The organism is Kocuria sp. WRN011, assembly GCF_002295155.1.
Lineage (GTDB): Bacteria > Actinomycetota > Actinomycetes > Actinomycetales > Micrococcaceae > Kocuria > Kocuria carniphila.
Window position 1 is genome coordinate 1 of record NZ_NSGI01000007.1, and the last position, 115,343, is coordinate 115,343.

The 115,343-nt window shown below is 64.4% G+C and carries 97 protein-coding genes, 5 tRNA genes, 1 pseudogene and 2 riboswitches (1 of these 105 running past the window's edge); of the genes and pseudogenes, 21 read left to right on the forward strand and 82 right to left on the reverse strand.

From position 1 onward, the window contains the following. Positions 1 to 794: 794 nt before the first annotated feature. The 13 genes from secG to CKW39_RS10740 form a co-directional block, all read right to left on the reverse strand. The gene (secG, locus tag CKW39_RS10680; RefSeq protein ID WP_016996629.1) at positions 795 to 1,049 is read right to left on the reverse strand and encodes a preprotein translocase subunit SecG; all 255 of its coding nucleotides are present in this window, start codon (positions 1,047 to 1,049) and stop codon (positions 795 to 797) included. A gap of 81 nt (positions 1,050 to 1,130) precedes the next feature. After that, entirely contained in the window at positions 1,131 to 1,946 is an 816-nt protein-coding gene (gene tpiA / locus CKW39_RS10685) for a triose-phosphate isomerase (RefSeq protein WP_095798118.1), read from the reverse strand. Between the two features lie 84 nt (positions 1,947 to 2,030). Beyond that, positions 2,031 to 3,254, reverse strand: a complete 1,224-nt coding sequence (gene pgk, locus CKW39_RS10690) for a phosphoglycerate kinase (protein WP_095798119.1) — start codon at positions 3,252 to 3,254, stop codon at positions 2,031 to 2,033. Between the two features lie 89 nt (positions 3,255 to 3,343). Beyond that, positions 3,344 to 4,351, reverse strand: coding sequence for a type I glyceraldehyde-3-phosphate dehydrogenase (gap, locus tag CKW39_RS10695; protein ID WP_095798120.1), 1,008 nt, complete (start codon positions 4,349 to 4,351; stop codon positions 3,344 to 3,346). 251 nt (positions 4,352 to 4,602) lie between these two features. After that, positions 4,603 to 5,589 carry a DNA-binding protein WhiA gene (gene whiA / locus CKW39_RS10700; RefSeq protein ID WP_095798121.1) on the reverse strand — a complete coding sequence of 329 codons (987 nt, stop codon included), beginning with the start codon at positions 5,587 to 5,589 and terminating at the stop codon, positions 4,603 to 4,605. 54 nt (positions 5,590 to 5,643) lie between these two features. Next, on the reverse strand, positions 5,644 to 6,717 hold the full coding sequence (gene yvcK, locus CKW39_RS10705; protein ID WP_095798122.1) for a uridine diphosphate-N-acetylglucosamine-binding protein YvcK: 1,074 nt from the start codon (positions 6,715 to 6,717) through the stop codon (positions 5,644 to 5,646). Positions 6,718 to 6,752: 35 nt separating this feature from the next. Then, positions 6,753 to 7,676 (reverse strand): RNase adapter RapZ, encoded by a 924-nt coding sequence (gene rapZ, locus CKW39_RS10710; protein ID WP_095798297.1) that lies wholly within the window; start codon positions 7,674 to 7,676, stop codon positions 6,753 to 6,755. A gap of 60 nt (positions 7,677 to 7,736) precedes the next feature. After that, complete coding sequence (uvrC, locus tag CKW39_RS10715) at positions 7,737 to 9,800, reverse strand: excinuclease ABC subunit UvrC (protein ID WP_095798123.1); 2,064 nt, start codon at positions 9,798 to 9,800, stop codon at positions 7,737 to 7,739. Continuing rightward, positions 9,793 to 10,479, reverse strand: coding sequence for a 1-acyl-sn-glycerol-3-phosphate acyltransferase (locus tag CKW39_RS10720; RefSeq protein WP_095798124.1), 687 nt, complete (start codon positions 10,477 to 10,479; stop codon positions 9,793 to 9,795). The genes uvrC and CKW39_RS10720 overlap by 8 nt, the downstream gene beginning before the upstream one ends. A gap of 8 nt (positions 10,480 to 10,487) precedes the next feature. Continuing rightward, entirely contained in the window at positions 10,488 to 11,186 is a 699-nt protein-coding gene (locus CKW39_RS10725; protein WP_254049377.1) for an HAD hydrolase-like protein, read from the reverse strand. A 48-nt stretch (positions 11,187 to 11,234) separates the two neighbouring features. Beyond that, positions 11,235 to 14,258 (reverse strand): excinuclease ABC subunit UvrA, encoded by a 3,024-nt coding sequence (uvrA, locus tag CKW39_RS10730; RefSeq protein WP_095798125.1) that lies wholly within the window; start codon positions 14,256 to 14,258, stop codon positions 11,235 to 11,237. A gap of 59 nt (positions 14,259 to 14,317) precedes the next feature. Then, entirely contained in the window at positions 14,318 to 16,150 is a 1,833-nt protein-coding gene (locus CKW39_RS10735; RefSeq protein WP_095798126.1) for a DHA2 family efflux MFS transporter permease subunit, read from the reverse strand. After that, positions 16,147 to 16,728 carry a MarR family winged helix-turn-helix transcriptional regulator gene (locus CKW39_RS10740; RefSeq protein ID WP_095798127.1) on the reverse strand — a complete coding sequence of 194 codons (582 nt, stop codon included), beginning with the start codon at positions 16,726 to 16,728 and terminating at the stop codon, positions 16,147 to 16,149. The genes CKW39_RS10735 and CKW39_RS10740 overlap by 4 nt, the downstream gene beginning before the upstream one ends. A gap of 238 nt (positions 16,729 to 16,966) precedes the next feature. Between CKW39_RS10740 and CKW39_RS10745 the strand changes: the two genes are divergently transcribed. The 5 genes from CKW39_RS10745 to CKW39_RS10765 all read left to right on the forward strand — a co-directional run bounded on the left by CKW39_RS10745 (position 16,967) and on the right by CKW39_RS10765 (position 22,504). Then, entirely contained in the window at positions 16,967 to 17,623 is a 657-nt protein-coding gene (locus CKW39_RS10745; protein WP_095798128.1) for an MBL fold metallo-hydrolase, read from the forward strand. Further along, positions 17,620 to 18,636 (forward strand): bile acid:sodium symporter family protein, encoded by a 1,017-nt coding sequence (locus CKW39_RS10750; protein WP_254049378.1) that lies wholly within the window; start codon positions 17,620 to 17,622, stop codon positions 18,634 to 18,636. The genes CKW39_RS10745 and CKW39_RS10750 overlap by 4 nt, the downstream gene beginning before the upstream one ends. A gap of 45 nt (positions 18,637 to 18,681) precedes the next feature. Continuing rightward, positions 18,682 to 21,297 (forward strand): RNA helicase, encoded by a 2,616-nt coding sequence (locus tag CKW39_RS10755; protein WP_095798130.1) that lies wholly within the window; start codon positions 18,682 to 18,684, stop codon positions 21,295 to 21,297. 101 nt (positions 21,298 to 21,398) lie between these two features. Then, on the forward strand, positions 21,399 to 21,998 hold the full coding sequence (locus CKW39_RS10760; protein WP_095798131.1) for a SatD family protein: 600 nt from the start codon (positions 21,399 to 21,401) through the stop codon (positions 21,996 to 21,998). Continuing rightward, complete coding sequence (locus tag CKW39_RS10765) at positions 21,995 to 22,504, forward strand: hypothetical protein (protein WP_095798132.1); 510 nt, start codon at positions 21,995 to 21,997, stop codon at positions 22,502 to 22,504. The genes CKW39_RS10760 and CKW39_RS10765 overlap by 4 nt, the downstream gene beginning before the upstream one ends. Positions 22,505 to 22,534: 30 nt before the next feature. On the opposite strand, the gene CKW39_RS10770 is transcribed toward CKW39_RS10765, so the two are convergent. The 6 genes from CKW39_RS10770 to CKW39_RS10795 form a co-directional block, all read right to left on the reverse strand. Continuing rightward, positions 22,535 to 23,704: an IS1249 family transposase gene (locus CKW39_RS10770; RefSeq protein ID WP_095798133.1), complete on the reverse strand. Its 1,170-nt coding sequence runs from the start codon at positions 23,702 to 23,704 to the stop codon at positions 22,535 to 22,537. Between the two features lie 194 nt (positions 23,705 to 23,898). Further along, entirely contained in the window at positions 23,899 to 25,239 is a 1,341-nt protein-coding gene (locus tag CKW39_RS10775) for a TerC family protein (protein WP_193554283.1), read from the reverse strand. Between the two features lie 218 nt (positions 25,240 to 25,457). After that, a complete protein-coding gene (gene uvrB / locus CKW39_RS10780) occupies positions 25,458 to 27,599 on the reverse strand; it encodes an excinuclease ABC subunit UvrB (RefSeq protein ID WP_095798134.1) in 2,142 nt (713 codons plus the stop codon). Between the two features lie 30 nt (positions 27,600 to 27,629). Then, complete coding sequence (gene coaE / locus CKW39_RS10785; RefSeq protein ID WP_238662992.1) at positions 27,630 to 28,217, reverse strand: dephospho-CoA kinase; 588 nt, start codon at positions 28,215 to 28,217, stop codon at positions 27,630 to 27,632. A 31-nt stretch (positions 28,218 to 28,248) separates the two neighbouring features. Continuing rightward, complete coding sequence (gene coaE / locus CKW39_RS10790; RefSeq protein WP_095798136.1) at positions 28,249 to 30,606, reverse strand: dephospho-CoA kinase; 2,358 nt, start codon at positions 30,604 to 30,606, stop codon at positions 28,249 to 28,251. Positions 30,607 to 30,780: 174 nt separating this feature from the next. Continuing rightward, complete coding sequence (locus CKW39_RS10795) at positions 30,781 to 31,257, reverse strand: hypothetical protein (protein ID WP_095798137.1); 477 nt, start codon at positions 31,255 to 31,257, stop codon at positions 30,781 to 30,783. A 145-nt stretch (positions 31,258 to 31,402) separates the two neighbouring features. On the opposite strand from CKW39_RS10795, the gene CKW39_RS10800 reads away from it, so the two are divergent. Next, entirely contained in the window at positions 31,403 to 32,101 is a 699-nt protein-coding gene (locus CKW39_RS10800; protein ID WP_095798138.1) for a YigZ family protein, read from the forward strand. A 167-nt stretch (positions 32,102 to 32,268) separates the two neighbouring features. On the opposite strand, the gene rpsA is transcribed toward CKW39_RS10800, so the two are convergent. The 4 genes from rpsA to CKW39_RS10820 form a co-directional block, all read right to left on the reverse strand. Beyond that, the gene (gene rpsA, locus CKW39_RS10805; RefSeq protein ID WP_095798139.1) at positions 32,269 to 33,744 is read right to left on the reverse strand and encodes a 30S ribosomal protein S1; all 1,476 of its coding nucleotides are present in this window, start codon (positions 33,742 to 33,744) and stop codon (positions 32,269 to 32,271) included. A 153-nt stretch (positions 33,745 to 33,897) separates the two neighbouring features. Beyond that, positions 33,898 to 35,292 (reverse strand): GNAT family N-acetyltransferase, encoded by a 1,395-nt coding sequence (locus tag CKW39_RS10810; RefSeq protein ID WP_095798140.1) that lies wholly within the window; start codon positions 35,290 to 35,292, stop codon positions 33,898 to 33,900. Between the two features lie 34 nt (positions 35,293 to 35,326). Further along, positions 35,327 to 38,227 (reverse strand): DNA polymerase I, encoded by a 2,901-nt coding sequence (gene polA / locus CKW39_RS10815; protein WP_254049379.1) that lies wholly within the window; start codon positions 38,225 to 38,227, stop codon positions 35,327 to 35,329. A gap of 46 nt (positions 38,228 to 38,273) precedes the next feature. Continuing rightward, positions 38,274 to 38,888 (reverse strand): ANTAR domain-containing response regulator, encoded by a 615-nt coding sequence (locus CKW39_RS10820; RefSeq protein ID WP_095798141.1) that lies wholly within the window; start codon positions 38,886 to 38,888, stop codon positions 38,274 to 38,276. Between the two features lie 189 nt (positions 38,889 to 39,077). Between CKW39_RS10820 and CKW39_RS10825 the strand changes: the two genes are divergently transcribed. Next, positions 39,078 to 39,162, forward strand: a tRNA-Leu gene (locus CKW39_RS10825). Between the two features lie 1,101 nt (positions 39,163 to 40,263). Here CKW39_RS10825 and pyk read toward each other — a convergent pair. The 25 genes and pseudogenes from pyk to CKW39_RS10945 form a co-directional block, all read right to left on the reverse strand. Next, positions 40,264 to 41,769 (reverse strand): pyruvate kinase, encoded by a 1,506-nt coding sequence (gene pyk / locus CKW39_RS10830; protein WP_095798142.1) that lies wholly within the window; start codon positions 41,767 to 41,769, stop codon positions 40,264 to 40,266. 167 nt (positions 41,770 to 41,936) lie between these two features. After that, positions 41,937 to 43,403, reverse strand: a complete 1,467-nt coding sequence (locus CKW39_RS10835; protein ID WP_095798143.1) for a glutamate synthase subunit beta — start codon at positions 43,401 to 43,403, stop codon at positions 41,937 to 41,939. Continuing rightward, the gene (gene gltB, locus CKW39_RS10840) at positions 43,396 to 48,111 is read right to left on the reverse strand and encodes a glutamate synthase large subunit (protein ID WP_095798144.1); all 4,716 of its coding nucleotides are present in this window, start codon (positions 48,109 to 48,111) and stop codon (positions 43,396 to 43,398) included. The genes CKW39_RS10835 and gltB overlap by 8 nt, the downstream gene beginning before the upstream one ends. A gap of 298 nt (positions 48,112 to 48,409) precedes the next feature. After that, positions 48,410 to 49,276, reverse strand: coding sequence for a prolipoprotein diacylglyceryl transferase (gene lgt, locus CKW39_RS10845; RefSeq protein WP_095798145.1), 867 nt, complete (start codon positions 49,274 to 49,276; stop codon positions 48,410 to 48,412). After that, a complete protein-coding gene (trpA, locus tag CKW39_RS10850; RefSeq protein WP_371514750.1) occupies positions 49,276 to 50,094 on the reverse strand; it encodes a tryptophan synthase subunit alpha in 819 nt (272 codons plus the stop codon). The genes lgt and trpA overlap by 1 nt, the downstream gene beginning before the upstream one ends. A 35-nt stretch (positions 50,095 to 50,129) precedes the next feature. Beyond that, complete coding sequence (trpB, locus tag CKW39_RS15985) at positions 50,130 to 51,485, reverse strand: tryptophan synthase subunit beta (protein WP_371514751.1); 1,356 nt, start codon at positions 51,483 to 51,485, stop codon at positions 50,130 to 50,132. A gap of 69 nt (positions 51,486 to 51,554) precedes the next feature. Further along, positions 51,555 to 52,310: pseudogene (trpC, locus tag CKW39_RS15990) on the reverse strand (indole-3-glycerol phosphate synthase TrpC); the annotation flags it as partial. A gap of 147 nt (positions 52,311 to 52,457) precedes the next feature. Beyond that, positions 52,458 to 52,700 (reverse strand): HGxxPAAW family protein, encoded by a 243-nt coding sequence (locus tag CKW39_RS10860; RefSeq protein ID WP_095798147.1) that lies wholly within the window; start codon positions 52,698 to 52,700, stop codon positions 52,458 to 52,460. Between the two features lie 146 nt (positions 52,701 to 52,846). Further along, positions 52,847 to 53,449, reverse strand: a complete 603-nt coding sequence (locus tag CKW39_RS10865; RefSeq protein WP_095798148.1) for a Trp biosynthesis-associated membrane protein — start codon at positions 53,447 to 53,449, stop codon at positions 52,847 to 52,849. A gap of 34 nt (positions 53,450 to 53,483) precedes the next feature. Continuing rightward, complete coding sequence (locus CKW39_RS10870; protein ID WP_095798149.1) at positions 53,484 to 55,043, reverse strand: anthranilate synthase component I; 1,560 nt, start codon at positions 55,041 to 55,043, stop codon at positions 53,484 to 53,486. Further along, positions 55,044 to 55,448, reverse strand: coding sequence for a phosphoribosyl-AMP cyclohydrolase (gene hisI, locus CKW39_RS10875; protein ID WP_095798150.1), 405 nt, complete (start codon positions 55,446 to 55,448; stop codon positions 55,044 to 55,046). It abuts the gene before it with no gap. After that, positions 55,448 to 56,212: an imidazole glycerol phosphate synthase subunit HisF gene (hisF, locus tag CKW39_RS10880; RefSeq protein WP_095798151.1), complete on the reverse strand. Its 765-nt coding sequence runs from the start codon at positions 56,210 to 56,212 to the stop codon at positions 55,448 to 55,450. The genes hisI and hisF overlap by 1 nt, the downstream gene beginning before the upstream one ends. A 43-nt stretch (positions 56,213 to 56,255) precedes the next feature. Next, positions 56,256 to 57,101, reverse strand: a complete 846-nt coding sequence (hisG, locus tag CKW39_RS10885; protein WP_095798152.1) for an ATP phosphoribosyltransferase — start codon at positions 57,099 to 57,101, stop codon at positions 56,256 to 56,258. Positions 57,102 to 57,156: 55 nt separating this feature from the next. Continuing rightward, a complete protein-coding gene (locus CKW39_RS10890; RefSeq protein ID WP_095798153.1) occupies positions 57,157 to 57,420 on the reverse strand; it encodes a phosphoribosyl-ATP diphosphatase in 264 nt (87 codons plus the stop codon). Positions 57,421 to 57,476: 56 nt separating this feature from the next. Further along, positions 57,477 to 57,956 carry a 6,7-dimethyl-8-ribityllumazine synthase gene (gene ribH, locus CKW39_RS10895; RefSeq protein ID WP_095798154.1) on the reverse strand — a complete coding sequence of 160 codons (480 nt, stop codon included), beginning with the start codon at positions 57,954 to 57,956 and terminating at the stop codon, positions 57,477 to 57,479. Then, positions 57,953 to 58,666, reverse strand: a complete 714-nt coding sequence (ribA, locus tag CKW39_RS10900) for a GTP cyclohydrolase II (protein ID WP_095798155.1) — start codon at positions 58,664 to 58,666, stop codon at positions 57,953 to 57,955. Before ribA (CKW39_RS10900) ends, ribH begins: the two co-directional genes overlap by 4 nt. Next, a complete protein-coding gene (gene ribB / locus CKW39_RS10905) occupies positions 58,663 to 59,970 on the reverse strand; it encodes a 3,4-dihydroxy-2-butanone-4-phosphate synthase (protein WP_095798156.1) in 1,308 nt (435 codons plus the stop codon). The genes ribA (CKW39_RS10900) and ribB overlap by 4 nt, the downstream gene beginning before the upstream one ends. A 21-nt stretch (positions 59,971 to 59,991) precedes the next feature. Beyond that, positions 59,992 to 61,107 (reverse strand): bifunctional diaminohydroxyphosphoribosylaminopyrimidine deaminase/5-amino-6-(5-phosphoribosylamino)uracil reductase RibD, encoded by a 1,116-nt coding sequence (ribD, locus tag CKW39_RS10910; protein WP_254049380.1) that lies wholly within the window; start codon positions 61,105 to 61,107, stop codon positions 59,992 to 59,994. After that, a complete protein-coding gene (pnuC, locus tag CKW39_RS10915; protein WP_095798157.1) occupies positions 61,104 to 61,811 on the reverse strand; it encodes a nicotinamide riboside transporter PnuC in 708 nt (235 codons plus the stop codon). The genes ribD and pnuC overlap by 4 nt, the downstream gene beginning before the upstream one ends. A gap of 112 nt (positions 61,812 to 61,923) precedes the next feature. Further along, positions 61,924 to 62,075, reverse strand: a riboswitch (FMN riboswitch). Between the two features lie 154 nt (positions 62,076 to 62,229). Continuing rightward, entirely contained in the window at positions 62,230 to 62,898 is a 669-nt protein-coding gene (rpe, locus tag CKW39_RS10920) for a ribulose-phosphate 3-epimerase (protein WP_095798158.1), read from the reverse strand. A gap of 22 nt (positions 62,899 to 62,920) precedes the next feature. Beyond that, the gene (locus CKW39_RS10925) at positions 62,921 to 64,423 is read right to left on the reverse strand and encodes an RsmB/NOP family class I SAM-dependent RNA methyltransferase (RefSeq protein WP_095798159.1); all 1,503 of its coding nucleotides are present in this window, start codon (positions 64,421 to 64,423) and stop codon (positions 62,921 to 62,923) included. Next, positions 64,420 to 65,355, reverse strand: coding sequence for a methionyl-tRNA formyltransferase (gene fmt, locus CKW39_RS10930; RefSeq protein ID WP_095798160.1), 936 nt, complete (start codon positions 65,353 to 65,355; stop codon positions 64,420 to 64,422). The genes CKW39_RS10925 and fmt overlap by 4 nt, the downstream gene beginning before the upstream one ends. Before the next feature lie 2 nt (positions 65,356 to 65,357). Beyond that, positions 65,358 to 66,089 (reverse strand): peptide deformylase, encoded by a 732-nt coding sequence (gene def, locus CKW39_RS10935; RefSeq protein WP_095798161.1) that lies wholly within the window; start codon positions 66,087 to 66,089, stop codon positions 65,358 to 65,360. Then, positions 66,086 to 67,018 (reverse strand): cytochrome, encoded by a 933-nt coding sequence (locus tag CKW39_RS10940; RefSeq protein WP_238662982.1) that lies wholly within the window; start codon positions 67,016 to 67,018, stop codon positions 66,086 to 66,088. Before CKW39_RS10940 ends, def begins: the two co-directional genes overlap by 4 nt. Positions 67,019 to 67,124: 106 nt before the next feature. After that, positions 67,125 to 67,196 (reverse strand) — tRNA-Val (locus tag CKW39_RS10945). A 288-nt stretch (positions 67,197 to 67,484) separates the two neighbouring features. Here CKW39_RS10945 and CKW39_RS10950 point away from each other — a divergent pair. The 3 genes from CKW39_RS10950 to CKW39_RS10960 all read left to right on the forward strand — a co-directional run bounded on the left by CKW39_RS10950 (position 67,485) and on the right by CKW39_RS10960 (position 67,797). Beyond that, positions 67,485 to 67,557 (forward strand) — tRNA-Gly (locus tag CKW39_RS10950). Between the two features lie 58 nt (positions 67,558 to 67,615). Next, positions 67,616 to 67,686: transfer RNA gene (locus tag CKW39_RS10955), tRNA-Cys, on the forward strand. 36 nt (positions 67,687 to 67,722) lie between these two features. Beyond that, positions 67,723 to 67,797, forward strand: a tRNA-Val gene (locus CKW39_RS10960). A gap of 431 nt (positions 67,798 to 68,228) precedes the next feature. On the opposite strand, the gene CKW39_RS10965 is transcribed toward CKW39_RS10960, so the two are convergent. From CKW39_RS10965 to mtnC, 12 genes are all read right to left on the reverse strand, one after another. Continuing rightward, on the reverse strand, positions 68,229 to 69,197 hold the full coding sequence (locus tag CKW39_RS10965) for an ornithine cyclodeaminase family protein (protein ID WP_095798162.1): 969 nt from the start codon (positions 69,195 to 69,197) through the stop codon (positions 68,229 to 68,231). After that, positions 69,194 to 70,546, reverse strand: coding sequence for an MFS transporter (locus tag CKW39_RS10970; protein ID WP_095798163.1), 1,353 nt, complete (start codon positions 70,544 to 70,546; stop codon positions 69,194 to 69,196). The genes CKW39_RS10965 and CKW39_RS10970 overlap by 4 nt, the downstream gene beginning before the upstream one ends. A 114-nt stretch (positions 70,547 to 70,660) precedes the next feature. Then, complete coding sequence (locus CKW39_RS10975; protein WP_095798164.1) at positions 70,661 to 71,374, reverse strand: GntR family transcriptional regulator; 714 nt, start codon at positions 71,372 to 71,374, stop codon at positions 70,661 to 70,663. A 158-nt stretch (positions 71,375 to 71,532) separates the two neighbouring features. After that, positions 71,533 to 73,692, reverse strand: a complete 2,160-nt coding sequence (nrdE, locus tag CKW39_RS10980) for a class 1b ribonucleoside-diphosphate reductase subunit alpha (RefSeq protein WP_095798302.1) — start codon at positions 73,690 to 73,692, stop codon at positions 71,533 to 71,535. Next, positions 73,689 to 74,183: a class Ib ribonucleoside-diphosphate reductase assembly flavoprotein NrdI gene (gene nrdI / locus CKW39_RS10985; RefSeq protein WP_095798165.1), complete on the reverse strand. Its 495-nt coding sequence runs from the start codon at positions 74,181 to 74,183 to the stop codon at positions 73,689 to 73,691. The genes nrdE and nrdI overlap by 4 nt, the downstream gene beginning before the upstream one ends. Before the next feature lie 122 nt (positions 74,184 to 74,305). Continuing rightward, a complete protein-coding gene (gene nrdH, locus CKW39_RS10990; RefSeq protein ID WP_095798166.1) occupies positions 74,306 to 74,542 on the reverse strand; it encodes a glutaredoxin-like protein NrdH in 237 nt (78 codons plus the stop codon). Positions 74,543 to 74,890: 348 nt separating this feature from the next. Then, positions 74,891 to 75,961 (reverse strand): App1 family protein, encoded by a 1,071-nt coding sequence (locus CKW39_RS10995; protein WP_095798167.1) that lies wholly within the window; start codon positions 75,959 to 75,961, stop codon positions 74,891 to 74,893. Positions 75,962 to 76,107: 146 nt separating this feature from the next. Then, positions 76,108 to 77,331: a metallophosphoesterase family protein gene (locus CKW39_RS11000; protein ID WP_095798168.1), complete on the reverse strand. Its 1,224-nt coding sequence runs from the start codon at positions 77,329 to 77,331 to the stop codon at positions 76,108 to 76,110. A gap of 71 nt (positions 77,332 to 77,402) precedes the next feature. Continuing rightward, a complete protein-coding gene (locus CKW39_RS11005) occupies positions 77,403 to 80,939 on the reverse strand; it encodes a DNA polymerase III subunit alpha (protein WP_095798169.1) in 3,537 nt (1,178 codons plus the stop codon). A gap of 31 nt (positions 80,940 to 80,970) precedes the next feature. Next, entirely contained in the window at positions 80,971 to 81,336 is a 366-nt protein-coding gene (locus CKW39_RS11010; RefSeq protein WP_095798170.1) for a DUF6504 family protein, read from the reverse strand. 225 nt (positions 81,337 to 81,561) lie between these two features. Continuing rightward, positions 81,562 to 82,854, reverse strand: coding sequence for an MFS transporter (locus CKW39_RS11015; protein WP_254049381.1), 1,293 nt, complete (start codon positions 82,852 to 82,854; stop codon positions 81,562 to 81,564). Positions 82,855 to 82,890: 36 nt separating this feature from the next. Then, on the reverse strand, positions 82,891 to 83,655 hold the full coding sequence (gene mtnC, locus CKW39_RS11020; protein WP_095798171.1) for an acireductone synthase: 765 nt from the start codon (positions 83,653 to 83,655) through the stop codon (positions 82,891 to 82,893). Positions 83,656 to 83,853: 198 nt separating this feature from the next. Further along, a riboswitch (SAM riboswitch) is annotated at positions 83,854 to 83,972 on the forward strand. Positions 83,973 to 84,019: 47 nt separating this feature from the next. Here mtnC and CKW39_RS11025 point away from each other — a divergent pair. Together CKW39_RS11025 and CKW39_RS11030 are read left to right on the forward strand one after the other, a co-directional pair. Then, positions 84,020 to 85,399, forward strand: coding sequence for an MFS transporter (locus tag CKW39_RS11025; protein ID WP_095798172.1), 1,380 nt, complete (start codon positions 84,020 to 84,022; stop codon positions 85,397 to 85,399). Positions 85,400 to 85,447: 48 nt separating this feature from the next. Beyond that, complete coding sequence (locus CKW39_RS11030; protein ID WP_216823176.1) at positions 85,448 to 86,827, forward strand: NtaA/DmoA family FMN-dependent monooxygenase; 1,380 nt, start codon at positions 85,448 to 85,450, stop codon at positions 86,825 to 86,827. Positions 86,828 to 86,908: 81 nt separating this feature from the next. Here CKW39_RS11030 and CKW39_RS11035 read toward each other — a convergent pair whose 3' ends face one another. The 14 genes from CKW39_RS11035 to CKW39_RS11100 all read right to left on the reverse strand — a co-directional run bounded on the left by CKW39_RS11035 (position 86,909) and on the right by CKW39_RS11100 (position 101,786). Then, a complete protein-coding gene (locus CKW39_RS11035) occupies positions 86,909 to 88,609 on the reverse strand; it encodes a cytosine permease (protein WP_254049382.1) in 1,701 nt (566 codons plus the stop codon). Positions 88,610 to 88,906: 297 nt separating this feature from the next. After that, positions 88,907 to 90,265, reverse strand: a complete 1,359-nt coding sequence (efeB, locus tag CKW39_RS11040) for an iron uptake transporter deferrochelatase/peroxidase subunit (protein ID WP_095798173.1) — start codon at positions 90,263 to 90,265, stop codon at positions 88,907 to 88,909. Between the two features lie 3 nt (positions 90,266 to 90,268). Then, positions 90,269 to 91,429, reverse strand: a complete 1,161-nt coding sequence (gene efeO / locus CKW39_RS11045) for an iron uptake system protein EfeO (protein WP_095798174.1) — start codon at positions 91,427 to 91,429, stop codon at positions 90,269 to 90,271. Positions 91,430 to 91,494: 65 nt separating this feature from the next. Next, positions 91,495 to 92,370, reverse strand: coding sequence for an iron uptake transporter permease EfeU (efeU, locus tag CKW39_RS11050; RefSeq protein ID WP_095798175.1), 876 nt, complete (start codon positions 92,368 to 92,370; stop codon positions 91,495 to 91,497). Between the two features lie 143 nt (positions 92,371 to 92,513). Continuing rightward, the gene (locus CKW39_RS11055) at positions 92,514 to 93,191 is read right to left on the reverse strand and encodes a GNAT family N-acetyltransferase (protein ID WP_143469988.1); all 678 of its coding nucleotides are present in this window, start codon (positions 93,189 to 93,191) and stop codon (positions 92,514 to 92,516) included. Positions 93,192 to 93,220: 29 nt separating this feature from the next. Then, positions 93,221 to 94,000 carry an SDR family NAD(P)-dependent oxidoreductase gene (locus CKW39_RS11060; RefSeq protein ID WP_095798177.1) on the reverse strand — a complete coding sequence of 260 codons (780 nt, stop codon included), beginning with the start codon at positions 93,998 to 94,000 and terminating at the stop codon, positions 93,221 to 93,223. 11 nt (positions 94,001 to 94,011) lie between these two features. Continuing rightward, complete coding sequence (locus CKW39_RS11065) at positions 94,012 to 94,788, reverse strand: enoyl-CoA hydratase/isomerase family protein (protein WP_095798178.1); 777 nt, start codon at positions 94,786 to 94,788, stop codon at positions 94,012 to 94,014. Beyond that, positions 94,785 to 96,443, reverse strand: a complete 1,659-nt coding sequence (locus CKW39_RS11070) for an AMP-binding protein (protein ID WP_095798179.1) — start codon at positions 96,441 to 96,443, stop codon at positions 94,785 to 94,787. Before CKW39_RS11070 ends, CKW39_RS11065 begins: the two co-directional genes overlap by 4 nt. A gap of 63 nt (positions 96,444 to 96,506) precedes the next feature. After that, positions 96,507 to 97,268 (reverse strand): SDR family NAD(P)-dependent oxidoreductase, encoded by a 762-nt coding sequence (locus tag CKW39_RS11075; protein ID WP_095798180.1) that lies wholly within the window; start codon positions 97,266 to 97,268, stop codon positions 96,507 to 96,509. A gap of 42 nt (positions 97,269 to 97,310) precedes the next feature. Further along, complete coding sequence (locus CKW39_RS11080) at positions 97,311 to 98,456, reverse strand: acyl-CoA dehydrogenase family protein (protein WP_095798181.1); 1,146 nt, start codon at positions 98,454 to 98,456, stop codon at positions 97,311 to 97,313. Between the two features lie 85 nt (positions 98,457 to 98,541). Continuing rightward, positions 98,542 to 99,366 carry an enoyl-CoA hydratase-related protein gene (locus CKW39_RS11085; protein WP_095798182.1) on the reverse strand — a complete coding sequence of 275 codons (825 nt, stop codon included), beginning with the start codon at positions 99,364 to 99,366 and terminating at the stop codon, positions 98,542 to 98,544. A 3-nt stretch (positions 99,367 to 99,369) separates the two neighbouring features. Next, complete coding sequence (locus CKW39_RS11090; protein WP_254049383.1) at positions 99,370 to 100,056, reverse strand: TetR/AcrR family transcriptional regulator; 687 nt, start codon at positions 100,054 to 100,056, stop codon at positions 99,370 to 99,372. 120 nt (positions 100,057 to 100,176) lie between these two features. Continuing rightward, positions 100,177 to 101,133, reverse strand: a complete 957-nt coding sequence (locus CKW39_RS11095; RefSeq protein WP_173674315.1) for an arsenic resistance protein — start codon at positions 101,131 to 101,133, stop codon at positions 100,177 to 100,179. Positions 101,134 to 101,237: 104 nt separating this feature from the next. Then, positions 101,238 to 101,786, reverse strand: coding sequence for a YceI family protein (locus CKW39_RS11100; protein WP_238662985.1), 549 nt, complete (start codon positions 101,784 to 101,786; stop codon positions 101,238 to 101,240). Between the two features lie 342 nt (positions 101,787 to 102,128). Here CKW39_RS11100 and CKW39_RS11105 point away from each other — a divergent pair, with 342 nt between their 5' ends. Genes CKW39_RS11105 through CKW39_RS11125 form a run of 5 tightly spaced genes read left to right on the forward strand, consistent with a single transcriptional unit; the run spans position 102,129 to position 106,261 of the window. Then, a complete protein-coding gene (locus CKW39_RS11105) occupies positions 102,129 to 103,106 on the forward strand; it encodes a zinc-binding alcohol dehydrogenase (RefSeq protein WP_143469989.1) in 978 nt (325 codons plus the stop codon). Positions 103,107 to 103,160: 54 nt separating this feature from the next. Beyond that, on the forward strand, positions 103,161 to 103,544 hold the full coding sequence (locus CKW39_RS11110) for a 6-carboxytetrahydropterin synthase (RefSeq protein ID WP_095798185.1): 384 nt from the start codon (positions 103,161 to 103,163) through the stop codon (positions 103,542 to 103,544). Beyond that, positions 103,541 to 104,560 (forward strand): glycosyltransferase, encoded by a 1,020-nt coding sequence (locus tag CKW39_RS11115; protein WP_095798186.1) that lies wholly within the window; start codon positions 103,541 to 103,543, stop codon positions 104,558 to 104,560. Before CKW39_RS11110 ends, CKW39_RS11115 begins: the two co-directional genes overlap by 4 nt. Continuing rightward, the gene (locus CKW39_RS11120; protein ID WP_095798187.1) at positions 104,557 to 105,399 is read left to right on the forward strand and encodes a class I SAM-dependent methyltransferase; all 843 of its coding nucleotides are present in this window, start codon (positions 104,557 to 104,559) and stop codon (positions 105,397 to 105,399) included. Before CKW39_RS11115 ends, CKW39_RS11120 begins: the two co-directional genes overlap by 4 nt. Positions 105,400 to 105,403: 4 nt before the next feature. Further along, positions 105,404 to 106,261 (forward strand): lysylphosphatidylglycerol synthase domain-containing protein, encoded by an 858-nt coding sequence (locus CKW39_RS11125; RefSeq protein WP_143469990.1) that lies wholly within the window; start codon positions 105,404 to 105,406, stop codon positions 106,259 to 106,261. Here CKW39_RS11125 and ribA (CKW39_RS11130) read toward each other — a convergent pair. From ribA (CKW39_RS11130) to CKW39_RS11160, 7 genes are all read right to left on the reverse strand, one after another. Continuing rightward, on the reverse strand, positions 106,194 to 107,597 hold the full coding sequence (gene ribA / locus CKW39_RS11130; RefSeq protein WP_095798189.1) for a GTP cyclohydrolase II: 1,404 nt from the start codon (positions 107,595 to 107,597) through the stop codon (positions 106,194 to 106,196). The genes CKW39_RS11125 and ribA (CKW39_RS11130) overlap by 68 nt on opposite strands. Before the next feature lie 84 nt (positions 107,598 to 107,681). After that, positions 107,682 to 108,395: a CDP-alcohol phosphatidyltransferase family protein gene (locus CKW39_RS11135; protein ID WP_158222945.1), complete on the reverse strand. Its 714-nt coding sequence runs from the start codon at positions 108,393 to 108,395 to the stop codon at positions 107,682 to 107,684. Next, on the reverse strand, positions 108,356 to 108,796 hold the full coding sequence (locus CKW39_RS11140; protein ID WP_095798191.1) for a protein-tyrosine phosphatase family protein: 441 nt from the start codon (positions 108,794 to 108,796) through the stop codon (positions 108,356 to 108,358). The genes CKW39_RS11135 and CKW39_RS11140 overlap by 40 nt, the downstream gene beginning before the upstream one ends. Before the next feature lie 78 nt (positions 108,797 to 108,874). Continuing rightward, entirely contained in the window at positions 108,875 to 109,237 is a 363-nt protein-coding gene (locus tag CKW39_RS11145; protein ID WP_173674309.1) for a DsrE family protein, read from the reverse strand. A 73-nt stretch (positions 109,238 to 109,310) separates the two neighbouring features. After that, positions 109,311 to 109,862 carry a CDP-alcohol phosphatidyltransferase family protein gene (locus CKW39_RS11150; protein ID WP_095798192.1) on the reverse strand — a complete coding sequence of 184 codons (552 nt, stop codon included), beginning with the start codon at positions 109,860 to 109,862 and terminating at the stop codon, positions 109,311 to 109,313. Between the two features lie 28 nt (positions 109,863 to 109,890). Beyond that, complete coding sequence (locus CKW39_RS11155; protein ID WP_095798193.1) at positions 109,891 to 110,376, reverse strand: SRPBCC domain-containing protein; 486 nt, start codon at positions 110,374 to 110,376, stop codon at positions 109,891 to 109,893. Position 110,377: 1 nt separating this feature from the next. Further along, entirely contained in the window at positions 110,378 to 110,704 is a 327-nt protein-coding gene (locus CKW39_RS11160) for a helix-turn-helix transcriptional regulator (RefSeq protein ID WP_095798194.1), read from the reverse strand. A gap of 157 nt (positions 110,705 to 110,861) precedes the next feature. Here CKW39_RS11160 and CKW39_RS11165 point away from each other — a divergent pair, with 157 nt between their 5' ends. From CKW39_RS11165 to CKW39_RS11180, 4 genes are all read left to right on the forward strand, one after another. Further along, positions 110,862 to 111,953 carry a YbdK family carboxylate-amine ligase gene (locus CKW39_RS11165; protein ID WP_095798195.1) on the forward strand — a complete coding sequence of 364 codons (1,092 nt, stop codon included), beginning with the start codon at positions 110,862 to 110,864 and terminating at the stop codon, positions 111,951 to 111,953. A gap of 122 nt (positions 111,954 to 112,075) precedes the next feature. Further along, positions 112,076 to 113,266: a hypothetical protein gene (locus tag CKW39_RS11170; protein ID WP_143469991.1), complete on the forward strand. Its 1,191-nt coding sequence runs from the start codon at positions 112,076 to 112,078 to the stop codon at positions 113,264 to 113,266. Positions 113,267 to 113,370: 104 nt separating this feature from the next. Beyond that, a complete protein-coding gene (locus CKW39_RS11175) occupies positions 113,371 to 114,129 on the forward strand; it encodes a thioesterase II family protein (protein ID WP_095798197.1) in 759 nt (252 codons plus the stop codon). A 113-nt stretch (positions 114,130 to 114,242) separates the two neighbouring features. Then, the gene (locus CKW39_RS11180; RefSeq protein ID WP_158222946.1) at positions 114,243 to 114,887 is read left to right on the forward strand and encodes a 4'-phosphopantetheinyl transferase superfamily protein; all 645 of its coding nucleotides are present in this window, start codon (positions 114,243 to 114,245) and stop codon (positions 114,885 to 114,887) included. On the opposite strand, the gene CKW39_RS11185 is transcribed toward CKW39_RS11180, so the two are convergent. Beyond that, positions 114,884 to 115,343 carry the final stretch of a heparan-alpha-glucosaminide N-acetyltransferase domain-containing protein gene (locus CKW39_RS11185; RefSeq protein WP_254049384.1) on the reverse strand. 941 nt of this gene lie beyond the right edge of the window, so the window shows 460 of its 1,401 coding nt (coding positions 942–1,401); its start codon lies off the right edge, out of view; the stop codon is at positions 114,884 to 114,886. The genes CKW39_RS11180 and CKW39_RS11185 overlap by 4 nt on opposite strands.

A 115,343-nucleotide genomic window follows, 5' to 3' on the forward strand; every position in this document is an offset into this window, starting at 1 on the left:
TCAGGCCCTGCAGGACTACTACCAACGCCACCGACACCGATTCCGCACCAGGCCCCGCACCCCCAAACCCGCGGACCTAGTCGGCATCAACCTCCCCACCTGACTCACCACAGCTTGACACCCTGCGTAGCTGTGCGAACCTCGGCCATTAATGTCACCGCCGCGAACCCGTGCCTGGAATGTCCCCACCACTGGTCGTCAGTCACGAAGTTCTACCTGAGATGTTGCCGACCACAGTCCTAGTTCTGTCCCAACCCTTTCATTGTCCACCAGCGACGACGACGCACCCCGGCGCCTCGAGCCCAGTTCACGTTGACATCGTGGGAGCCACAAGAACCCGCCAACCCATCTGAGGTGTCCCTAGAACCTTTCCGGAGGCTCAGAAGGGGTCTACCGACGCGTCAGATGACATCAACGGTTCCGGCGGCACCTAAGACGTGCGAGGTTTGGCGCCAAAGTTCTCGGCCGTCTCCCTGTGCGTTCTAACGCCGCCTGAGGCGTGAAAGAGGGCCCCCTCGCCTCCGGCTACCGGGCACACTCCAGGACTTCGGCGCCGGTGGACATACTTGGCAGAGGATCGCTGCTAAAACCGTCGTAGCTGTGCGAACCTCGGCCATTTATGCCACCGCCGCCAACCCGTGCCTGAAATGTGCCCATCCCCCATTGTCAGACTGGTTGTGAGTCATGGTGGTCATCAGCTGCGAAGCTCTGCCCGAAATGTCGCGGGGGTACGAGCGTTAAACGCACAACGCCCGGAGACCGAAGTCTCCGGGCCTTGGCTACGTTTTAGACGATCAGACGACCGGCGGCGCGAACCGCAAGGACAGGGCGTACCCGACGATGGCGAGAACCCATACGATGGCCAGGACGGTGGTCATGCGAACCACGTTCTTCTGGGCCGCTCCGGAGGTGTTGAGTGACTGGGTCATGCCGCCGCCGAACATGTCGGACAAGCCGCCGCCCTTGCCCTTGTTGAGCAGGACGAACATGATGCACAGGATGCTGGTGACCACAATGACCACTTGCAGAACAAGCTGCAGGATCTCCACGTAAAGCCTCAATTCCTCGGGAGTCGCTGATCGACCGTAGGAGCGCCGCGGATTCTCACCGCGGGCCGCTCACTGGAATGCCTAGTTGCTGAGCAGATGCTGCTCGAACCGTGCAATCTTAGCAAACTCCTCCGCATCCAAGCTGGCGCCGCCCACCAGGGCACCGTCCACATCAGAGCCGCCCAGGATGTTGGCCACGTTGGAGGACTTGACCGAACCGCCGTAGAGAATGCGGGTGGCCTGAGCGAAGTCCTCGCTGTAGAGCTTTCCGAGTTCCTCTCGGATCGCAGCCGCCATTTCCTGAGCGTCCTCCGGGCCGGCCACTTCACCGGTTCCGATGGCCCACACGGGCTCGTAGGCCACAACGAGGCCCTCGAGCTCCTTCTCGTTCAGGTCCGCCAGACTGCCTCGCAGCTGCTCCAACGTGAACGTCACGTGGTTGCCGGACTGACGCTCGTCCAGACCCTCACCGATGCACAGCATGGGGGTCAGCTTGTGACGAATGGCCGCACGAATCTTGTCGCGGCACTGCTCATCCGACTCGTGATGCACGGTGCGGCGTTCGGAGTGACCCACCAATGCGTAGGTGCAGTCCAACTTGGCCAGGAACTCACCGGAAATGTCACCGGTGTACGCGCCCGAGTCCTGATCCGAAAGGTCCTGGGCACCGTAGACGATCTGCAGGCCGTCGCCCTCGACCAAGGACTGCACCGAACGGAGGTCGGTGAACGGCGGGAACACGGCCACCTCGACGCGCTGGAAGTCGTGCTTGGCATCCTTGAGGGTCCACGCGAGCTTCTGCAACAGAGCGATGCCCTGTGCGTGGTCCATGTTCATCTTCCAGTTGCCCGCGATCAGGGGTGTGCGGTCAAAGTTTCCATCGGTCTTGCTGGTCATAGCTTCTCCTTCGAATAAAACCGCGCGGGGCCCGTGCCGTAACACAGGCCCCGCGCGGCACTCACGTTCTCGGTGGGGGCTGGCTCAGGCGCCCAGGGCCACCACACCCGGAAGCTCCTTGCCCTCGATGAACTCGAGGGAAGCGCCGCCGCCGGTGGAAATGTGACCGAACTGGTCGTCGCTGTAACCCAGGTTGCGCACGGCGGATGCGGAGTCGCCGCCGCCGATCACGCTCATGGCATCCGAGGACACCAGCGCGTCCGCAACGGCCTTGGTGCCGTTGGCGAAGGCCGCCATCTCGAACACGCCCACCGGGCCGTTCCAGAACACGGTCTTGGCGGACTTGATCTTGTCCGCGAAAATCTTGGCGGATTCGGGACCGATGTCCAGGCCCAGACCGGAATCGCCGATCTCGCCACCTTCGATGTCCTCGACGGGGCGGACCTCGTTCTGGGCGTCCTTGTCGAAGGCCGCAGCGTAAACGACGTCCACGGGCAACACGATCTCGGTGCCGGCGGCCTCTGCCTTGTCCAGGTAGTCCTTGACGACGTCGATCTGGTCCTTCTCGAGCAACGAGCCGCCCACGGAGTAGCCCTGAGCCGCGAGGAAGGTGAAGACCATACCGCCACCGATGAGCAACGAATCGGCCTTACCGATCAAGTTCTCGATCACGGCCAGCTTGTCCGAGACCTTGGAACCACCCATGACCACCACGAAGGGACGCTCGGGGTCGGAAATGACCTTCTTGAGAACGTCCACTTCCTTCTTGACCAGGTCGCCCAGGTAACCGGGCAGCTTCTGAGCGATGTCGTACACGGAGGCGTGCTTGCGGTGCACCGCACCGAAGGCGTCGTCCACGTAGGCACCGTTGTCTCCGGTGAGTGCGGCGAGCTCGGCGGCGAACTCTTGCCGCTCGGCGTCGTCCTTGGAGGTCTCGCGCGGATCGTAACGAACGTTCTCGAGCACGAGGATCTCGCCGTCCTGGAGAGCTTCGGCCTCGGCCTGAGCGTCCTCGCCGACGACGTCGCTCGCGACCTTGACGGGGACATCGGCCAGTTCGTCCAGCTTCTGGGCGGCCGGGGCGATCGAGTACTTGGGATCGACCTGACCCTTGGGGCGACCCAGGTGAGCCATGACGATTACTCGGGCGCCGGCCTCGGCCAGTTTGGTGAGTACGGGCAACGAGGCGCGCACGCGGCCGTCGTCGGTCACGGTGGTGCCGTCCAGGGGCACGTTGAGGTCCGAACGGACGAGCACTCGCCGACCGGGCACCCCCTCAGAAATCAGTTCGTCCAGCGCTTTGGCCATGTCCGGTTCATCCCTTCCAGTGAGAAAACAGGTCCCTATGAAAACGGCGCCGATACCCACAGGGCATCGGCGCCGCTCAGAGGTCTAACTCAGAGCTTATCTGCCACGTACGACACAAAGTCGACCAAACGAATGGTGTAGCCCCATTCGTTGTCGTACCAGGCGATGACCTTGACCTGGTTGTCCACGACCTTGGTCAGCGGGGCGTCGAACACGGTGGAGACGTCGTAGCCTTCGATGTCCTTGGAGACGAGAGCCTCTTCTGAGTACTCGATGATGCCCTTGAAGTCACCCTCGGCAGCCTTCTTGACGGCCGCGTTGACGGACTCCACGGTGACGTCCTTCTCGACGTCCACGGTGAGGTCAACGATCGAGCCGGTGGGGGTGGGAACGCGCACGGCGAACCCGTCCAGCTTGCCCTTGAGCTCCGGGAGCACCAGACCGACCGCTGCAGCAGCGCCGGTGGTGGTGGGAACCATGTTCAGAGCGGCGGCGCGGGCGCGGCGCAGATCTTTGTGGGGAGCGTCGTGCAGGCGCTGATCGCCGGTGTAAGCGTGAATGGTGGTCATCAGACCGCGCTGAATGCCGAACTCGTCGTTAATGACCTTGGCCAGCGGGGCCAGGCAGTTGGTGGTGCAGGACGCTGCCGAGAGCAGGTTCATGGTCTCGGGGTCGTAATCCTTCTCGTTGACGCCGTACACGAAGATGCCGTCAACTTCCTTGCCCGGCGCGGACAGCACGACCTTCTTGGCCCCGGCGTCCAGGTGCGCCTGCATCTGCGGGCCCTTGGTGAACTTACCGGTGCACTCAACCGCGATGTCCACGCCGAGCTCACCCCAAGGCAGCTTGGAGGGGTCCTTCTCGGCCAAGAAGGTGATCTTGTGTCCGTCGACAGTCATGACGTTGCCGTCCAGGGAAACCTTGCCCGGGTAACGGCCCATGACGGAGTCGAACTCGAACAGGTGCTTCAAAGTCTCCGGATCGGTCAGGTCGTTGACTGCCACGACCTCGATGTTGTGTCCGTGCTGCGTGAGCACTGCACGCAGGAAGCTACGTCCGATGCGTCCGAATCCGTTGATGCCAACCTTGATGGTCACTGCGATCTCCTCTTGTCATTGACAATGTCGGTATGCGGGCCCTCGCGAGACCCGATGTTGGATCGGTCACGATCGGTAAGATTCCAACATCTGTCGATTCTCAGATTCATGAGAGCCGAGCTGTTCTACCGCGTTTATTCTATCGAGATACCCGGGTGTTTCCCAGTGCATCCCGCGAATTTTCATCGCTGAGCGCGATCAAACCCCACATAAACCCACATTAACTTTCCGTTCTCGACGGCGTGCTAGGGTCACCGCCGCTGTGACAGGCCGGCGGCCGCCGCGAACTCGCTCGTGTTCGGAACACCGAGCTCCTCGGCACGACGATCGGCCATGGCGAGCAGTCGCCTGATCCGTCCGGCAATCGCATCCTTGGTGAGTGGGGGATCGGACAACCGCCCCAGCTCGTCCAGACTCGCCTGTTTGTTGGCCACGCGTAGCTTGCCGGCCGCGCGCAGGTGTTCCGGTGCTTCGTCGCCGAGCAGATCGAGCGCCCGCTCCACCTTGGCCCCGGCGGTAACGGCGGCCTGTGCGGAACGCCGGAGGTTGGCGTCGTCGAAATTGGCGAGCCTGTTGGCTGTGGCGCGAACCTCCTTGCGCATGCGGCGATCCTCCCACTGCAACAGGTTCTGATGTGCACCCATGCGGGTCAGCAGGGCGGCGATCGTGTCACCGTCCCTTACGACCACGCGATCGATGCCACGAACCTGCCGCGCCTTGGCGAGCACATCCAATCGCCGTGCGGCCCCGACCAGGGCAAGGGCCGCCTCGGGCCCCGGGCACGTGAATTCCATGGCCGCCGCGCGACCAGGTTCCGTCAAGGAACCGTGGGCGAGGAACGCACCGCGCATGACCGCCGCGGCGTCCTCCACGGTTCCGTTCACGACCGAGGGCGGCAGGCCCCGCACCGGGCGCCCGTGGGCGTCCAACAGACCGGTCCGGCGAGCAAGAGCTTCACCGTCGCGGGCCACGCGCACGATCCACGTGCGGTCCCGGCGTAGTCCGTTGCCGGTCATCACACCCAATTCGGTCGAGTGCCCGTACACCTCGTTAATCGTGTGGGCCGTGCGGCGCGCGGTGGCTTCGGTGTCCACCTCGGCCTCGATCACAATCCGGCCGCCCACAATGTGCAGCCCACTCGTGAACCGCAGCAGAGCGGACAGCTCAGCGCCCCGGACCGAGGATTTCTTGACCTGCAGGTGTGCAAGTTCGTCTTTGACCGACGAGGTCAATGCCATGTGAGTAGGTCTCCTTGTGCGTGATTGAGGAACGGCCACCGATCGAGTCGGTGATCAGCCGTCCGCATTCATAATTTTTTGGTAGGCCGCAGCCAGCTTGAAGTGGTTGTGGACGGATGAGCCGTCGTTGTCGCGCAGATCCGCCCAGTGCACCTTGGCGCCCAATTGCGCCGCCGCGAGTTCGACGTCGTGCGGAGACTCGGCCGCGGTCGGATCCGCCAGCACGGCGTCCAGCCGCAGCTCGGGCGCATAGCGGGCCAGCACCCGCAGGTGGTCCCCGGTGCTCATGCCCAGGGTCTCGGAATCGCGGGACAGGTTCAGAGTGACCAGTCGCTTGGCCGGGGACTTGCAGATCGCGTCCCGCAGCCCGGGCAGTAACAGGTGCGGCAGCACGGAGGTGTGCCACGAACCCGGGCCCAGAACCACCCACGCCGCCTGGTCGATGGCGGCCACGGCTTCGGGGCAGGCCTGCGCATCGTGCGGGTTGATCCGGACATTGCACACATCCGCCTGCTTGGCGAGCAACGACTGACCCGTGACCGTACGGGTGATGAGTTCGGGCGGGCACGGCTCGGTGGGATCCGAGTTGGGTGCGATGTCACCCTCGATCACCAGCGGTTCCCGAGACATGGGGAGCACCTGTCCCCTGGCACCCAGCAGGGCACCGGCCCAGCGCAGACCGTCAACCGGGTCGTCCAACAGTTCCCAGAGGGTCACGATCAGCAGGTTTCCCAGCGCGTGGTTGTCCAGTCCCTCGTTGGGGTGTTCGAGGTCTTGGAACCGGTGCTGCATCACGTCGCGCCAGGTACGGCCCCATTGGGAGTCATCACACAACGCAGCCAGTGCCATGCGCAGGTCCCCCGGAGGGAGCACGTTCATCTCGGTGCGCAACCGACCGGACGATCCGCCGTCGTCGGCAACCGTGACCACGGCTGTGACGGCCGGTGCGAGCAGGCGCAATGCGGACAGGCTCGCGGAGAGGCCGTGACCCCCGCCCAGGGCGACCACCGAATCGGCGTCGGTGAGGCCGTCGCGAGCGGCGGGATCCAAGGAATGGTACGGGTCGACATCGCGCCGGGTGCTCAAGGGCAGCCTCGGCAGCGCGCCGGTCGAAGGAAAGTTACTCATAGTGGTCCGTAGGGTCTAGGGCACCGGGTCTGCGACTACTCGCGCCCCATGTCTCGGTGTTGGATGTTGACGGTCACGCGCGGGGACTTGCTCAGTCGCTTCGCGATGTCTTCGGTGACCGCCACGGAACGGTGCTTACCTCCCGTGCAACCAATGGCGATGGTCGCGTAGTGCTTATTCTCCGTCCGATAGCCGGCGAACACCGGTTCGAGCATGGAGACGAAACGATCGACGAATGTGGCCGTACCGGAATGACCGAACACGTAATCCCGCACCTCGGGGTCCTTGCCGGTGCGCGGACGCAACGCCGGAACCCAGTGGGGATTGGGGATGAAACGGACGTCGGCCACGAAATTCGCGTCCGCAGGCACGCCGTACTTGAAACCGAAGCTCATGACGGTCAACCGCAGCACCACCGGACCGTTGGTCGAAAACATGTCCGCCACGGCGCGCGTGAGCGCGTGCACGTTGAAGGACGACGTGTCCAGCACGGAATCCGAGGATTCACGCAAATCCTGGAGCAGTGAACGTTCTGCCTTGATGCCGTCCAGGATTCGGCCACCGGCCTGCAGCGGGTGGGGCCTGCGCTGGTGTTCGTAGCGCGAGACCAGTACCTCGTCCGAGGCGTCCAGGAACAGCACCGAGAACTCCACACCGGAGTTCTCCAGCGCCGCGAGCGTCTCGCGCATGTCATTGAACAGCGCCTTGCCGCGCACGTCGATGACGACCGCCAGCTTGGGCAGGGTCTCCGGGGTGCGTGCGACCAGATCCGCCAGGGTACTCAGCATCTGGGGTGGCAGGTTGTCCACCACGTACCAGCCCAGATCCTCGAGCGCGTTGGCCGCCGTGGAGCGACCGGCACCGGACATCCCGGTGACGATCAGAAGTTCGGAGGTGGGGGGTTTAACCGGTTGCAGTTGGGGGGTGGGGGAATCCGACTCAGGAGTTGGATTACTCATGTCCGTCTGCGCCGCCTGACTGTTTGCCTGCAATGGGTCCGCTTCCAGGGTAGTCCAGTTTCAATCGAGCAACTCCCCCGTCCCCACGTCCACGGCCGCCGACGGCGCTTCCCCGCCTCCCAGCGCAGCCACCACCCGCTCGGCCAGACCCGGGCCGAAACCCTTGACCTGAGCGATCTCATCAACGGTCGCCGCACGCAATTTCTTGATCGATCCGAAATGCTTCATGAGGGCCTTGTGCTTGGCCGGTCCGAGCCCCGGGACGGCATCCAAGGTGGACACGGTCATGGACTTGGAGCGCTTTTCACGATGGAACTTGATCGCGAAGCGGTGTGCTTCATCGCGCACGCGCTGCAGTAGGTACAGCCCTTCGGAGGCGCGGGGCAGGATGAGCGGGAATTCGTCGTCCGGCAACCAGACTTCTTCGAGTCTTTTGGCCAGCCCGACCACGTACACGTCGGTAATCCCCAGGTCATCGAGGGCACGCTGCGCGGCGGCCACCTGGGGCGGTCCACCGTCCACGATCACCAGGTTCGGTGGGTACGCGAAGACCCGGCCGTTGTCCTCATCGGCCTGATCCGCGGTGACCTCACCGGAGGTCACACCGCGTTCGGCGGCCTTGCGTTGCTGTTCGAGGTGGCGTGTGAAGCGGCGGTGGATCACGTCATACATCGAAGCCGTGTCATCGCGGGCGGCATCACCGGTGATCGAGAACTTGCGGTACTCCCCCTTGCGGGGCAGACCGTCCTCGAAGACCACCATGGAGGCCACGACGTTGGTGCCCTGCACATGGGAGATGTCATAGCACTCAATGCGCATGAGCGCGTCCGGGAGATCCAGTGCCTCCTGCAGCTGCTGCAGGGAGGCGGAGCGCGTGGTCAGGTCTCCCGCGCGGCGGGACTTGTGCAACGCCAGCGCCTGGCGGGCGTTCTCGGACACCGTTTCCAGCAGCTGTGCCTTGTCTCCGCGCTGCGGAACCGAGATGGTCACCCGGGAACCGCGCAATTCGCTCAACCAGTTCTCGAGCTCCGGGGCCTGTTCCGGTTCCGTGGAGACGTACACGGTGCGCGGAATGGTGTCCTGTCGGTACGCGAGCTCGGCCGTGCGACGGTGCTTGGCCACGGTGTCCTGGCTGCCCTGCTGGGCCACCCTTCTCCCCCGCCGCTGGGTCTGATTCAGCTCGACGGTCGCTTCACCGTAGGCCTGCTGCAGCAGATGCTCGACCAGTTCTCCGGTCGAGACCTCTTCGACCTTTTCCGTGATCCAGCCGCGCTGACCGCGGATGCGGCCGCCACGCACGTAGAACACCTGCACGGCGGCTTCCAGCTCGTCCTCCGCAAGCGCGAAGAAGTCCGCGTCCGTGTTGTCGGCCAGCACCACGGTGTTGCGTTCGAACGCTTTCTCCAAGGCCACCACATCATCGCGGCGAGCGGCCGCGGTTTCGAAGTCCATGCGCTCGGAAGCTTCTTGCATCTGGCGGCCGAGTTCGCGGATGTACGGCTTGGCGTGCCCGGACATGAAACGACACAGGTCCTCCGCCAGGGCCCGGTGGTCTTCACGGGAAATGGTGCCCACGCAGGGGGCGGAGCACTTGTCGATGTGGGCGAGCAGGCATGGCCGTCCCGTTCGCTCGGCTCTCTGGAAGACACCCTTGGTACAGGTGCGCACGGGGAACACGCGCAGCAGGGCGTCCAGCGTCTCGCGGATCGCCCACGCCTGGGAGTACGGGCCGAAGTAACGGTTGCCGGGCTTCTTGTCGCCGCGCATGACCATCGCGCGCGGAACCAGCTCGGACATGGTGATCGCGAGGTACGGGTAGGACTTGTCATCGCGGTAGGCAATGTTGAACCGTGGGGAAAATTCCTTGATCCACGTGTACTCGAGCTGCAGAGACTCGAATTCGGATCCGACCACGGTCCACTGCACCGCAGCGGCGGTGGTGACCATGGCCCGTGTCTTGGGTGAGAGCTGATGCAACGGCGCAAAGTATGAGGACAACCTGTTGCGCAGGTTCTTGGCTTTTCCCACGTAAATGACTCGGCCGTGCTCGTCCCGGAAGCGGTACACCCCGGGGTTGGTGGGGATGTCCTGGCGAGCCGGCTTGTAGCTCGCCGGATCAGCCACGTTCGGGATCCTTCTCCGCGGACGGCGACTGGTTGTAGGTGTCCTTGCGGGGTTGCCCCGACAGCTCGGCAATGGCGTCCATGACCTGGTTGGTCAGTTCCTTGCGCATGCGACCGTTGTGCTGGGGCCCGGTCTTGGGCACGTGGATGGGGTCGCCCACGTGCAGTTCGAAGCGCGCGGGACGAATCACGTTGGATCCGGGCGGCTGTAGCCGCTGGGTACCCACGAGCCCCACCGGTACCACGGGAGCGCCGGTCATGTAGGCGAGGTACGCCACGCCGTTGCGGCCCCGGTACAGATAGCCGTCGCGGGAGCGAGTGCCCTCCGGGTAGATCCCGAAAATGTTGCCCTGTTCCAAATGTTCGAGTGCGGGAGCCAGCGCCGCTACAGAGTCACTCTGTTGACCCCGCTCCACGGGGATCACATCGATCATCTCGAAGAGTTCACGCATGATTCGACCCTTGAGGCCCGGGGTCGTCAGGTACTCGGCCTTGGCAATGAACTTCACGCGCCGGGGCATCATGACCGACAGGATCACGGAGTCCAGGAACGACAGGTGGTTGGACGCGATGATCACTGGTCCGTGGTCGGGGACCTTCTCGGTACCCGTGACCACGGGTCGACACAGCGCCTTGAAGGCCCTGGTGACCGAGGTCTGCAACAACCGATATTTATCCATGGTGCGAGCTACCCCTCCCCGGAATCGTTGTACCGGTCAGTCCATGCTGCCAGCTCCGAGGGAGAACTGACCACCGCCACACACAGTTCGTCGAGTTCACCGGGCTGCCCGAAACCCCACCCGGCACCTAAACAATCGAGCCCGTGCGCGTGCGCACCCTCGGCGTCGTAACTGCGGTCCCCGATCATGACCGTGCGTGTCGGATCCGGGGTACCAATACCGAGCCTGCGCAACGCCTCGCCGATGATCTCGGGCTTGTCGTGCATGGCGGTGCGGCCTTCCTTGGGCTGCGCCAGATCATCCGCCGCGCCGCTGACCGTCTCGAAGTAATCCGCCAGACCGAACCGCTCGACCACTTCAGTCGCGATCCGTTCGGGCTTCTGGGTCGCAACCGCTTGACGAACGCCCAGACCTTGCAACCGGCCCAATTCGCGTTCGATCCCCGGGTAGACCCGGGTGCGCTGTAGCCCTTCCGTGAGGTACCCGGCGCGGTAGACGGAAACGACCTGAGGAATCTGATCCTCCGGCACCTCCGTGAAGTGCCTCAGAGACTCGCCGATGGGAGGGCCCACAAAACGCTCCAGATTCTCCGGGACGGGGAAACCGCACGTCCACAGTGCATCGGCAATACCTTCGGTAATGGCACCGGCCGGATCCAGAATGGTTCCGTCCAGGTCCCACAACACCACGGGAGTCTGAGGGTTCACGGGCGCCTTCTCTCGGTTGCTGCGGAGTTACTGCTGGATGGTCACTGGTCAGGCGTGTGCGGCTGCCTTACGGTCCGCCGATGTCTGAAGTACTTCGGACAGGAACTGACCGGTGAAGCTGTCCTTGTTCTTGGCCACGTCTTCCGGTGCTCCCTCGGCAACGATCGTGCCACCACCCGAACCGCCATTGGGTCCCAGGTCGATGACCCAGTCCGCAGATTTCACCACGTCCAGGTTGTGTTCAATGGTCATCACGCTGTTGCCCTTGTCCACCAATGACTGCAGCACCATGAGCAGTTTGCGGATGTCCTCGAAGTGCAGGCCCGTGGTGGGCTCGTCCAGCACGTAAATCGTGCGACCGTTGGAGCGCTTCTGCAGTTCCGCAGCCAGCTTCACACGCTGGGCCTCACCACCGGAGAGCGTGGTGGCGGGTTGTCCCAGGCGGACATAACCGAGCCCCACCTCGACCAGGGTGTTGAGGTAGCGCGCAATCGCGGTGAACGGTGCGAAGAACTCTGCTGCCTCTTCAATGGGCATGTCCAGAACCTCGGCAATGTTCTTGCCCTTGTAGTGGACCTCCAGGGTTTCCCGGTTGTACCGAGCACCCTTGCAGACCTCACACGGAACGTAGACGTCCGGCAGGAAGTTCATCTCGATCTTGAGCGTGCCGTCACCCGAGCACGCCTCGCAGCGCCCGCCCTTGACGTTGAACGAGAACCGGCCCTGCTGGTAACCGCGGATTTTCGCTTCCTGGGTGTCCGCGAACAGCTTGCGGATCCGGTCGAATACGCCCGTGTAGGTCGCTGGGTTGGAGCGCGGGGTGCGACCGATAGGGCTCTGGTCCACGTGCACCACCTTGTCCAGGTGGTCCACGCCGTCGATCCGCTTGTGGCGGCCCGGCACCTGCTTGGCGCCGTTGAGCTTATTGGCCAGCGAGGTGTACAGGATGTCGTTGACCAGGGTGGATTTGCCCGAGCCGGAAACACCGGTCACCGACACGAACACGCCCAGCGGAAAGTCGACCGTGAGGTTCTGCAGGTTGTTCTCGCGCGCGCCCACCACGGTCAGCTGGCGTTTCTTGTCGATCGGACGACGCCGCTCTGGCACCTCGATCGCGCGGCGTCCCGAGAGGTAGTCCGCGGTGATGGAGTTCTTGTTCTCGAGCAGGCCCTCGTAGGTGCCCGAGTGCACCACGTCGCCGCCGTGCACACCCGCACCGGGACCAACGTCAACGATCCAGTCCGCTTCACGGATGGTGTCCTCGTCGTGTTCGACGACGATCAGCGTGTTGCCCATGTCCCGCAGTCGCGCCAAGGTCTCGATGAGTCGCCGATTGTCGCGCTGGTGCAGACCGATGGACGGTTCGTCCAGCACGTAGAGCACGCCCACCAGCCCGGCACCGATCTGCGTGGCCAGCCGGATGCGCTGTGCCTCGCCACCGGACAGGGTGGCTGCCGCGCGTTCCAGGTTGAGGTAGTCGAGTCCCACGTCGATCAGGAACGTCAGACGAGCCACGATCTCCTTGAGCACCTGGTCGCCGATCTGAGCCTCACGATTCGAGAGCTCCAACGACTGGAAGAACGCCAGGGAATCACGCATGGGCAGGCGGGTGGCCTGGGCGATGTTGAGACCGCCCACGGTCACGCCCAGGATGGTGGGGTTCAGCCGGGCACCGTCGCACGCGGGGCACGCGACCTGCCGCATGTACTGCTCGTAGCGGTCCTTGGCGTGATCCGATTCGGTTTCCTCGTGCTTGCGCTTGATGTAACCGAACACGCCCTCGAAACCCTGGGAGTAACGGCGTTCGCGACCCCAACGGTTCTTGTAGGACACCGTGACCTTGTAGTCCTTGCCGTTGAGCACGGCCTTCTTTGCCTTGGTCGACAAGTCCTTCCACGGGGTCAGCAGGTCGAATCCGACCTCTTCGGCCAGGCCCGCGAGCAACCGGTTCCAGTAGTCACTCGTGGCTTTACCCAGGGACCACGGGGCCACCGCACCCTCGATGATGGACAGGTCCGGATCCGGAATGACCAGGTCCTCGTCCACTTCCAGACGCGAACCAATGCCGTCACACTCGGGGCAGGCACCGAACGGCGCGTTGAAGGAGAAGGACCGCGGTTCGATCTCGTCGGTCTGGAGCGTGTGCTCGTTGGGGCACGCCAGGTGTTCGGAGAACATCCGGCTGTTGCCGGCCCACGCGGTTTCCTCGCCCTCGCGCGGAACGAGTTCGATCACCACGCGGCCCTCCGCCAGATTCAGCGCGGTTTCCACCGAATCGGTGAGTCGCTGCCGGGCTTCAGCCTTGACCGTGAACCGGTCCACGACCACGTCGATGGTGTGCTTGTACTGCTTCTTGAGCTTGGGAGGATCATCCAACTGGACGGTTTCCCCGTCCACGATCGCTCGCGAGAAACCCTGGGTGCTCAACTGCTGGAACAGATCAACGAATTCGCCCTTGCGCCCCTTGACGACGGGTGCGAGCACCATGAAACGGGTGCGTTCGGGCAGCTCGAGCAACTGATCCACGATTTGCTGCGGGGTCTGCTTGGTGATGGGTTCACCACACACGGGGCAGTGCGGGTGACCGATGCGCGCCCACAACAAACGCATGTAGTCGTAGATCTCGGTGATGGTGCCCACCGTGGAGCGCGGGTTGCGGGACGTGGACTTCTGGTCGATGGACACCGCCGGGGACAGCCCCTCGATGAAGTCGACGTCCGGCTTGTCCACGCGTCCCAAGAACATCCGGGCGTAGGAGGACAGCGACTCGACGTAGCGGCGCTGTCCCTCGGCGAAAATGGTGTCGAACGCGAGCGAGGACTTTCCCGAACCGGACAGACCGGTGAACACGACCATGGAGTCGCGTGGAATGGTCAGGTCCACGTTCTTGAGATTGTGCTCACGGGCACCCTGAACCACGATTTCGGTCAGGTCTGACGCTCCGGAGGCTCTCAGCTTGGGCGCGTGATCGGACGCGACCTGCTGGGCAAGACCGGTAGACGAGTGCTTTTTCACGGGGGCTTCGCGGGTTTGCTCGGACACGGCAGTCACTCTATTACTCACCTCAGACATGCAACGCTGAGCGAGGGTGAATCCTCGCTCAGCGCAACGATCGACGAACTTCTATTGTCTCAGTTTCGCGGGCCGCGGCTCGAGTCGGACCTGGCCGACGCCGCGCTGGAACTCGAGCGTGCGGCGTCGTCGTCCTCCTCTGCGACGGAGCGGCGCAAGCCGGACGCTTGCGGGTCGATCACCGGGAGCGAACCCGTCTGCGCGGTGTGCATGCGCAGGCCGGCGGCCTCTACGGGATCCACCTTCTTGGAGACCACGGAGAGCTCACCCGTCTCCGGATCGACCTCCACGACGTCCACGGTGGTGCGCAGCGGAATCTCCTTCATGAGCAGCACGCAGATGAGCGTGACCACCGAGGCGATCGCGGCGATCAGGAACAGCAGGCCGGTGCCGGTTCCGTAGGCCGAGCGCAGGGCCTCCTCGACGGCCGGCGGCAAGCCGGACAGGTCGATGGAAGCGGCGTCGCCCATCTGCGAAGCGTCCACGTTGTGTTCCCGCGCGAACGTCTCCATGGAACTGGTCAGGTGACGCGTGAGCACGGCACCGAACAGCGAGACCGCCAGCGCGCCGCCAACCGTGCGGAAGAACGCGACGCCTGACGAGGCCGCGCCCATGTCCTTGAGGCCCACGGTGTTCTGGACCGCCAGGATGAGGTTCTGGTTGAGCGTTCCCACGCCCAGACCCACCAGGCAGATGAAGATACCTACGAGCCAGACCGGCGTGGTGTGCGTCAGTGTGGCCGCGGAGAACAAACCGGCGCCCAGGATCACGGTGCCCACGATCAAGATCCGCTTCCACTTGCCGAACTTGGTGATCAGTTGGCCGGCCACCATCGATCCGACGAACGAGCCGATCACCTGCGGCAACATGAGCAGCCCCGATTCGGTGGGCGTGAAGCCCTGGCCGAGCTGGAAGTACTGGCCCAGGTAGGTGGTGGAAGCGAACATTGCGGCGCCGGTCGCGATGGCGGCGATCGTGGCGAGCACGGTGGTGCGTTCGGTCATGACGCTCAGCGGCATCACGGGCTCGGCCACGCGGCGTTCCACGATCACGAACAGCACGGCCGCCACGATGGTGAGGGCGACCAACCCCATGGACTGCCATGACGCCCAGTCGAAGAGCTTGCCGGCGAACGACACCCACAGCACGAGCGATGCCGTGCCGATGGCCAGCAACGTCATACCGCCCAGGTCGATGATCGGTTTACGCTCCTGCTCACGCGGCGGGATGTGCAGGGTCTTGATGATGAGACCCGCGGCCAGGATGGACAGTGGCACGGGAATCAGGAAGCACCAGCGCCAACCGAACAGGTCCACGATCAGGCCGCCCAGCAGCGGGCCGAGCGAGGTGGCCACGGCCATGACCGCGCCCATGTACCCGGCATACCGGCCGCGCTCGCGCGGCGGGATGATGGTGCCCAGGATCGTCTGGGCCAGTGCCATCAGGCCGCCCATGCCGATGCCCTGAATCACGCGGGCCATGACCAACATGCTGATGGACGTGGACAGACCCGCCGCTCCAGAGCCGATCACGAAGATCAGGATGGCGAGCAACAGCAGCTTCTTCTTGTCGAAGAGGTCCGCGAGCTTGCCGAAGATCGGGGTGAAGATGGCGTTGGCCAACAGGGTGCCCGTCACGGTCCAGGACAGGGCCGTCTGATCGCCGCCCAGGTCCGCCATGATGACGGGCAGAGCGGTACCGATGATGGTCAGCGTGACCATGGCCATGAAGAAGGCAGCCAGAATGCCGGTCAGGGCCCGCAGGACGTTGCGGTGTTCTTCGTCCCGGGTCTTCTGGTCGTTGCGGCCCCGGCCTTGGTTGTCGGCTCGATTCGTGCCGTGGTTCGTGGCTTGATCCTTGCCGCCCGCAGACGAGGTGTCGGCTGCTGTCATAGAACGTTGTCCTCCAGACGATGCGTCGTCTCAGTAGTAGTGGTGTGTGTCGCAGGTCCTTGCGGAGCGTGCGGAATACGTGCCCCGTGCGCGCTCTTGGGGTCCACCTGCGGAAGGCACGTGGTCATGCGTTCCAGGCCCAGAGAGGTCAAGAAAATGTCGGTCAACCGGTTGAGGCCCTCGCGGGTCTGCGCGGCGTCGTCCTCGCTCAAGACACCGAGCCGCTCGATCAGGCGTTGCGTGTCCGCTTCCAGGTGATCCGCCACGGCTCTCCGGCCCTGTTCCGTGATCTTCACGAGTTGGGCGCGGCCGTCCTCCGGGTCGGGTGCTCGCTCAATGAATCCGAGCTTCTCAAGATGACTGAGCTGACGGCTCATGACCGATGCTCCCAACCCTGAATCTGCGCCGATGTCCTTGGCCCGGCGTGCGGGCACGGAGGCCAAATGGCTCAACAGACTCATTTGCACGACTGACAGGTCACGCTCTGCGGTGGACTCCTTCAGAACGCGTCGCATCACGCGTTGCAGCTCGAAGAGCTCCTGCACCAGCGCGGCTGCGGTCTCTTGAGAAACGCTCATGGACTCCCCCGGTGTGGGTTGTGTTTGTCTTAAAGGAATGTGCCGTCAACCGTGGGGCCGGGTCGACACACCGGTTCAGAATCCTCAAACAGTTGCTTGCAACATGCAACTATATGCCCCCATCTGTAGGCTGTCTAACTAATACGAGGGTGGGTTCCGTCACGGTGCGATGGACACCACGGGTGAAATGCTGGGCCCATATTGGCCCCTCTCGCCGTAGTGGGCCTACACTCGTGGCATGATCGCCACCCAGACCGAGGTAACCGAGCTTTCTGAGATCACCATCCGCCGCATTTCGGTGAGCGAGATGGACAACAACGTGTACCTCCTGACATCCAAGGAGCACGGCACTCAGGTGCTCATCGACGCCGCCGACGACGCCCGTGCCATCGCCGGCATGGTGGCCGCCGGTTCCACCGACTGCACTGATTGGGCCAACCTTCAGCTCATCATCACCACGCACTCCCACTGGGACCACGTCCGTGCCCTGGGTAGCGTGGCCACCCACTCCGAGGCCATGACGGCGTGCGGTGCGGCTGACGAGGACGACATCGACGTCCCCATGGACCTCACGTTCAGCAACGGTGACACCGCCGAATTGGACGGTTTCGAGCTCGAAGTCATCGAACTGCGCGGCCACACTCCCGGTTCCATTGCACTCGTCTACCGCGACCCGCAGGGTCCGGACCACATTTTCTCCGGCGACTCCCTGTTCCCGGGCGGCCTGGGCAAGACCAACTCCCCCGAGGATTTCCAGCAGCTCTACCAGGACGTCACCGAGCGCATCTTCGACCAGTTCGACGACGCCACCGTTGTCCACCCGGGTCACGGTAAGCCCACCACCATCGGTGCCGAACGCCCGCAGCTCGAAGAATGGAAGCAGCGCGGTTGGTGACTTCACCCGCGCAACAGTCCGGTCCCGCGGCCGCTACCGCAGACCGGGCCGCCTACGTGGCGGTTCTGGTCTTCCCCATCCTGGTTCTTGCCGGTGGCGCTGCGGGATACTTCTTTGCCCCGACGATTCAGCAGGCCTCCGGCTGGACCAACACACTGCTGGGTCTGGTCATGTTCGGCATGGGCCTCACATTGCGTCCCGTCGATTTCGCTTTGGTCGCCAAGCGCCCCGTGCCCATCGCGGTGGGCGTCGCAGCCCAGTACATCGTGATGCCGTTGCTCGCACTCTTCGTGTCCTGGCTCCTGCAGTTGCCGCCCGAAATTGCGGCGGGCGTGATCCTGGTCGGTTGCGCCCCTGGCGGCACGGCGTCCAACGTGGTGGCGTTCCTGGCGCGCGGTGACGTGGCCGTGTCGGTGACCATGACGTCCATTTCCACATTGCTCGCACCTTTGCTCACCCCCCTGCTCACACTGTGGCTCGCCGGGCAGTACATGCCCTTGGACGGCGCATCCATGGCAATGTCCATCGTCATGATCGTCCTGATTCCCGTGATCGCGGGCATCGTGGTGCGCCTGGTTCTCACACGGCTGGTCGAGCGACTTCTCCCCGTGCTGCCGTGGCTCTCGGTCCTCGGGATCGCGACGATTGTGGCCATCGTGGTCTCCGGTTCCGCCGATCGCATCGTCCAGGCCGGTCTGCTCGTCCTGCTCGCGGTGGCGATTCACAACGTGCTCGGTTACACGCTCGGTTATCTGATCGGTCGCGTCACGGGTCAACCCGTTCCCGTGCGGCGTGCCACCGCGGTGGAGGTCGGCATGCAGAACTCGGGTCTCGCGGCCGGTCTGGCCGCGCAGTACATGTCCCCGCTCGCCGCACTGCCGGGAGCCGTGTTCTCGGTGTGGCACAACTTGTCCGGCGCGGTCTTCGCCCTGCTGTGCCGCCGGGCCGACGCTCGCGCCGCAGCGCGCTCCGCACTTACCGAGGACGACGACGCCGCTCGCGTCCGTTCCTGACGCTGCGGTCTATGCCTGTCGGCAAGTGTCGATAGGCTTGCGGTGATGAAACTCCTGGACGCTCTTGCCCCCGAACTCTCTTCCCCCGGTCACCACTACCTGCGCGGGGACTTTGCCTCGAACCCGCTCAGCGACGACGAGATCTACGAGGGGTTCCTCGGGTGGATCTCGTCCCGGGACATGGAGCTGTATCCAGCCCAGGACGAGGCCGTCCTGGAAGTTGCCGGTGGCTCGAACGTCATCCTGGCCACCCCCACCGGTTCCGGTAAGTCCACCGTGGCGGTAGCGGCGCATTACGCCGGCCTGGCTCGCGGCCAGCGCTCCTACTACACCGCGCCCATCAAGGCACTCGTGTCCGAGAAGTTCTTCGACCTGTGCGAAATCTTCGGCGCCGAGAATGTCGGGATGGTCACCGGTGACTCCTCCGTCAACCAGGATGCCCCCATCGTGTGCTGCACGGCCGAGATCCTCGCCAACGTGGCACTACGAGAGGGAGCGGACGCGGACCTCGGGGTGGTCATCATGGACGAATTCCACTTCTATTCGGACCCGCAGCGCGGGTGGGCGTGGCAGGCACCCCTCATCGAGCTTCCCCAGGCCCAGTTCGTGCTCATGAGCGCCACGCTCGGTGACGTGACTCGCATCGAGGACAGGCTCACGGAGGTCACTGGCCGCGCCACCAAGCTGGTCACTTCCGCGGACCGCCCCATTCCCCTGCACTACTACTACTCCGAGCGTCCCATTCACGAGGAACTCGAAGAACTGTTGAGCACGCACCAGGCTCCCGTGTACGTGGTGCATTTCTCCCAGCTACAAGCCGCGGAACAGGCACAGAGCCTCATGTCAGTGGACGTGCTGGCCAAGGACGAGAAGCAGCGCGTAGCTGACCTGATCGCAGGATTCCGGTTCTCGGCGGGATTCGGTAAGACGCTGAATCGTCTGGTTCGACACGGCATTGGTGTGCACCACGCGGGCATGCTGCCCAAATACCGTCGCCTGGTCGAACAACTTGCACAGACCGGGCTGCTCAAGGTCATCTGCGGTACCGACACCTTGGGCGTGGGCATCAACGTACCCATCCGCACGGTACTGATCACCGCGCTGTCCAAGTTCGACGGCCAACGGACCCGCCGCTTGAGCGCTCGTGAGTTCCACCAGATCGCCGGCCGCGCCGGTCGAGCCGGATATGACACCGCGGGCACCGTGGTGGTGCAGGCCCCCGAACACGTCATCGAGAACGAACGCGCTATGGCCAAGGCACGGGCCAAACACGGCGACGATCAGAAAAAGCTGCGGCAGGTCACCAAGAAAAAGCCGCCGCAGGGTTTCGTCTCCTGGAGCAATAAAACCTTCGACGGCTTGGTCGCGGCCCAACCCGAGCAGTTGACGTCCTCCTTCACGGTCACTCACTCCATGGTGTTGAACCTATTGCAGCGACCCGGCAACAACGTGGCCGCCGGCTACCACCTGCTCAGCAACATTGATGAAGTGCATGCGCGCAAGCGTGAACTGCTGAAGCAGGCACTCGCGATCCTTCGGGAGCTCATCCGCGCGGAAGTGGTCGTGCGGCTGCCCGAACCGGACGAGACCGGGCGCCGCTACAAGGTCACGGTGGAATTGCAGGACAACTTTGCCCTGAACCAACCGCTGTCCCCGTTCGCACTGGCCGCGCTCACCATCCTGGACCCCGAGTCGGAAACGTACGCGCTCGACGTCGTCTCCGTGATTGAAGCGACTCTCGAGAAGCCGCGTCAAGTGCTGAACCTGCAGGAGAAGAAGGTCAAGGGCGAAGCGCTGGCCGTCATGAAGGCAGACGGCGTGGAGTACATCGAGCGGATGCGTGAGTTGGACGAGATCACGTATCCCCAACCCTTGCGGGAACTCCTGGAGCAGGCCTTCGAAACCTATTCGAGTTCGGCGCCGTGGGTGTCCCAGTTCGAGCTGTCCCCCAAGTCCGTGGTGCGGGACATGTACGAACGCGCCATGACCTTCGGTGACTACGTCCAGTTCTACGGGCTGGCCCGCTCCGAAGGCATCCTGCTGCGCTATCTCTCGGACGCCTACAAGGCGCTGCGACAGACCGTCCCCATGGATGCCACGACTGAAACGCTGACCGATCTGATCGAGTGGCTCGGTGAAAGCATCCGGCAGACGGACAACTCCCTGCTCGATGAGTGGGAGAAGCTCGCTGCAGGCGAGGAATCCCCCATGGGAACCAGCGCGGATTCCCTCGAGGAGCTTGTGGAGGAACAGCCTGAGGGTGTCACCAGAAACCCTCGGGCCTTCCGGGTCATGGTCCGCAATGCGCTGTTCCAGCGCGTGGAACTTTTTGCCCAGGAAAAGGAGAAGGTCCTCGGTGCCCTGGACGAAGGCACGGGCTGGGATCGCGATCGCTGGGCGGACGCCATGGACGCCTATTTCGGCGAATACGACGACATCTACACGGACGCCCAGTCCCGCGGCCCGGCGCTGATTCGAATCAATGAGAAGCCCGAGGGACTCAGCGGGTACTGGACCGTGGCCCAGGTCTTCGACGATCCCGACGGCAACCATGACTGGGGGATCAACGCCCGCATCGATCTGGCCGCCTCGGACGAGGAAGGTTTCCCCGCGGTACTGGTCGACAACGTGGGCAATATCGCCGAAACGGGTCGTGGCTGAAACTCACCCCAGCATATGCAGTTATCAACGCATAAGTGAGTTCTATGCAGTGGGAACCGCATGTAGCATAACGCCAAGCGGACGGACAGCGAGGAGGCACCGTGTACGCACTGACCGTGGACCGCAGGGGATCACGCGAGGATCCCGAGTCCCTGGCCATGCTCGAACACCGCGACCGCTTCCGGAGCTCGTTTCCGGGGGCAGTCCTCGGCTGGCAGATCAGCGCCGGAGACGAACTGCAAGCACTCTATGACGAGCCGCAGTGCGTCCTGGACGTGGTGCTGGCCCTGGCGGATGAGCAGGAATGGCACGTCGGTCTGGGCATCGGACACGTGGACACCCCGCTCCCGGAGAACGTCAACGAGGCCACCGGTCAGGCCTTCGTGTCCGCCCGAGAAGCCGTGACCGCTTCCAAAGACACTGGCTACCCCGCCGTGCGCGGCTCCGACTGGGCAACCCACGCGGAAGCCGTCCTCAGCCTGGCCTGTGCCGTGCGGGAACGTCGAACCGAGACGGCCAAGCAGGCCACCGTTCTGGCCCAGCAGGGATTCACCCAGCAACAGATTGCCCAGGAGCTGGACATTGCTCAGTCCTCGGTGTCCCGCCGGTTGTCCTCCGCGCTGTGGAGCCAGGAGCAGGCCGTGCACCCGACGGTTCTCACGTTCCTGGAATTGGCCAACGAGCAGCCGGAGGCCCCGTGAAAATCTCCCGAATTTTCCTGGACGCGGTTCTCCCGGCCACTCTGGTCCTGACCACTTTTGTATGGACCGCGGTGGCCGGTACGGCCCCCCGTGAAGTGGCCTACCCGGCGCTCCTGGTAGCAGGAACGCTCTCCGGAGACCTCGTGGTGCGGTGGGTGTTCAATTTGGCGGACGTGTCCCACGAGCGACCCACCCCCGGTCCCGATCCGTGGAACGGTCAGGACCCGCCCCCTGAGCCGGTGACTCCACCGTTGCGCGGCGGTTTGGTGATCGGTTTCCTGGAACGCGCCGCCACCATTGCCTCCCTTCTCACCGGCCACGTGGCCGGCATCGGCGTGGTCGTGGCTGTCAAGGGCCTGGCCCGCTACGGCGAATTCACCAATGCACGGCAACGCGAGCAGTTCATCATCGGCACCCTGGCCTCGCTGTTGTGGGCCGCACTCTTCGCTGCCACGGCCCTGTGGTGCACCACGGACCCCGGGCCGTTCGCCGCCTGGCGGGGTTAAAGGCCAAAATGTGTGTATGGCTCGGGTGTGTCATGGGTGGTGTCGGCCTGCCCAGCCGTGTTGGATGCCGTTGCCGTCTTCCCAACTGAAGGCGTTGTCATAGAGGGTCGGCCCGATCGGTTCGTCCCGGTGTTGGGGGCGTGTTGGTGGTGGGTTCCAGTGTTCTTCCCGGGCGAGATCCCAGGGGTTTCTGGGGCGTTCGGTGAGGGAGTTCAGTAACCAGTCCACGGCCCGTCGAGCGTGGTCTTCGGGCATTCCGCGGTGGGCTCGTAGCAGTTCTTTGATGGCTTTGTTCGGCCCGCCCTCCAACGGAGAGGTCGTGCGGTCGACCTTCACCCCAGTTCCCGGTGCCAGGGCGGGGTTGAGCCAGGTGAAGAGGTTGTGGTGGCGGATCAGGGTCCGGTAGAACCCGCGGGCTCGGCGTAGGCGTTGATGGGTGTACCACCAGGCCCGGTTCTCGTTCACCCCGGTAGGGCGTAGTACTCCTTTGCCCGGGCGGGAGCGTTGTTTCAAGAACGTCTCCCACTTCGCTTCCCAGGTGGCGTAGGCGCCCATCCAGACCGCGGCTTGGTCCAGGTCGGCCACTGACATCAGCGCCCGGGTCAGACGCATCAGTTCTTGGCCGGCTCCCAGGCGTGGTGAGAGGCTCAGGTGCCGGCGGATAGCGGTGTAGATGTGGAAGTAGCAGCGCTGAACCGCGGTGTGGGGCCAGACCTGGCGCAGGGCCGCGTGCAGGCCGGTGCCACCGTCGATGATGGCCACGACCGGGGCCGGGATCCGGTTCAACAGCGCCACCCAGGCGGCTTTTTTCTCGTGGTCACACCATTGCCAGTCCACCACGTGGGTGCCGGTGTAGGCGATGAGCACGCACCAGCCGTTGAAGTAGGTGCCATCGAGGATGATCTGGTGGTGGATCACCCCGGTCGGCTCCGGGCGCGGGACAGGTACTCGCCAGCACCAGGCGGTGGCTCTCCTGAAGGTGCGGGCGCTACCGCTGAAATCGCCGCTCTTCGCTCCGTGCACAAGCCAGGCGTGAAACCAGTCCAGTTGGGCTCGTCGGGTGAGCTGTTCGCGGTGGATGGTGGTTGAGGCCCCGCACTGCCGGCATCGCCATCGGGTCCGACCAACGCTGGTCTTCCCGTTCTTCACCAACGGTTGAGCGCATACACCACAAGAGGGTCTGTTTCGTGGAAGGGGCACCAGACATGCTCCCAGAGCATGTCAAAGCCCCTAGAACGGTGCTATCGCAGGCAAGCAAGCCCCCGCCATACACACATTTTGGCCTATAACCCGCCTGGCGCTAATACCACCCATGAAAACGACGTCGCCCGCGCACCTGAGGTGCGCGGGCGACGTCGTTAATGTGGCGGCCTACTCAGACCGTCTTCGATCCATCAGCGGACCGAGCTCGAGCCTCCGGACGAGTGGCCTTCAGGACCGTTGCCGTCTGCGGCCTTACCGGTGGGCTGCACCGTGGCGGTGGGGGCTGCGGATTCCACATCCTCCTGGTCGAGATCCGGGGACGGGGTCTTGACCTCGCCCGTGGATTCGAACTCGCTCTGCTGGCCGTGCACGGTATCCACCATCTTGCGGAACTTTGCACGGGAGTCGATGAGCTCTTCCTTGTGCTTCTCCGAGATCTTGGGGAACTGCTGGGTGAGTTCCGCGATCTTGGTGGAGATGCGGTTGCGTTCCTCGGCGGGGGCATCCTTGGGCAGAGCCAGGTACTTCTCCGAGAGGTCCTGGGTCTTCTGGATGATCCGCAGGGCACGGCCCTTGGGGCTGAACAGGGATGCCAAGACGGTGATGACGAGGATCGAGATGATCACGGTCAGGGAGGTACCAATGCCGATCTCGGCAACCGGAACATGCTGACCATCGTTGATGAACGACAAGGTGTTCTCGTGCAGAGCGTGCAGCATCAGCTTGATACCAATGAACAGCAGGATGAGCGAGAGACCCCACGACAGGTAGATCAGGCGATCCAGCAGACCATCAATCAGGAAGTACAGCTGGCGCAGACCCATGAGCGAGAACGCCGTGGCCGTAAAGACGATGTACGGCTCCTGGGTCAGGCCGAAGATCGCGGGGATGGAGTCAAGCGCAAAGAGGATGTCCGTACCGCCGATGGCCACCATGACCAACAGCATGGGGGTCATGACCTTCTTGCCGTTCTCAATGGTGAACAGTTTGTCGCGATCGTAGTAGTCGGTGGTCGGCAGGAGCTTCTTGGCCAAACGGACCACGAAGTTGTCGGCCTCGTCCGATTCCGAATCCGTGACTTCGCCCTTGATGAGCTTGCCGGCGGTATAAATCAGGATCAGACCGAACAGGTAGAACACCCACGAGAAGGCGTTGATCGCGGCGGCACCAATGAAGATGAACACCGTACGGGCGATCAGTGCGAACACGATACCGAACAGCAAGACCTTCTGCTGATCAGCACGCGGCACCTTGAAGGACGCAATGATGATCAAGAAGACGAACAGGTTGTCGACCGAGAGCGCCTTCTCGGTGATGTAACCGCCGTAGTACTCCGCCGTGAGCTGCGGGCCGTCCATCCATAGGATGACCAGGCCGAAGAGCAGGGCAATACCCACGTACACGGCCGACCAAATCGCGGCCTCTTTGATGGTGGGCTCGTGCGGTTTCCGCACGTGGAAGAAGAAGTCGTAGGCCAGCAGGCCCAAAATCAATGCAAGGGTGATGCCCCATTGCAGACCGGTAATTTCCATGTGTCAGCACTTTCCGTTGAGAGATCCGGATGATTACCGTGGGTCTCTCCACCGATCGGTGCTCGGTCGACTCACCTGCGAAAGTGGTCTTGGCACCATGAGTGATCGGTTGCTGCGCCCGGAGTGACAACTTTGCCGCTCGTGCTGACGTTCACAGCTCTTAGGGATACTCCCCCACGTTTGATGGTTCGACCTAGTTTACACAGACGGTGCACAGGTCAGGCGTGACCGGCATCTTTCATGCGGCGCAGTTCCTTCTTGAGATCCGACAATTCGTCCCGCAGCCGGGCGGCAAGTTCGAACTGCAGCTCGGCGGCAGCGTTACGCATTTGTTCGCTCAGTTGCTCGATGAGCTCCACGAGATCCTCCGCGGGAGCCGCCTGCACGCCATCTCGCAACAGCTTCGATTCGGCCTTGGACGCGGCTTCGCGCTGAGACTCGGACGCGCTCTTCTTCTTGCCGCCCTTGACGGGGGCGGTGTGATCGTTGGCGGCCGCTCGCTGAGCCAGGAGCGTGCGTGTGTCCTCGTCCTCGCGGGCCAATTGATCAGTGATGTCCGCAATGCGCTTACGCAGTGGTTGCGGGTCGATCCCGTGTTCCTTGTTGTAGGCCACTTGAATCTCACGCCGGCGATTAGTTTCCTCAATGGCTGTTTCCATGGAATCCGTGATCCGGTCCGCGTACATGTGCACTTCACCGGAGACGTTACGTGCGGCACGGCCGATCGTCTGGATCAGTGACGTGGTGGAGCGCAGGAAGCCTTCCTTGTCAGCGTCGAGAATGGCCACGAGCGAGACCTCCGGCAGGTCCAGACCCTCACGCAGCAGGTTGATACCCACCAGAACGTCGAAGGTGCCCATGCGCAGGTCCCGCAGCAGTTCCACGCGCTTGAGCGTGTCCACATCCGAGTGCAAGTACTGAACCCGGATCCCGTGTTCCATCAAGTACTCCGTGAGATCTTCGGCCATGCGCTTGGTGAGCGTGGTGACCAGCACACGCTCGTTGCGTTCCACGCGCAGTTCGATCTGCTCCAGAAGGTCATCGATCTGCCCCTTGGTCGGCTTGACCACAACCTGGGGGTCCACGAGCCCGGTAGGACGAATGATTTGTTCGACCACGGAATCCACCTTGGCCATCTCGTACTTGCCGGGCGTGGCGGACATGTACATGGTCTGGCCGATGCGTTCCAGGAACTCGTCGAACTTCAGCGGCCGGTTGTCCATGGCGGACGGCAAACGGAACCCGTGTTCCACCAGAGTGCGCTTACGGGACATGTCGCCCTCGTACATGCCACCGATCTGCGGCACCGTCACGTGGGACTCGTCAATGATGAGCATGAAGTCATCCGGGAAGTAGTCGAGGAGACAGTGGGGCGCGGAACCGCGGGGACGACCATCAATGTGCAGAGAGTAGTTCTCGATGCCGTTGCAGTAGCCCATCTGCTCCATCATTTCGAGGTCATAGGTGGTGCGCATGCGCAACCGCTGGGCCTCGACGAGCTTGTTCTGGGATTCCAGTTCTTGGAGCCGGTTCTGCAGTTCGTTCTGGATGGTTTCCACGGCCCGCGCCATCCGTTCCGCACCCGCCACGTAGTGGGACGCCGGGAAGACGTACATTTCCTGTTCTTCGTTGACGATCTCCCCCGTCAACGGATGCAGCGTGTAGATCGATTCGATCTCGTCCCCGAAGAATTCGATCCGGATCGCCAGCTCTTCGTACATGGGGATGATTTCCACGGTGTCACCGCGCACGCGGAACGTGCCACGGTGGAAATCGACGTCGTTACGGGCGTACTGCATGTTCACGAATTGACGCAGCAGGTCGTCACGGTCCATCTCCTGCCCCACGGCCAGGGTGACCATCTGCTTGACGTACTCCTCCGGAGTACCCAGGCCGTAGATGCAGGACACGGTGGACACCACCACGGTGTCCCGGCGGGTCAGGAGCGAATTGGTGGCCGAGTGCCGCAGTCGCTCGACCTCCTCGTTGATGGAGGAGTCCTTCTCGATGAAGGTGTCCGTCTGCGGAACGTACGCCTCGGGCTGGTAGTAGTCGTAGTACGAGACGAAGTACTCGACGGCGTTATTGGGCAGCAGGTCGCGCAACTCGTTGGCCAGCTGTGCGGCCAGCGTCTTGTTCTGCACGAGAAGCAGTGTGGGTCGCTGGACCGCCTCGATCAGCCACGCAGCGGTGGCCGACTTACCGGTACCCGTGGCGCCCATCAAGACGACGTCTTTTTCGCCACCCTGGATACGCTGGGTCAGTTCCGCAATGGCCTTGGGCTGATCGCCCGCGGGCTGGAACTCGGAGACCACCTCAAAGGGGGCGACGACGCGATTGATTTTCTGAGCCAGCGACATGCCCCCAGAATACGCGCCACCTCCGACACGCTAACTGCCCTGCAACCGCCACCATTCATCGACCTGGCGGACGAGGTCCTGGACCGTGCCGGAATTGTCGAACACGGTGGTTGCAGCGGCCCGCCGTTGCTCGTCCGTGGCCTGCGCAGCGATTCGCCGCCGGGCGTCGTCGGCAGCCATCCCCCGGTCGGTGACCATTCGACGCACTCGCTCCTCGACCGGCGCCTCGACCACCAGAACCTGGTCCATGTCCGCATGCTGGCCGGTCTCCACGAGCAGCGGCATGTCGTAGACGATCACCGACCCGGGCGCGGCGGCCTCGATCAAACGTGCCGTTTCTTCGCGGACCATGGGGTGAATGATGCCGTTGAGGGCATCAAGTTGAACTTGATCGTTGAACACGATGTTGGCGAGTTCTTGCCGGAGAAGCTCACCCGTGGTCAGATCGATCACCGCATCGCCAAAGTGTTCGCGAATGGCACTGTGACCCCGTTCCCCTGGTTGTTGGAGGTTGCGGGCGATGGCATCCGCGTCGATCACCACGGCACCCAGCTCGCCGAGGCGCCGCGAGACGGTGGACTTACCGGAGGCTATTCCACCGGTCAGACCCACCGTCATGACGGAACGATCCCCGGCCTTGATATTGCGATCACTCACGTGCGGCATCCTTTTCCCCGACGATTTCCGGAACGGCCGGCACCACGTACTCATCCCAGATCCGCTGGACCTGGGCGCGGAGGTACTCGTTGTCGCCGTCGTTAACCACGACCTCGTCCGCGATCTCGCGGCGCTCGTCGTCGCTGCTCGAATCGTCGACGCGCTCCCAGGCTTCTTCGCGAGTCATGCCCGTTTCCTGGACCATGCGCTGCACGCGGATGTCGGCGGGAGCCTCGACGGCAATAACCACGTCGAACCGTTCCGATTGACCGGATTCCACCAGGTCGCGGACATCCTGGACGAGCACGGTGTCCGGGCCCGCGCGGCGGCCTCGGTGGCGGGACTCTTCCCGCACCAGCGGCAGCACGAGCTCGTTGATTCGGGTCCGTGCCGCTTGGTTGTTCGACTTCAGATCGATCAAGGCGTCCATGTCGATGGAACCGTCCGGTGCGGTGACCGAGTCACCGAACATCCGCACGATCTCATCGTGAGCTTCGGTGCCCGGTCGCAGGACATGAGCCCAGATCTCGTCGTTGTCGACCACCGTGGCACCAAGGTCCGCGAAGGCCTGGGCGACCGTGGTCTTGCCCGCCGAGAACCCACCGATGAGTGCCATCTGCAGGACCGGCTGACCTTCCTTCTCGCGCTGCCAGTGCCACGTCCGGGGCTGGTGGGTATTGTGCTCCGGCTCCGTTCCCACCTCGTACTCGGGACGCATGACGAAATCGTCCACGGCGGTGGAACCTTCCTGTGCCCGACGGTGGTACTCCTCTACCGGCAACACCTGCTTCCACTGGCGCGTCCGAATGGGCTTTGCCGTTCCCGCATCTTCACGGATCGCTTGAAACAACATGATGGCTTGCAACAGGGACATCAGCATGACGGGTGCACCGATCACGATGATCACTTCCTGCAGTGCCGCAAGCCCGCCCTCACCCGAGGTCGTGATGATGGCAGCACACACGGCACCGACGGACAGCGCCCAGAAGACGCGCTGCCGCTTAGGACCCTGGTCCTCGTAACCCGATGCCATGGAATCCATGACCAGGGCGCCCGAATCGATGGAGGTGATGAAGAAGATGGTGATGACGACCAGTGCAAGGACTGCAGTGGCTTCGAACAAGGGGAAGTTCTGCAGCAACTGGAACAGGGCCGCTTCCACGTTGCCCTCTTCCACGATCGTTTCGGTCATGGAGCGTTCCGTGCCTTCGGCGCGATCGATCTGGAAGGCGCTCAAGCCGTAGATGGCCATCCAGATCACCACGAACACGGACGGCACGCCCAGTACGCCGACCACGAACTGGCGAATCGTGCGGCCGCGGGAGATCTTGGCCACGAACATGCCGACGAACGGCGCCCAGGTCACCGTCCATGCCCAGTAGAAGACCGTCCAGTCACCCGACCATTCGCCATTGCCGAACGTGTCGTTGAAGAACGCCAGTGTGGGCAGTGCATTGAGGTAGCTACCGGCGGACTCGACCATTCCGCGCATCAGCGACATGCTCGCGCCGGCCATCAAGATGAAGACGAGGAGCGCCACAGCCGCCACGATGTTGAGGTAGGACAGCCGCTTCACGCCCTTGTCCATACCGGCCAGCACGGACATGAGACCTACCGCGGTGACCACCGCGATGATGGCCGCCTGGATCCACCCGGCCATGGGGATGCCGTACACGTAGTTCATGCCGCTGTTGATCTGCATGGCACCCAGACCCACGGACACACCCAGGCCGAACACCGTGGCCACGATCGCCATGATGTCGATGGCCTTGCCGATCGGGCCGTGGATACCGTCGCCCAGAAGGGGTTGGAAAGCGGAGGACACCCGCGGGGGTAGCTTCCGCTTGTACGTGAAATAGCCGAACGCCAACCCGGGGACAATGAAAATGCCCCACATGTGCAACCCGAAGTGGAAGTTGGAAATGTTCAACGCTTCCACGGCAGCCTGGTCCGAGAACGGTTCAGTCCCGTACATCGGCGGATTGGCGTAATGGTTCATGGGCTCCGCGACACCCCAGAACATGAGGACTGCGCCCAAGCCGGCCGCGAACAGCATGCCGAACCAGGCGATGCCCGAGTACTCGGGTTCGGAATCGTCGTCGCCGATTTTCAAGCGCCCGTAACGGCTGAGCGCCAGGCCGATCGCGAAGATCACCATGATCGTCACGCTGAAGGTGAAGAACCAGCCGACCTGGTATCTCAAGGCACTGGACACGGTGCCGAAGAACCCCTGCACCTGCGACGGAAACAGTCCCATCGCGGCGGTGAAGAGGACAATCACACAGGCGGAGATGAAGAAGATGGAGGGGGTTGTTCTCAGGCCTAGTCGATCATGCAAGCGATTGAGCATGTTCCATTGCTTCCGGTTTGACGGAGCCGGCGCCGTGAGTCAGCTCACGACCGGTCGATAACGGTCCACCACTGTACCGACCGGTCACGAACTTGCAGATATTGGCGCACCTTCAGCGGAGACCGTTACTTCTTCGTAACGTTCTTGTGGCCCCGGCCAAAACCAATCGAAAGGTCAGCCGAGTCCTTCACGTACGCCCGGGCGGAACGCGATGAACAGCCAGATTCCGTTGACCACCACCAAGGCGATTCCGGGAAGCCCCAGGAGCAAGTTCCCCGGTGCCACTACCGCGGACAAGGCCGCATGGATGAGACCGACGGTTGCGAAGACCGCACCCGCGTACCAGCCTTCGCGCAGTCGCTTGCGCAGCGGAATGTACACAGCCAGGTACATTCCGACCAGCAGAATCAAACCGACCACGGCCCCGACCCAGTACGCGCTCTCGGGTGGTGCGCCGAACGGTGCGTCCTCGAACGCTCGATGGGTAATCTGGCCGGTGACAATGTTGGTCAGGATGGTCGTGAGGTACAAGACGCCGGAGACGATGGTCAGCGTCAGCAGTGTCCTCACGTGTTTGTCGACCTCGGGGTCGATCTGTCTGTTGCGTGCCGATGAACCCTGGGATTCCGCACGCCGTATAGTCTCACTCATGGTCGGTACCGCTTTCTCCGGTGCTCTTGCACGACATATTCCTCCCCGAGACGCCGTGATACAAGACACACGAGAAAGCTTCTCAGTGGTAACCTTGTGCGGCTGGTCCGGCATCCGCCTCTGACCGCGCCCTAGACTGAAGCCCATGCCCATTGATCCGAACGTCTCTTACACGGTGCTGCGCGCGCATTCCGCGCACGCCCACGAGATCGAGATCAAGAAATCCCGCTTCCTGGCGCTCTTGAAACGGGTCGATTCGGAAGCTGCCGCACGCGATTTCATTGCCGAGGTCAAGGCCCAGCATCGCGACGCCCGCCACCACTGTTCGGCGTTCCTCGTCGGCCCATCTCGCGAGACGGGCCGCACGTCCGACGACGGCGAACCGTCCGGTACAGCGGGCATGCCCATGATGCAGTCGTTGAGCGCCTACAAGTCCCCCACGCAGCGTGAGGAGGGACTCGAGGGCGATCTCTCGGATGTCTGCGCCGTAGTGGTGCGCTGGTTCGGCGGGGTCAAACTCGGCGCCGGCGGGCTGGTCCGGGCCTATTCCGGCGCGGTTGCCGAGGCCCTCGAGACCGCGCCCCTCAAGACCCGCATGCGCTCCCGTTCGCTGTCCGTGCCGCTTGCCCACTCGGACGCCGGACGCATCGAGGACGATGTGCGCACGGCCGGGTTCACGGTGCTGCCCACCCGTTACGAAGCCCACGCCGCCGTCCTCACCATCGCGGTCCCTGATCGTGAAATCGACGTCCAGAATGCCCTGGACACCGTGACCTCGCTGACTTCCGGTCAGTACACACCGGAACTCGGCGATATCGACTGGTACGACGTCCCTCTGCTCTAGCACCCTCCCCAGGGTGGCCCTCTCCCCGGATGCTGGGCACCCGCAAGAATCCTGATCCGTAAATCTCCCGAACGTTACCCGGGCATGACAGAACCCCGCACGGAATCCGTGCGGGGTTCTGTGATTCAGAGGTCCGAACCACCGGGGCGGTTCAGCTCATCCGTGAATCAGTTGCCGGTCAGCTTCTCGCGCAGAGCAGCCAGTGCTTCGTCAGAAGCCAGGGTGCCCGCGTCCTCGGCCGGAGCCTCGGAAGAGTAGCTGGTCGGAGCGGCGGGGCCGCTGTTGCTGCTGGAGCTGGAGTTCGAGGAGGAAACTGCAGCTTCCTGATCCTCGGTCAGGTGCTTCTGCACCTGCTCCTTGTGAGCTTCCCATCGAGCCTGAGCGTCGGCGTACTGCTGCTCCCACGCTGCGCGCTGCTCCTCGTAGCCTTCGATCCACTCGTTGGTCTCGGGATCGAAGCCCTCAGGGTACTTGTAGTTGCCCTGATCGTCGTACTCGGCAGCCATGCCGTACTGAGCGGGATCGAACTCGGTGGACTCGGGATCCACGCCCTCGTTGGCCTGCTTCAGGGACAGCGAGATGCGGCGACGGTCCAGGTCGATGTCGATGACCTTGACGAACAGTTCCTCGTTCACGGAGACGACCTGCTCGGCCATGTCCACGTGACGCTGTGCCAGCTCGGAGATGTGCACCAGGCCCTCGATGCCGTCTTCGACGCGCACGAACGCACCGAAGGGAACCAGCTTGGTGACCTTGCCCGGCACAACCTGACCCAGGGCGTGGGTGCGTGCGAACAACTGCCAGGGATCTTCCTGGGTTGCCTTGAGGGACAGCGAAACACGCTCGCGGTCCATGTCCACGTCGAGAACCTCGACGGTGACTTCCTGGCCAACCTCGACGACCTCGGAGGGGTGGTCGATGTGCTTCCAGGACAGCTCGGACACGTGCACCAGGCCGTCGACGCCACCGAGGTCCACGAAGGCACCGAAGTTGACGATGGAGGACACGGTGCCGGTGCGAACCTGGCCCTTCTGCAGCTGCTGCAGGAAGTTGGCGCGAACCTCGGACTGGGTCTGCTCGAGCCATGCACGGCGGGACAGAACCACGTTGTTGCGGTTCTTGTCCAGCTCGATGATCTTGGCTTCGAGCTGCTGGCCGATGTAGGGAGCCAGGTCGCGGACGCGACGCATCTCGACCAAGGAGGCGGGCAGGAAGCCACGCAGACCGATGTCCAGGATGAGGCCACCCTTGACGACCTCGATGACGGTACCGGTGACGACGCCGTCGTCTTCCTTGACCTTCTCGATATCGCCCCAGGCGCGCTCGTACTGAGCGCGCTTCTTGGACAGGATCAGGCGACCTTCTTTGTCCTCTTTGGTGAGAACCAGAGCCTCGACCTCATCACCCACGGCAACAACATCGTCAGGGTTGATGTCGTGCTTGATGGACAGCTCGCGAGAGGGGATTACGCCTTCGGTCTTGTAGCCGATGTCCAAGAGGACCTCGTCGCGGTCGACCTTGACGACGGTGCCTTCCACGAGGTCGCCGTCGTTGAAGTACTTAATGGTTGCGTCGACAGCGGCGAGGAAATCCTCTTCGTTTCCGATATCGTTGACGGCAACCTGCGGGGTGGTGGTGGTCATGTAGTAGGGACTCCGATGGATTAGTTTGAATGGTCTGTGTTCACCACTCGCACCTTGTAAGGCGCGTAGGGCAGTGAACGAAACGTGCTTTGGGCGCGCGAATGAATACGCACTGCACCAGTCTAGGCATCAAGGGCGGGCGGTTCAAGCTCCTTAGAAGGGCGAGATGCAATAAGGGTGCTCGGACGTGGACATCAGCGACTGCAAATCATCCAGCGCGTCCAGGTCACGCACCTTGATCAACCCCGCGTAGTACAGCGTGGAGGCCTTGACGGCTCCCAAGTAGAGCGATCCCAGGGCATCGATGTTCATGGCGACATCTGCACCGTCCGGCAACTCGACGCGAGGCATGGACTTGCCCGCGGCGTCGTCGTCGGTTCGGGGCCGGTCCCCCACGCGCTCGACGACCGTCTGCTGGCCGGTCGTGTCGATCGTGTAGAGGCCGTCGGCGAAACCTAGTGAATCCACGAGCGAGACCGTGACCTTGCGGTGCGAACGATAAGGGCGCGCGGACAGCGCAGCGACCGGGTCAAGAATGCGCAACCACAGACGCTCGTAGCGCTTGCGCACCTCGTAGTCCGCCATATCGACCATGCCCCACATCAGCGGGTCTTCCATCTGGGCGTTGGGGTGTCGAACCTCAGTGACCAGGTCCAGACCACACAGGTACTCCCACAGGGCGATGCGAACCTGCGCGCTCGGCGAAACGAGATCAACGACCTCCAACGTTCCCTTGAAGCCGCTGCCGCGAACGAACTTGTAGCTGACGTAGCCGTCCGCTCGATCATTCTCGTCATAGTGGACCGCGGTGCGGACTTCGGGGTCGGTCTTGCCTGTGTGCCAATCGAACTGGCCGCTCACGTAATCCCACCATTTGCTGGTGCGCTTCAACGATCCGGGGGTGAGCTCATGGAAGTCTTCGAAGATCTGAGGTGCCAGCTGCGCCACGGCCTTGTTGTCGGCCATTTCCACGCGTCCCACGGACGGCACCTTGAGCTTGAGCCCGGACTCGGCAGCCACCGCAACCGACGTGTTGAACGTGCCTGCACCGAATCCGAACCGACCGTAAATGGTTGCTTCGGAGGCCGTCAGCGCGGCAATGGCCAAGCCCGCTTCGTGGGCCTCGGTGAGATCAGCGGTCATCATGCGGCGCAGGATCCCGCGGCGCGCATGAGTGGGACGCACCGTGACTTCGGAGACCAACCACGCGGGAATCTGGGTCTGGGCACCCAGGGTGAGACTCGAATTCCACGAGCAGTACGTGGCCACGGGCCGTTCATCACTCAGGGCCGCGGGCGGCACCGGGTCCTGGCTGTAGACGGCACGCAGTCGAACGCCTTCACCGTGCAACCACGCGAGATCCTTTTCCAACGACTCCTTGGAGGGTTCCGGTCCGTGGAAGCCCTGGCTGACCGCGCGCAACCATTCGACCGCTTCCGCGTTCTCGTCGATTCCACCGGGTCCCGCGCCGAAGCACTTCACCTCGTAGGAGTTGCCCTTGGCGCTGTACTGCTCGGACCGGGGCTCATTGGCCGGATGCGTGGTCATGCGTGCGTGTCTCCTGGGTGTCGTCGAATAATTCTTAGTGCGCGGCCTGTTGCCACGTGCGGCCCGTGCCCACGTTGACGTCCAGCGGAACCGTCAGCTCGGCGGCGTTGGCCATTTCTTCGCGCAGGATCTTCTCCACAGCTTCGACCTCGCCGGGGGCCACTTCCACGATCAGTTCGTCATGGACCTGCAGTAGGACGCGCGATCGCAGGTCCTGCTCACCGAGTGCGCGGTCCACCCCGATCATCGCTTTCTTGATGATGTCCGCCGCGGATCCCTGGATGGGCGCGTTCAGCGCCGCGCGCTCCGCGGACTGGCGGGCCAATCGGTTGTCGCTCGTGAGGTCCGGGAGGTAGCGGCGTCGACCCTCGATCGTTTCCGTGTAACCCTTCTCGCGAGCCTCGTCCACGACCCCTCGCAGGAAGTCCCGCACGCCACCGAATCGCTCGAAGTATTCGCTCATCATGGTCCGGGCTTCGTCCACCGGAATGTTCAGCTGCTGCGACAGGCCGTAGGAGCTCAGCCCATAGACCAGGCCGTAGCTCATGGCCTTCACCTTCGAGCGCATCTGGGCGGTGACCTCTTCGGGCGCCACGTTGAACACGCGCGAGCCCACGAAACGGTGCAGGTCCTCCCCCGCCCGGAACGCCTCGATGAGCGCTTCGTCCCCGGACAGGTGCGCCATGATGCGCATTTCGATCTGCGAATAGTCCGCGGTCATGAGGGTCTCGAAAGGACCTTCTTCGTCCGAGCCGACCACGAACACGTTGCGGATCCGCTGGCCTTGTTCCGTGCGCACCGGAATGTTCTGCAGGTTGGGGTCGGTCGAAGACAGGCGTCCCGTGGCCGCAACCGTCTGCATGTAGGTCGTGTGGATCCGGCCGTCGTCGGCGATCGCCTTGCGCAGGCCCTCCACGATTTGCTTGAGCTTGGAGTACTCGCGCCAGTTCATGAGCGCCACCAGGAAACGGGATCCCGGGGTTTCCGGATCCACCCGGCCCAGCAGATCCGCGACTGCGGCGGCGTCCGTGGTGTAACCGGTCTTGGTCTTCTTGGTCTTGGGCAGCCCCAGTTCCTCGAACATCACGGTCTGCAACTGTTTCGGTGAACCCAGATTGACCGTGTCTTCGATCTGCTCCTGCGCCATCTCCTTGTTCTGGTCGATGGGCTGCTGCAAGTCCTTGTACAGCTGATCGATCCCCGGCTTGTCGATCGCGACACCCACGTTCTCCATGCGCGCCAGGATCACCGCGAGCGGCATTTCCAGATCGAGCAGCAGCGGCAGTTGTCCGTCGGCCTCCAGCAGGGCACGCAAGTGGTGACTCAACTGAGCGCATGCCGCGCCCAGGCTGGCCTCGCGGTTCAGGACGTCGTCCGGGATGGCGTCCAGGCCCTTGTCCTCGCCCAGGTCCAGTTCCGTTTGGGCAGCTTTTCCCTTGGCCGACGACGCCGCCGCATCACCGACCTCGGGCACCTCCAGTTCCAGGTGCTGGGCCAGTTGCGCCTCCAGGTCGTAGCTGCGCAGCGCGGGGCGCACGAGATAACCGGACAGCTGAACGTCGTCGTACACGCCGTCCAGGGTGACGCCGCGGTCCACGAGACCGTGGAACAGATCCTTGAGGCCGTCCACGATCTTGAGCTGCCGGTCGTCCTCGAGCCACTGATCCACGGCGTTGGCCAGATCCTGGTCCGCAGCGACCAGGTCCACCACGGCTGCAGTGTTCGCGGTGAAGACGAGGGCCGTGACTTCCCCGCCCGACGTCGCCTTGGGATCCGGCAGCAGGCGCCGCACCACGGCGGGTGATTCGGTGTCTTTGTCCTCGTCGAGCCACTCCTGCCACTGCTCCGCCGACGTCACGCGGCGGACCGTGCTCACCACGGGGGCATCGGAACTGGGGCCGCCGTCGCCGGCGTCACTGAAGGCGTCGAGAAGTCGGCCGCGCAGTCCGGAACCGAACTCGAGCTCGTCGAAGACCTCGTCCACCTTGTCGGTGTCCGGAACGGGAAGTTCTGCCTTACCGAACTCGATGTCGAGATCGAGATCGGTTTCCAACCGGTTGAGCTTGCGATTGCGGCGCACCAAGTCCAAGTTCTCGCGCAACGCCTCACCCTTCTTACCGGTGATTTTGTCCGCGTGTTCGAGCACGGACTCCACGGTGCCGTAAGAGGTGATCCACTTGGCCGCGAAGCCCGGCCCCACGCCGGGAACGCCGGGCAGATTGTCCGCTTGCTCACCCGTGAGCGCGGCGAGGTCGGGGTAGTTCTGGGGTGCCACCTTGTACTTCTCGTACACCGCCTGGGCATCCATGCGCCGCAGATCGGACGGGGTGCGACCCGGGTACACGATGTTCACGTGGTCATTGACCATCTGGAATGCGTCACGGTCTCCGGAAAAGACGAGGACCTCGAAATCCTCAGCGGCGCCGCGCGTGGCCAAGGTGGCCAGAACGTCGTCGGCCTCGTAGCCCTCAAGCGTAACGACCGGAACCCCGAGCGCCTTGAGGATGCGTTCGATGTTGGGGACCTGGCCGTGGAACTCCTCTGGAGTCTCATCACGGCCGCCCTTGTAGTCGCCGTACTCCTGGGAGCGCAGCGTGGGGCCCTCGAGGTCGAACGAAACGATGAGGTGGGTCGGCTGATAGTCCCGGATCAGCTTGACCATGGTGTTCACAAAGCCGTAGACACCCTCGGTGTGCACGCCCTCGGACGTCACAAAGGCAGGGCCGTTCCCGTACTCGGCGGCACGTGAGAGCGCGAAGAACGCGCGGAAAGCCAGCGAGTGGCCGTCGATCAGCAGGAGGCGCTGCTCCGGACGGCTGACCGTCGCGGGCAGCGTGATCTCTTGGGGGGAATCGGTTTTCTCCCCGATCACCACCACGGGATCGGCGGAGGTTTCCTGGCTTGCGTTGGTCTGGGCGTCGCTCGTCTCACTCACGCGTCCATCCTAGGCGCTCATCCTCAGCGCTCGGAGAAGTGCGCGGTCAGGCCACCTGGTTGATGATCGCCTCGGCGACCTCACGCATGGACAAGCGGCGATCCATCGAGGTCTTCTGAATCCAGCGGAACGCCTCGGGTTCGGACAGGCCCATCTTGGTCTGCAGCAGGGACTTGGCACGCTCCACGAGTTTGCGCGTGGCGAACTGTTCCTTCATGTCCGCGACCTCGTTCTCGAGCGCGGAGATCTCCTCGAAGCGGGACATGGCGATCTCAATGGCCGGCACCACGTCATCCACGGTGAATGGCTTGACCACATACGCCATGGCCCCCGCTTCACGGGCTCGCTCCACGAGTTCACGCTGGCTGAAAGCCGTGAGCAGCACGACGGGAGCGATCCGCTCCTCGGCGATGTGTTCCGCCGCGGTGATGCCATCCATGACGGGCATCTTCACGTCCATGAGGACGAGGTCTGGTGTGTGCTCACGAGCGAGGTCCACTGCGCGCTGACCGTTCTCGGCTTCGGCCACCACGTTGTAACCGGCTTCGCGGAGCATCTCGACGATGTCCATGCGGATCAACGCCTCATCCTCGGCGACCACAACGGTCTTGGTGGGGGCACTCGATGGAGCCGGAGTGGACGCTTCGGGCGATTCCGTCACGAGGGACCTCCTTGGTTAGCTGGGGAATCGAACTGAACACCGCATCAAACCACGTCATGACGACAGGTCTCGCATGAGACACGCCACACGAGAAGCCGTGCGCGGTGCGTTGGTCTTCAGCCTACCGCTCATCGTGTAAGCTGTTACCCGCTGCACACAGCCAATGGCTTGTGAATCTGCACGACACTTGCCCAAGTGGCGGAATTGGCAGACGCGCTGCACTCAAAATGCAGTATGGAAACATGTGTGGGTTCGAGTCCCACCTTGGGCACCATAAACCGCCTAGTGAAAGCGGTAGAGAAACGGCCTCGTTGACACGGGGCCGTTTTTCGTTGGTGCGGACAGGCTAATTCTTGCTCCCCTGCGACTGAGGTGGCGGGAGGACCCTCATCAACACCTCATGCGCCACTGGAGCCCTTCCAGCTCCCCCAAAAGGTTCTAACGGCGCTTCAGGCGTAACAAGGAGTTCTAGAGGCGCCCAGAACGTGAGCGGGCCGTGCCGGTACTGGGGCTGGAGCAACGGGAGATCATAGGCGAACTCGGAGTCATGAGCTGCCCACGTTCCAGGTGGCGGGAGGACCCTCATCAACACCTCATGCGCCGCTGGAGCCCTTCCAGCTCCCCCAAGAGGTTCTAACGACGTTTCAGGCGTAACAAAGGGTTCTAGAGGCGCCCAGAATGTGAGCGGGCCGTGGTGGAATCCCGGGGCGGCGGCGTCGTCGGCGGAATCCTAGTGTCGCCGCGGATGGAACCGGGGTGCGGCGGCGTCGTCGGCGGCCGGTAGCGCGATAAAAAGTAGGCGCCGGGATCTGGGGCCTGCGATGAACCCGAGAACTTTTCCAGAACCCACGGCCGTGAGCATCTGTGGCAGAGAAACGCACGGCCAACATCTGGGGACGAGGTTCGCCACTCAAACCCCGTCAACGCTACGAACCTCTGCCAAGAATGCCGCGCGAAGGCCCAGGACACGAACCCGTGCCCCAAATGTTCGGGGCAGGCCCAGGGACTCCCACCTAGGTGCCCTCACGCCGCTGTCGGAATCACGAGCATTTCTAGTGCACACGTCAGGCGCTATTGGAACCCTCCATCACGGCTGATGTTTCGTGAGAACCCTCTTGGAGGCGCCGAAGGGGTTCTAGCGGCGCAACAGGTGTTCGGCACGGTTCTGACGGCGCGCCACATGTCGCGCAGGGGCCCGGAGGCACCGCGGGAAGGGCACCGAGGGAAAGGCACCGAAGGCAGGGAACCGAGAGAAGGGCACCGGCACGAGAATCCAGGGCCAGCCGACGTGAAACCCACCGCCCACACAACGACGGCGACCCGCGCACCTGAGTGCACGGGTCGCCGAGGTCATTCACGCAGCGGAACTAACCGATCACGGTTCGCGCCAGGCGGCGGAACCGGGAAGGCTTTCGCGCCAGGGGCCGACGCGCTCGTGCTCTTCGCGCACGGGTGCCTCGCCGGCGTCATCCAGATCTCCCACGCGGTGGACCTTGACCAGGTTGGTGGAACCGGCCACACCAGGAGGTGAGCCGGCGCAGATGATCACGAGATCATCCGTGCCCGCCAAACCCTTCTCGAGCATGTAGTGGTCAACCTGTTTGGTCATCTCGTCGGTGTGGTGAACCTGCTTGACCATGATGGGATGCACGCCCCATAGCAGCGACAGCAGGGCCATCACGTTCTGCACCGGGGTGAACGCCAGGATCGGGCGGCTGGGGCGCAGTCGGGACAAGCGGCGAGCCGAATCACCGGACTGGGTGAACGTACAGATGTAGTTCACGTCCAACTGACGGGCCATCGTCACGGCCGCCCGGGTCACGGCGCCGCCGCGAGTACGGGGCTCAGTGCCCAGCGGGGGCATGCGGTCCATGCCCTGGGTCTCGGTAGCCTCGATAATCTTGGCCATCGTCTCGATGGTCTGGACCGGGTACTTGCCCACGGAGGTCTCACCGGAGAGCATGACCGCGTCCGCGCCGTCGAGCACGGCGTTGGCGCAGTCGGAGGCCTCGGCGCGAGTGGGGCGCGGGTTGTCGATCATGGACTCGAGCACCTGGGTGGCCACGATCACGGGCTTGGCCCAGCGGCGAGCCAATTCGATAGCGCGCTTCTGCACGATCGGCACGGCTTCGAGCGGGAGCTCCACGCCCAGGTCACCACGGGCGACCATGATGCCGTCGAACGCATCGATGATCTCGTGGAGGCTGTCCACGGCCTGGGGCTTCTCGATCTTGGCGATGACCGGAATCTTCCGGCCCTCTTCCTTCATGATCTCGTGCACGCGGGTGATGTCTTTGGCGTCGCGCACGAAGGACAGAGCGATGATGTCCACGCCGCGCTGCAGCGCCCAACGCAGGTCGTCCTCGTCCTTCTCGCTCAGCGCGGGGACATTGACGGCCACGCCGGGGAGGTTGATGCCCTTGTGGTTGGACACGGGCCCGCCCACGATGACCTCGGTCTCCACGGTGTTGTCGGTGACCTTGGTGGCTTTGAGCGCCACCTTGCCGTCGTCGATCAACAGCGGATCGCCCACGTTGACGTCACCGGGCAGACCCTTGTGAGTCGTGGAGGCCAGTTTCTGGGAGCCCTCAACGTCATCGGTGGTGATGGAGAACGTGTCCCCCACCTCGAGGTTGTACGGACCATTGGCGAACGCGCCCAGACGGATCTTGGGGCCCTGCAGATCGGCGAGGATGGCCACCGTGGTTTCGAGTTCTTGGCTGGCCCGTCGCAGATTCTCGTAAGAGGCGTTGTGAACGTTGTGATCACCGTGGCTCATGTTCAGGCGAGCCACATTCATACCGGCCTGAATGGCCTGGGTGATGTGCTCGTACGAGGAAATAGCCGGGCCAATGGTGGCCACGATCTTCGCTCGACGCATGGGTGATTCCCTTTCGGTCGGAGACTACAGGGGGAAAACAGCAAAATGGCCGCGATGAAACAGCGCGAAGCTGCTCCAGCACGGCCACTTTGCCGGAATTCACTCCCCAGCTTAGCAACGGGGGCCATGTATTGATACGGCCAGGGCGGCGGTTCGCCCGGCTTTAGCTACAGGCTCAAATCAATAGCACGTTCCGACGGCGTCACGGGCTGCGGCAGGCGCGTTTGTCCGGTCAGGTGACGCTCCACCTCGGCAGCGCACGCGCGGCCCTCCGCAATCGCCCAGACCACCAAGGACTGACCGCGGCCGGCGTCGCCGCACGAGAATACGCCGTCGACGGCGGTCATGTACTGCTCGTCGCGCGCCACGTTGGTGCGGCGGTCGAGTTCCACGGACAGCTGCGAGGTCAGCTCGTCGGACTCGTTGCCGGTGAAGCCCAGCGCCAGGAACACGAGGTCGGCCGGAATGATCTTCTCGGTCCCTTCCTTGGGAACACGGCGGCCGTCGTCCAGGTACTCGGTTTCGGCAACCTTGAGCCCCGTGACGTGGCCGTTCTCATCGCCCACGAACTCCACCGTGGACGCCAAGTAGGTGCGTTCACCGCCTTCCTCGTGGGACGAGGAAACCTCGAAGACCTTGGGCATCATGGGCCACGGTTCTTCGTCCGCGCGGTCCACCGGCGGCTTGCGACCGATCGCCAGTGACGTCACCGACGCCGCGCCCTGCCGGTGTGCGGTGCCGATGCAGTCTGATCCGGTGTCGCCACCGCCGAGCACGATCACGTTCTTACCCCGTGCGTCGATCAGATCGGGTACCTCGTCCCCCGCCGACAAGCGGTTGGAACGCACGAGGTAGTCCATGGCGTGATGGATGCCCTGCAGATCGCGCCCGGGGATGCCCAATTCGCGGGGGCGTGTGGCACCGGTGGCCACGATCACGGCATCGTAGCGGCGCCGCAGGACGTCCCACGTGATGTCCTTACCGATCTCGATGCCGGTACGGAAGCGGGTTCCTTCGGCTGCCATGACGTCCAAGCGACGATCCACCACGGACTTCTCGAGTTTGAAATCGGGGATGCCGTAACGCAGCAGACCGCCAATGCGATCATCACGTTCGTACACCGCCACCGTGAACCCGGCCTGCGTCAATTGCTGTGCGGCCGCCAGACCCGCCGGACCCGATCCGACCACGGCCACGGTCTTACCCACCAGACGTGCGGGGAGGAACGGCTTGACGTAGCCCTCGTCGAAGGCCATTTCGCCGATCTCGTACTCGATCTGCTTGATGGTCACGGCCGGTTGATTGATGCTCAGCACGCACGAGGACTCGCACGGAGCCGGGCAGACGCGGCCTGTGAACTCCGGGAAATTATTGGTCGCGTGCATCCGCACAACGGCCTCATCCGTCTGGCCGCGCCAGACCAGGTCATTCCACTCGGGAATCAGGTTCCCGAGCGGGCAACCCTGGTGGCAGAACGGTACGCCGCAGTCCATGCAGCGACCGGCCTGCTCGTGCAGGGTCTGGGAATTCTGCCGTTCCTGGACCTCGTTCCAGTCCATGATGCGGACGGGAACCGGACGCTTGGGACGGTCTTCGCGGTGTCGAACTTTCAGAAAACCACGGGGATCAGCCACGCGTGGTCACCTCCAAAATCTTGAGCCAGGTGCCGTCGCCGTCCGGGTCGTCCCCGGCGGCCTCGGCCTGATTACGCAGCGACAGCACCGCGGAGTAGTCCCGCGGTAGCAGCTTGGTCATGCGCGCGATGGTGTCGTCGGCGTTCTGCAGCAGCGTGGCCGCCCAGTCCGATTCGGTTTCCTCGCCGTGGCGCTTGATCAGCCCCAGAACCAGTTCCCTATCCTGTTCGTCCAGGGTGGCCACGAGCAGTTCACCGGTCTCCCGGGCTTGCTTGTTGATATCCGATTCGTCCAGGTCCAGCACGTACGCGACGCCGCCGGACATGCCCGCGCCGAAGTTCCGGCCGGTCTCCCCCAGGATCAGGGCGACGCCGCCGGTCATGTATTCGCAGCCGTGGTCACCGATGCCCTCGACCACTGCGGTGGCACCCGAGTTACGCACCAGGAACCGCTCGCCCACGGTGCCGCTGAAGAACATTTCCCCACTCGTTGCACCGTAGCCGATCACGTTGCCGGCAATTACGTTCTCGTGGGTCGGGAAGCTCGCGTCACGGGGTGGTCGCACCACGATGCGCCCGCCGGACAGGCCCTTACCCGTGTAGTCATTGGCGTCGCCCTCCAGCCGCAGCGTGATGCCGCGCGGAATGAACGCGCCCAGTGACTGGCCCGCTTCACCGGTCAATGTGACGTCGATGGTGTCGTCAGCGAGTTCTTCGAGGCCCAAGGCCTTCGTCACCGTGTACCCGAGCATCGTTCCCACGGCGCGATCGGTGTTGATCACCTTTTCCATGACCCGCACGGGCTCGCCCTTCTCGATCGCGGGCGATGCCAGCGGGATCAGCTTGTTGTCGAAATGATCCTCCAACTCGTGATCCTGCGTGCGCGTGTTCCGCAGACCGTCCTTGACACCCGGTGACTGGAACGAGTCCAGGATGGGGCTCAGGTCCAGGCCCTTGGCCTTCCAATGGTCGATGGCGTCGCGGGTGCGCAACACCTCGGCGTGCCCCACGGCCTCCTCGATGCTGCGGAAGCCCAGCTGAGCCAGGTACTCACGCACTTCTTCGGCAATGAATTCGAAGAAGTTCACCACGTGCTCGGCCTTGCCCGTGAACCGCTTCCGCAGTTCGGGATTCTGGGTTGCAACGCCTACGGGGCAGGTGTCCAAGTGGCACTTGCGCATCATGATGCAGCCCTCGACCACGAGCGGCGCGGTGGCGAAACCGAACTCCTCGGCACCCAGAAGTGCCGCAATCACCACGTCACGGCCGGTCTTGAGCTGACCGTCCGCCTGTACGACCACGCGTTCGCGCAACCCGTTCAGCCGCAGGGTCTGCTGCGCCTCGGCCAGACCCAACTCCCACGGCATACCCGCGTGCTTGAGCGAGTTCAGCGGCGCCGCACCGGTGCCGCCGTCGTGACCGGAAATCAGGACGACGTCGGCCTTGGCCTTGGTCACGCCCGCCGCCACCGTGCCGATCCCGCGTTCGGACACGAGCTTGACGTGCACGCGCGACTTGGGGTTCGAGCGCTTGAGATCGTAGATCAGCTGCGCGAGGTCCTCGATCGAGTAGATGTCGTGGTGCGGCGGGGGTGAGATCAGGGAGACACCCGGTGTCGAGTGCCGCGTACGAGCCACCCAGGGGTAGACCTTCTGCGCCATGAGCTGGCCGCCTTCACCGGGCTTGGCACCCTGGGCCATCTTGATCTGCAGGTCGTCCGCGGTGGCCAGGTACAGGCTGGTCACACCGAAGCGACCGGACGCAATCTGCTTGACGGCCGAGCGACGTTCGGGGTCCATCAGACGTTCCGGGTCCTCGCCGCCCTCACCCGTATTGGACTTGCCGCCCAACCGGTTCATGGCAATCGCGAGGGTCTCGTGAGCCTCCATGGAAATGGAGCCGTAGCTCATGGCACCGGTCGAGAATCGCTTGACGATCTCGCTCACGGGCTCCACCTCATCGATCGAGATGGGCTTCCGATCCGAGGTGAAGCTCATGAGACCGCGCAGGGTGGCGATCTCCCGAGCCTGATCGTCCACGCGTGCGGTGTAGGACTTGAAGATGTCGTAGCGGCCCGTCTGCGTGGCGTGCTGCAGTCGGAACACCGTGTGCGGGTCGAACAGGTGACGCGGTCCTTCGCGGCGCCAGTCGTACTCGCCGCCGATGGCCAGGTCACGGTGGGGTTCGGTGACGCCGTCCTCGGGGTAGGCCAGGCGATGGCGGGACGCGGTTTCCTCCGCGATCACATCCAGACCGACACCCTGGATCTGTGTGCGCGTTCCGTAGAAGTACGCGTTGATCAGCTCGCTCGACAATCCCAGCGCCTCGAAGGTCTGGGCGCCACAGTAGGACTGCACGGTGGAGATACCCATCTTGGACATGATCTTCTGGACGCCCTTGCCGAGCGCCTTGATCAGGTTGTAGACGGCTTCTTCCTCGGTCACGCCGGTGATCTCGCCGCGGCGCACCAGTTCCTCGGCCGATTCCATGGCCAGGTAGGGGTTCACAGCGGAAGCGCCGTAACCCAGCAGCAGCGCCAGGTGGTGCACCTCGCGAACGTCACCGGATTCCACGATCAGCGCGACCTTGGTGCGGGTAGCTGAGCGCAGCAGGTGGTGGTGCACCGCAGAGGTCAACAGCAGGGACGGGATGGGTGCCCAGGCACCATTGGAGTCACGATCGGAAATGATCACGAACTGCACGCCGCGGTTCACAGCCGTGGAGACCTTTTCGCAGATCTCCGCGATGCGCGTCCGAAGCGATTCTTCGCCGCCATCGGGGCGGTACAGGCCGCGCACCTTCAGCGTGAGTGCGGCGCCGTCCTCGTCGTCCAGGTGCAGGATCTGGTCCAACTGATCATTGTTGATCACCGGGAAGTCCACCTTGATCAAGCGTGTCTTCGCCTGTTGTGTGGCCAGCAGGTTGGCCATGGGGCCCACCGCTCCGGTCAGCGAGGTCACCAATTCCTCGCGGATGGCGTCCAGCGGAGGGTTGGTCACCTGTGCAAAGGACTGCACAAAGTAGTCGTAGAGCAGCCGAGAGCGGTCCGACAGCACGGCCACGGGGGTGTCGGTACCCATCGCATAAATGGGTTCCGCGCCGGCCACGGCCATGGGACCGATGATCTTCTTGAGTTCTTCCTCGGTGTAGCCGAAGGTCTTCTGACGCAGCCGCACGGAGGACGCCGGGTGGGTCATGTGCTCGCGTTCGGGCAGCTCGCCGATCGGAACAATCGAGTCCTGGACCCACTCGCGCCACGGCTTGGCGGCGGCCAACTCGGCCTTGATCTCGTGGTTCTCGACGATCCGGCCTTCTTCGGTATCGACCAGGAACATGGTGCCCGGGGACACGCGGCCCTTACGCACCACCTTGCGGTCACCGATGTCGATGACACCGACCTCCGACGCGAAGATCACCAGACCGTCCTCGGTCTCCCAGAAACGCCCCGGGCGCAGACCGTTGCGATCCAACACGGAACCCACACGCTTGCCATCCGTGAAGGACACACACGCCGGGCCGTCCCACGGCTCCATGAGCGTCGAGTGATACTGGTAGAACGCCCGCAGATCCGGGTCCATGCTCTCGTGGTTCTCCCACGCCTCCGGGATGAGCATCAGCATGGTTTCGGTGACCGGTCGTCCGGCGAGCTGCAGCAGCTCCGCAACCTCGTCCAGGGACTGGGAGTCCGAGGCACCTTCCGAGCAGATCGGGAACAGCTCTTCGGGGTTGCGTCCCAGCACGGCACCGGACATCGAGGACTGGCGCGCGCGCATCCAGTTGCGGTTTCCCATGACCGTGTTGATCTCGCCGTTGTGCGCCAGGGTGCGCATGGGCTGAGCGAGCGGCCACGACGGGAACGTATTGGTCGAGAACCGCGAATGCACCACGGCGAGCTTGGTCGTGAACCGTTCGTCGGACAGATCAGGATAAAAGGGCTGCAACTGAGCGGTGGTCAGCATGCCCTTGTACACGAGCGTGCGTGAGGAGAAGCTCGGGAAGTACACGCCGAACTTGTTCTGCGCGCGCTTACGCACGCGGAACACCTTCTGGTCCAGTTCCAGCTGCAAGTGCGTCGGATCGAACGACGCCGCCGCGCCGGGTTCGAACAGGCTCGCGCCCCGTGCGTTGTGGCGTTCGTCCGCGACGAAGAACTGCACGAACGTGGGCATGACGGCGCGAGCGGAGGCGCCCACGGCGTCGTCGACGACCGGGACGTCACGCCAACCAAGCACGCGCAGACCCTCCATGACGGCGAGATCCTCAAGTGCGCGCTGCAGTGGTTCGAGGTGCTGGCCACCGGTGGGCATGAACGCGGTGCCGACCGCGTAGGCGCCCATCGGGGGCAGCTGGAAGTTCACGGTGTCCCGGAAGAATGTGTCGGGAATCTGCGTGAGGATGCCGGCGCCGTCGCCGGTGCCCTCGTCGCCGCCCACGGCACCGCGGTGCTCGAGGTTGCGCAGGGCGGTGAGAGCGGCTTCCACGATGTCGTGGGTGGAGTTGCCGTCAAGGGTGGCCACCACGGCCAGGCCGCATGCGTCTTTCTCGTCCTCGCCGCGGTACAGGCCGTGGTCCTCGGGCTGTGTGGAAAACGCCCGGAACGGGGATTCCGCGGGAGGTAGCTCCGAACGCGAGTCAGGGTGGCCCGTGTCGCGGTTGACCGCGTCGGTGACGATGTTGGTCACGGGGGCTACTTGATTGACGTGGCTCATAGGGAGCTCCTCACCGGGTTGGTGGGCAGGTCTGAAGTGTCAACGATGCCCGGGCAACTGGGGTGGAGTGCGGACGGACATCATCTGATCCAGATGACAAATGTGTCCGCGGCGCTGCGAACCACTGGGTCGGGCTCGGAAAGACCGACGGATCACCACCGAACGCGGGACTCGCATGATGACGAATCCCCGGTACGGCGCACGGGTAATTTACCACGATCCGAAATTCGATTGTGAGCGTCGACACCCGACGTAAAACCCCCGGCGTTGGCCGGGGGTTCAACGTGGTACGCGCCGCTCAGCGGAGCGCCGAGTGCGCGGCACCGTTCGCGGGTATTTCTGGATTTCTGCGGACTTTGACAGTTATTGCGGCAAATAATGCAATGCCGAACAGGATCAGGGCCAATGACGTCCACACGTGGACCCTCTGACCAGCGATCATCAGCGCGGGATCGATGCGCAGGAACAGCTCGATCATGAGCCGCCCCAGGCCGTAGTACACCAGATACAGGGCGAACACGCGGCCGTGCGTGAGCTGGAATCGCCTACCGAGTATGATGAGAATCACCACACCCGCCAGGTTCCACAGGCTCTCGTAGAGGAAGGTCGGATGAAACAGGGTGTCCGCGGGAAGACCATCCGGGAAGTTCGCGGACGTGGGGTCGATCTGCAGTCCCCAGGGCGCATCAGTGGGTTTGCCGAACAACTCCTGGTTGAACCAGTTGCCCCAGCGGCCAATGCCCTGAGCCAACAGCAACGAGGGTGCCACGGAGTCCGCGAAGTACCACAGGGGTACACCGTTCTTCCGAGACACGAGCCATGCGGCACCGGCCCCGAAGAGCACGCCTCCCATGATGCCCAGGCCGCCCTCCCAGATCTTGAGCGCGTCCAAGGGGTTCGCTCCCGGACCGAAGTAGCCGACGGGATCCGTAATGAGCACGTGGTAGGCGCGGGATCCGATGATGCCCGCGATCACGGCCCAGAACACGATGTCCCACAGCACGTCGGGATCTTGGTCCCGGGCCTTCCAGCGGCGCATGGTGAGCCACACGGCCGCGGCCATGCCGAGCAGAATGCACAGGGCGTAGAAGTGGATGGTCAGCGGCCCCAGCGAGATGCTGCTGATATCCGGCGAGGGAATAGCTGCGGCAATCACCGGAGGCATCAGCCGCGACCGGAGAGTTCAGCGGCCAAGCGGCCGACGGCCTCGGGACCGCCCTCGCCCAGGGCGCGCACGAGTGCGGTTCCCACGATCACACCGTCCGCGTACGCGCCGATCTCCTCGACATGTCCGCGGTTGGACACGCCCAGTCCCACGCACACGTTCTCGGCTCCGGCTTCGCGGGCGCGCGCAACGACGTCCTCGGCGGCCGAGGACACCTGGTCACGGGCCCCGGTGACGCCCATGATGGAGACCGCGTAGACGAATCCGGAGGACGCCTTGACGGTCATGTCCATACGCTCACGCGTGGTGGACGGGGCCACCAGGAAGATCCGGTCAAGACCGTACTTCTGGGAAGCCTCAAACCAGTCGCCTGCCTCATCGGGAATGAGGTCCGGGGTGATCATGCCCGCTCCCCCGGCTTCGCGCAGACGGCGGGAGAATTCGTCCACGCCGGTCTGCAGCACCGGGTTCCAGTAGGTCATCACCACGGGTACGGCGTCCGTGCGCTCGGAGACTGCCTGAACGACCGTGAACGCGTCTGCAACCCGCACACCGTTGGCCAGTGCCTGAGTGGTCGCGTTCTGGATCACGGTGCCGTCCATGACGGGATCCGAATACGGGATGCCGATCTCGATGATGTCCGCGCCGTTCTGGCCCAGGGCCACCGCGGCTTCCACGGACTCTTCCACGGTCGGATAGCCGGCCGGGAGGTAACCGACCAGCGCGGGACGACCTTCCGCCTTACACTGCGCGATCCGCGCGGCGAGCTTCGAGTCGGGATTACGGGTGAGGTCCTTGGGGAGGATGCGTTCTGCCAAGCCGCCCACTCCGGGACGGACGGATTCGGGGGCGCTCACAGTTGTTCACCTTTCTGACCGACCTGCTCCTCATGGCTGTCCTCGGGGAGCATGTCGAACCATTCCGCGGCCGTGGCCACGTCCTTGTCGCCGCGTCCGGACAGGGACACCACAATGATCTTTTCCGCGGCCGCCTCCGGGCCGAGGTCCTTGACCCAGCGGCCCGCAAGATCACGGGCGCCGGCCAGGGCGTGCGAGGACTCGATCGCGGGAATGATGCCCTCCGTGCGGGACAGCAGTTTGAAGGCCTCCATGGCCTGCGTGTCCGTAATGGCCTCGTACTTCACGCGGCCGATCGCGTGTAGGTGCGAGTGCTCCGGACCCACGGCCGGATAGTCCAGTCCCGCAGAGATCGAGTGCGATTCGATGGTCTGGCCGTCCGTGTCCTGCATCAGGAACGTCTTGGCACCGTGCAGTACACCCGGACGACCCAGGGTGATGGTGGCCGCGTGACGACCGGTGTCCACGCCGTCTCCACCGGCCTCGTTGCCGTAGAGCTCGACCTCGGCGTCGTCCAGGAAGCCGTGGAAGATTCCGATGGCGTTGGACCCGCCACCCACACACGCCGTCACGGCGTCAGGCAGGCGACCGGCCTTCTCCAAGATCTGTTCGCGCGCCTCTTCACCGATCTGCTCGTGGAAGTAGCGCACCATCGCGGGGAACGGGTGCGGACCGGCAGCGGTACCCAACAGGTAGTGCGTGGTGTCCACGGAGGCCACCCAGTCACGCAGAGCTTCGTTGATCGCGTCCTTGAGCGTGGCGGAGCCGTGGGAGACGGGCACGACCTCGGCACCGAGCAGGCGCATGCGCGCTACGTTCAGGGCCTGGCGGCGAGTGTCCTCCTCGCCCATGTAAATGCAACATTCCATGCCGAACAGTGCCGCGGCGGTCGCGGTCGCCACGCCGTGCTGGCCTGCGCCGGTCTCAGCGATCAGGCGGTTCTTGCCCATGCGCTGGGCGAGCAGGGCCTGACCGAGCACGTTGTTGATCTTGTGCGAACCGGTGTGGTTGAGGTCCTCACGCTTCAGGAACACGCGGGCGCCGATTGATTCACCGAAGCGCTTGGCCTCGGTCAGCAGGGAGGGGCGACCGGAGTAGTCGCGGGACAGCCGCTTGAACTCGTCCTGGAACTCGTCATCCACCCGTGCCTTGTCGAAGACCTCGGTCAGCTCGTCCAACGCGGCCACGAGAGATTCGGGCATCCACCGGCCACCGAAGTCACCGAAGTACGGGCCGGGGGCGTTCTTGAGAGAACCCTCGCCGGAACCGGGCGACGCAGCGCCGTCGGCGGATGCGGCAAGTTGCTGGGCTGCGAACTCGGCCTGGGCGGCCGGGGGCTTCTTGCCCGCCAGGAAATCCGCGCGGGCGGCCGCACCCACGTCGCGGAACCGGGAAATGGTGCGTGCGGGATCGTCGGACTTGACCAGGACCTCACCGGTCAGCACCGCGTTGGCCCCGTGACCCGCATAGAGCTTGATCTGGTCCTCGCCGGCGACACCGGACTCGGCGATGATCACCGCGTCCGTGGGAATCTGGTCCGCAAGGCGACCGAATGTGTGGACATCCACCTCGAGGGTCTTGAGGTTCCGGGTGTTCACGCCGATGATCCGCGCGCCCACGGCCACGGCGCGTTCGATCTCCTCGGGCGTGTGAGTCTCGACCAGCGCGTGCATCCCGAGCTCGTGGGTCAGGTCCAGGAAGCGACGCAGGGTCTCGTCATCCAGGGCGGCCACGATGAGCAGCACCATGTCCGCACCGTGCGCGCGGGCCTCCCAGATCTGGTACTCATCCACCGTGAAGTCCTTGCGCAGCACCGGGACGTTCACGGCCTGGCGCACGGCGTCCAGATCGGTGAGCGAACCGCCGAATCGACGCTTCTCGGTCAGCACCGAAATCGCGGAGGCACCACCCTGTTCGTAGGACGCGGCCAAAGCAGCCGGGTCCGCGATGTCCGCCAACGCACCCTTGGACGGGCTGGACCGCTTGACCTCGGAGAGCACCTGGACCGAACCGGGCTCCTCACCGCGCAAGGCACTTTCCGCGTCCAGCGCCGGAGCCTGAGCCTTGGCGGTGCGCTGCAGCTGCTGCAGACTCACCACGGCGCGGCGGGCTTCGAGATCCTCGCGCACCCCCTCGATGATCTGGTCGAGCACCGTGTTGGTGCGTTGCTGACTCATGCAAATCCTCACTTACATTTGTTCCGTCATCGGTCAGGTCACAACCCGCCCGTATGACGATGACCAGTTCCGCCGCGCTGGGAACTGGTCATGGTCTGGTGAACCGGTGACGCACATGGGCGCGCACCGGTCCTGAGATCACGCTGCTCAGTGGTTGTGCTTCTCGCTGCCCTTGCCGTGGCCCATGACCTTGAGGACGGCACCCACGATGAGGCCCACCACGATCAAACCGATGCCCACTACGGTGACGGGGGTCGAGGCAATGGTGAAGCCCACGCAACCCACGATCACGCCAACGGCCATGATGGCGATGCAGGCCCACGCGGCAACGGTATTGCCGTGACCGACAGCGGCCGTGTGGTCCAGGATGACTTGGTTGGTGTTCGACATGTGTGTCCACTCTCCCGTGCCGGTTGAGCCGTGCGGCTCATACAGTGATCGGCGCGCGTCGGAGCGCCCCGTGAATTCTTTTGCTCCCATTGTGCCATTACCTCGGGCGTTGCTGGTTCAGCACCACACTCAGGTTACTCGCGCTGTCACGGCCCGCGAGTGGGGTCCTCGCCACGCGTGAAGGCGTCCCAGGCGTCGATGTCGTCGGAGTGTTCGGTGGTCACCGTCTTTTCATCCGCCGACGCCGCTTTGTTACCCGCCAGTGCCTCACGGTCGTAGCGCTGCCCTGATTTCTTCCGCGCGTTGCGCGCTACCAGCACGAGCCACAGCCCGCACAGGATCAAACCGACCGCGGCAGCGAGGGCGAGCCAAGGAGACACGGTGAGCGCGAACTCGCCACCCGTGCCCACGGCTCCGGTCTGAGTGCCGACGGCGCCGCGAGACGCGTTCTCGGGGTCCGCGGTCACGGAGAGCACCGCGAAGATCGCACCGATTCCCGCCAGCGAGACGACCGCGCCCACGATGGTTCGCAAGACTCGACCCGCAAGGGTCGAGGCCACGGCGGCCGCGCCCGCGACGAGACCGAGGGCCGTGACGGCCGGAGCGGCGTCGGACCCCGCGACATCAACGGTGATCGGTTGCAGGGTGGTCTCTACCGTGGCATGGATCCACGTGGCGGCTGAAGCGGCGAACAGTCCGATCGCGCACACCAGGGTGGCTAGAACTGCGGGTGCCGTACGACGCAACACTGTGGTCCTTTCTAGTGCTGAAAGTGGGGGCAGGTCAGCGCGAGAGATCGCGCAGCGACTCGGCCACCAGGGCGGCACGCAGGGGTGCGGTCGCCTTGTTCAAGGATTCGAGGGCTTCCGTCTCCGGGTCCGAATCAGCCACGATACCGCCGCCGGCCTGAACGTAGGCCGTGTCATTGACGAGCAACGCGGTGCGGATGGCGATGGCCATGTCCATGTTCCCCGCGAAATCCATGTACCCGACCACGCCGCCGTACACGGCCCTGCGCAGCGGTTCGTACTCGTCGAGCAACTGCAGGGCGCGCGGTTTGGGCGCGCCGGAGAGCGTGCCCGCGGGGAAGGTCGCCGCGAGCACGTCGTAGGCGGAAACGCCTTCGCGCATCTTGGCTACGACTGTGGAGCACAGGTGCATGATGTGGCTGAAGCGCTCGATCTCCATGAACTCGCTGACGTCCACGGAACCGGGCACGGCTACCTTGGAAAGATCGTTGCGCGCGAGGTCCACGAGCATGAGGTGCTCGGCACGCTCCTTCTCGTCCGCGAGCAGAGCATGGCCCAGGGCGACGTCCTCATCCACGGTGGCCCCGCGGGGACGCGAACCCGCGATCGGGTGCGTCATGGCCTGCCGACCGGTCACGGTGACCAGGGCCTCCGGAGAGGAACCCACGATGGAGTAGGGCCGACCGTCCGCATCTTCGAACGCATACAAGTACATGTACGGGCTGGGGTTGATCCGGCGCAGCGTGCGGTAGACGTCCAGCGCGTCCGCGCGGCATTCGGCCTCGAAGCGCCGTGAGACGACCACCTGGAAGATGTCCCCGTCCACGATGGCCTTCTTGCCACGGTTGATCGCGTCGATGAACAGCTCGCGATCCCACGACTGTCGGGCCGCGCCCTCGATGTCGGTGATGTCCTGGGCATTGGGGTCCATGACCGAGACCGTGGAACGCTCGAGCGGGGTAGCCAGGCGGTTGACCATCTCCCGCAGCCGAGAGACGGCGTCGTGATAGGCGGCATCCACGTTCTCATCGGTGCCGTTGACGTTTACGGCATTGGCCACCAGCATCACGGTGCCCTCTGTGCTGTCGTGCACGGCCATGTCCGCAACCAGGTTCATGGCCAGCTCGGGCATGTTCAGGTCATCCTCGGGCGGGTTGGGCAGCTTCTCCCAACGGCGCACCGCTTCCCAGCCCACGAAACCGACCATGCCGGAGGTCAACGGCGGTACGCCCTCGAAGGGCTCGGTGTGCAGCAGATCCATGGTGGCGCGCAGTGCCTCCATCGGATCGCCGTCCACCGGCGCACCTGCCGGAGCCTCCCCCAGCCAGTGCGCCTGGCCGTCCTTGGCCGTGAGTGTCGCGAAGGAACGGGCGCCCACGAACGAGTACCGCGACCAGACGCCGCCCTCTGCCGCGGACTCCAACAGGAACGTACCCGGAGCCGGCTTGCCACCGCGCACCACGAGTGAGCGGTACAGACCGATGGGCGTCATGGAATCCGCGAGCACCGTGGTGCGCACGGGAATCACACGGCGCGTGGCGGCGTACTCGCGAAATTCCTGCAAGGTGGGGGTAATGGTGCCGAGCTGTTGCATTTAAACCGCCTGGTGAGCGTTCAGGTCACGATCGTCGAAGCATGTACGCGCGCCCGTGTGGCATGCGGCGCCGGTTTGATCGACCTTGACGAGCAGGGCATCTCCATCGCAATCGAGGCTGACGGAGTGCACCTTTTGAATATGGCCGGAGGTATCACCCTTGCGCCAATATTCCTGGCGCGAACGGGACCAGAACGTGACCCGGCCTTCGGTGAGGGTGCGGTGCAGGGCCTCGTCGTTCATCCAGCCGAGCATGAGCACATCGCCGGTGTCGTACTGCTGGACCACGGCCGCGACGAGTCCGGCTGAATCCCGCTTGAGACGGCTCGCGACCTGCGGGTCCAGGCGACTGTCGAAAAATTCTTGGGGCGTGTTGTCCACGACTCTCAACTCTTCCGTGCGCATCAACGCACCTCGTACCCTGCTGATCGCAGGGCGTCCTTGACCTCGGCGATTGCACCCACGGGCCCGAAGTGGAAGACCGAGGCGGCGAGAACGGCGTCGGCCCCGGCTGCGACCGCGGGCGGGAAGTGCTCGGGGGAACCCGCTCCTCCGGAGGCAATCAGCGGCACGGACACGCGTTCGCGCACCGCGCGAATCATGTCCAGATCGAAGCCCTCGCGGGTGCCGTCCGCGTCCATGGAGTTGAGGAGAATCTCCCCCACTCCGCGTTCCTCGGCCTCCTGACACCAGTCCAGGGCGTCGATGCCGGTGAGCTGTCGGCCACCGTGCGTGGTGACCTCGAAGCCCGACGGCGTATTACCCGTGCGTTTCGCATCGCACGAGAGCACGAGCACCTGATTGCCAAATCGATTGGTGATCTCGTTGATGACCTCGGGCCGGGCGATGGCCGCAGTGTTGATCGAGGCTTTGTCCGCGCCGGTGCGCAGGAGACGGTCGACGTCCTCCGGGGTACGCACGCCACCACCCACGGTGAGCGGGATGAACACCTGCTCCGCGGTGCGGGAGACCACGTCGAACATCGTGGCGCGGTCACTCGATGAGGCGGTGACGTCCAGGAACGTCAGTTCATCCGCGCCGGCCAGGTTGTACCGAGCGGCGAGTTCCACCGGGTCGCCGGCGTCGCGGAGGTTCTCGAAGTTCACGCCCTTGACCACGCGCCCCGCGTCCACGTCGAGGCACGGGATCACTCGTACGGCCACACCCATAGTGCTGTCCTAACTACTTGCTGAAACGGGTAGCGTACGCGCGTCAGATCCGGGCTGCCTGAATGGGCGAGACGAGGATCGCGCGGGCCCCGGCCTCGTAGAGGGAGTCCATGATCTTGTTGGTGTCGCGTTTGCGCACCATGGCGCGCACGGCCACCGACCCGTCTCGGTCCAGCGGGGAAATGGTGGGGCTCTGCATCCCGGGGGTGATCTTGGTGGCGGCTTCCAACAGATCCTCGGAAATGTCGTAGTCCATCATCACGTACTGGCGAGCGACCAGTACACCGCGCAGTCGACGGCGCAGCACCTCGAGGCCCTCCGGCTCCCCCTGATCCTGACGACGGATCAACAGTGCCTCCGAGCGCATGATGGGCTCGTCAAAAATTTCCAGGCCCGCCGCGCGCAGCGTGTTGCCGGTTTCCACCACATCTGCGATGGCGTCTGCCACGCCCAGGCGGATCGAGGACTCCACGGCACCGTCCAGGCGGACGACCTCAGCGTTGACGCCGTGCTTTTCCAGGTACTTGCTCAGCAGCAGTTCGTAGCTCGTGGCCACTCGCTTGCCCTCGAGTTCCTTGACGGACGCGAATTGTCCCGTGGGCCCGGCCAGGTGGAAGGTCGAGCGAGCAAAATCCAGCCCCAGGTCCTCCATGGCCTCGGCTCCGGAGTCCAGCAGCAGGTCGCGGCCGGTGATCCCCAGGTCCAGGGTGCCACCGCCCACGTAAATGGCGATGTCCCGGGGGCGCAGGTAGAAGAACTCGACGTTGTTCTCGTTGTCGACCAACACCAGCTCGCGGCTGCTGCGCCGCTGCCGGTAACCGGCCTCGGTGAGCATGGTGATGGCGGCTTCGGACAGCGCGCCCTTGTTGGGCACGGCTACTCGCAGCATGGGGTTCCTTTCCAAAGGGCTGGAATGGGGAGGGCCGGAACTGACCGGCACGGGATCACAGGTATTTGTAGACGTCTTCGAGACGCAGGCCCTTGGCCACCATCATGACCTGCAGGTGGTAGAGCAGTTGCGAGATTTCTTCGGCGGCTTGGTCGTCGGTTTCGTATTCGCAGGCCATCCAGACTTCAGCGGCCTCTTCGACGACCTTCTTCCCGATGCCATGGATTCCCGAATCCAATTCTTTGACGGTTCCGGAACCCTCCGGACGGTCAGCGGCTTTTTGGGTGATTTCGGCAAACAGGGCTTCGAAGGTCTTCACCCCTTTAGGGTAATGGTTTCGTGCCCTATCAGTTGAACCGTGGCGCGGGGCCCGCCTCAGACCCCGAGTTCGCGCAGGGTCAGGGCGGTACGCACGGCAGCCTCCGCTGCTTCGTAGCCCTTGTCCTCGCTCGAGCCCTCCAGGCCGGCGCGGTCCAGGCCCTGTTCCTCGGTGTCACATGTGAGCACGCCGAAACCCACGGGCTTGCCGGTGACCACTGAGACGTCGGTCAAACCGGTGGTCGCGGCGGAGCACACGTAGTCGAAGTGGGGCGTTCCGCCGCGGATGACCACGCCGAGGGCCACCACGGCGTCCGCGGTCTCGGCCAGTCGACGCGCCGCCACCGGCAATTCGAAGCTACCGGGCACGCGCACCTCGACCACGTTGCCCACGCGCGCGTCCGTCAGCGCGCGACGGGTGCCGTCCAGCAGTCCGTCCATGATCTGGTCGTGCCAACTGGCCGCGACAACCGCCACGGTGAGGTTTTCGCCGTTGAGTTCGCCGGCGTTGGTGACGGGAGCTCCGTGTCCGCTCATGATTCTTCTCCTGTGCTGGGGTTCGTGGTGTTGAGATTCGTGGTGTCGGTGCTGTGTTTGGTGGCACCGGGTTCAATGGACGCGAGTTCGGTCAGGTGGTGATGCATTCGGTCGCGCTTGGTCAGCAGGTAGCGCAGGTTTTCTTCGCGCGGCGGGACCTCGTGGGGCACCACGGATTCCACGGTGATCCCCAGAGCTTCCAGCTTGCTGACCTTGTCCGGGTTGTTGGTGAGCAGTCGGATCCGCGTCAGGCCCATTTCCTTGAGGATCCGCGCGGCCGCCGTGTAGTCGCGAGCCTCGGCGGGCAGGCCGAGCATCGTGTTGGCCTCGACCGTGTCCGCGCCGCCGTCCTGCAACTTATAGGCGCGCAGCTTGTTGATCAGGCCGATACCGCGGCCCTCGTGATTGCGCAAGTACAGCACCGTTCCGCCATGGTCGGCGATGCGCTCCAGCGCCAGGTGCAGTTGGGGTCCACAGTCACAGCGCCACGAGCCGAACACGTCGCCGGTGATGCATTCGGAGTGCAATCGGACCAGCGGCGGCTTGGCCGCTTCTACCGCGCTCGTGGATGCCGCGCTCAGGGAGACGTGCTCCGCCGCAGCGCGGCCGTTGGGTTCGGGAACCAACCATCCCATCACGGAGAAGGTGCCGAACTCGGTGGGGATGGTCACCGCTTCCGAGTGGTCCAGGGGTCCGGGAGTCGGGCTCATGCGGAGAGGTCCCGGTTGTCCACGGGGGCTTCCGCCGACGACGCCGCTGCCTCACCCGCCGCGCGCTGCTCCAGGTAGTCCACGAGGTCCTCGATGCTGATCATGAACAACCCGTGTCGGTCTGCGAACTCGCGCAGCGCGGGAGCGCGCAACAGTTCACCCTGGTCATCCACGATCTCCGCAATAGCACCCACCGGTTCGCAACCGGCCAGGCGTGCGAGTTCCACGGAGGCCTCGGTGTGGCCGCGGCGCACGCGCACGCCACCGTCCACGGCGCGCAGCGGCAGGATGTGACCGGGCCTGGTCAGTTCGGCCGGGCCGGTGGCGGGATCGGCGAGCAAGCGCGAGGTCAGGGCTCGATCCGCGGCACTGATACCGGTGCTGACGCCCACCCGAGCATCACACGTGACCGTGTAGGCGGTGCCTTTGGAGTCCTCGTTGTGCACGGTCATGGCGGGAAGTGCCAACGCATCGGCTTGTTCGTGAGGCATGGGGATGCAGACGACACCCGAGCTGTGACGAATGGTGAAGCCCATGAGCTGTTGCGTGGCATGTTGCGCCGCGAAGACCAGGTCGCCCTCGTTCTCGCGGTCCTCGTCGTCAACGACCACCACGGCGTGGCCGGCGGCAATCGCCGAAATGGCCGCTGGCACGGGATCCAGGCGCACTCTGGCCGACGCCGCCGGTGCGGCATACGAGGCCAGCCGTTCGGCGTACTTGGCCAACACATCCACCTCGATGTTGACGGTGGACCCTTCGGTGCGGCGACCCAGTGTGGTGGCACGCAGCGTTTCGGGGATCAGCCCCACCTCGAACCACGCTGGGTCCTCGGTCGCGGGGTTCACGGCCGTTACCGTCAGGGACACGCCGTCCACGGCGATGGATCCCTTGACCGCGATGTACTTCGCGAGCTCGGTGGGAACCTGGATGCGTACCGTGTGCCACCCGGTGTGCTCCGTGCGGGAGACCACCGTTCCCACGCCATCCACGTGGCCTTGCACCACGTGGCCGTCCAAACGTTCGCCGGCAACGGTGCAGCGTTCCAGGTTGACGTTCTCGCCCTCGGACAGTTCTCCCAGAGTGGTCAGGCGAAGGGTCTCGCCCATGACGTCGGCGGTGAAACGTCCGGCGCCTGCCTCGGGTGCGGGCACGGCGGTCAGGCACACACCGTTGACCGCCAGAGAACCACCGTGAGGCAGATCCGCGATGATCTGCCCAGCGTCCACGTGCAGCCGTGCGGCGTCCTGGGCGAGTCGCTCAATGCGCTCCACCGTGGCCTGTGCCGCGACAATTCCGGTAAACATGTCCTGCTCCTTCGTACTGAACTACTTCGAGGCCGAGACCGCGGCGGGTCGTAAATGCCACGCGACGTCGTTTCCCAAGGTGCGGACCGACGGCCCGGCCACGGGATCGGAACGCCAGCGAGCGGCGTCGGCGAGGGTCTGTGTCGGCAGGGGTGCCAGTGCGGCTTTCCCATCGCCGAGAATCATGGGGGCTTGGTAGAGCCAGAGCTCGTCCACGAGGTTCGCGGCGAGGAACGCGGCGCTGACCGTGGGACCGCCCTCGACGAGCACGTGGGCGACGCCCAGCGCACCCAACCGGGCGAGGGCTTCGGCGGGATCGTGGGTGTTGAGCCAGACGAAGCGACCGTCGGACGTCTCGCCACTGTCCTCGCGCGCAACGACGCCGCGGCGTACCCGGGCGTCGTGGGCCACAGGGGTGCGAGACATGACCGCTCGCAGCGGTTGGTGGTCTCGGGGGTTGCCCTGAGCGTCGCGGGCCGTCAGCGTGGGGTTGTCCACGCGGGCCGTGCCGCCGCCCACCAATATGGCATCCACTCGGGCGCGGATCTCGTGGCCTGCCTCGCGGGCGGACGGGCCCGTGATCCACTGGCTGGTTCCGTCCGGGGCAGCCACCCTGCCGTCCAGCGACTGGGCGATCTTGAGCGTCACGAACGGGCGGTTCTGGAACTGAGCGTTGAACCACCGGTCATTGAGATCGGCGGCCTGCTCGGCCAACAGCCCGTGACGCACCGAAACCCCGTGATCCGCGAGGAACGCGCCTCCCCCGCTGGCGGCTTCCGTGCCGTCATGAACGGCGAAAATAACGCTGTCGATTCCCGCGTCAAGGATCGCGCCCGTGCAGGGGCCGGTCCGCCCCATGTGGTTACAAGGTTCCAGGGTGATCACCATGGTCACATGGGCAAGGTCTGTGCCTGCTTCTTTGGCCTTGCGCAGGGCGTCCGCCTCGGCGTGGAGTGTGCCTGCGCCGCTGTGATGACCGGTGTGTAGGATGCGGCCATCTCGGTGGAGCAGGGCCGCACCCACCACGGGGTTGGCGCCACGCACCCCCCGGGCCGCGGCGTCGAGCGCGGCCGTCATGGCCGTGTGCTCGGCGGAGGTGAAGCCGGGGTCCGTTCGTTCCTGTGCCGAGGGGATCATTTCGAGTCGTCCCCCACTTTCAGGTGGAGATCCGGGAATCCGGTCTCGATCGTGGCCTGTTTGCGCTGCTTGGAGTTCACGCGCCACCAGACGAAGAATCCCACCAGTGTGAACGCTCCGTAGAACACGTACATCAGACCGGACGCGTAGTAACCGGCGGAGAACAGTAACGGCACTCCGACCAGGTCCACGGCCACCCAGATCAGCCAGAACTCGACCCAGCCCTTGGCCATGCCGTAGGTCGCCAGCAGTGAACCCATGAAGATCCAGGCATCAGCCCAGACCGGTTCGTAGGAGCCCAGTGCGCGGAAGACGGGGGTCAGCAGTGCGGTGCCGAACACGAGCGCGGCGATCAGGAGGAAGCGTTGCTTGCCGGTAGCCCAGCGCGGCGTCACGGCCTCTTGGTTGTTACCCCTTGAGCGACGCCACTGCACCCAGCCGTACACCGATACCGCAATGAACATGACTTGGCGGCCGGCTTGGCCGAGCAGGTTGACCGGATTGGGGGTGTCGAACACCGCGCCCAGGAACACGGTCAGCAGAATCAGATTGCCCAGGATGCCCACGGGCCACGCCCAGATCTTGCGGCGCATGCCGCCGAGCGCGGACAGCAATCCGAACACGTTACCCAGCACTTCTCGCCACAGGATGAATCCGTTACCCACCTGCAGTTGCGCGTCGAACAGCCAGCGCAATACGTCCACGGAACATCCTCTCGCCCTGAATCCTTGCGGCTCCGGGGCGGAGATAGCGGATCATGCCCATGGGTACGAGCATCGCAACGGCACCCCTGAAAAAGGGTGGCGAGCCGATATCCACGTGTGCCTACCATCCAGACTGTGACTGTCGGTACCGGAATTTCACCGGTTCGGCCGTTCCCACTCCATCGCGTGACTCTGTGCGACGAGCGTTCACGGTTCGCGGACTGTAACCGCCGGTTCGGACTTACACCGACCCCGGAACACGTTGTGATTTGAATTATGCCACGGTGCGCGGGACTCGCACGAAAGTTCGCCCGCGCCAGAGTGCACTCTCGCCGCGGTTCGTCGTGCTCGTACGCTGCTCATAGCGGGCGCTGGCACCGAGGAACACGGGATTCAATCGCGGCATGGAGCACTCGATTCAGCCGTCCTGATGGGCCCTCGCGATTTCGCGCAGAGCGTCGATTGCCGCGGCGGGATCATCCTTGCCGTACACCGCGGAGCCCGCGACGAACGTGTCTGCACCGGCCTCGGCGGCCCGCACAATCGTCTCCTCCGTGACCCCGCCGTCCACCTGTAGCGCCACCGTGCCACCGTGGGCCTTTACAGCCTGGGCCGCTCGGCGGAGCTTGGGCAGCGTCACGTCCAAGAACTTCTGCCCCCCGAAACCGGGTTCCACGGTCATGATGAGCAGCATGTCCAGTTCGGGCAGCAGGTCCAGGTACGGTTCGATAGGCGTGGCCGGACGCACCGCAAGCCCCGCCCTAGACCCTGCTGCCCGCAGTTCACGGGCGAGCTTGATCGGTGCGGCGGCCGCCTCCGCGTGGAACGTCACCGACGCACATCCGGCCTCCGCGTAGGCCGGAGCCCATCGGTCGGGATCCTCAATCATCAGGTGCATGTCCAGGGGGACGGGGCTGACCTTCTGCAAGCTTTCCACCACGGGCAACCCGAGCGTCAGGTTCGGCACGAAGTGGTTGTCCATGACGTCCACGTGGGCGGCATCGGCGTTGAAAATGCGCTGCAGTTCCTCGGCCAGACGGGAGAAGTCTGCGGACAGGATGGACGGGTGGATGGCACAACGGCTCATGGTGTCTCCAGGGGTGTGAGGGTCAGGCGGATTTCCGCACGGCGATCATGAACATGGCGTCGGTTCCGTGCACGTGGGGCCACAGCTGCACGCTGCTGCCACCGTTCGGCCAGTCGAGCTCGGCGGACCGGTCGCCGTCGAGAGCTCCCGGCAGAGCCGCGTCGCGAGCATAGCGAGCCGTGTCCAAGATCTGGGCGTCATCACGGGACTCCACGATGTCCGAGACCACGTCCAGCGTCTCCGCGGTGTGCGGCGAGCAGGTCGCGTAGAGCACCACGCCACCGGGGCGGGTGGAATCCAGCGCGGCGGTTAGGAGCTCCCGCTGCAACGATCCCAGCTCGGCCACGTCCGCGGGGGTGCGGCGCCACCGCGCCTCCGGGCGACGCCGGAGGGCGCCCAGTCCCGTGCACGGCACGTCCACGAGCACGCGGTCGAATCCACCCGGCATCTCCCCGGGGATGTCGCGACCGTCGCCCACGCGGAGGCTCCAGGCCCGTTCCGGCACTGCGGCCAGTGCCTGTTCGACGAGGTCCGCCCGGTGATCGCTGACTTCGTTGGCATACAGCCGGGCGTCCTGTTGATCCGCCAGCGCGGCGAGCAGGGATGCTTTGCCACCGGGGCCGGCACAGAAATCGGCCCACTTCCCGTGGTCGTTCTCGACCGGCACTTCTGCGAGCACGCGGGCCACCAACTGGGAGCCGGCGTCCTGGACGCGCACGGTGCCGTCCCGTGTTCCGGGAATCCGATGCACGTCTCCCCCGGCGCTCTCGGCGCTGTCCGCCACGAGTGTTCCGGGCGTTGCGCCCTCGTCCAGGGCCGCGTCCAGGCTCCCCAGCTCGGGAAGTGCGACCAGGTGCACTCGAGGGGGTGCGTTGTTGGCCTCCAAGAGGTCTTCGATCTCTTCCGGGGATCGTCCGCTCATGCGCAGCGCACGACGCAGCGCACGAACCTCCCACGCGGGATGGGAGTAGCGCACGCCCAGCTTGCGCAGGTCATCCGACTGCTCGGATTCGAGCTGATCGAGCCACTCCTCGGTGCTCTGGCGCGCGACCTTGCGAAGCACCGCATTGACCAGACCCGCCGGGCCCTGACCGATCTCGCCTCGCACCAGACCCACCGTGGCATCGAGGGCCGCGTGGTCCGGAACGCGCATCGCGAGGAGTTGGTGCACTCCCAATCGCAGGGCGTCCAGGACCTGGGGATCCAATTCTTTGAGGGGACGGTCCACGCAGTGTTCGAGAACGGCGTCCCACGTTCCCTGCCGGCGCATCGCACCGTAGGCCAGCTCGGTGGCGAAGGCGGCGTCTCGCTTGTCCAACCGGTTCTTGCGTACGAGTTGGGGCAGCACCAGGTTGCCGTAGGCGTCCTCGCCGTTGACCGCGCGCAACGCTTGATAGGCCGTGAGCCGCGCGGGGTCGGACGAGCGGCGTCGTTGCCCCGGGGCCTGCGCCGAGAATGAACGATCCTTTTGCGCGCGCCGATTGCGCTCGTGTCCCTTGGCGTTGCGGTAACCGCGCTCGCTCATCCGAAGACCACCTGTTCACTGCGTTGCTGACCGCGCGCCCAATCGAGGGCGGCCATGGGTTTCTTGCCGGAGGGCTGCACACGGGTGAGTTCCACCGCGTACGAACCGGTACCCGCATAGACCGCACCGTCCCGCAGTTCCACGTGGCCGGGAGCCATTCCCGTGACCTCAGGCGTGGGGATCACGCGGTCGATTTTCATCCGTTGCCCGTTGTACTCGGTCCAGGCTCCCGGTTCCGGGGTCACACCGCGCACGTGATGGGAGATGGCCACGGCAGGGTGGTTCCAGTCGATCCGTGCCTGGGCGCCGGTCAGTTTGGGGGCTGTGCTGGCCTCTCCCTCTTGGGGAACGGGCTTTGCCTGCCCGGTGGCCACGGCCACCAGGGAATCCGCCAACAAGGACGATCCGCTGTGGGACAACCGCTCCAGCACGGAACCGGCGGTGTCATCGTTGCGGACGGGGTCGGTGAGGGTTCCGACGACGGCGCCCGTGTCCATACCTTCATCCAGCAGGAAGGTAGTCGCGCCCATCATGGTGTCACCGGCCATCAGGGCTCGTTGCACCGGGGCTGCCCCGCGCCACTGCGGCAAGAGCGAAAAGTGCAGATTGATCCATCCGTGTTCGAAGGCATCCAGCACCGGACGCGGCAGCAGCGCGCCGTACGCCACCACGGCCGCAATTTCCGCACCGGTGGCACGCAACTGGTCGACCAGCTCCGCCGTGGCTCGGTTGGCCTTGAGGGTAGGAATGTTCAGCTCGTCGGCTCGTTGTGCAACCGGCGACGGTGTGAGGACCTTCTTCCGGCCCACGGGTGCGTCCTCGCGGGTCAGGACGGCGACGACGTCCACGTCATCGCGGTCAACCAGGGCATCGAGGGGGATCACCGCGGTGGCCGGAGTACCGGCGTAGAGAACTTTGAGACGCTCAGTCATGATCAGGAGTCCTTTCCGCGATTGAAGGCCGATCCTGTGAAGGAGGAACCTGTGGGAGAACCTCTGAAAGAGGAACCGGTAAAGGATGAACCGACGGAATCTTTCGAGCCGCTCGTGGCCGACCCCGACCGCGTGTTAGCTCCCTGGAAGGCATTGGACCGCAGGGATGATTTCGTGGCAGACGTCGCATCGGCCGAGGCACCGAGTCGCTGAGTTTCGCGTTCCCGAGTCACGGTGTCCACGATGTCCTGGTACTCGGGAGCCCTCATGGCGCGCATCGCTTCCTTGCGAACCTCACCTTCCAGCCGGTCGACGAACAACGTGCCGTGCAGGTGGTCCGTCTCGTGTTGGAAACAGCGTGCGAGCAACCCGGTACCCTCTCGGCGTACGGGTTCTCCGTTCATGTCCACGCCCGTGATGATCGCGTGATTGGCTCTCGGCGTGTCATAACCCGGCCCCGGCACCGACAGGCAGCCCTCGCCGCCTTCCTGGGGCTCGTCCCCCACTTCAATGCTGGGGTTGATCACGTGGCCGGAATCATCGCCGATATCCCAGGTGAAGATCTGTAGTCCCACACCCACCTGAGGTGCCGCCAGCCCCACACCTTTTACTGCGTACATGGTCTCGAACATGTCGCTGATCAGCGTGCGCAGCGATTCGTCGAAATCCGTGACGGTGAGTGCCGGTGTCCTGAGGACTGGGTCGCCCTGGGTTCGAATGCGCAGGATAGTCACTGCGAATTGCTCTCCTCGGTTGCCTGAATCTGGGTTTCCTTCAAGTCTACGGTCACGGACATGGCGCCCCTGCCCACCGGGTTGTGGTCGAGCGGCGGCGGAACAATGGCTCGCAGTTGTTGGCCTGCGGCCTCGATCTCCGCTGATCGGGCCCACACCTTGGCCAGAGCACAGAACTTGAACCAGTGGGCCGGCAGCTGATCCGGAACCGCCTGGACGGACAGGGCCTCTGTGTCACCAATGGCCACCGCCATCAGGACATCCGCGTTCGCATACTCCCACGGCTGCCATTCACCGGCTGCAGCGTCCACCAGGGACTCCTCCGCCTTCAAACCGGCCACGAGTTGGGTGACCACCTTGGCGTCAGGAGCTTTGACCCGTCCATTGCGGTCCGTGCCGCGCGTCTTGTAGTCGATCAGGCAGACCTTCCCGCCGATGCGCGCCACCAGGTCAAGAGTTCCGGCGTAGCCCACCGTGGAGTTCCACACGGTGATCTCGGCGGCCAGCGGCTCAGGGCGGTACAGCGCCCACCATTGGTCAGCGCTATCTGCGAAACGGGATTCCTGATTCTCGGCCAGCGTCTCGCGGGCCTGTTCGACCCGATGCTCCCGCCCCATGGCTCGCAGTGCCAACTGTTCGCAGTAGTCGTGAACGCGATCGCCGCGCTCGGCAGCGCGATCCCTGTGGCGCTCGGCAGCCTTGGCCGCGTGATTGACCAGGGCGCGGCGGCGTCGTGAATCGCGCAGCGCGTCGGGAAGCTGCGGGTCCGCTGCCAAGGCCTGCGCAGCGCTGTAGCCGTACCAGCCGCCCAGGTCATTGGACTCGCAGCCGATCACCGTGGTGATGGAGGGAACCTGCGGATCCTGCCCCTCCGCACGCGCGTACATGCGTCCGTAGGGAGTTTGTTGGGCCAAGCGTGGTTGCGTCATGGGCATCAGACTACGACCCGGTTCCGACAGGCACACGAGCGCCCACCACGTGTTCGCCTTGGAATGCACAAGGCCCCGATTCCTACTGGAATCGGGGCCTTCATTGTGCGCGATACTGGGATCGAACCAGTGACCTCTTCGGTGTGAACGAAGCGCGCTACCGCTGCGCCAATCGCGCTTGCAACGTTGAAAACCATAGAACACTTTTTGGTCACATGCCAATCGGTTGCGGTTCACCCCCGCCTCATTCACATCGGTTAACCAGGTGGACCCGCTGGGGTCACCGTCGATTTGCTCGAACGAAATTGTGTGGGTAATGTTCTAGCTCGTTGGCACAGCCGAGAACGGCGAAGCGATCAACCCCCACCGGTTGAAAGCTTGACGGAACAGGCGCTGACGGACTGTGATAGAGTTTCCGCTCGGAAGAACGGCAAACCGGTTCATGGAAAGTCATTCGACCAACAATGCGGACGTAGCTCAGCTGGTAGAGCATCACCTTGCCATGGTGAGGGTCGCGGGTTCGACTCCCGTCGTCCGCTCGCAGTAATCGACAACCATGTCGAGACCTGAGACCCTGTCCTACTAGGATCTGGTCCCGGTGGGGTGGCCGAGTGGTTAGGCAGCGGCCTGCAAAGCCGTCTACGCGGGTTCGAATCCCGTCTCCACCTCGGTGCTAACCACCCTCGCTCGACGAGATTGTTTGAGCGCGATTGGCGCAGCGGTAGCGCGCTTCCCTGACACGGAAGAGGTCACTGGTTCGATCCCAGTATCGCGCACCAAAGAAAAACCCCGGTACGAAAGTGCCGGGGTTTTCGCATGCCGGGACTCCCCGCACCCCTCCCGTACACACATTTTGGCCTATAACCCCCACTTCCCCATCATGTCCAGGCTCCCACCACACCTGAGGCGCCGTTAGAACCGCGCTTGACACCTCATGCGCTGTTACAGCCCTTCCTGGTTGCTGAAAAGGTTCTTACGGCACACCAGGTGTGACAGGGGGTCCTACCGGCGCCCGAGATGCGAGACGAACGGCGCAACGCTGGGTGAGCAAGCGGCGTCGGCGCGTGAGCTTGCAGTGCAGGGTGAGCAAGCGGCGTCGGCGGCTGGACGCGCCTGTAGCCAGCACTGACGCGCGCCGAGTTGGTGCGGGCATGCGTGAGGCCCGGGCGAACCCGGGCCTCACACGTTCTTACTCAATCAAGCAAGCGTTTTACTCCGGCTCCACCACGCCGATTGCCACGGCAAGGTCCTGCCAGCTCATGCCCACGCATTTGAACACGCGAGGACGCTCGAGGTCGGGCTTGGTGGCTCCGGTGACGATGTCCACCAGGTCGACCAGGGTGTCCTCGGCCAGGGAACCATCATTGACTGCCTGGATCACGTCGCCAGCTTCGCGCATGGCGGTCGCACGATCCTCGACAACAACCTGCGCGCGCCCCATGAGAGTGGAGTCCAGTTCGCGAAATTCGGGTTCGTGCGAACCCATGGCCACCACGCAGGCCGTGTCCGGGACCAGGGCGCCGTCGAAGAGCGGTTCGGCCGCCGACGTCGTGCAGACCACCACGTCCGCGTCGCTCACCTCGGTCGCGTCACCGGACCGGGCCGCGAGTCCCAGCGAACGCGCGTGCTCGACGGCGGCGTCGACCTTTTCGGGGGTGCGGCCGCACACGACCACGTCCGTGAAGGAACGGATCTTGGAGAACGCCTCAATGTGGGACAGCGCCTGCGGGCCGGTGCCGAAGACCACGAGCTTGCTCGCGTCGGGCGTGGCCAGGTAGTCAGCGGCCACCGCGGAGATCGCGGGGGTGCGCAGCGTGGTGAGCACATTGCCCTCCATGAGCGCCTGAACGGTCAGGGTCGCGGAATCCATCAGGACGTAGGTGGCCTGGATCCGCGGAAGCCCCTGCTCCGGATTCTTGGGCGACACCGAGGCCACCTTGATGCCCGCCCAGTCACCGAGGACCGAGGGCATCAGCAAGAGGTGCCCCGTTCCGGCCGGGATATTGCTCCTCGCGGGGTCATCCTGCGGGCGGAATCCCGAAGCGAGAGTTGATTCCAGGAGCTTGCGAGCCCGGTCCACGGACACCGCATCCAGGATCTGCTCCGAGGTGTACCACGCGGGCGATCCTGCGGCTCCCACAGTGTGCTGGTTCTGGTTCGACGTCGTCTCGGCGGTCATGAAGCGGCTCCTCCTACGGATGCGGGTGCGTCAGAAATCATGGGTTCCTTGGCGGCCTCGCGCTTGGCGATGGCCGGGGCGAACAGCACGGCGATCAGCGAGATGGCTGCGGTCAACACGAGGTAGAGCGCGATGGGCAACCAGGCGCCGTCGAACTCGTGGAGCAACCAGGTGGCGATCAGCGGTGCGGTACCACCGGCCAGGGCAGCACCGATCTGGTAGCCGAGCGTGACGCCGGTGTAACGAACGCGGGCCGAGAAGATCTCGGAGCACAGTGTGCCGAGCGTGCCGGTAACGGGAGGCCACACGATGCCCAGACCGATGACCACCGCGGCGAACAGCGCCCAATTCTGTTGCAGGTCCAAAAGCATGAAGAACGGGAACGCGAAGAGGGCAATGGCCACGGCGCCCGCGAAGTAGACCTTGAAACGACCGACACGGTCCGAGAACGCGCCCATCACCGGAATCAGCAGCGTGGACAGTGCCGCACCAAGGCTCACCGCGTTCAAGGCCGAGGACTGGTTGTAGTTCAAGGTGCCCGTGGCGTAGGAAACGACGAACGTGGCGAAGATGTAGAACGGTGCGGTCTCCACGACCTTGACGCCCACGGCGACCAGAACGGCGCGCCAGTGGTACTTGAGGGTCTCGGCCAGGGGCAGCTTGGGGATGCTGCCGGATTCCTTGGCGGCCTTGAAGTGCGGGGTCTCCCCCAGGCCACCGCGGATCCACAGACCCACGGCCACCAGCACGATGGAGGCGATGAACGGAATGCGCCAGCCCCACGTGGTCAGGAACTCGGTTCCGAAGGCAGCCATGACGGCGAAAGCGGCCGAGGCCAACAACATGCCGATGGTGATGCCCATCTGGGGAACCGAACCGAACAGGCCGCGCTTCTTGGGCGGGGCGTACTCGTAGGCGAGCAACAAGGCACCGCCCCACTCACCGCCGATGGCCAGGCCCTGGATGATGCGGCACACGATCAACAGGATGGGCGCGAGGACACCCACCTGGTCGTAGGTGGGCAAAAGGCCGATCGCCACGGTGGCCACACCCATCATGGTCAGCGTGGCGACGAGTGTGACCTTACGTCCAACCCGGTCCCCGAAGTGCGAGAACACAATGCCGCCCAGCGGGCGGATGAAGAACGTCAGGGCGAGCGTCAGGTACGCCAGCATCTGCGAGATGTACGGATCGTCCGTGGGGAAGAACTGCTCGTTGAAAATCAGTGCTGATGCGGTGGCGTACAGGAAGAAGTCGTACCACTCGATGGTGCTGCCGGACAGGGAACCGGCCATCACGCGGAAATTGGTTTTCCGGGTTTCCGCGACTTGTTGGCGTGCGTTGCTCATAGGACCTCCAGATGGGTGACCCGTGACACACTACAATGTTACATATTACGTTTCTACCCGGGTGCCTTCGTAGCCGTGCCAAGGGCACTCCCAGCAGTCCTTGGGCGGCACGTGTCAGTCCTCTCCGGAGCCCGCCCAGACACCCGAAATATGTCCCAAATGCCTGGTCATCACGGCTTCCATGGCCTCTGGGTCGCCGTTTCGAATGGCGTCCACGAGCTGCAGGTGTTCCTGGGCCGTGTGCGTGAGTTGCCCCGTTGCCACGAGGTCCTTGAGACCCGTGAGCCGGGACATGTAACGCAGAGAGCGCACGTGCCGGACCGCGATGTCGTTGCCCGTGGTTTCCAGCAGACCCAAGTGCAGTTCCATGTCCAGGCGGATGAATTCGACGAGCTCGCCGTACTGAGCCACGTCGATGCTCCGCTGGGCAATGTGGGCGGCGTGTTCGAGAACCTCGGGCTCAACTCCGTCCCGAGCCACCTGGGCCATCAGTGGAATTTCGATGAGTGAGCGCAACTGCAGGATGTTGGCACGGGTGTCCGGGGAGATCTCCACCACCCGGTACCCCTTGTAACGAATGGGCGACACATGGCCCTCGGTCGCCAGGTCCAACATGGCCTCGCGCACCGGGGTCGCGGACACGCCGAACTCGGTGGCCAACACCGGGGCCGTCAGGACCTGTCCGGGTTCCAGATCACCGGCGACCAACGCGTGGCGCAAACTGTTGGCCACCTGCTCCCGCAGCGGAATCGAGTGACCCTTTTCCAGTCGAAGGGGACCCCGTGTGCCCTTGTCACCTGGGGATTGACCGTTGAGAGAGACTGCCATGTTTTTATGATGCCCGTTTCTGCTGGGTTTTCGGGTGAGGTGACGCGCGCCCGCGCAACTTCTTACGCGTTAACGAGCCGCCCCGCCCGGACCGGTGGTCCGAGCGGGGCGGCAATGCTGCGTGAGTGGTCAACCGGTCATGATCGACCAATCACGTGTCAGAGCATGCAGGAGACGCAGCCTTCGATCTCGGTACCTTCCAGCGCGAGCTGGCGGATCCGCGAGTAGTACATGGTCTTGATGCCCTTGCGCCACGCGTAGATCTGGGCGCGGTTGATGTCGCGGGTGGTGGCGGTGTCCTTGAAGAACAGCGTAAGCGACAGGCCCTGGTCCACGTGCTGGGTGGCAGCGGCGTAGGTGTCGATGATCTTCTCGTAACCGACCTCGTACGCGTCCTGGAAGTACTCCAGGTTCTCGTTGTTCATGAACGGCGCCGGGTAGTACACGCGACCCAACTTGCCTTCCTTACGGATCTCGATGCGCGAGGCGATCGGGTGAATGGAAGACGTGGAGTTGTTGATGTACGAGATGGAACCGGTGGGCGGCACGGCCTGCAGATTCTGGTTGTACATGCCGCCCGCCATGACCTTGGCCTTGAGCTCACGCCAGTCGTCCTGGGTGGGCAGGGCGATGCCGGCCTGCTCGAACAGTTCACGCACGTGCGCCGTGGCGGGCTCCCATGCCTGGTCCGTGTACTTGTCGAAGTACTCGCCCGAGGCGTACTTGGAGTTCTCGAAGCCCTGGAAGGACTCACCGCGCTCCTTAGCGATCAGGTTGGACGCGCGAATGGCGTGGTAGGTGACCGCGTAGAAGTAGATGTTGGTGAAGTCGATGCCCTCTTCGGAGCCGTAGTAGATGTGCTCCTTGGCCAAGTAGCCGTGGAGGTTCATCTGGCCCAGACCCACCGCGTGCGACATGTTGTTGCCGCGACGGATGGAGGGAACGGAGTCGATGTTGGACATGTCCGAGACCGCAGTGAGGCCGCGAATGGCGGTCTCGATGGTCGAGCCGAAGTTCTCGGACTCCATGGCCAGGGCAATGTTCATGGAGCCCAGGTTGCAGGAGATGTCCTTGCCGACCTCGGCGTAGGTCAGATCCTCGTTGTACACCGAGGGCTCGGAGACCTGCAGGATCTCGGAGCACAGGTTGGACATGATGATCTTGCCGGCAACCGGGTTGGCCTTGTTGACCGTGTCCTCGAACATGACATACGGGTAACCGGACTCGAACTGCACCTCGGCCAGCGTCTGGAAGAACTCGCGAGCGTTGATCTTCTGCTTGTGGATCCGGGAGTCCGCGACCATCTCGTGGTACTTCTCGGAGACGTTCACGTCAGAGAAGGGCACACCGTAGATCCGCTCCACGTCGTACGGGGAGAACAGGTACATGTCCTGGTTCTTCTTGGCCAGCTCGAACGTGATGTCCGGGATGACCACACCCAGGGAGAGAGTCTTGATGCGGATCTTCTCGTCAGCGTTCTCACGCTTGGTGTCCAAGAAGTTGTAGATGTCCGGGTGGTGGGCGTGCAGGTACACGGCACCGGCACCCTGACGGGCACCCAGCTGGTTGGCGTAGGAGAAGGAGTCTTCCAGCAGCTTCATCACGGGGATCACACCCGAGGACTGGTTCTCGATCTTCTTGATGGGTGCGCCGGATTCGCGCAGGTTGGTCAGCGCGAACGCCACACCACCGCCGCGCTTGGACAGCTGCAACGCAGAGTTGATGTTGCGGCCGATGGACTCCATGTTGTCCTCGAAGCGCAGCAGGAAGCACGAGACGAGCTCGCCGCGCTGCTTCTTACCGGCATTGAGGAATGTGGGGGTCGCGGGCTGGAAACGGCCGGTGATGATTTCTTCCACGAGCTGCTCGGCCAGGGCCTCGTCACCGTCCGCCAGGTACAGCGACACCATGACCACGCGGTCCTCGAAACGCTCCAGGTACCGCTGACCGTCAAAGGTCTTGAGCGTGTAGGAGGTGTAGAACTTGAACGCGCCCAGGAAGGTCTGGAAACGGAACTTGTGGGCGTAGGCCTGCTTGGAGAGTTTCTTGACGAACTCGAAGCTGTACTTGTCCAGCACCTCGGCCTCGTAGTACTGGTGGTCCACCAGGTACTTGAGCTTCTCTTCAAGGTCGTGGAAGAACACGGTGTTGTTGTTGACGTGCTGCAAGAAGTACTGGCGCGCGGCCTGCTGATCAGCTTCGAACTGGATCTGGCCGTTGGCGTCGTACAAGTTCAGCAGAGCATTGAGCTCGTGGTAGCCCAAGCCGCGGTATTGCTCGGGGCAGGTGGGATCTTCGTGTCCCGGTTCAACGCTCAGTCCCGGGGCTGCATGGATGCTTGCCAAAACTTGTCCAATCCTAGAGTGACTTTTTCTACGTCTTCATCGGTGCCCATGAGTTCGAACTTGTAGAGCAGGGGCACCTGACATTTCACGGCCACTTTTTCCGCCGCTACGCAAAACAGTGATCCGAAATTAGTATTTCCCGCGCCTATGACACCCATAAGGTGCTGGCGGTTCACGGGTTGGTTCAGGAATTTCACGACTTGAGGGGGGACCGATCCGGCGCCCCCCGGTCTGCCGTAACTGGGTACGGCCAACACGAACGGCTCAGTGAGCTCGGGCGTGGGTTCGGAGGTTTTCAACGGCAACCGCATGGACCTGACCGGGAGCTTCTGGATGAAGCGGTCGGTGTTGCGGGTGACCGAGGAGAAGTACACCACCAGGGGGGAATCCTCCCCCGCGGTGACGTCGAGTCGATGGTCTTCGCGTTCTTGAGCCGCGGCCAACACGCTGGCCAAAGTGCTCATGGCGTGTCACTTCGATTCTGGCTATCGGGCTATGGTGCGGGTTGAAAAATTCCGACGCCGCCGCGACGGTTCGCGAGCAAGCGTCGGCTTTTTCGACGGCTGCGGGCTTAACGCTACCGCTCTCAGGCAGACAGCAGAACAGCCAGGGAGCTGATCTTGTCCGGGCGGTAACCGGACCAGTGATCCTGGGCGGTTTCCACCACGGGGACCTGCTGGTAACCCAGGCCCACCACGTGCTGGTAAGCGTCCTGGTCCTCGGTCACGTCCACCACGCGGTAGTCGATACCCTTCTTCTCCAGGGCACGGTAGGTGGCGTTGCACTGGACGCATGACGGCTTGGAGTACACGGTGACGGACATATCCCAATCCCCTCGAAAACTCGTGGTGGGAGTACTGCGCTTCCGCGGCGATCGGAGCATATCCGGTGGGTTGCCGCTGGTTGCGTCAAGTGCTCTGTATGACTGCGTCAATACTACATCTAGTGTCAGACATGGGAAGCGGCCCCAAGATGATGTGGTGGCCATAATCCACAGGTGTCTCCCGGTTATCCCCTCACTGTCCACAGGGTGGTGCTGAAACAGGCGCGAGAACTCGCGGAAGTCGTCCGTCCTGTGGACAACCCCGGAGGCGTTGAACACATCCGAAAATTAAAAAAAACCGGCGTGTCGAGAATGCTCTCGGCACGCCGGTTTTTGCCTCGGGTGGCTCTACAGCAGGCCCGCATCGCGTAGCTGGTGCGAGATCGATGCGCCGTCGTTACCTTCGATCCACAGGGTGCCCTCGGGGATCGAGACGGACCGGTCCTCGGTCGCGCGGGCGCCGGCGGCGAGCACCGCCTCGGTGGGTGAAAGGTTACGGATCACAATGGCCGCCACGGACTCCGGGTGGCGTTGCGCGAAACCGGAGTAGATCTGCGGATCGTGCTGACCGTCGTCGCCAATGAGGATCCAGCGCATGTGCGGAAAGTTCTTGGCCAGCCGCTGCAGGTTCTGAACCTTGTGCTGGGCCCCGGACCGGAACCAGCGGTCCGTGGTGGGCCCCCAGTCGGTCAGCAGGAGCGTACCGGCCGGGTAGGCGTTGCGGGTCAGGAAGCGGCGCAGCGTGGGCGCCACGTTCCACGCACCGGTGGACAGATACAGGAAAGGTGCCCTGGAATGGTGATTGCGCAGTCGTTCCATCAGCACCGCCATGCCCGGGGTGGGGGTGCGAGCGTGCTCGTTGAGCACGAACGAGTTCCATGCCGCCAGCATGGGACGCGGCAGGGCCGTAACCATCACGGTGTCATCCACGTCGGAGACCACGCCGATGGTCTGGTCCTCGGAAACAATGGTCACCGCAGCCTCCGTGACCTCGGAGCCGTCGGTCTGCATATAGACGGTGTAAATACCCGGCTCCATGCTGACCTGTAGGTCCACGTCGATCACGCCGCCCTTATCGGCCATCAGGTGGAACTCGTGGTCGCCCAGCCACACGTTCACGTGTGCGAAGGCCAACGGGATGGACGTGAAAGAGCGCCAGCCGCGGATGAATTCGGCGGAATCATCGGTGTCCGCGATCAACTGCCGCGTCTTGAGCAGCACGCGCCCCAGCACGCGCACGTGCCGGGTGCTGCCGTAGCCGTCGAAGGCGAGCATGGTGGGGATGTCACCGCGCTGCTCGGCGCGCGCCTGTCGCCACCGGTGCAGCCGCTGCTCCCACCGGTAGCCGATGTTGATGGCCTCTTCCGTGACCTGATCAACGGTCTGGAACAGGTCCCCGCTACCGGTGTGTTTTGCCATGCTTCACAGTCTTTCACAGCTGTTCCCGTCCACGACGCCGCCGCGTACTGTGCCGTAACTCCGTCCCGGTCCGCGGCGGCGGCCGGCTGCGCGGCGTCGAGGTGGCCGACGGCGCTCGAGGCTCCCGAGCGCCGTCGGCGGGGAACTCAGCCGCGCACGTAGCGCGGGAAGCGCTCGGGACGGGCGATGGGCTGGGTTTCGGGAGCCATGTCGATACCGAGGTCCTTGGCGAAGATCAGGCGGGTGCCGGTGTAGACGCGTTCGGTGCGCTCGTTGAGTTCGAACACGCGAGCGCCGCGCAGGGTGTGTTCGTCGCGGGTGCCGTCGTTGAGGCCGTACGTGCCGAAGCCCGTGCCCGGCCCGTAGCCGAGTTCGATGCCGAAGTAATTGCCCATGTAGGTGTTGATGTGGTCGTGGCCGCAGTACATGCCCAAGATGTCCCCGCGTTCCTTGGCCGCGGCGTAGATACCGGAGTTGATCATGCCGGTGTAGACGCTTTCGTGCTTCTCCCCCACGATGCCGTGGCGCTTCACCGCGGCGGCGTGACCGTCGTCGTCGGAGCTGAACTGCTGGCCGTACCACATGTGGTGGTGCTCCCAGGTGGGGATGTGGAAGTACATGAGGCCCGGGATCTTCTTCCCGTAGCGGCGTTCGGTCTCCGCGGAGAGATCGTTGTACCAGCGGATCTGCTGGGGGCGGATCCAGTCGTAGCCCATGAGTCCCTCGCGGTCCTGACCGCCGGGCTTGTCCTCCGCGTACCGGCCGGAATCCAGCAGCCAGACGGCAAAGGCCGGTGCGTTGCCGCGGGAGCCGCGAATCAGCAGCTGGGCGTTGGAGGAGCCGAAGACCTTCTGGTCGTCACCGGGGTTGAGGTTGTGCTTGTACTGGCGCACGAACTCCACTAGCTGTGGCTCGTACATGCCGGTGCCGCTGTCCTCGGTGGAGTCCTCGTCGTGGTTGCCGAACGTCACGGCCCACTTGATGCCCCGGGACTCCATGGGCATGACCACGTTGTTGATGGCCTGTTTGACCTCGCGGTTGGTGCGGGGAGACCCGTTGATCACGTCACCGTTGATCAGGGCGAACTGCGGCTTCTCCCGGTCCAGTACTTTGCCCATGAACTCGAGGGTGCGGCGATCGGTGCGCGGGCCGTCCTGGGTGTCGTTGAACTGGACGATCTTGAACTTGCCGTTCTGACCGAAGGACAGCGGCATCTGGCCGTGGCCGCGACCTCGGCCGCGGTGTTGAGCCACCGTGGCCGGTGCTGCCTGGGCGGCGACGGGTGCGGCGCTCAGCACCCCGGCGGCGGCGAGCGCGCTGCCCCCGGTGATCAGGTTCCGGCGGCTGGGACGAGGGGTGTTCTCGGACATGTCGTGCTCCTGGTGTGAGGAATTCCTGGCCGCCGTGGGCGGCTGATGATTCACACCGTAGGGAGGTTGCGTTAAGAGGTTGTGACCTGGGGTTTTCGTGCAGGTGCACGGCTGGGTTTGGGTTGGGAACCCAGCACGGTGGCGGGGTCGGGCAGGGTTTCGGGATGGGCCATGTCCCATGCCTGCACCGCTTGCACTCCGATGCCCCGGGGTCCGGTGCGGCGGGTGTGGCCGTGGACCAGCAGCATGGTGGGTGCGAACAGCACGGGTCCGGACAGTGCCTGTGCTTCGTCGAAGAAGGTGCAGTCCACCGCGCCGGAACCGTCATCCACGGAAATGAACACCACGCGCTTCCCGCTGCGCATGGGCGGGGTCATGGTGGACACGCGCACCCCGGCCACCACTACTTCGGTGCCGTTGCGCAGTCCCAGCAGGTCTTCCGCACGGGTGACCCCGTAGGAGCACAGGAGAGCGGTGTGGCCGTCCATGAGGTGGGCGGAGACTTCGATGTTCATGGTGTCCAGTTCCGCGCGCACCTTCTCCTCGGTGCTGGGTTCGGGTTGTTCCGGCGGCAGCCCGGTCAGTTCCAGGTCCCCCAGCGGAAGGGCCAGTTGTCCGGGGCCGGGTTGTCCCTTGGCCGAGGCGCTGCGAGAGGCGGCTGGTTGATCGGCTCGCCGGGTCAAGTGGGTCACCAGGTCGGTGCGGGAGGCGCGAGCGCCCGAGGTGTTCAGGAGACTGTCCAGGGCCCCGGCCGAGGCCAGTCGCTGCAGACTCCGCCGAGAGGGTTTGGCCCGGGTGCGCACATCCGTAAGCGTGGAGTAGGGCTGACCGGCCACGATCCGTTCGATTTCCGCGCCGCTGATCCCGGTGATGCTGGTGAGGGACATCCGGATCCCCCAGGACCCACCACGGGTGTAGGGGATGCCCTCGTCCAGGTCCCCGGATTCCACGGTGCCGGGCCGGGCGGTCACGGGTTCGATGCGGTGATGATCCACGCTGCGGTTGATGTCCGGACCGAGTACGGGGATGCCCATGCGCCGGGCCTCCCCCACGAGCAACCGAGCCGGATACATACCCGGGTCGTGTTCCCAGACCCCGGCCATGAAGGCCTCCGGGTGATGGGTCTTCAACCACGCGGACTGATAGGTGGGTACGGCAAAGGCCACACCGTGGGCCTTGCAGAAACCGAAGCTTCCGAACGCATGCAGGATGTCCCACACCTTCTCCACGGTTTCCGCGTCGTAGCCTCGGGCCCGTGCCCCGCTGCGGAAGGCGTCCTCCACGCGTTGTTCGGTCTCCGAGCCGAGCCTGCGCCGCCATTCGTCTGCGGTGGCCAGTCCGCAACCGGTCATCCGGTCCATCATCCGCATGATCTGTTCGTGGTAGACGGCCACCCCGCGGGTTTCCTTGAGGATGTCCACCAGGTCCGGGTGGGGGTACTCGGGGGTGCTCCAGCCGTGGCGGGAGTTGAGGTAGGGGCGCACCATGGACGCCTGCATGGGCCCTGGGCGGAACAGGGAGATGTCCACGATCAGGTCGTTGAACTCCTCCGGACCCATGGTCCCGATCAGTTCGCGCTGCCCCGGGGATTCGATCTGGAAACACCCCAGCGTGTGGGTGGAGCTGATGAGCCGGAACGTGTCCGGGTCATCGCGGGGCATGGCGTCCAGGTCCAGGGCGGGGCGGTCCGGCTCCATCCGGGCCACCTCCTGAACCGCATAGGCCAGGGTGGATTGCATGCGCACGCCCAGGATGTCGAGTTTGATGAGGCCCATGGGATCCATGTCGTGCTTGTCGAACTGGGACATGGGCAGCCCGATCCCGCTGGCCTGCACAGGCGTGCGGTGCAGCAGGGTGGCGTCCGAGAGGATCACCCCGCACGGGTGCATGGAAATGTGGCGCGGCAACCGGTCCAGGCGTTCGGTCAGATCCACCAGGAGATCCAGCTGCCGGTTGGCCTTGAGGTCATCGGCCAGCCGGGTCAGCTCCGGGCGCTGCGCAATTTCCTCGCGCAGGGTGGCCCCGGGGACCCGCCACAACTGGGCCGCGATGTGGTCCACGAGTTCCTGTTCCAACCCCAGTGCAAGCCCGGCATCCCGCACGGCACCCCTGGAGCGGTAGGCGTTCTGCATGCTCATGAGCGTGACCCGACTGCTACCGAAGCGTTGGAAGATCTCGTGATAGATCCGGTGCCGCTCCGCGCTCTCCATGTCGATGTCGATATCCGGCAGACTGCTGCGCCGCGGGGACAGGAAGCGCTCGAAGACCAGGTCGTACTCGAGCGGATCCACCGGAGAGATCCCCAACAGGTGCACCACCAGGGACGAGACCGCCGAGCCTCGGGCCGCGTGCCGAACCTTCAGCTGGGTCATCAATTCGGAGACCTCCGAGACGGTCAGGAAGTATCCGGCGAATCCCAGCTGCGCAATCACGTCCAGCTCCCGGTCCATCCGCGAGCGCAGCGATTCCCCGCTCAGTCCGGGGACCGTGCGGTCCCAGTTCTCGTGGGAGTGGAAGCGCTCCAATCCGGTGTAGCAGCGGGTTCTGAGTTGGGTGTTGGGGTTCCCGGTGAGACCGATGACGGAGGCTTCCGGAATCACCGGCTGGCCCACTCGCAGGTCCGTGACGGGGTCCTGGCTGCAACGTTCGGCCAGTCGGTAGGTGTCCGCGAGCAGGTGCGCGGCCCCGGTGGCCCCGAGGTCCGCGGCCGCCGAGATCTCGTGGGCGAGCCGGGTCATCTCCGCGGTGTTCTTGAGCCACCCCTGCCCCGTGGGTTGCAGCACCCCGGGATCCGAGCCGGCCAATTCCTCCAGGGACATGAGGGTGCGGGCCGCGTCCAGTACGTCTGCGGTGACGGCCTGGCCGGGGTGGGCGTAGCGCACGGCGTTGGTGAGGATCACCGGCAGCCCGGCCTCGCGCCCCACGGTGAGCATCCGCACGGCGTGACCGGTGCTGAGGGTGCTGCCCTGCGGTGCCAGGTGGGTTGCGGTCTCCACGGTGAGACACCCGGCCGGTAGGACACGCTTCCATGCGCGCAGGGCCGTGCGGGCCGCCCGGTAACGACGCCGGGCCAACAGCGATCCCACGTCCGAATCCGGGCCCACGAGCACCACCAGTCCGGGAGTTCCCCCGGCCGCCGCGCGATGCACGTGGCGGGCGATCTGGTCCCGGGTCAACCCGATGGGGCGGGCTGCATGATGATCGTGGTTCCGATGGGCCGCGGACACCAGCCGGCACAGCGCCGCGTACCCGGCTCCCCCGTTACCCCCGGTGGCCAACACCACCACGCGCCCGATCACCCGAGCCGGCGGCACCGTGCTGCGCCCGTGTCGACCGTGCTGGCCTTGCCGGCCGGCGGCGGCGCGAGTGTGTTTCCCCGCCGACGCCGCCACCGGACCCAACAACGCCAGGTCCACTCCCAGCACGGGAGCCACACCGTGCTGCTGACAGGCCAGCACGTGCTTGACCACCCCGTACAACCCGTCCCTGTCGGTGCACGCCAGGACCTGCGCCCCGTAGGACGCCGCCACCTGCGCGAGCTCGTGGGGGCGAGCCACACCGTAGTGCGCGCTGTAAGCGGAAGCCACGCGCAAATGAGGGAAATGCATACCTCATATTCGAAAGTTTGTTCGATCAATGTCAAACCGCCTGGTCAGCCACGAGCCACCATTGGCCGGTGATCTCGTGGCGCACCAATTCCAGAGTGCGAGGTATCACGGCCCCGCGTTGCGCCGCCTGGACACGCCAGTGCTGCCGGTCCACCACGGACTGCCCGCTTTCCCGCGGAACTCGCTCTTCCAGCTGCCACCAGCGGCGACGTTCGTACCAGCGCTGCGGTGGGGCCGTAATGCGGTGAAGTCTGCCCCGGAACACCAACTCGCACGGGGCACCCGACTCATCGCAGTGCACCTCGCAGGGTTGCCCCCACCCCTCATCGATCCGCACCGCATCGTGCGTCTCGCTCCACGTGAGGTCCGTGTGTTCTACCGCAGTCAGTACCGTCATGACTCGATCACTCTCCCGGTGTATTCGAAACTTTATTCGAGTACTGTGAGAGTGCCAAGGGTCGCTGACACGCATAAGCGGCCCGCCACGGGATGACCCGGGAAGGCCCCCGGGGCAGCACCGGAAGAACCCGGAAACGGGCACGTCGCCCGGCCAAGGGGACCGAGCGACGTCGTCGTGACTGTGAAGTGCCGACCGCGAGGTCGTGACTGTGAAGGAGCGTGGTTATGAGGTGTAGCGGCCCGGCTTGCCCAGCAGCACGCCCACCACCGAGATCACGCAGCACGCCATGAGGAAGAGTGCTGCGGCCCAGGTCTGTCCGCCGGCGGCGGTGATCAGGGTGGCCGCGATGAGCGGGGTGAATCCCGCCACGATGGCACCGTTGGCCTCACGGGCCAGGGCGATGCCGCTGAAGCGTTCGGCGGCGGGGAACAGGCCCGCCAGGTAGGCGCCCTGCGAACCCGAGGTGCAGGCAATGACCACGCCGTAACCCACGGAAATGGCGGCGGTCGCAGCCATCGCGCTGCCCGAGGACAGCACCGAGAACAGCGGGAACGCACCCACCGCACCCAGCAGCGAGCCGAAGGCCAACACCTTATGGGCACCGAACCGGTCGGCGGCCAAGCCACCCAGCGGGGTCGCAAGCACGCCGCACACGGAACCGATGATCACCGCGGTCAACGCCGATCCCCGATCCATGCCCACGGCCGGTGAGGTCATGAAGGACAAGGAGAACACAGCCAGGATGTAGTTGAGCGCGTTGTGTCCGGTAATCGCGAAGAACCCCACGACCACCGCGCGCCAGTGCTCACGCACCAGGGCCACCACGGGCACCCTGCGGCGTTCCCCACGCTCTTTGGCGGCGTGGAGCGCGGCCAGGTATTCGGGGCTCTCCTCAAGCTTGACGCGGATGAAGATGGCCAGGGCGAACAGCACCGCCGAGGCCAGGAACGGCAAGCGCCACGCCCAATCCAACAGCACCTGATCACCCAGAGACGCCGCCCACAGAAACGCGCCGGTGGCCAGCACAATGCCGGCCGGGGGCGCGGCGAGCACGAGCGACGTCATCAGTCCACGACGCCGCGGCGGGGCGAACTCCGCAACCAGGGTCATGGCCCCGGCCAACTCGGCACCGGCCCCCATGCCCTGCAGCAGACGCAGCAGCACCAGGAACACCGGGGCGGCCACGCCGATCGCGGCGTAGGTGGGCAACAGGCCGATGCCCACCGTGGCCACGCCCATCAGAATCACGGTGAGCAACATGGCCGGGCGGCGACCGTAGCGGTCCCCCAGGTGACCGACCAGCACACCACCCAGCGGGCGCGCCACGAAGCCCACCGCGAAGGTCGCGAACGCGGCCAAGGAAGCACCAGAGTCCATTCCGGCGAAGAAAAGTGGGCCGATGATCAACCCGGCGGCCGTGCCGTACAAGGCGTAGTCGTACCACTCGATGAGGGTTCCGGCCACGGCAGCGAAAAGTGCGCGCCCGGCCCCGGGGCGCATGGTGGTGTTGTTCACGGTGAAAGCTATCCCGTCTGAAATCTCCCGATCGCGCTAGCGGGACGCGTAGCGACGGATGAACCGTACCTGATTCAAACGCTGGATCTCGGGATGATCCCCCACGCCGGCGTCGTAGAACTGATCGCCGGGGCGGCGCACGCCCACGGTGTCCCACCCGGCCTGGCGGGCGGCATCCAGGGCCTCCACCTGGTCGGAGAAGAACAAGAACTTCTCGCGCGGTTTGCCAAGGGCCTCGGCCACGTCGTGGGTGATGTTGCGGAACGAACTCACCTCGTGTTTGGAACCGGCCGACTCCAGGGAGAAGTGCCCCTTGATCAGGGGAATCAGGTTGCCCTCGGGCGAGTGGCTGAACCACGCGCGCTGGGCGGGCAGCGTGCCGTTGGAGAAGATGAACACCGGAATCGACTGCTCGGACCAGGTCCGCAACGCAGGAATCGCGTCGTCGAAGAACGGCGAGACGAACTCTCCCGCCGCGAAACCTTCCTGCCAGATCAATGCGTGCATCGTGCGCAGTGGAGCGGGCATCTCCCCCTCATCCATCCAGGCTTCCAGGACGCCCGTGAGGTCCTCTGCCGTGGCGGAACTGTCCAGTCCCGCCATCTCGATGATCTGCCGGCGAGCGCGGGCGACCTCGGGTTTGTGGGAGTACTCCTCGAAGTAGCTGGTGAAGCGTTTGCGGGAGTAAGGGTAGAGCTCGTCCCGGACGTACCACGTGGAGGAGAGGGTGCCTTCGATGTCGACCACGATGACCTCGGGTCGGTCGAGCACCAGTGCATTGGCGGCGGCGGGCTCAGGCATGGTCGGCTCCCTGTGTTCGTTCGACAACGGTGTCTGTCCCCGGCAACCCGGGGAATAGGCCCATTCTAGGCACCCGGGACGGGCGGAAACAGGAGGACGCACTCCTCGCGAGCCATCCCGAGAGGCATCCTCGGGGCGGTCACAAATCTTCATCATTTGTGGTGCTCAACGATCGTGTGGTTAGGTTCACGCGACAAGAATCACGAGTTCCGGTGCGAAGCCCTGGCTGGCCGGACGGCAACCCTCAGACGCTGTCGTGGGGTGCCCCAGGTGATGATTCGGCCCGTGATCAGTACCGGTACGGGCAAGGACGGCGTCCGGCTCACCAAACATTCTTCCGTGGCGCCCCGTCATGAGGAGTGTCATGGCCCCCGCCACCGCCCCGGTGCCCACGGTCACCGATTCATCATCAGCCCAGCGGACCCAACCCGCCACGGATCACGCGCTCGCGAGCGTGGGATCCGCAGTGCGTGACAAGAAGCGCGTGCTCGCCGCGTCCTTCGTGGGCACGACCATCGAATGGTACGACTTCTACCTCTACGGTGCCGCCGCAGCCCTGGTGTTCAGTCACTATTTCTTCCCGCAGGGTTCGGGCGTGGGCTCGATCATTGCCTCGTTCGCGACCTTCGCCATTGCGTTCTTCTTCCGGCCCCTGGGCGGCATCATTGCCGGGCACCTGGGTGACCGGATCGGCCGCAAGGCCCTGTTGGTCGCGTCCCTGTTGATCATGGGCGTGGCCACCACGGTGATCGGGCTGCTGCCGGGCTTCTCGCAGATCGGCTGGTTCGCCGTGGCCCTGCTCGTTGCCTGCCGCATTGCCCAAGGGTTGTCCGCCGGCATGGAGTGGGGAGGTTCCGCGGTGCTCTCCGTGGAACACGCACCCAAGGGGTTGCGCGGACTGTTCGGTTCCTTCACGCAGGTGGGTTCGGCGGCCGGCATGCTCTTGGCCACCGCGTTCTTCGCGATCATGCAGGGCGTCACCACCGCCGAGCAGTTCCAGGCGTGGGGCTGGCGCGTACCTTTCCTGTTCTCCGCCGTGCTCGTGATCATCGGCCTGATCATCCGCGCCGGCATCGAGGACGCCGAGGAGTTCCAAGAGGTCAAGCGCGAAAAGGTCGCCGCGTCGTCGCCGGTGCGTGAGGTGCTCACCCAGCACACCCGCGGCGTGATCGTCTGCATCGGTCAACGCATGATCCAGCCGGCCATCTTCTCCATCCTCACCGTCTACACGCTCACCTACGTGACGCAGCAGCGCGGCGCGAGTCAGTGGGTCATGATCTCCATCCTGATCGCCGCCGCCGTGGGCCTGGTGGGCGGCCCGTTCTGGGGCTGGCTCTCCGACCGCGTGGGACGCCGCCGCATCTCCATCATTGCCGCGGCCGCCATCGGCGTGTTCGTGTGGCCCTACTTCTACTACCTGGACCACGGGCCGCTGGCCTTGCTGCCGCTGGTGTACCTGATCGGCATGGCCGTGCTGCATGACAGCATCTACGGCCCTCAGGCCGCTCTGTTCGCCGAGCAGTTCCCCACCCACCTGCGCTACTCCGGGGTGTCCCTGGGTTACCAGGTGGGCACCATTCTCTCCGGCGGTCTGACCCCCATGATCGCCGCGTGGCTCGTGGCCACCGGCGGCTCCCCCTGGCTGCTGTGCGGTTACTTGAGCCTGCTGGCCGTGATCTCCGTGGTCACCGGCCGCATGGCCAAGGACACCGTGACCGACGCACCCGAGATCGCTCAGTACTGACTCGGCACCACCCGCACACGCGCCAGTACCAACCCGAAAGGATCCCTTTTGCCCCGCCCCTTGCTGCTCAATGCCTTCGAAATGCCCGTGCCCGTCCACCAGTCCCCCGGACTGTGGCGCCACCCCGAGGACCAGTCGCGCAACTACGCGCAACTGTCCCACTGGGAGCGGGAGGCCCAGATCATCGAGAACGCGGGCTTCCACGGCCTGTTCCTGGCCGATGTCCTGGGACTCTACGACGTGTACGGCGGGTCCGCGGACGCCGCCCTGCGCGGTGGCGTTCAGGTGCCCCAGCTGGACCCACTGATCCTGGCACCGTTGCTGGCCAAAGCCACCAGCACCCTCACCATCGGCGTGACCGCCTCGGTCACCTACGCGGCTCCCTATGACCTGGCGCGCCGCTTCTCCACCCTGGACGCCCTGACCGACGGGCGGATCGCGTGGAACGTGGTGACCTCCTACCAGGAATCGGCGGCGCGCAATCTGGGCCTGGGTCAGCAGCTGCCCCACGACCAGCGTTACGACCGCGCCGACGAATACATGGACGTGGTCTATTCGCTGTGGGAGGGCTCCTACGCGGACGATGCCTACGTCGCGGACGCCGCGAGCGGCGTCGTCGTGGACCCCGACAAGGTCAAGGGCGCGGAACATTCCGGCGAGTACTTCGACGTCCAGGCACCCGCTCTGGTCGCACCCACCCCGCAGCGCACGCCGTTCCTGTTCCAGGCCGGTGCCTCCCCGCGCGGGCTGAAGTTCGCTGCCAAGCACGCGGAGGCCGTGTTCTTCTCCGGGCCCACCCCTGAGCAGGTCGCCAAGTGGACCGCCGGCCTGCGCGAGGCCGCCGCCGAGTACGGCCGCGATCCCCTCTCGATCAAGGTCTTCACCAACGCCGCGGTGGTCGTGGCCGGGACCTCCGAGGCCGCCCGCGAGCGCCTCGAGTCCTTCAAGCAGTACGTGGACGTCGACGCTGCGCTCGCCCTGTTCGCCGGCTGGACCGGAGTGGATCTGTCCAGCGCGGACCCGGATGCCCCGCTCGAGCACGTAGAGACGGACGCCAATCGGTCGGCGCTGGCCTCGTTTACCAAGATGGATTCCGAGGGCGCGTGGACCCCGCGCCGAGTCGCCGAGTTCGTGGCCATCGGCGGCCGCGGCCCCGTGATCGTGGGCTCCCCCGAGGAAGTCGCCGACGAGCTCCAGCGCTGGGTCGAGGTCGCGGACCTGGACGGCTTCAACATCAATGCATGCGTGCGTCCGGCCGACTTCGAGCGCTTCGGCCGGTTCGTCACGCCCGTTCTGCGCGAACGTGGCGTACTGACCGCCGACGATGCCGCTTCCGCTACCTCCCGCACGGCCCGCGAGGTCTTCGGCGGGGCCGGGCCCCGCTTGCGTGAGGATCACGCGGGGGCGAAGTTCCGGTTCGGGAGCTAAGACCGCCGCGTTGTCAGTAGAAGGTCCCCCGGGCACGTGACGTGTCCGGGGGATCTTTTTGTTTTGTATCAGCTCGCGCAATCAACGTTGCGCGGGCAGCACGTACTTCCCCGTTTTGTCGGTGGCCAGCGCCAGGGACGAGATGTACTGCTTGGATCCGTCCGGAGCCAGTTCATTGGAGAGCAGCATGTCCGGGCGCTCGAACTCCATCCCGGTCACATGACAGGTAAGTGTCACGTCCGAGGGGTTGCCGTCCGCATCAACCATGGGCAGGTCGATTCCGTCATCCACGCGCCGCAGGTAGTACCGCCCCTGAGTCAGCACAGCCATGACGGGTGTGACGATCATGGCGATCAGGACCGCGAAGATCGGCGAATACGGTGCCACCGCCGGACCGAAAGCGCCGAAGAACATAGCGATGGAAATACCCGCCGAGAGCGCCAACGACGTCACGCCCACTGGATTCCAGTTGTAGAGCATTCCTCGACGGAACTCGGGGTACTTGGGTGAAAGTTTGAGGATGTACTTGTTGACCACGATGTCCGTGGCAACCGTGACGATCCAGGCCATGGCGCAGTTGGCGTAAAAGCCCAAGATGGTGTTGAGGAAGTCGAACATGTTCAGTTCCATCAGTGCCAGGGCGATGGCCAAGTTGACCACCACGAAGACCATGCGACCGGGGTAGGTGCGGGTCACCCGGGTGAACGAGTTGGTCCACGCCAGAGATCCTGAGTACGCGTTGGTCACGTTGATCTTCACCTGAGAGATGACCACCAGGATCACCGCCAGGGTCATGGCCAGCCACGCGGGCATCATCTCCCGGTAGACACCCAAGAACTGGTGGACCGGTTCATTGGCGGTCGCAGAGGCTGCCGGGTCCAATGTCGCAATCAAATACACCGTGATGAACAGACCGGTGATCTGCTTGATCGCGCCGAAGATCACCCAACCGGGGCCGGCGAGAATCACGGCGCGCCACCAGGCCACACGGTTCTCATCGGTCTTGGGTGGCATGAATCGCAAGTAGTCGATCTGTTCGGCGATCTGAGCGATCAGTGACAGGCACACGCCGGCGGCCAACATGACTGAGGCGAAGCTCACCCCGGCACCCGCGCCTGATTCACCCTGATACGCGAAGAAACTACCCACGGAATCGGGATTGGCCAGGACCAGATATCCCACGGGGATCACCATGAGCACGAGCCACAGCGGGGTGGTCCAGACCTGCAGCGTGGCCAAGGTTTTCATCCCGTAGATGACCAGGGGGATGATCAGCAGGGTCGACAGCGCATAGCCGATGGGTTTGGGGATACCCAGCCCAAGTTCCAGGCCCTGAGCCATGATGGAACCTTCGAGGGCAAAGAAAATGAACGTGAAGGTCGCAAAGATCACGTTGGTGATCACGGACCCGTGGTACCCGAATCCTGAACCGCGGGTAATCAGGTCCAGGTCAATGTTGTACCGAGCCGCGTAGTACGCCAGGGGCAACCCGGTGACAAAGATGATGAACGCGGCAACGGTAATACCCAGCAATGCATTGGTGGTTCCGTGCGCGATTCCGACATTGGCGCCAATGGAGAAGTCCGCCAAATAGGCGATCCCACCGAGTGCGCTCGTGGCGACCACACCCGCACCCCATTTCCGGTAGGAACGCGGTGCAAACCGAAGCGTGTAATCCTCCAGACTCTCGCGAGTGGCCGCTCGCGCGTCCGCGTTGGTGCCTGGTGAGACGGTAGTTGTCGATCCTTCGTGGTCCGGACGTGTCCGAGTATCTAACGACATGTGTTCGATCTTTCTTCTGGGCAGCTCCGAGAGCTGAAAGATGCGTGATGATCCGGTGGAAGGCTCTGTGTATGACCAGCTACGAATCCATGGGAGGCCGGTTCGTGTTGTGCATCCAACCGGCGACCTCAGAAGAACTATGGCCCCGAATTATTTCGGGAATGTTTTCGATCGACGACACTTCTGTGTCGGGGAAAGCCATGCGTGTAACGATTGAAAGAAGGGTCGCCGCCGATTCATCGGCAGCGACCCTTCGACAGTCACCTCGCACTCGCGAGAGCATCACACGGCTTGAGCTCACCCCTCGAACAACTGCTGCCCCACGTACGTCCCGGGCTCGTTGGGAATCCCGGGCGGCACGGCGAACAGCCCGGAACCGGTGTGGCGCAGGTATTCGCTCAGGGCATCCTGGCGGGCCAGTTTGTTCTGGATCGGCACGTAGCCGGTGCGGGGGTCGTTGACCATGGCGATGAAGAACAGCCCCGCGTCCATATTGCCCAGCCGGTCCGTGCCGTCCGCGTAGTTGTAGCCGCGGCGCAGCATCTGCACACCGTTGTTGGTCTCCGGGTGAGCCAAGCGGACGTGGGAATCCTTGGGGATGATCGGTTGATTTCCGGAACCCTGCATCGCGAAGTCCGGTGCCGTGAACTCCTCGCCACCGGACAACGGCGCACCGGTGCCCTTGGTGCGGCCGATGATGTTCTCCTGACCCATCAGCGATTCGCGGTCCCAGGTCTCCATGATCATGCGGATGCGCCGGGCCACCAAGTAGGTGCCGCCGTCCATCCAGGAGCCGTCGCGGACCCACAGGTGATCGTTGAGCAGCTCCGGGTCCTCGGCCTTCAGGTTGGCCGTGCCGTCCTTGAAACCGAACAGGTTGCGCGGGGTGTTCTGACTCTTCGACGTGGACGAGGTCCGCCCGAATCCCAGTTGCATCCACCGCGTGGACACGATTCCGAAGCCCATGCGCACCAGGTTGTGCACTGCGTGGACGGCCACCTGCGGGTCATCGGCGCACGCCTGGATGCACAGGTCTCCCCCGGTCCGCGCCGGGTCCAGGGTGTCACCCGGGAAATGCGGCAATTCGATCAAGGCCTCGGGCATCCGGTCCCGCAAGCCGAAACGGTCTTTGCCGTCCTTGTCCTCGAACAGCGAGCGCCCGAATCCGATCGTCACCGTCAGGTGTCCCGCGGACAGGTCGTGGGCCTCGCCCGTATCCTGCGGCGGGGCGTACTGGGAACCGCCGTCGAAACCGGTATCGGTGACATCTAAACCCTGAGTGATGCGCGCGCACGCCGCGGTCCACCGGGTCAGCAGATCCACGAGCTCGGCCCGATCCTCAGTGAGCACATTGAGCGCGGCAAAGCACAACCGGTCCTGAGCGGGAGTCACGATCCCGGCCTGGTGCTCGCCGAAAAAGTCGACGACGTCGCTGTGCGCCTCCCCGTTCACCGCATCCTGGATCGCGGCGGCCGCGGGTCGACCGAACCAGCCGAGGCCAGCACCCACGGCCACGGCGCCGGCTCCGGTGCCGAACAGTGCTCGGCGGCTGACACCCTTCTTCGCGCCCTTCTGGTCCGGTTGACCGGATGGGTCCGATTGATTTCCCGCACCAGGTTCGGCTGCGGGGTAGTGCTCTTCTGGGCGGTGGTTCATGGGTTATTCGACGACCTTTTCCGTCACCATGGACAGCGGTTCGGACAGCGCGTTCACGGCGTCCGAGAGTTCCTTGACCTGCTCCTGGCTCAGTTCGTCGTAGTGGACGAACCCGTCGCCCTTCTTGTGCTGATCCAGCAGTTTTTGCAGGTCGGTGAAACGAGTCTCCAGTGTGCTGTTCAGTTCGGCATCACGCTTTTCGAGCAGCGGGGACAGGTTCTCGTACGCGATACGTGCACCGTCCACGTTGGCCTGGAAGTCCCACAGGTCCGTGTGGGACCAGATTTCCTCTTCACCGGTGACCTTGCCCGTGGCCACCTCGTCGAGTAGTTCCTTGGCACCGTTGGAGAGCTGGTCCGCGGTGAAGGTCATGTCACGAGTGCGGTCGTAGAGCACTCGGGTGTCGGCCACCAGCTGATCTGCGTACTTCTGGCCATCGGCCGGGCTCATGGCCTCGTAGCCGTCCTGGGGCGGCCACAGGTCCTTCTCGATCCGGTGCCAGCCGGTCCATTCCTGACCTTCTTCCAGGTCCGCTTCGCGCAGATCGAGCTTGGGGTCCAAGTCGCCGAAGGATTCGGCCACCGGTTCCACGCGCTCCCAGTGCATGCGCACGGGTGCGTACATCTCCCGCGCCTTCTGATCGTCCCCGGACGTGTACGCCTTGGCAAACTCCTCGGTGCCCGTCATCAGCTGCTCGGTCTGATCCTTGACATAGGCCGCGTACTGCGTGGTGGCCTGATCTTTGAGCTGCGAATCCTCGGCGTTGACCTCGGCACCGCCCTCGCCTTCGGTCACGGTGAATTCGTTGCGGATACCGTCACCGACCATGCCCGGCTTGCACGCCGTGAAGTACTTGCCCTGCGGAGCGGACACGGTCAGCGTGCGATTGAGCCCGGGTGCGATGTTCTCCACCTCGCCCACGATGCGCAGACCGTCGTCACCGAGCAGGTAGAACTCGGTGACCTTGGAGCCGTCGTTGGTCACGTCGAAACGCAGGGTTCCCGCGGGTGCTTCTCCCACGCCGACGTCGCACTGGTCGTCGGTGCTCGACACGGCAATCGCGCCGTTCTCACCACCCTGATCGTTGGGTTGGCACGCGGCCAGCGTGAACAACAGACCCACGGCGGTCACGGCGGCGGGAAGGCGGGTGGAGACAGAGCGCATGGATGGTCCTTAGAAATTCGGTGCCCCGGTGTCGGGTGCATCAGGCAAGTACAAGAAATGAGGTTTCAGGCGGAGGCCGAGAAACTCGCGACCGGAGCGGAAGAGGCCGCCGGCGGCGTCGTCGGCTTTCTCTTGGCCGAGCGGGAGCGGGCGATGAACAGCGGCATGACCGTGAGCACGTAGGCCCACCACACGCCGAACTCGAGCCATGTGGTGGCCGGTGAGAAGTTGAAGACGCCCTTGAGGAGCACGCCGTACCAGCTGGTGGGCGGGATCTGTTCGGACACGTCGAAGGCTAGGGAGTTCAGGCCGGGTAGCACGCCCGCTTCTTGCAGGTCATGGAACCCGTAGGCCAGAACACCTGCCGCGATGATGACCAGGAATCCACCGGTCCAGCGGAAGAACGTGGAGAGGTTGAGCTTGAGCAGGCCGCGCGTGATGAGCCAGGCCAGGGCGATGGCCACCAGGATGCCACCGAGTGCCGCGAGCGTCGGGGCGAAGATCCCGCCGCCGGCGTTTGCCCGCGTGGCGGCCCACAGGAACAGGGCGGTTTCCAGGCCCTCGCGGCCCACGGCGAAGGCGCCCAGCAGGATCAGCCCCACTGCGGAGCCTTTCAGGGCGACGTCTGCCCGGGATTCGAGCTCTCGTTTCAGGCCTCGGGAGGCGCTGGCCATCCAGAAGATCATCCAGGTCACGAATCCCACGGCCAGGATGGACAGGGTTCCGCCAATGATTTCCTGGGCTTCGAACGTGAGGGTGGAGGGTCCGAACGTCAGGAGTGCGCCGAAGGCCAGTGAAATGGCGATGGCCACGGCAATGCCGATCCACAATCGACGAACGGCGTAGCGCTGGCCGGTGCGCTTGAGGTATCCGATGAGGATCGCGACGATCAGCGCGGCTTCGAGGCCTTCGCGCAGACCGATCAGAAATGTCTGGAACATCCGACTGTCTTCCACTTATGAGGTTAGGTGAGCCTAACCTGAACAAGGTGAAATTAGCACAGTGCATGCCAGTAAAGAAGATGTGCGCGGGAGATTTTTTCCGGGTGGCCCAGTGCGTCGTTGTGTGACGCGAACAACGCGCTTCAGCGCGCGTCCGGCAACCCGATCGATGCCCGGAATGCCGCGGCTCCGGTGACCTTCACGGGGTACGGTGCACGCACCAGGTCTCCCGGGGCCAACCGGTACATTTCGACGTCGCGCCACCCCACGCCGTCTGCGTGTACGCAGCGTCGATAACCATTAGGAACGTAACCGAGCTTCCGGGACACGGCCAGGGATGCTTGGTTGCCCACCATGCCGCCGGACTCCAGAACTTGGGCGCCCAACTCGTCGAACGCGAACGCCAGAACAGCCTGGCGCATCAGCGTTCCGATGCCCTTCCCTTGCTCGTGCCGTAACAGCCACGATCCGGTCTCGGCGGCGCGAGTTTGGCGGAAGTCCTGAATCGCTTCGAGGTGCTGGATGCCCACGAACCGACCGTCCATGCTCACATGCAGCAAGAGGATCCATGACTCCGGTGACCAGGACGCGAACGCATCGTAGTAGTACTGCAGCGTGTTGACCGCCAGGTCGTGTCCCGCCTCGGCCCAGCGCCGCATGAAGGGCATGGGCTGGTCCGGGGAGTAAATACCGTGTTCGTGGATGGCTGCTGCGATCTCGGGCACGTCGACGTCCCGGACGAAACGCATTCTGAGCGGGCCGCAGGAGATGCGCAGTGCGAACGGCGCAAAGATGTCTTCCAGGGGTTCGACGTGACTCATGGTGGGCAGCTTAGCGGCAGCGCCGCTGGTCACATGGTCAATCCACCGCTCACGGACAGGGCCTGTCCGGTGATGTAGGCAGAGCCTTCGCTGAGTAGGAAGGCCACGGTCGCCGCAATCTCCTCGGGCTGGCCCAGCCTGCGGGCCGGAATGCCCTTGGCCATCCCCGAGAACACCTTGCCGGTCATTCCCTCGGCTTCCGCGGCCTGGCGATACATCTCGGTGTCGGTGGGACCCGGGCACACGGCGTTGACGGTAAGCGGCACGGTCGCGTTCTCGCGTGCCACCGACTTGACCATGCCCAGCACTCCCGAGCGGGCCGCCGACGACGCCGCGTCACCCATTGAGCCGGCCTTGGCGCTGTCCGACGCAACCACCACGATGCCAGCACGCCGCCCCTTGTTTCCTGCGTTGCGAATGAAGGGCAGGGAATGACGCACCAGGGACATCACGCCGATCAACTCGGTTTCGATGATCTCCCGGGCCCAGCCCGCCTGGGTTTCGTGCAGGGGTGCTAGTTCGTGGCGGTGACCCGCCGTGACCACCAGGGCATCGAGGCCGCCGAGGAGTTCCGCGGCGCGGGTGACGCCCCACTCCACAGCACCCTCATCGGTGATGTCCACGGTGAGGTGGCCCAGCACGATGCCCAGTTCGTCCTTGGGGTCATCGAAAGGTCCATCCATGCGGACGTTCCTGCCCGCAACGACCACACGTGCGTCCTCGGTGACCAGGTGTTCGACCGTGGCGCTACCGATGCCACCGGCCCCGACCACCAAAATCTTCTGACCCACGTGCTGACCCAAGCTCATGTCCGTGCCCCTTACTGACCCGTGAACCGCGGTGTGCGTTTCTCCAGGAACGCCCCGGCACCCTCCGCCTTGTCCTCGCTCTGGTACAGCAACGACTGCGCGAGGCGTTCGATGATCTGACCGGTCGCCTGATCGGCATCCGCACCGTGTCTGATCACGAGCTTAGCCAGTCGAATCGAGAGCGGACCGCGCGCCGCGATCCCGTCCAGAATCTCCCGCGCTGTGCCGAGCAATTCCTCCGGGGCCACCACGCGCGTGACCAGCCCCATCTGCAGAGCTTCGTCGGCAGGAACGAAGCGTCCGGAGAGAATCATGTCGACGGCGCGGCCCCGCCCCACCAGCCGAGTCAAGCGTTGGGTGCCACCGGCCCCGGGCAGCACCCCGAGGGCCGTCTCGGGCAGGCCGATTTGTGCATTGGTGGACGCGATCCGCAGATCGCACGCCATGGCCAGTTCGCAGCCGCCGCCCAGCGCGTAGCCGTTGATGGCAGCGAGAGTTGGACGTTGGAAGTTCTCGATGCGGTCGTAGAGCTTCTGCATGGACGCGTTCAGCCCGTCCAGTGCCGTGTAATTAACCAGACCAGAGATGTCCGCGCCCGCGATGAAGGCCTTCTCCCCCGTTCCGGTGAAGATGATGGCCTGGACGGAGTCATCGGATTCGGCGTGGTCGAGGATTTCGCCGATCTCGGTCAGCACGTCCGCGTTGAGGGCGTTGCGCACCTCGGGGCGGTTGATCGTGATGGTCAACAACCCGTCGGTGAGGTCGGTGGTGAGAAGTTCGGTGCTCATGCGGTGTCCCCCGTGAAACGCTCGCGAAGGTGGTACTTCTGGATCTTGCCGGACGGGGTGCGCGGGAAGTCCTCCAGGATCTCCACGCGTTCGGGCCAGTAGGACTTGGCCACGCCCTTCTCATCCAGGTAGGTACGGACGGCCTCGAGCGTCAGTGGCCCGGCGCCGTCGTTCATCACCACGGCCGCGCACGCAATCTCCTGGAGGCGCGCGTGCGGCGCGCCCACGATCGCCACGGAGGCGATATACGGGTGCTCGTGCAGCACGTTTTCCAGGTAGGCGACCGGGATGTTTTCGCCGCCGCGGATGATCAGGTCCTTGGAGCGCCCGGCGATGGTCAGGTAGCTATCTTCGTCGAGGGTGGCGAGGTCGCCGGTATCGAACCATTCGCCGTCGAAGTCCTCGCGGGTCTTGTCCAACTGGTCCAGGTACCCCACGAACAGGGAGGGTCCGCGCACCCAGAGCTTTCCCTCGGAACCTGCCGGCAGTGCGGTGCCGTCCAGGTCGGTGATCCGCACCTCGATACCGCGCACTGGGCGACCGTCGGTGGTGGTGATCTTCTCGACCGGGTCACTCGGGTGACCGCACGTGGACAGCGCACACTCGGTCTGGCCCCAACCACCCAGCACGGACAGTCCGGGCACTTCTTCGCGGGCGTTGCGCAGCAGCACGCGCGGGATCGGTGCGCCCATGCAGCAGAACCGTTGCAGGGACGAGACGTCGTGGTCGGCCAGGTTAGAGGCGTCCAGCAGGTCGTGCAGGAACGGGGTGGCGCCGGAGGTGTGGGTGATGCCGTGTTCGGCGATCAGTTCCACGAATTTCTCCTTGTTCCACACGTCCTGGAACACGCCCTTGGCGCCGAGCAGGATGGGCAGTTCCACCCCGAACAGGTAGCCGGTCAGGTGACCGAAGGTCGAGGCCATGTGAATCACGTCCTGGTGGTCCATGCCCATGCGGTCCGGCCAGGGCAGACCGGCCGCGCACACCGTGTTGTGCGTGTGCATTACGCCCTTGGGTCGCCCGGTGGTCCCGGAGGTGAACATCAACAGGGCCACATCATTGGCGTCGGGGCGGCGCTCGGCCAGTTCTTCCGGGGACCCCTTCGATGCCCAGTCGATGGCCATGAACTCGCCCCACGCGATCTCGCCCTCTTCGAGCGCGGGCGGGTTGGCGGGATCCTGGGCGAGCACCATCACGCGCGCCGGGTCCTGCTGGCCGCCCACCATGCGCCGGGCCAGCGCCAGGTGATCGTAGCCGCGGAACGAATCGGGCACCACCAGGATCCGGGTGTTGGCCCGTTCCATCATGAACGAGATCTCGCGGTCGCGATAAATGGGGATGAGCGGGTTGGTTACCGCGCCAATGCGCACGGCGGCCAGGTGCAGGATCACCCATTCCTTCCAGTTGGGCAGCTGTAACGAGATCACGTCGCCGCGACCCAGGCCCAGTTGGATCAGGCCGTGTGCAGTGCGCTCGACCTGCTGGGCAAGTTCGCCGTAGGTCAGTGATCCGCGCGAGTCCACGGAGGCGACGGCGTTCGGGTCGCGTTCCACGGCTCGGTCCAGATGGTCGGTGAGGATCTGGCCATCCCAGTAACCGGCCTGGGTGTTGTGGTCGATGATGCCCTGGGTCAGGAGAGTTTCATACGTGGTCATGACGGGTGCTCCTTTGCACGCTGAGACGGTTCGCGGTGGCTGCCGCGGGGGTTGTGCGCAGCGTCAGATCATGGTGAGGCCGCCGCTGACGGACAGCGTCTGGCCGGTGATGTAGTTGGACTGCGGGGAGGCCATGAAGGCCACGGCGTTGGCGAGGTCCTCGGGCTGGGCCAGGCGACGCAGCGGGATCGCTCGTTCCAGGGATTCGCGCAGCTTGGGGTTGTCCTTGCCGATCTCCTCGAACAGGGGCGTGTCGGCGGGGCCGGGGCACACGGCGTTGACCGTGACCCCGTAGCGGGCGAGCTCGCGCGCCATCGTCTTGGAGAACGCGACCAGCCCGCCCTTGCACGCGGAATAGACGGCCTCGCCCGTGGACCCCACGCGAGCGGCGTCGGAACCGATGTTGATCACGGTGCCCGAGCCCTGGTCCTTCATCACACTCATCACCGCGTGACTCATGGTCAGGGTGCCCATCAGGTTGATGCCGATGATGCGTTCCCAGGTCTCGGGTGTGCTGTCCAGGAACGGACCGACCTTGTCCCAGCCGGCATTGTTGACGAGCACGTCGATGCTGCCCCAGGTGTCGAGCACGTGCGAAACGAGGGCGGCGACGTCGTCGGGGCTGGTGATATCGGCGCGCACCCCCATGGCCTGGTCGCCGATGCGGTCGGCGGTGGCGGTGGCCGTCTCTTCGTTGAGATCGGCGATGACCACGCGCAGCCCGTCCTGGGCGAGGCGCTCGGCGATGGCCGCGCCGATCCCCTGGCCGGCGCCGGTCACGATGGCCACGCGGGTGGCGGTGGATTCTGAAGTCTGAGCGGTCATGGTGTGAGGTCCTTTCCTCGGTGCGAAACGGTGGGGCCCGGTTTACGGGGCGAACTGTCGGCCGGCGGATTGGCGGGCGATGATGAGCTTCATGATCTGAGCGGTGCCGTCCCCGATCTGGAGACCGAGCACGTCACGCATGCGTTGTTCGATGGGCTTGTCAGTGCGATAACCGAACTGGCCGTGCAGCAACAGGCACTGGGTGATGGCGTCGTGGGCGACCTTGGGGGCCCACCACTTACACATGGCGGCTTCCTTGGTGTGGTTCTGCCCCGTGTCCTTCAGGTGAAGGGTCCGCAAGCACAAGAGCCGAGCGGCGGTGAGCTGGGTTTCCGCCTCCGCGAGTGGGAACGAAACACCCTGGAATTTGGAGAGGGGCTGGTCGAAGGCCTCGCGGTGACTCACGTAATCCCAGGTTTCCTCGACCGTGACCTCCGCGGTGCCCAGGCATTGCAGGCCGATGAGCGCACGGGAGAAGTCGAAGCCCTGCATCACCTGGGTGAAACCGGCACCCTCGTTGCCCAACAGGTGTGCGGCGGGTACGCGGACACCCTCGCAGTGGATCAAACCGCGTTCCACGGCCCGGGTGCCGGTGTCCTCGACCGGTTCGATCCGCACGCCGGGGCTGTCCAGGTCAATGACGAACGCGCTGATGCCGCGGCCGCGACCGGCCTCGGGATCCGTGCGGGCAAAGATGACGGTGGCTTCCGCCTGGGTTGCGAAGGACATGGACTTCACGCCGTTGATAACCCAGGAGTCACCATCCTTGCGGGCGGTCATCTTCGGATTGCCGGCGTCCGAACCGGCTTCCGGTTCGGACAGGCCGATCCCCACGATGCCCTCGCCACTCGTGATGCGCGGAACGTACTTCCGGGCGGTTTCCGGGGTGGCATTGCTGGCCAGGATCTGACCCACCAGTGAGCCGACGACTTGCAGGTATCCCACGTTGAAATCCCCGCGGGCGATCTGTTCCACGATCAGCCCGGAGGTCAATCGCGGCAGGTCACGGCCACCGTACTCGGACGGCAGCTCCGGTCCGATCAGACCCAGCGCGCCGATTTCACGGCGTAGTTCCGGTTCGATCCGTCGAGCGGTTTCGCGCTCACGGTACCCGGCGGCCAGTTTCTCCTGGAGACTGCTGGCGGCGGCCACCAATTCTTCCTGGGCCGGGCTGAGGGTCATCTCCATGGTTCGGACTCCTGTATCTGACGTACGGCTGTGTTTTGTGGGGCGGTGGCGCTGGCGGCCGCGGTTATCCCCGAGGTGGCGAGGATCAGTGGCTGATCACGTGGCTGTTGAAGTCGGGCATGCGCTTCTCGGCGAAGGCTGCCGCGCCCTCCTGGCCTTCCGGGGATTCGGTGAACAGGTCCAGTCCGGACATCGCCAGGTTGGACAGTCCCGCTTGGTGGTCGGTGTCCGCGTTGAAGGACTGCTTGAGGAAGCGCAGCGCCGTGGGTGATTTCTCCGCAATTTCCGCCGCCCAGGACTTGGCCTCGTCCAACAGCTGATCCGGTTCCACCACGGTGTTGACCAGTCCCCAGCGTTCGGCGGTGGCGGCGTCGTACTGGCGGCACAGGTACCAGATTTCCCGGGCGCGCTTCTCTCCCACCACGCGAGCCAGGTAGGCGGAACCGAAACCGGCGTCGAACGAGCCCACCTTGGGGCCGGACTGCCCGAATCGGGCGGTGGATGAGGCGATCGTCAGGTCACAGATCACGTGCAGCACGTGACCGCCGCCGATCGCCAGGCCGTTGACCGCGGCGATCACGGGCTTGGGAATGTCCCGGATGGTCTTGTGCAGGTTGCCGATCTCGAACATTCCGGAAGGTGACGGTCCGTAGTCACCGGTTTCGGCGCGCTGCTTGACGTCGCCACCCGTACAGAAGGCTTTCTCCCCGGCCCCGGTGAGAATCACTGCTTGTACCTTGCGGTCTGCCCAGGCCAGGCGGAACGCCGTGATCAACTCGTGGACGGTCTGCGCGCGGAACGCGTTGTAGCGTTGCGGCCGGTTCGTGGTGATCACGGCGGTGGGGCCGTCGATCTCGTAGAGGATGTCCTCGAACTCGGGAGTTGCGGGTGCGGTGGTTCCTGCGGTCATGTTTCAGTCCTCTTTCGCGGTGAGGTAGCGGGAGTACTCGGTGTGATGTTCGGGGGCAAGTGCGGCGGACAGGACGAGCGCCAGTTGGCCAGAGATGTAGCTGTCCACGGTGTGCTGGGGCTGGAAGTACCAGGACTTCAGGGCCCAGCCGTGGGCGAGGAGCACCAAGTTGTAGGCGAACAGATCCACGTCCACGGGGGCGAACAGACCGGCGTCCACAGCGTCTTGCGTTGCTTCGCTCAGGGGTTTCACGGAGGCCATTTCCAGCTCCTTGATGACCTTCCGGTTCTCGGCTGACAGCCTGCTGCTCTCGCGATAAGTGATCACGGCGGCCTCGCTGTTCTCGGCGATCACGCGGCAATAGGCGTCGAATCCGGCGGCCACTCGATCGACCGGATCAGGACCCGCCGCGAGAATCGCCGCGGGTACACGAGCCTCGATGTCCTCGAGCACCCCCACGATCACGCTGCGCAGCACTTCTTCCTTGTTCGCGAAGTACCGGTAGATCAGCCCCACGCTCACGCCCGCTTCCTGCGCGACGCTCTGCATGGACATCTGCTCGCTGCCCTTGCCCTGCAGCACCTTCACGGCGGCGGCCAACAATTGACGACGTCGCGCTCGCGTCCTTGCGTCGCGGGCCGCCTCGACGGGTTCGGCACCGGAAACCTGGGTGAGTGAATCTGTATTCATTATTAGTGAATCTAGATTCACTTTTTGGGTGCGTCAAGAGGTGGTTCGGAAAATTCAGGGAAATTCTCGGTGTCGATCCTCAGCTCATACGACCCGAATTGCACCGCTGGATACCGCCGCTCAGGAACGGATGAGTCTGGGCACCACTCGAACCATGGTCACCATGACCAGCAGTTCCACCAGGGTCTGCGTAACCACGACCAACGGCGCAAGCCCCATGGCCGCGGGAAGCGCAATAGCCAAGGGCAGGATCACCAGGGAATTGCGCGTGACACCGGAGAAAACGAGCGCGCGTCTCGCGGCGACGTCGTACCCGCCGCGTCGCCCCACCCACTGGCCCAGACCGAACATGATGAGCGCGTACGCGACGAACAACGGGATCACCACCAGCAGGGCTGCTAGCTGCGCGCCGACCCCGGCAATTTGGGAAGCGACCACCACGGCGAGAGTGAGCATCATGAGCGGCACCATCGCGGCCATGGAACCGGCCTCCAGAATGCGCACGACGCGAGTGCGTGCTGCCAGTTCAGTCAGAATTGCGGCTGCGAGCGGCAGCACGATCAGCAGAACGAAGGCCTCAACGAACGGTTCGATCTCCGCGACCGAGACCACATCCGTACCAGCCATCAACCACAAGTAGACCGGCAGGAGCAGCATCTGCACGAGCATGAGAACGGGCGAGGCTGCAAGGAGACGGTCGTGGGCGCCACCGGCCAGGCCCGTGAAGACCATGACGTAGTCCACGCACGGGCACAGCAGCACCAGGAGAACTCCGGCGAGCAAGGCCTGATCATGGGCGACAAAACGCGACAGCCCGAACACCACCACCGGCGCCAGCACGAAGTTGAGCAGGAGGGTAGACCGAAGGAATGTCCAGTCCCGCAATACGGCACCCAGCCGGGTGAACGGGATGCCCAGGAAGGTCGCATACAGCAGCAGCGCGAGGACGGGGTTGATCAGGGTCTCCGCCGGAGCGGCGATTCCAGGCACTGTGAGGCCAACGATCACCGCAACACCGATGGACGCCACATACAGCGCAACTTGATGCCGCTCGAACCACTGAATCACTCGATCCAGGCTAGTTCACTCGTTCAGACGCCGCCGACTTGGATCAGCCCCGGATATGCAAGAAGCTCCCCGCCCGTTCGGACGAGGAGCTCCCAGCGAGAAGTCTTGCAGAATTACTGATCCTTGATCAGTGACAGCTCGAATTCCAGGCTGATCTTGTCGCTGACCAGGACTCCACCGGAGTCCAAGGGGGTGTTCCAGGAGACGCCCCAGTCCTTGCGGTCGATGCGTCGGCCGCCTTCGAGGCCGGCGCGCAGCCCGCCCGTGGGGTCGGTGTCGATACCCAAGAGCTCCATGGGGATGGTGATGGGCCGCGTGATGCCGCGGATGGTCAGGTCACCGGAAATGATGAACTGCGACTCGTCCACCTCATCCAAACCGGTGGACTTGAAGACGATCTCGGGGTGATTTTCCGCATCGAAGAAGTCGGGGCTGCGCAGGTGTTGGTCACGCTGGTTGTTGCGAGTGTCAACGCTCTGGACCTTGAGCCGGACCTCCACCGTGGAGTTGTCCCAGTCGCCGGTGTCCAGGTGAGCGTGACCTTCAACCTCGTTGAAAGCACCGCGCACACGAGTCACCATCGCGTGGCGGGTGGAGAACCCGAAACGCGAGTGCGACGGATCGATGGACCAGTCGCCGTTCAATGTCGAATCAATTGCCAAAAAGGACACCCCCATGTCAGGACCAGCTGAGCCGTTGTAACCAATGCCTCAGCGGCCGTTCAACCCTCAACCCATGTAGTTATGCGCCATGTCATTGAGACTGTTTAGATCTTCAACCCAAAGTATTCAAAACAATCATTCCGGACTGGACCCTGGTCACGCTACCCCATAGTTGGTGACCCTTGAGGGAGGGTTAGCGTGTGCCTTCCGAGAATCTGCAACTTACTTGGGGGTAAGAAGCGGCTATATTTCCCTACGTCAGGGCGACACCGGGGCAGTCTTGATCTTCGTGCGTCTTCACACGGACCTGTCGCCGCTCCCCCTGAAGATAGGGTGGAATCCATGGGCTGGCAGTACTGGACAGAATCAGCAGGCACGGGCACGTGGCGGGAGGTGCCCGAACCCCACGCTGACATCAATGCGCATGAGCTGCGGGTCCGTACCGTGGCCACTGCCGTTTCTCGCGGGACGGAGACCCTGGTCCACACCGGAAACGTCCCGGAATCCATTGCGCACCTGATGCGGGCTCCGCAGCAACTGGGTGACTTCCCCTTCCCCGTGTCTTATGGCTACCTGGGCGTGGGTGTTGTCGATGAAGGACCGGCTGACTGGCTCGGGGCACGGGTGTTCGGCCTGCTGCCGCACCACACCCATCACGTGGTCACCACGGAGGACGTCCAACGCATTCCCGATGACGTGCCCGACCACCGCGCGCTACTCGCCGGGGCCGCCGAAACCGGACTCAACATTCTCTGGCAGGAGCCCCCGCGCATTGCGGACCGGGTTGCCATCATCGGTGCCGGAATGATCGGCACCTCCACGGCGCTGCTCGCTTCGGGAATGGCGCTGGATCGGCTCGAGATCCTGGAAACCAACCCGGACCGCCGCCAGCTACTGACCTCCCTGGGACTCACGGCGGTGGATCCCAGTGAGGCATCCCCGGACAACGACATCGTCATCCACACCTCCGGCACCGAGCCCGGTCTGGCCCGTGCCCTGGAGATCGCCGGTGACGACGGCACGGTGGTCGAGGCCTCGTGGTTCGGTTCCCGCGCGCCCTCGGTCCCCCTGGGTGCAGATTTCCACGCTCGTCGGCTGTCCATCGTGGCCAGTCAGGTGGGTCAGGTAGCCGAGGGACGCCGCGCCCGCCGCACCAGAGCCGAGCGACTACAGACCGCGCTACGCACCCTGCGCGATGAGCGCTTCGACGCGCTATTGACCGGCCAATCCCCACACCAAGAACTTCCCGAGGTCATGGACGAGATCACCGGAGACACCGACCTGGCCCGCACCACCCTCTGCCACATCCTGACCTACTGACGCCCCGCAGACACCCACGCACTGACCAGCCCCATCCACCCGAGCAGGAGAACCATGTACAGCCTCACCGTCAATGACCACGTGATGATCGCCCACAGCCTGCCCGACGAGTTCTTCGGCCCGGCTCAGGGAATGCACGGCGCCACCCTCACGGTGGAGGCCACGTTCACCCGCGCCGAGCTGGACGAACACGCGGTGGTCCTGGACATCGGCCAGGCCATGGAGATGCTCGACGACGCACTGTCCCCGCTGCGCTACGCCAACCTGGACGAGCACCCCGATTTCGCGGGCAAGCTCTCCACCACCGAGGCCACTGCGCACTACATCGGGCAACGGCTCGCGGACTCCCTGAGCGATCAGCCGGACGTCGGAATCACCGTGACCCTCACCGAGAATCCCCGCGCCAAGGTCGCCTATACCGTGCCAGAGCGCCCGTGACCATACTGATCGAGCCGGATCTCGGACGCGTCAGCGGCGGCCTCCGCTACAACCGCGCCGTGGCCGACGCCGCAGACGGTGCCATCATGCGCCACGCCCTTCCCGGGGCGTGGCCGGATCCGTCCGCCCAAGACGACGCCGCTCTGCGTCACCTCGCCGCGCAGTTCGATGAGCCGATCATCGTGGATGGCCTGATCGGCTGCAGTCTGAAGGAACCCCTCGATCTGGCAGTACCGGTCATCCAACTCGTCCACGCTCCCCTGGCCGCCGCTGACCCGGCCGCATTGGACCGCGAGCGCGCGAATCTGGCAGCTGCGAGCGCCGTCGTCACGACCAGCCGCCACGCCGCCGATCAGGTGCGTGATCTGTATGGTCTGGAGGCCATCGCAGCAGTGCCCGGCGTGAGAGCGCGCCAGCCGGCCGCGGGGACCGCGGCCGGATTGCACCTGGTCTGTATCGGTGCCGTGGAGGAGAACAAGAACCAGCTGTTCCTCGCGCGCGTGCTCGCCGCGCTCTCGGAGGCCGGTATAACCGGGTGGCACTGCACGTTTGCGGGACCCCCGACCGATCCGGAATATGCGGAGCAATTGCGTCGTGCGTGTGTGCAGCTCCCGTCGGGCAGCGTGACCATGGCGGGTGAACTAGATTCGCAAGCCATCGACGATCTCTTGGCCGCGTCGGATCTTCTGCTGCTGCCCTCGCATCGCGAGACCTACGGGATGGTCATTACGGAGGCGGCGTCGGCTGCGATCCCCGCTCTGGTATCTGCCGGGACGGGAGCTGAAGAAGCACTCGCAGCGGGATTCGCCCTTTCCCTGGTGGAAAACCAGTGGGGAGCGGCTCTGACTCGGTGGCTGACGGACGTCGAGTACCGCGGGTCATTGCGCGATGAGGCCGCGAGGCTCCGACCAGGGCTACGCACCTGGGGAGACACCGCCCGCACGGTGCTCGCCGCTGTGGCTTCGTGTGAAGCCCCCGCCACAGCCGACATCGCCACGGAAAGGAACCCGACATGATCGGAGCCGCCCAGGATTGGCTCGAAGCTCGCGTTCCTTTCGACGACACCGCTCGACAACAGTCCCTGCCGCTACTGGACCGTGCCGCGCAGGCCTTGTTGGACGCGGACCCCAGCGGGCAGAGTCGGCTGACGATTGTGGATCTCGGGGCCGGCACCGGAAAGTCAGCGGCCTGGTTCCGCGAGCATCTCACGCCTCGGCTGCCCGGTCGCACTATTCAGTGGCTGCTCGTGGATGCTCATGAACCGTCGCTGGAGATCGCAACGCAGCACGTTGGGGAGGCCGACACCATCGTGACCCGGTTGTCTGAGCTGCCAACTGCCCTGGGTGAATACCTACCGGGGCATCCCGCGCCGGGCTCCCTGTTCCTCACCTGCAGCGCGGTCTTGGACGTGCTCACTCAGGACGATGTGGACGCCATCCTCACCACACTGGACACCTACAAGGGTCTGGGATTGTTCTTGTTGAGCATCACCGCGGACTGGCACCTGACCCCGCCCGACCCCCGGGATGAGTGGCTGGCCCAGGCCTTCGCCGCCCATCAGCGATGGGACGGCAAGCTGGGTGCGGACGGCGGCCACGTCATGCTGCGTACCGCACGAGAACGTGGGGTCCCTACAGCCCACGGCAACACTCCCTGGCAGTTGAGTGGGCCCCAAGATGCCGAATTCATCCGGCGGTTTCTGACCGAACGAGTGGCGGCCGTCATCGAAGCCGAGCCGGATTCCGAGGCTGAGGCCATGGACTGGTTGGAGACCAGGAACAGGCAGGTTGCAGAGAACCTGAACGTGACCGTGGACCATCTCGACGTGCTGGTGGACTCGCGCAAGGGCGGTTGATTCCGTGAAGAAACCCTGGGTGCGGCGGACCGCGATGATCGCGGTCACCGCTGTGCTGCTGTGGCTCACGGCGCGCGCAGTCGGGACCCAGGCACTGTTGGCCGGTGGTCAGGTGTTTTCCCCACTGAGCATTGCCGCGGCGCTGCTCGCCGGATTGATCGTGGCTCTGACCCAGGCGATCCGCTGGAAGGTCTTGGCGTCACAGCAGCAGATCACGCTCGGTTTCCGCCGGGCCTGGGCCGACTGCTACGCCTCAGCTTTCGGCAACATGCTCCTACCCGGCGGACTGGGTGGGGACGCCGCCCGGGTGGCCGTGTACCGCAATCGGGGGCGACGGCGTTGGTGGTCTCCCCTGCTGGCCGTGGGTGCAGAACGGCTCAGCGCCACCGCTTGTCTGTTCATCGCCACCGCCATCGTGCTGGCCGCGAGCGCCGAGACGGGCGGAGCGCTTCGGTCGGTGGCCGTTATCGCCGCGGTTGCCGCCACGGTGTTTCTCGCCACTGCGATCGTGTGCCTGCGCGGGGTGCCGGCCCGTGACCAAGTCATCGTGTGGAGTTCCTCGGCGCTGAGTGTGGTCACCCTCATTGCACTCTTCCTGCTGGCCATGGCCCAATTGGGCGGGCCGAATCATGCACCGGTTGCGACCGTGGGATTGGCGTCCATGAGTCTTCCGGTGGGAGTCGGAGGCTGGGGAGTTCGAGAGTTCTCGGTCGGTGCACTGGCCCCTGCCTTGGGAGCTCCCGCGGATCAGGCGGTGACCGCCGCCACCGGGTACGGCCTGCTCGCCGTGGTGTCTACGCTCCCCGGTGCGGCTGTCCTGGCCTGGGGTACGTGGCGTCGTGCTCTCTCGCTGCCTCGCTGAGCACGAACTCGGTGCAGACATCGTCCTCGAACGTGTAGCGGCGGAACGGTGCGCGCAGCGCCTCACCCATCACGGCCGACCCTTCGAAGCGCACACCTGGAACACCGTCACCGATCAACACCGGTGCAACCGTCAGGAACAGCCGGTCCAGCAGCCCTGCCGACAGGAACGCGGAGACCGACTTGCCGCCGCCCTCCACCAGGATCGACCCACTCACGTGCTCACGCACCACGCGCAGAACCGCCGCCGGATCCACCGAGGTGCCCGTGGCACCGTCACCCTCGCTCTGCGTCTGCGGGCCCGATGCCTGGGTCGCGCCCGCGGGAAGCCGCACGATCTCCACATGCTCGCCGAACCCGGAAGGTACCTCAACGTTCTGACCGACCAACCATAGGGTTCGTGCGTCAGGGGATTGCAGCACGCGGCTGGTCACCGGAATCCGGGAGCGGGGGTCCAGCAGAACGCGCACGGGATTCTCGCCCTCGACCGCTCGGACCGTGAGCTGAGGATCGTCACGAGTGACCGTGGTGGCTCCCACGAGCACCGCGTCCACGGCCGCACGGAGATGATGCAGGTGGGTGCGATCCGCCTCGCCGGAAACGAATTCCGCGTCCCCGCCACGAGCCGCGATGAAACCGTCCGCGCTCTGAGCCAGCTGTGCGATGACCTCCGAATGCTCAGCAAGGGTCCGGTACACGGGGAAGGTATCGTCCTCGACTGCCACGCGACCCGCCAGTGGATCATGGCGCATACGCTGCCGCTTGGTCTGCAAGTAGTGAGAGTTCTCGGGCCGGTCCAGCACCGGCAGCACCACCCGGTCCGCCACCGTAATACCCAGGCTGGTCAGGGCCTCCGCCTTGGCCGGGTTCGAGGACAACAACCGAACCGTAGAAGTCCCCAGGTCGCGCAGCATTTCGGCGGCGGCCGTGTAATCCCGCGCGTCATCCGGCAGACCCAGTGCCCGGTTGGCATCCACGGTGTCCATGCCCTCATCCTGCAGGGCGTAGGCGCGCAACTTGGCGGCCAACCCGATGCCCCGGCCCTCGTGACCGCGCAGGTACAACAGGATGCCCGTGCCCTCCGCGGCGATAGCCTGCAGCGCAGCTTCCAACTGGTCTCCGCAGTCACAACGGTGCGAGCCGAGGGTGTCGCCGGTGAGGCATTCACTGTGCATCCGCACGATCGGCGCGTCCGCTTGAGCCGGATCGCCCATCAGCATGGCGACGTGCGTGACCTCCCCAAAGGTGTAGGCGCACGTGGTGAACACGCCATGATCGGTCGGCAGCACGGTTCGTGACTCGAGCAGAAGAGCGTGATCCTGTTCTGACTGTTGCATGCGTTTCAGTCTATGGTCAGCACGCTGCCGGACGGGCCACGGGATAATTCACGGGCGCGGCTGTGTCGCCCAGCCGTTTCAGGCTCACGACGCCGCTCGGCGGCGTTCCAGCCACAGGATGTCCCGCCCGAACGAATACAGCACCGACACCACCGCGGCGGCGACGCACAGCACCCCGAAGGCCGGGATGGCCACCGCAATCGGCGTACCGGCGGCGAGCAGGAGAATGCCCTGGGCTGCCGCAATGACCCTGCGGCTCAGAGATTTCGGAAGCTGTCTCCGCCAAGTCGGCCGGAACGCACTCATCAGGTGGAATGCGTAGTACATCAGCCCCGGGATCAAACACCAGGGACCCCACAGGGGAACGAGTCCCATGGACAGAATGAGGATGAACAAAGCGTCCACGGCCTCGTCGTACAGTGCACCGGCCCGAGTGCTCCCGGTGCTACGGGCGATTTTCCCGTCCAGGCCGTCCATGGCCAGGGCCGTTGCTCCCAGCACCACGGCGGTCCAGGTGAACCCTGGGCCATCGTCGGCCAGGAACAACGCCGTGACGATCACGATGAATCCGAGCCGCAGCGTGGTCAGGTCGTCCGCGCTGGTCCACGAATCGCGACGCAACAGGCTCCGCGCAGATCCGATCACGGTCACGAGGACACAGATCAGACCATCCATTAAGCGGGGAGACAGCAGCCAGGCGATGACCAGTGCCGAGGTGAGGATCGGTAGCGCCAGGAATAGGCGTCGAGCAAGACCATTCATCCGCTGCGCACCGACCTCGCGGCATCCCTGAGCCATCGCTTCTGACCGCGAGTCTCCACGGCACGCGGGTGATAGTGCGCGCGGACCCATGCCAGGGCGTCGTCGGCGGCCACCCCGCTCATGACGGCGAGCAGCGCGATAGCCGTTCCCGTGCGGCCGACTCCCCCGCCGCACGCGATCTCCACGCGCTCGGTCAACGCCCGTTCGTGGGCTTCGCGCAGTGCCGCCACGGCGTTGAGTGTGTTGGCGGGCGTGCGGAACTCGGGCCACTTGACCCAGCGATACGGCCACGCTTGGATGCGGGGGTCCTTCCCCAGCAGATAGATCGCGAATTCCGGTGCGCTCGCCCCACGCCGACGACGCCGCACTCCGGTCCCGCGCACGGCTCGCCCATCCGGGAGCCTCACCGCACCTGCTTCGGTATCCCACACGCCCATGCCCTAAGCGTAGGTGCCCCGCAACGGACGAGTCCCGTTCCGCGCGCGGCGGAACGGGACTCCGATGGAACAGTCCGCTCAGAAGCTGAACGTGGCAGTGGAATCTTCCCCGATCCACTCCCATAGTTGAACGGTGCCCGCAACTTCAGCGTTGTCAACGAGTGAATCCGGGTCCACGCCCTTGGCTTTGACGCAGATTCCGCACGCGATGTAGTGCCCGCCAGCGTGGGCGAATCGGTCCATGAGATCGGGTAGTGGTGGGCATCCTTCGCAGGCAGTGCCCTTGGTGAAACCGGTGACGGCCAAGCGCACCGATTCTTTGGTCAGGAAGATGAGTGTGTCTCGCCCGGATTCAGCGGCGCCGACGGCGACCAGGAAGGCCACCGTCACCTTCTCCGCGTCTTCGAGGCCTGTGGTGAGTGTGATGGCTGCTTTGGTCATGATGCCCTCCAATGGGGCTGAAGAGATCCGAGTTGAATCCCTATTTACAAGTATGACCTCCCGTGATAACGAGTCAATGGGTCCAGTGGCCCCGACCGTCTCCCTTGTGTGCCGTTCGGATATATCCGACACCGACTGCTATGTGCAGGACCGCTCCCAGGTCGGCCAGAGCATGCGGCAGCCTCCCCAACCGGCCTCGCTTCCTCGGACCCGATGCGGCCATCACCAACGCCACGAAGAGGATCGCGCTCCGCACCTTACCCAGGTACGACACGCTGAGGTGACCGCGGTAGGCGGCCTTCGACGTCAGTAAGGCTGTGGCAACGTCCACGACGAGCACTGTGATCGGGACCCGCCGCGGGATTTCGCCCACGCTCGCTAGAGTCCACGCGATCGCCGAAATTCCCGCCCGATCAGCCAACGGATCCAAGGCCTGACCGACCTTCGATTCCCAATGCATACGTCGCGCCAGAGCGCCGTCGACCCAGTCGGTGGCGGCCCAGAGCGCAACACCCACCGAGGTTGCCAAACCGGTCCGCCCACCTCGAATGTGACGGACCAACGGAACGGTTGCGGCAAGCCTCACCGCAGTGAAGATGTTGGGCAGCTGGTGGGTGACGCGCATCTGGATGTCGCTCCTTTGAACTGGACGGTCAGGAGACCAGGAATGCGTCGATCTGATTGATCGACGATACCGATCCCTCCTCCATGCCCATATCCAGTACCTCTTGCAACGCCTCGGCAGAGGCGAACACCGAGACGTACGTGGCGCGCACGTTCTGGTCGTTCGATTCGAACGAATAGCTGCACTCTGACGCGGGTAGTCCTTCGGCCGGTTCAAAGTTCTCGTTCGCGAAGTAGTCCTGGAACGTGAATTGGTTCGGCCGGTTCACGCTGGTGATGCGCCACAGGCCGCAGTACTTCTCCCCTTCGGGGCTCGTCATGTAGTACTTGCTAGAACCTCCCTCCGTCAGTTCGTGTTCCACGAACGTGGCCGGATAAGTGGGTGGTCCGAATACTTTCTCGAGCTGGCGAGGGTCCGCATACAGTTCCCACAGCCGCTCCACAGAGGCGGAGAATTCCGCGATGATCGTGATCGAATGCGCTTCTACGTCTTTGGTGACCTCGATGACTGGCATCTCAACTGTCCTTCAGTAGTTCGTCGATGCGGTCGATGCGGTCTCGCCACACTTGCTCAAGCTCGTCGAGCAGAATTGCCACGGATCGTACGGCCTCCACGTCACCGCGTGCGTGCTGTTCGCGACCTCGACGCTGTTTGACCAGCAGTCCGGAGCGCTCCAGTACGGCAACGTGTTTCTGTACGGCTGCGAACGACATGTCGTAGTTCGCAGCCAGGGCCGAAATCGACTGCCCCTCGGAGAGCACTCGACGCAGGATGTCGCGTCGTGTCCGGTCCGCAAGTGCATGGAACAAACTGTCGGTTCGCTCCTTGGTGATTTGGCTCATACCGCAAACCTACAACCAATTGGTTGTAGGTACAAGAGGTTAGGACCATGGCGCGGAGTAATATTCCATCAGTGGGCTGATGGCGAGGCGCTAGGATGTGGAACGATCATTCATCCATGGATAAGCCCGCTATCGGGAGATTGTGGGGCTACGAGTCGTGACCACATTTGGTATCGAGGAGGAATTCCTCCTCATTGACCGCGAGACGCAACTACCCGCAACGCCCGCACCACAACAGGCGGAAGCGTTGCTGGAGATTACCGCTGGCGGCGGCAAGGCCACGCCGGAATGGTTCACGTGCCAGCTCGAGCACACCTCCCCCATCTACAGCGACGCCGCCATGGCACTGGACTCCCTGCTGAGTTTCCGCCGCGAACTCGCCTCGGTCACCGGATCCATGGGGTTCGACGCCGCCGCGGTGGGTACCGCGCCCGACATCGCCCTGGCTGCCGCCCAGATCACCCCCGGCGAGCGCTATCACCAGCTGGCGGGAATGACTCCGGCGATTGCCGCCGATCAGTACCTCAATGGCATGCACGTCCACATCGGTTTGGACTCCCTCGAAGATGGTGTCCGAGTCCTCAACGGTCTGCGCCCCTGGCTGCCGCTAGTGGTTGCCCTGGGTGCCAATTCGCCCATGTGGCGTGGCGCCGACAGTGGATTCGCCTCGTGGCGGTCCATTCATTACCGCCGATGGATGGCCAATGGCATCCCGCCGCAGTACGAGAATCTGGCCGATTACCAGGCCCGGTTGGATGCGCTCCTGCACTTCGACGTGGTCGAGAGCCCCAGCACTCTCGCCTGGCTCACCCGCATTTCGTTCGCGCACGGCACCATCGAAATCAGGGCCTGCGACGTGCAGCTCGAAGCCGACGACGCCGTGGTCATCGCGCTGTTCATTCGCGCCCTATCGCGCATGGCCCTCGATACTCCGGTGGTCACGCAGATCCAACCCGAAGTATTGGAGATTGCCGTGTGGCAGTCGGCGAAGTTCGGGCTGTCAGGCTCCCTGTTGGATCCCACCACGAGCACCCAGAAACCCGCGGCGGATCTGATTCATGAAACGCTCGAACGGCTCCAGCCCTACTTCGAAGGACCCGAGGACGAGGCGGTCGTCCGGCGCGGCCTGGACCGGATGCTCTCGCACGGAACCGGGGCCGAACGCCAGCGCCGCGCGATGCAGGACGGTGGACTGAAGGGGCTGCTGACGCATGCGTACTCGTCGTTGACGGCACACCCCGATCACTGAGGACACGATTTACTGCGGGCGATTGTTTCCATGCGCTTGGGCATCTTCCCCATGTAGCACAGTCGTGCTAATTTAGTTGAGTCAGCACACCCGTGCTACAACGCTCTTGAGGAAACGTTGCCATGAGCTCGCATACTCAACCATCTCGAGTTGGTCGCCGCACCGTGCTAAAGGGAGCAAGTGCTGTTCTTGGCCTTGCCGCACTGGGTGGGGCCTGGCGTGCAGAGTCTCGCGGAGTCATAGACCCCGCGCGTGGCCCCGCTTTCGATCCGTGGACCGATTGGCAAGCGCACGAGCGCGGCGACCCCGCGGCCCTGGTCTCGGTGGCCATTCTCGCGTCCAACGCGCACAACGCCCAACCCTGGTTGTTCCGCATGGAAGACACCCGGATCGATCTGTTGGAAGACGGGACCAGCCATCTCGGAACCCTTGATCCTTTTGGACGCGAGATGCATATCGGACTCGGCGGTGCTTTGGAAAACCTCCTGCTGGCTGCTGGCGCCAACGGTTACGAACACCGGCTTTCGTTGTCACCCCGCACCGAAGATCCGGCCCACGTCGCCTCGGTTACGCTGTTCCCCGGTCCGTCAGTGGCCTCATCGCTCTACGCCGCGATCCCACACCGGCATACCAACCGACATCCCTTCGATACGTCTCAGACGTTGCCCCGATCAGCCTTCAACTCCCTCGAGAGGCTCAATGACGAGCAGGCTGTACAGATTGTCTGGTTCACTTCGAAGACCGAACGAGACAGTATGCATGAGTTGCTCGCCGGTGCCGCCGAAGCCATCAACGCCGACACGGAACAGTCCTATGACAACGGCCTGCGCTGGCTGTGTCAAGACCGCAACTCGATCGAGGAACACCGGGACGGATTGACGCTGGACACCATGGGCCTGGAAGCTCCCACCGTTGTCGCAGCCAAGATGCTGCCTGACCCCAGCGCCGAGGAGTCCGGACGGGCGTGGATAGCCTCCATACATGAGCAGGCCAATACTGCCGGGGCCTTCGGAATCCTTGCGGTTCGCAACGACCGGGACCGCGCCGAACGTCTACGAACCGGGCGAATCTGGCAGCGAATGCACCTCTGGATCGCTGCCAACGAACTGGCAGCCCAGCCGATGAACCAACTCCATGAACGCGCGGATCGAGAGGACCAGCTCGGCTTGGAACCGCAGTACGGTGATGCCCTGGATGAGCTCATCCACGATCCGGGTTGGCATGCGCTGTTCACCTTCCGTGTTGGACATCCCACTCAGCCGGCACCGTCCAGCCCAAGGCGACACGTCAGCCAGGTCATCACAACCTCTTGAGTGACGTTCGCTCGGTCGTCATCTCCGTGGTTGTCACCTCCCTCCGCCAACGGGACAACACACCCCCGGTGTGTTCAGCTCGGCACGGTGCTAGCGTGCCGAGTATGGCTACCCACAATGTTCTGGCCCGCTGGGTGACTCCCGGCAGTCACCCACAGCGCCGACTCGTCTTCTTTCCCCACGCTGGTGCGGGCGGGTTGACGGGGCGTTCACTAGCCGCCGACGACGCCGAAGTCCTGGCCCACCGGCGGCCCGGTCGTGAGGCCCGCATGGCGGAACCGGCGGCATCGTCCGTGGAAGAGGCGGTACAGGAAGCCGTCGAAGCGCTGCTACCCACCCTCGATGCCGATGACCTGCCCACCGATGTCCTGGGGCACTCTTTTGGTGCGCTGCTGGGGGCGGAGTTCGTGGCCCGCATGGAACGCGATCGCCCGGGGCGGATTCGCCGCTTAGTAGTTTCGGCGAAAGTCCCACCGCCTGACCCCAGCCCGGAGCTCTCCGAGGCCTTGCGCGACGACCAAGCCCTCGTGGCATGGCTCGTAGATCTGGGTGGCACTCCCCCGGAACTACTGGAAGACCCCGTGATGCGCTCCATGGTGCTGGACCCACTGCGTGCCGACCTGACCGCTTCTCTCGGTCATGACCGGGAACCACCCCTGTTGAATACCCCCCTGCTGACGGTGACCGCAGACGGAGACGCCACCGCTCCGGCACAGGACGTCGATTCCTGGAGCCATTTCACCACCGCCCCTGTGGGCACGCTCCGCTTGCACGGCGGACACCATGCGCTCTTCGAGCAGGCCGAATTACTGCACCAAGCGTTACGTGAACCGGGCTCGAGTCCTTCAGCCCCTGAACGATGACCCTCGCTACGAGGCGCTGGAGTGGCCGTGAGGAACCAGACTGGGCCGAGTGGCGTCGGCGATTGCGGAACACCCCGCCGGACCTGAAACTACACCTCGTGGAGCTACCCGGCGTGAGCCGTTGGGCCTCGCAGTCGGTGGGGTGGCTTTCCGAATCCGAACTGACTCGCGCCCGGGACCTGCGAGACGAGACTGCTCGCCGTGAGTTCCTGGAATCCCGGGTGATTCTGCGTCGGCTGCTGGCTCTCCGTTTGGGCTGTGAACCCGAGGCTGTGGACCTGCCCCGGGATTCCGCGAACGGCGCCCCGGCGCCCGCGCGACCCCGAACCAGTGAGGGCGGCGCTGGCGCGCAGAGGGTCCACTATTCACTCGCCCGAACTCCCGGCTACGTCGTGATCCTGACCGGCAACCGCCCGGTGGGGGTCGACGTGGAACGGCGGCAATCACCGGCCCAAGCTGAGTCGTTGCTGCGAGTGCTGCACGCCGCGGACCGAGCGCGCCTTGCAAACGAGCCGGAGCGACGTCGTCCTCGCGCGGTGACCGACGCGTGGGTGCAACTCGAAGCACTCCTGAAGGCCCGGGGCACGGGCCTGTCCATCGACCCGTCGGTCGTGAGTGTGGGGGCAACGCACCGGGTGCGCCACTCCGACGGACTGATCGTCATGGGAGTGCGCACCCGTCGCGGTTCTCGCCTGCATATGGCCGTCGCGTGGCTCGAGGATCCCGAGGCAATTCCCGAGCCGACGGTGGGCGGCTAGGAGTCCTCGGGTTTCCGCACGACCGCCAACCCGGCGGCCTTGGATGCCCGGGTGACCACGCGTTCCAGAGGACCGCTACCCAGAGCCTGCTGCCAGGCGGTCGCCACGAGTGCCGCGACGGCTACCTGCACGAGGTACCAGAACCACGGCATGGGACTCACGTCCACGAACGTGAGGAACACCAGGTGCGCAGCGTAAAGGGTGAGCGTCATGGCCCCCATCGCGGCCAGCGGAGTGAACCACCTGCCGATCGCCCTGCTCGCAATCAGGAAAGCGCCGAGTGCGACCATGGCGAGCCCCGCCGCGCCGATGAGAGCGAAAGGCGTGTTGGTGTGCGGCCCGGACAACAACAGCCACTGCCACGTGGTGGTGGGTAGCTGAGGGTCGGGGCCGTAGACCTGCGCGGTCCACACGTCCTCGCTCGTGAGCCAGGGCGTAGCTTCGATCAGCGCATAC

Coding starts and splice junctions, on each gene's coding strand:
- tpiA (WP_095798118.1), bottom strand. CDS start 1,946: ATGACCAGCAAGACCGATGGAAACTTTGACCGCACACCCCTGATCGCG.
- pgk (WP_095798119.1), bottom strand. CDS start 3,254: ATGGCCAAAGCGCTGGACGAACTGATTTCTGAGGGGGTGCCCGGTCGG.
- whiA (WP_095798121.1), bottom strand. CDS start 5,589: ATGGCATTGACCTCGTCGGTCAAAGACGAACTTGCACACCTGCAGGTC.
- yvcK (WP_095798122.1), bottom strand. CDS start 6,717: ATGAGTAACTTTCCTTCGACCGGCGCGCTGCCGAGGCTGCCCTTGAGC.
- rapZ (WP_095798297.1), bottom strand. CDS start 7,676: ATGAGTAATCCAACTCCTGAGTCGGATTCCCCCACCCCCCAACTGCAA.
- CKW39_RS10720 (WP_095798124.1), bottom strand. CDS start 10,479: ATGGATAAATATCGGTTGTTGCAGACCTCGGTCACCAGGGCCTTCAAG.
- uvrA (WP_095798125.1), bottom strand. CDS start 14,258: ATGTCTGAGGTGAGTAATAGAGTGACTGCCGTGTCCGAGCAAACCCGC.
- CKW39_RS10735 (WP_095798126.1), bottom strand. CDS start 16,150: ATGACAGCAGCCGACACCTCGTCTGCGGGCGGCAAGGATCAAGCCACG.
- CKW39_RS10740 (WP_095798127.1), bottom strand. CDS start 16,728: ATGAGCGTTTCTCAAGAGACCGCAGCCGCGCTGGTGCAGGAGCTCTTC.
- CKW39_RS10745 (WP_095798128.1), top strand. CDS start 16,967: ATGATCGCCACCCAGACCGAGGTAACCGAGCTTTCTGAGATCACCATC.
- CKW39_RS10755 (WP_095798130.1), top strand. CDS start 18,682: ATGAAACTCCTGGACGCTCTTGCCCCCGAACTCTCTTCCCCCGGTCAC.
- CKW39_RS10775 (WP_193554283.1), bottom strand. CDS start 25,239: ATGGAAATTACCGGTCTGCAATGGGGCATCACCCTTGCATTGATTTTG.
- uvrB (WP_095798134.1), bottom strand. CDS start 27,599: ATGTCGCTGGCTCAGAAAATCAATCGCGTCGTCGCCCCCTTTGAGGTG.
- coaE (WP_238662992.1), bottom strand. CDS start 28,217: ATGACGGTGGGTCTGACCGGTGGAATAGCCTCCGGTAAGTCCACCGTC.
- coaE (WP_095798136.1), bottom strand. CDS start 30,606: ATGCTCAATCGCTTGCATGATCGACTAGGCCTGAGAACAACCCCCTCC.
- CKW39_RS10795 (WP_095798137.1), bottom strand. CDS start 31,257: ATGAGTGAGACTATACGGCGTGCGGAATCCCAGGGTTCATCGGCACGC.
- CKW39_RS10800 (WP_095798138.1), top strand. CDS start 31,403: ATGCCCATTGATCCGAACGTCTCTTACACGGTGCTGCGCGCGCATTCC.
- rpsA (WP_095798139.1), bottom strand. CDS start 33,744: ATGACCACCACCACCCCGCAGGTTGCCGTCAACGATATCGGAAACGAA.
- CKW39_RS10810 (WP_095798140.1), bottom strand. CDS start 35,292: ATGACCACGCATCCGGCCAATGAGCCCCGGTCCGAGCAGTACAGCGCC.
- pyk (WP_095798142.1), bottom strand. CDS start 41,769: ATGCGTCGAGCGAAGATCGTGGCCACCATTGGCCCGGCTATTTCCTCG.
- gltB (WP_095798144.1), bottom strand. CDS start 48,111: ATGAGCCACGTCAATCAAGTAGCCCCCGTGACCAACATCGTCACCGAC.
- lgt (WP_095798145.1), bottom strand. CDS start 49,276: ATGCCTCCGGTGATTGCCGCAGCTATTCCCTCGCCGGATATCAGCAGC.
- CKW39_RS10860 (WP_095798147.1), bottom strand. CDS start 52,700: ATGTCGAACACCAACCAAGTCATCCTGGACCACACGGCCGCTGTCGGT.
- CKW39_RS10870 (WP_095798149.1), bottom strand. CDS start 55,043: ATGCAACAGCTCGGCACCATTACCCCCACCTTGCAGGAATTTCGCGAG.
- hisI (WP_095798150.1), bottom strand. CDS start 55,448: ATGCGCACGGAAGAGTTGAGAGTCGTGGACAACACGCCCCAAGAATTT.
- hisF (WP_095798151.1), bottom strand. CDS start 56,212: ATGGGTGTGGCCGTACGAGTGATCCCGTGCCTCGACGTGGACGCGGGG.
- hisG (WP_095798152.1), bottom strand. CDS start 57,101: ATGCTGCGAGTAGCCGTGCCCAACAAGGGCGCGCTGTCCGAAGCCGCC.
- ribH (WP_095798154.1), bottom strand. CDS start 57,956: ATGAGCGGACACGGAGCTCCCGTCACCAACGCCGGCGAACTCAACGGC.
- ribA (WP_095798155.1), bottom strand. CDS start 58,666: ATGAGCCCGACTCCCGGACCCCTGGACCACTCGGAAGCGGTGACCATC.
- ribB (WP_095798156.1), bottom strand. CDS start 59,970: ATGTTTACCGGAATTGTCGCGGCACAGGCCACGGTGGAGCGCATTGAG.
- ribD (WP_254049380.1), bottom strand. CDS start 61,107: ATGATCCCCTCGGCACAGGAACGAACGGACCCCGGCTTCACCTCCGCC.
- rpe (WP_095798158.1), bottom strand. CDS start 62,898: ATGAGCCGTTGTGCCATCCACCCGTCCATCCTGTCCGCAGACTTCTCC.
- CKW39_RS10925 (WP_095798159.1), bottom strand. CDS start 64,423: ATGAGCGAGCGCGGTTACCGCAACGCCAAGGGACACGAGCGCAATCGG.
- fmt (WP_095798160.1), bottom strand. CDS start 65,355: ATGACTGAGCGTCTCAAAGTTCTCTACGCCGGTACTCCGGCCACCGCG.
- CKW39_RS10940 (WP_238662982.1), bottom strand. CDS start 67,018: ATGACGCAACCACGCTTGGCCCAACAAACTCCCTACGGACGCATGTAC.
- CKW39_RS10965 (WP_095798162.1), bottom strand. CDS start 69,197: ATGACCGCCGAGACGACGTCGAACCAGAACCAGCACACTGTGGGAGCC.
- CKW39_RS10970 (WP_095798163.1), bottom strand. CDS start 70,546: ATGAGCAACGCACGCCAACAAGTCGCGGAAACCCGGAAAACCAATTTC.
- CKW39_RS10975 (WP_095798164.1), bottom strand. CDS start 71,374: ATGGCAGTCTCTCTCAACGGTCAATCCCCAGGTGACAAGGGCACACGG.
- nrdI (WP_095798165.1), bottom strand. CDS start 74,183: ATGAGCACTTTGGCCAGCGTGTTGGCCGCGGCTCAAGAACGCGAAGAC.
- nrdH (WP_095798166.1), bottom strand. CDS start 74,542: ATGTCCGTCACCGTGTACTCCAAGCCGTCATGCGTCCAGTGCAACGCC.
- CKW39_RS10995 (WP_095798167.1), bottom strand. CDS start 75,961: ATGGCAAAACACACCGGTAGCGGGGACCTGTTCCAGACCGTTGATCAG.
- CKW39_RS11000 (WP_095798168.1), bottom strand. CDS start 77,331: ATGTCCGAGAACACCCCTCGTCCCAGCCGCCGGAACCTGATCACCGGG.
- CKW39_RS11005 (WP_095798169.1), bottom strand. CDS start 80,939: ATGCATTTCCCTCATTTGCGCGTGGCTTCCGCTTACAGCGCGCACTAC.
- CKW39_RS11010 (WP_095798170.1), bottom strand. CDS start 81,336: ATGACGGTACTGACTGCGGTAGAACACACGGACCTCACGTGGAGCGAG.
- mtnC (WP_095798171.1), bottom strand. CDS start 83,655: ATGCCTGAGCCCGCCGCCGCCAATGCACTGGTGCTCGACCGACCCGAG.
- CKW39_RS11025 (WP_095798172.1), top strand. CDS start 84,020: ATGGCCCCCGCCACCGCCCCGGTGCCCACGGTCACCGATTCATCATCA.
- CKW39_RS11035 (WP_254049382.1), bottom strand. CDS start 88,609: ATGTCGTTAGATACTCGGACACGTCCGGACCACGAAGGATCGACAACT.
- efeB (WP_095798173.1), bottom strand. CDS start 90,265: ATGAACCACCGCCCAGAAGAGCACTACCCCGCAGCCGAACCTGGTGCG.
- efeO (WP_095798174.1), bottom strand. CDS start 91,429: ATGCGCTCTGTCTCCACCCGCCTTCCCGCCGCCGTGACCGCCGTGGGT.
- efeU (WP_095798175.1), bottom strand. CDS start 92,370: ATGTTCCAGACATTTCTGATCGGTCTGCGCGAAGGCCTCGAAGCCGCG.
- CKW39_RS11055 (WP_143469988.1), bottom strand. CDS start 93,191: ATGAGTCACGTCGAACCCCTGGAAGACATCTTTGCGCCGTTCGCACTG.
- CKW39_RS11060 (WP_095798177.1), bottom strand. CDS start 94,000: ATGAGCTTGGGTCAGCACGTGGGTCAGAAGATTTTGGTGGTCGGGGCC.
- CKW39_RS11065 (WP_095798178.1), bottom strand. CDS start 94,788: ATGAGCACCGAACTTCTCACCACCGACCTCACCGACGGGTTGTTGACC.
- CKW39_RS11070 (WP_095798179.1), bottom strand. CDS start 96,443: ATGACCACGTATGAAACTCTCCTGACCCAGGGCATCATCGACCACAAC.
- CKW39_RS11075 (WP_095798180.1), bottom strand. CDS start 97,268: ATGACCGCTCAGACTTCAGAATCCACCGCCACCCGCGTGGCCATCGTG.
- CKW39_RS11080 (WP_095798181.1), bottom strand. CDS start 98,456: ATGGAGATGACCCTCAGCCCGGCCCAGGAAGAATTGGTGGCCGCCGCC.
- CKW39_RS11085 (WP_095798182.1), bottom strand. CDS start 99,366: ATGACCGCAGGAACCACCGCACCCGCAACTCCCGAGTTCGAGGACATC.
- CKW39_RS11090 (WP_254049383.1), bottom strand. CDS start 100,056: ATGAATACAGATTCACTCACCCAGGTTTCCGGTGCCGAACCCGTCGAG.
- CKW39_RS11105 (WP_143469989.1), top strand. CDS start 102,129: ATGGGCTGGCAGTACTGGACAGAATCAGCAGGCACGGGCACGTGGCGG.
- CKW39_RS11110 (WP_095798185.1), top strand. CDS start 103,161: ATGTACAGCCTCACCGTCAATGACCACGTGATGATCGCCCACAGCCTG.
- CKW39_RS11120 (WP_095798187.1), top strand. CDS start 104,557: ATGATCGGAGCCGCCCAGGATTGGCTCGAAGCTCGCGTTCCTTTCGAC.
- ribA (WP_095798189.1), bottom strand. CDS start 107,597: ATGCAACAGTCAGAACAGGATCACGCTCTTCTGCTCGAGTCACGAACC.
- CKW39_RS11135 (WP_158222945.1), bottom strand. CDS start 108,395: ATGGCTCAGGGATGCCGCGAGGTCGGTGCGCAGCGGATGAATGGTCTT.
- CKW39_RS11140 (WP_095798191.1), bottom strand. CDS start 108,796: ATGGGCGTGTGGGATACCGAAGCAGGTGCGGTGAGGCTCCCGGATGGG.
- CKW39_RS11145 (WP_173674309.1), bottom strand. CDS start 109,237: ATGACCAAAGCAGCCATCACACTCACCACAGGCCTCGAAGACGCGGAG.
- CKW39_RS11150 (WP_095798192.1), bottom strand. CDS start 109,862: ATGCGCGTCACCCACCAGCTGCCCAACATCTTCACTGCGGTGAGGCTT.
- CKW39_RS11155 (WP_095798193.1), bottom strand. CDS start 110,376: ATGCCAGTCATCGAGGTCACCAAAGACGTAGAAGCGCATTCGATCACG.
- CKW39_RS11160 (WP_095798194.1), bottom strand. CDS start 110,704: ATGAGCCAAATCACCAAGGAGCGAACCGACAGTTTGTTCCATGCACTT.
- CKW39_RS11170 (WP_143469991.1), top strand. CDS start 112,076: ATGAGCTCGCATACTCAACCATCTCGAGTTGGTCGCCGCACCGTGCTA.
- CKW39_RS11175 (WP_095798197.1), top strand. CDS start 113,371: ATGGCTACCCACAATGTTCTGGCCCGCTGGGTGACTCCCGGCAGTCAC.